The sequence below is a fragment of the Bacteroides sp. RTP21281st1_H5_RTP21281_210402 genome (genome assembly GCF_040918965.1).
In the GTDB taxonomy this organism is placed as follows: Bacteria; Bacteroidota; Bacteroidia; order Bacteroidales; family Bacteroidaceae; genus Bacteroides; species Bacteroides congonensis.
The window spans coordinates 1-115343 of the sequence record NZ_JBCOWR010000002.1; the positions used below are offsets into that span (position 1 = coordinate 1).

General features: G+C 41.1%; 80 protein-coding genes, 1 tRNA gene and 2 pseudogenes. 42 read left to right on the forward strand and 41 right to left on the reverse strand.

What is annotated here, in order from left to right; translation table 11 throughout:
• Positions 1-585, reverse strand: a 585-nt coding sequence (locus tag AB5443_RS03675; RefSeq protein ID WP_368119590.1) for an ISAs1 family transposase, incomplete at its 3' end; no start/stop codon positions are given.
• A gap of 744 nt (positions 586-1329) precedes the next feature.
• Here AB5443_RS03675 and AB5443_RS03680 point away from each other — a divergent pair.
• On the forward strand, positions 1330-2538 hold the full coding sequence (locus AB5443_RS03680) for a hexokinase (protein ID WP_277135287.1): 1209 nt from the start codon (positions 1330-1332) through the stop codon (positions 2536-2538).
• Positions 2539-2595: 57 nt separating this feature from the next.
• On the opposite strand, the gene AB5443_RS03685 is transcribed toward AB5443_RS03680, so the two are convergent.
• A complete protein-coding gene (locus AB5443_RS03685; RefSeq protein WP_368114308.1) occupies positions 2596-4587 on the reverse strand; it encodes a glycoside hydrolase family 97 protein in 1992 nt (663 codons plus the stop codon).
• Between the two features lie 189 nt (positions 4588-4776).
• Between AB5443_RS03685 and AB5443_RS03690 the strand changes: the two genes are divergently transcribed.
• Positions 4777-6291 (forward strand): SLC13 family permease, encoded by a 1515-nt coding sequence (locus AB5443_RS03690; protein ID WP_368114309.1) that lies wholly within the window; start codon positions 4777-4779, stop codon positions 6289-6291.
• A 78-nt stretch (positions 6292-6369) separates the two neighbouring features.
• Here the strand turns inward: AB5443_RS03690 and AB5443_RS03695 are convergent, their stop codons facing one another.
• The gene (locus AB5443_RS03695) at positions 6370-10386 is read right to left on the reverse strand and encodes a two-component regulator propeller domain-containing protein (RefSeq protein ID WP_195664068.1); all 4017 of its coding nucleotides are present in this window, start codon (positions 10384-10386) and stop codon (positions 6370-6372) included.
• 233 nt (positions 10387-10619) lie between these two features.
• On the opposite strand from AB5443_RS03695, the gene AB5443_RS03700 reads away from it, so the two are divergent.
• The 8 genes from AB5443_RS03700 to AB5443_RS03735 all read left to right on the forward strand — a co-directional run bounded on the left by AB5443_RS03700 (position 10620) and on the right by AB5443_RS03735 (position 24277).
• Positions 10620-11222, forward strand: a complete 603-nt coding sequence (locus AB5443_RS03700; RefSeq protein ID WP_022136600.1) for an RNA polymerase sigma-70 factor — start codon at positions 10620-10622, stop codon at positions 11220-11222.
• Between the two features lie 34 nt (positions 11223-11256).
• Entirely contained in the window at positions 11257-12276 is a 1020-nt protein-coding gene (locus AB5443_RS03705; RefSeq protein WP_368114310.1) for a FecR family protein, read from the forward strand.
• Between the two features lie 232 nt (positions 12277-12508).
• Positions 12509-16021 carry a TonB-dependent receptor gene (locus tag AB5443_RS03710; RefSeq protein ID WP_368114311.1) on the forward strand — a complete coding sequence of 1171 codons (3513 nt, stop codon included), beginning with the start codon at positions 12509-12511 and terminating at the stop codon, positions 16019-16021.
• A 17-nt stretch (positions 16022-16038) separates the two neighbouring features.
• Entirely contained in the window at positions 16039-17835 is a 1797-nt protein-coding gene (locus AB5443_RS03715; RefSeq protein ID WP_277135293.1) for a RagB/SusD family nutrient uptake outer membrane protein, read from the forward strand.
• Positions 17836-17852: 17 nt separating this feature from the next.
• Positions 17853-18770 (forward strand): endonuclease/exonuclease/phosphatase family protein, encoded by a 918-nt coding sequence (locus AB5443_RS03720; protein WP_073344717.1) that lies wholly within the window; start codon positions 17853-17855, stop codon positions 18768-18770.
• Between the two features lie 31 nt (positions 18771-18801).
• On the forward strand, positions 18802-20661 hold the full coding sequence (locus tag AB5443_RS03725) for a PQQ-binding-like beta-propeller repeat protein (protein WP_277135294.1): 1860 nt from the start codon (positions 18802-18804) through the stop codon (positions 20659-20661).
• A 122-nt stretch (positions 20662-20783) separates the two neighbouring features.
• Positions 20784-22841: a glycoside hydrolase family 65 protein gene (locus AB5443_RS03730; protein WP_277135295.1), complete on the forward strand. Its 2058-nt coding sequence runs from the start codon at positions 20784-20786 to the stop codon at positions 22839-22841.
• 11 nt (positions 22842-22852) lie between these two features.
• Positions 22853-24277 (forward strand): sialate O-acetylesterase, encoded by a 1425-nt coding sequence (locus tag AB5443_RS03735; RefSeq protein ID WP_073344711.1) that lies wholly within the window; start codon positions 22853-22855, stop codon positions 24275-24277.
• A gap of 193 nt (positions 24278-24470) precedes the next feature.
• Here AB5443_RS03735 and AB5443_RS03740 read toward each other — a convergent pair whose 3' ends face one another.
• From AB5443_RS03740 to AB5443_RS03760, 5 genes are read right to left on the reverse strand one after another with little or no spacing between them, the layout of a single operon-like run.
• Complete coding sequence (locus AB5443_RS03740; protein WP_277135297.1) at positions 24471-25547, reverse strand: cellulase family glycosylhydrolase; 1077 nt, start codon at positions 25545-25547, stop codon at positions 24471-24473.
• Positions 25548-25584: 37 nt separating this feature from the next.
• Positions 25585-27105, reverse strand: a complete 1521-nt coding sequence (locus AB5443_RS03745; RefSeq protein ID WP_277135298.1) for an IPT/TIG domain-containing protein — start codon at positions 27103-27105, stop codon at positions 25585-25587.
• A 12-nt stretch (positions 27106-27117) separates the two neighbouring features.
• Complete coding sequence (locus tag AB5443_RS03750; protein ID WP_022138072.1) at positions 27118-28404, reverse strand: family 43 glycosylhydrolase; 1287 nt, start codon at positions 28402-28404, stop codon at positions 27118-27120.
• Positions 28405-28417: 13 nt separating this feature from the next.
• The gene (locus tag AB5443_RS03755) at positions 28418-30196 is read right to left on the reverse strand and encodes a RagB/SusD family nutrient uptake outer membrane protein (protein WP_277135299.1); all 1779 of its coding nucleotides are present in this window, start codon (positions 30194-30196) and stop codon (positions 28418-28420) included.
• Between the two features lie 11 nt (positions 30197-30207).
• Positions 30208-33747, reverse strand: a complete 3540-nt coding sequence (locus tag AB5443_RS03760; RefSeq protein ID WP_277135300.1) for a TonB-dependent receptor — start codon at positions 33745-33747, stop codon at positions 30208-30210.
• Between the two features lie 351 nt (positions 33748-34098).
• Between AB5443_RS03760 and AB5443_RS03765 the strand changes: the two genes are divergently transcribed.
• Both AB5443_RS03765 and AB5443_RS03770 read left to right on the forward strand, forming a co-directional pair.
• Entirely contained in the window at positions 34099-34686 is a 588-nt protein-coding gene (locus AB5443_RS03765) for an RNA polymerase sigma-70 factor (RefSeq protein WP_277135301.1), read from the forward strand.
• A 54-nt stretch (positions 34687-34740) separates the two neighbouring features.
• Positions 34741-35784, forward strand: coding sequence for a FecR family protein (locus tag AB5443_RS03770; RefSeq protein WP_277135302.1), 1044 nt, complete (start codon positions 34741-34743; stop codon positions 35782-35784).
• 159 nt (positions 35785-35943) lie between these two features.
• Here AB5443_RS03770 and AB5443_RS03775 read toward each other — a convergent pair whose 3' ends face one another.
• On the reverse strand, positions 35944-38139 hold the full coding sequence (locus AB5443_RS03775; protein ID WP_277135303.1) for a GH92 family glycosyl hydrolase: 2196 nt from the start codon (positions 38137-38139) through the stop codon (positions 35944-35946).
• 240 nt (positions 38140-38379) lie between these two features.
• On the opposite strand from AB5443_RS03775, the gene sppA reads away from it, so the two are divergent.
• The 8 genes and pseudogenes from sppA to AB5443_RS03815 all read left to right on the forward strand — a co-directional run bounded on the left by sppA (position 38380) and on the right by AB5443_RS03815 (position 45405).
• On the forward strand, positions 38380-40158 hold the full coding sequence (sppA, locus tag AB5443_RS03780) for a signal peptide peptidase SppA (protein ID WP_277135304.1): 1779 nt from the start codon (positions 38380-38382) through the stop codon (positions 40156-40158).
• A 10-nt stretch (positions 40159-40168) separates the two neighbouring features.
• Positions 40169-41299 (forward strand): tetraacyldisaccharide 4'-kinase, encoded by a 1131-nt coding sequence (gene lpxK, locus AB5443_RS03785; RefSeq protein ID WP_277135305.1) that lies wholly within the window; start codon positions 40169-40171, stop codon positions 41297-41299.
• Positions 41262-42071: a purine-nucleoside phosphorylase gene (locus AB5443_RS03790; protein ID WP_044655499.1), complete on the forward strand. Its 810-nt coding sequence runs from the start codon at positions 41262-41264 to the stop codon at positions 42069-42071. Before lpxK ends, AB5443_RS03790 begins: the two co-directional genes overlap by 38 nt.
• Positions 42072-42087: 16 nt before the next feature.
• Positions 42088-43122: a thiamine-phosphate kinase gene (thiL, locus tag AB5443_RS03795; RefSeq protein ID WP_073344687.1), complete on the forward strand. Its 1035-nt coding sequence runs from the start codon at positions 42088-42090 to the stop codon at positions 43120-43122.
• A gap of 160 nt (positions 43123-43282) precedes the next feature.
• Positions 43283-43355 (forward strand) — tRNA-Phe (locus tag AB5443_RS03800).
• 244 nt (positions 43356-43599) lie between these two features.
• Positions 43600-44835 (forward strand): annotated as a pseudogene (locus tag AB5443_RS03805) (site-specific integrase).
• Positions 44836-44837: 2 nt separating this feature from the next.
• Entirely contained in the window at positions 44838-45212 is a 375-nt protein-coding gene (locus tag AB5443_RS03810) for a hypothetical protein (protein ID WP_277134913.1), read from the forward strand.
• Positions 45181-45405, forward strand: coding sequence for a hypothetical protein (locus tag AB5443_RS03815; protein ID WP_171030417.1), 225 nt, complete (start codon positions 45181-45183; stop codon positions 45403-45405). Before AB5443_RS03810 ends, AB5443_RS03815 begins: the two co-directional genes overlap by 32 nt.
• 163 nt (positions 45406-45568) lie before the next feature.
• On the opposite strand, the gene AB5443_RS03820 is transcribed toward AB5443_RS03815, so the two are convergent.
• The 10 genes from AB5443_RS03820 to AB5443_RS03865 all read right to left on the reverse strand — a co-directional run bounded on the left by AB5443_RS03820 (position 45569) and on the right by AB5443_RS03865 (position 59237).
• Complete coding sequence (locus AB5443_RS03820; RefSeq protein ID WP_277134914.1) at positions 45569-45874, reverse strand: helix-turn-helix domain-containing protein; 306 nt, start codon at positions 45872-45874, stop codon at positions 45569-45571.
• 36 nt (positions 45875-45910) lie between these two features.
• A complete protein-coding gene (locus AB5443_RS03825; protein ID WP_118322917.1) occupies positions 45911-46222 on the reverse strand; it encodes a helix-turn-helix domain-containing protein in 312 nt (103 codons plus the stop codon).
• A gap of 512 nt (positions 46223-46734) precedes the next feature.
• Positions 46735-48264 carry an ATP-binding protein gene (locus AB5443_RS03830; protein WP_283140027.1) on the reverse strand — a complete coding sequence of 510 codons (1530 nt, stop codon included), beginning with the start codon at positions 48262-48264 and terminating at the stop codon, positions 46735-46737.
• 14 nt (positions 48265-48278) lie between these two features.
• The gene (locus tag AB5443_RS03835; RefSeq protein WP_277134916.1) at positions 48279-49310 is read right to left on the reverse strand and encodes a nucleoid-associated protein; all 1032 of its coding nucleotides are present in this window, start codon (positions 49308-49310) and stop codon (positions 48279-48281) included.
• Complete coding sequence (locus AB5443_RS03840) at positions 49307-51178, reverse strand: DUF3732 domain-containing protein (RefSeq protein ID WP_277134917.1); 1872 nt, start codon at positions 51176-51178, stop codon at positions 49307-49309. The genes AB5443_RS03835 and AB5443_RS03840 overlap by 4 nt, the downstream gene beginning before the upstream one ends.
• A gap of 421 nt (positions 51179-51599) precedes the next feature.
• Complete coding sequence (locus AB5443_RS03845; RefSeq protein ID WP_277134919.1) at positions 51600-52862, reverse strand: dsDNA nuclease domain-containing protein; 1263 nt, start codon at positions 52860-52862, stop codon at positions 51600-51602.
• 13 nt (positions 52863-52875) lie between these two features.
• A complete protein-coding gene (locus AB5443_RS03850; protein WP_368114312.1) occupies positions 52876-56265 on the reverse strand; it encodes a type I restriction endonuclease subunit R in 3390 nt (1129 codons plus the stop codon).
• 11 nt (positions 56266-56276) lie between these two features.
• A complete protein-coding gene (locus AB5443_RS03855) occupies positions 56277-57410 on the reverse strand; it encodes a restriction endonuclease subunit S (RefSeq protein ID WP_277134922.1) in 1134 nt (377 codons plus the stop codon).
• Positions 57397-59022: an N-6 DNA methylase gene (locus AB5443_RS03860; RefSeq protein WP_277134923.1), complete on the reverse strand. Its 1626-nt coding sequence runs from the start codon at positions 59020-59022 to the stop codon at positions 57397-57399. The genes AB5443_RS03855 and AB5443_RS03860 overlap by 14 nt, the downstream gene beginning before the upstream one ends.
• A 2-nt stretch (positions 59023-59024) precedes the next feature.
• Positions 59025-59237: a helix-turn-helix transcriptional regulator gene (locus tag AB5443_RS03865; protein ID WP_277134924.1), complete on the reverse strand. Its 213-nt coding sequence runs from the start codon at positions 59235-59237 to the stop codon at positions 59025-59027.
• A gap of 160 nt (positions 59238-59397) precedes the next feature.
• Here AB5443_RS03865 and AB5443_RS03870 point away from each other — a divergent pair, with 160 nt between their 5' ends.
• From AB5443_RS03870 to AB5443_RS03885, 4 genes are all read left to right on the forward strand, one after another.
• Entirely contained in the window at positions 59398-60396 is a 999-nt protein-coding gene (locus AB5443_RS03870) for a virulence RhuM family protein (protein ID WP_277134925.1), read from the forward strand.
• 279 nt (positions 60397-60675) lie between these two features.
• A complete protein-coding gene (locus AB5443_RS03875) occupies positions 60676-61626 on the forward strand; it encodes a ComEC/Rec2 family competence protein (RefSeq protein WP_277134926.1) in 951 nt (316 codons plus the stop codon).
• Positions 61601-63982: an RNA-directed DNA polymerase gene (locus tag AB5443_RS03880; RefSeq protein WP_277134927.1), complete on the forward strand. Its 2382-nt coding sequence runs from the start codon at positions 61601-61603 to the stop codon at positions 63980-63982. The genes AB5443_RS03875 and AB5443_RS03880 overlap by 26 nt, the downstream gene beginning before the upstream one ends.
• The gene (locus AB5443_RS03885; protein WP_277134928.1) at positions 63979-65418 is read left to right on the forward strand and encodes a DNA polymerase; all 1440 of its coding nucleotides are present in this window, start codon (positions 63979-63981) and stop codon (positions 65416-65418) included. The genes AB5443_RS03880 and AB5443_RS03885 overlap by 4 nt, the downstream gene beginning before the upstream one ends.
• A gap of 277 nt (positions 65419-65695) precedes the next feature.
• Here the strand turns inward: AB5443_RS03885 and AB5443_RS03890 are convergent, their stop codons facing one another.
• The 4 genes from AB5443_RS03890 to AB5443_RS03905 form a co-directional block, all read right to left on the reverse strand.
• Positions 65696-65902: a hypothetical protein gene (locus AB5443_RS03890; RefSeq protein ID WP_277134929.1), complete on the reverse strand. Its 207-nt coding sequence runs from the start codon at positions 65900-65902 to the stop codon at positions 65696-65698.
• A 43-nt stretch (positions 65903-65945) separates the two neighbouring features.
• Positions 65946-66428: a cold-shock protein gene (locus AB5443_RS03895; protein WP_022138518.1), complete on the reverse strand. Its 483-nt coding sequence runs from the start codon at positions 66426-66428 to the stop codon at positions 65946-65948.
• A gap of 54 nt (positions 66429-66482) precedes the next feature.
• Entirely contained in the window at positions 66483-67607 is a 1125-nt protein-coding gene (locus tag AB5443_RS03900; protein WP_277134930.1) for a DEAD/DEAH box helicase, read from the reverse strand.
• Positions 67608-67983: 376 nt separating this feature from the next.
• Complete coding sequence (locus AB5443_RS03905) at positions 67984-68286, reverse strand: RNA-binding protein (protein WP_277134931.1); 303 nt, start codon at positions 68284-68286, stop codon at positions 67984-67986.
• A gap of 315 nt (positions 68287-68601) precedes the next feature.
• On the opposite strand from AB5443_RS03905, the gene ung reads away from it, so the two are divergent.
• Both ung and AB5443_RS03915 read left to right on the forward strand, forming a co-directional pair.
• Positions 68602-69264 (forward strand): uracil-DNA glycosylase, encoded by a 663-nt coding sequence (gene ung / locus AB5443_RS03910; RefSeq protein ID WP_277134932.1) that lies wholly within the window; start codon positions 68602-68604, stop codon positions 69262-69264.
• Between the two features lie 47 nt (positions 69265-69311).
• Entirely contained in the window at positions 69312-70085 is a 774-nt protein-coding gene (locus AB5443_RS03915; RefSeq protein ID WP_277134933.1) for a LuxR C-terminal-related transcriptional regulator, read from the forward strand.
• A 37-nt stretch (positions 70086-70122) separates the two neighbouring features.
• Here the strand turns inward: AB5443_RS03915 and AB5443_RS03920 are convergent, their stop codons facing one another.
• Positions 70123-70707: a phosphoglycerate mutase family protein gene (locus AB5443_RS03920; RefSeq protein WP_118032414.1), complete on the reverse strand. Its 585-nt coding sequence runs from the start codon at positions 70705-70707 to the stop codon at positions 70123-70125.
• 138 nt (positions 70708-70845) lie between these two features.
• Between AB5443_RS03920 and AB5443_RS03925 the strand changes: the two genes are divergently transcribed.
• From AB5443_RS03925 to AB5443_RS03955, 7 genes are all read left to right on the forward strand, one after another.
• Positions 70846-72924: a UvrD-helicase domain-containing protein gene (locus AB5443_RS03925; protein WP_368114314.1), complete on the forward strand. Its 2079-nt coding sequence runs from the start codon at positions 70846-70848 to the stop codon at positions 72922-72924.
• A 79-nt stretch (positions 72925-73003) separates the two neighbouring features.
• Positions 73004-73570, forward strand: coding sequence for a sigma-70 family RNA polymerase sigma factor (locus AB5443_RS03930; protein WP_083589179.1), 567 nt, complete (start codon positions 73004-73006; stop codon positions 73568-73570).
• 65 nt (positions 73571-73635) lie between these two features.
• Positions 73636-74790, forward strand: a complete 1155-nt coding sequence (locus AB5443_RS03935; protein WP_277134935.1) for a FecR family protein — start codon at positions 73636-73638, stop codon at positions 74788-74790.
• 7 nt (positions 74791-74797) lie between these two features.
• Positions 74798-78334: a TonB-dependent receptor gene (locus AB5443_RS03940; protein ID WP_195664195.1), complete on the forward strand. Its 3537-nt coding sequence runs from the start codon at positions 74798-74800 to the stop codon at positions 78332-78334.
• Between the two features lie 13 nt (positions 78335-78347).
• On the forward strand, positions 78348-79814 hold the full coding sequence (locus AB5443_RS03945; RefSeq protein ID WP_277134936.1) for a RagB/SusD family nutrient uptake outer membrane protein: 1467 nt from the start codon (positions 78348-78350) through the stop codon (positions 79812-79814).
• A gap of 7 nt (positions 79815-79821) precedes the next feature.
• Entirely contained in the window at positions 79822-80727 is a 906-nt protein-coding gene (locus AB5443_RS03950) for a hypothetical protein (protein ID WP_277134938.1), read from the forward strand.
• Between the two features lie 17 nt (positions 80728-80744).
• Positions 80745-83285, forward strand: a complete 2541-nt coding sequence (locus AB5443_RS03955) for a zinc-dependent metalloprotease (protein ID WP_195664192.1) — start codon at positions 80745-80747, stop codon at positions 83283-83285.
• A gap of 149 nt (positions 83286-83434) precedes the next feature.
• Here AB5443_RS03955 and AB5443_RS03960 read toward each other — a convergent pair whose 3' ends face one another.
• The 3 genes from AB5443_RS03960 to AB5443_RS03970 all read right to left on the reverse strand — a co-directional run bounded on the left by AB5443_RS03960 (position 83435) and on the right by AB5443_RS03970 (position 85337).
• On the reverse strand, positions 83435-84352 hold the full coding sequence (locus tag AB5443_RS03960) for an N-acetylmuramoyl-L-alanine amidase (RefSeq protein ID WP_277134939.1): 918 nt from the start codon (positions 84350-84352) through the stop codon (positions 83435-83437).
• Between the two features lie 30 nt (positions 84353-84382).
• A complete protein-coding gene (locus AB5443_RS03965; protein ID WP_004296148.1) occupies positions 84383-84733 on the reverse strand; it encodes a hypothetical protein in 351 nt (116 codons plus the stop codon).
• An 85-nt stretch (positions 84734-84818) separates the two neighbouring features.
• Positions 84819-85337 (reverse strand): HU family DNA-binding protein, encoded by a 519-nt coding sequence (locus AB5443_RS03970; RefSeq protein WP_004296149.1) that lies wholly within the window; start codon positions 85335-85337, stop codon positions 84819-84821.
• Between the two features lie 522 nt (positions 85338-85859).
• On the opposite strand from AB5443_RS03970, the gene AB5443_RS03975 reads away from it, so the two are divergent.
• A complete protein-coding gene (locus AB5443_RS03975; protein WP_277134941.1) occupies positions 85860-86432 on the forward strand; it encodes a hypothetical protein in 573 nt (190 codons plus the stop codon).
• Positions 86429-87298, forward strand: a complete 870-nt coding sequence (locus AB5443_RS03980; protein ID WP_277134942.1) for a nucleotidyl transferase AbiEii/AbiGii toxin family protein — start codon at positions 86429-86431, stop codon at positions 87296-87298. Before AB5443_RS03975 ends, AB5443_RS03980 begins: the two co-directional genes overlap by 4 nt.
• Before the next feature lie 299 nt (positions 87299-87597).
• On the opposite strand, the gene AB5443_RS03985 is transcribed toward AB5443_RS03980, so the two are convergent.
• From AB5443_RS03985 to AB5443_RS04035, 11 genes are all read right to left on the reverse strand, one after another.
• Positions 87598-88257 carry an MIP family channel protein gene (locus AB5443_RS03985; RefSeq protein ID WP_118418975.1) on the reverse strand — a complete coding sequence of 220 codons (660 nt, stop codon included), beginning with the start codon at positions 88255-88257 and terminating at the stop codon, positions 87598-87600.
• Positions 88258-88397: 140 nt separating this feature from the next.
• The gene (locus AB5443_RS03990; protein ID WP_277134943.1) at positions 88398-88802 is read right to left on the reverse strand and encodes a hypothetical protein; all 405 of its coding nucleotides are present in this window, start codon (positions 88800-88802) and stop codon (positions 88398-88400) included.
• Between the two features lie 159 nt (positions 88803-88961).
• Positions 88962-90131, reverse strand: a complete 1170-nt coding sequence (locus tag AB5443_RS03995; protein ID WP_277134944.1) for an OmpA family protein — start codon at positions 90129-90131, stop codon at positions 88962-88964.
• A gap of 41 nt (positions 90132-90172) precedes the next feature.
• Positions 90173-90457: an HU family DNA-binding protein gene (locus tag AB5443_RS04000; RefSeq protein WP_277134954.1), complete on the reverse strand. Its 285-nt coding sequence runs from the start codon at positions 90455-90457 to the stop codon at positions 90173-90175.
• A gap of 13 nt (positions 90458-90470) precedes the next feature.
• Complete coding sequence (locus AB5443_RS04005; RefSeq protein ID WP_277134945.1) at positions 90471-93305, reverse strand: hypothetical protein; 2835 nt, start codon at positions 93303-93305, stop codon at positions 90471-90473.
• 30 nt (positions 93306-93335) lie between these two features.
• Entirely contained in the window at positions 93336-95822 is a 2487-nt protein-coding gene (locus AB5443_RS04010; protein ID WP_301424864.1) for a hypothetical protein, read from the reverse strand.
• 79 nt (positions 95823-95901) lie between these two features.
• Positions 95902-97947, reverse strand: coding sequence for a fimbrial protein (locus AB5443_RS04015; protein ID WP_277134947.1), 2046 nt, complete (start codon positions 97945-97947; stop codon positions 95902-95904).
• Positions 97948-97964: 17 nt separating this feature from the next.
• On the reverse strand, positions 97965-98939 hold the full coding sequence (locus AB5443_RS04020) for a FimB/Mfa2 family fimbrial subunit (RefSeq protein ID WP_368114315.1): 975 nt from the start codon (positions 98937-98939) through the stop codon (positions 97965-97967).
• A 290-nt stretch (positions 98940-99229) separates the two neighbouring features.
• On the reverse strand, positions 99230-100801 hold the full coding sequence (locus tag AB5443_RS04025) for an Mfa1 family fimbria major subunit (RefSeq protein WP_277134949.1): 1572 nt from the start codon (positions 100799-100801) through the stop codon (positions 99230-99232).
• A 59-nt stretch (positions 100802-100860) separates the two neighbouring features.
• On the reverse strand, positions 100861-102165 hold the full coding sequence (locus AB5443_RS04030) for a DUF3868 domain-containing protein (RefSeq protein ID WP_277134950.1): 1305 nt from the start codon (positions 102163-102165) through the stop codon (positions 100861-100863).
• Between the two features lie 4 nt (positions 102166-102169).
• Positions 102170-102739, reverse strand: a complete 570-nt coding sequence (locus tag AB5443_RS04035; protein ID WP_277134951.1) for a DUF3575 domain-containing protein — start codon at positions 102737-102739, stop codon at positions 102170-102172.
• A 268-nt stretch (positions 102740-103007) separates the two neighbouring features.
• On the opposite strand from AB5443_RS04035, the gene AB5443_RS04040 reads away from it, so the two are divergent.
• Positions 103008-103922: an AraC family transcriptional regulator gene (locus AB5443_RS04040; RefSeq protein ID WP_277134952.1), complete on the forward strand. Its 915-nt coding sequence runs from the start codon at positions 103008-103010 to the stop codon at positions 103920-103922.
• A gap of 187 nt (positions 103923-104109) precedes the next feature.
• On the opposite strand, the gene AB5443_RS04045 is transcribed toward AB5443_RS04040, so the two are convergent.
• On the reverse strand, positions 104110-105330 hold the full coding sequence (locus AB5443_RS04045) for a site-specific integrase (protein ID WP_277134953.1): 1221 nt from the start codon (positions 105328-105330) through the stop codon (positions 104110-104112).
• Between the two features lie 563 nt (positions 105331-105893).
• Here AB5443_RS04045 and AB5443_RS04050 point away from each other — a divergent pair.
• From AB5443_RS04050 to AB5443_RS04075, 6 genes and pseudogenes are all read left to right on the forward strand, one after another.
• Complete coding sequence (locus tag AB5443_RS04050) at positions 105894-106379, forward strand: hypothetical protein (protein WP_277134066.1); 486 nt, start codon at positions 105894-105896, stop codon at positions 106377-106379.
• Positions 106380-106598: 219 nt separating this feature from the next.
• Positions 106599-106823, forward strand: a pseudogene (locus AB5443_RS04055) (helix-turn-helix transcriptional regulator).
• Between the two features lie 25 nt (positions 106824-106848).
• Positions 106849-107712, forward strand: a complete 864-nt coding sequence (locus AB5443_RS04060; protein ID WP_277134064.1) for a DUF4007 family protein — start codon at positions 106849-106851, stop codon at positions 107710-107712.
• Positions 107699-110926 carry a hypothetical protein gene (locus tag AB5443_RS04065; protein WP_277134062.1) on the forward strand — a complete coding sequence of 1076 codons (3228 nt, stop codon included), beginning with the start codon at positions 107699-107701 and terminating at the stop codon, positions 110924-110926. Before AB5443_RS04060 ends, AB5443_RS04065 begins: the two co-directional genes overlap by 14 nt.
• Positions 110923-112023, forward strand: coding sequence for a phosphoadenosine phosphosulfate reductase (locus AB5443_RS04070; RefSeq protein ID WP_087317859.1), 1101 nt, complete (start codon positions 110923-110925; stop codon positions 112021-112023). The genes AB5443_RS04065 and AB5443_RS04070 overlap by 4 nt, the downstream gene beginning before the upstream one ends.
• Before the next feature lie 13 nt (positions 112024-112036).
• Positions 112037-114322 (forward strand): DUF262 domain-containing HNH endonuclease family protein, encoded by a 2286-nt coding sequence (locus AB5443_RS04075; protein WP_277134059.1) that lies wholly within the window; start codon positions 112037-112039, stop codon positions 114320-114322.
• A gap of 136 nt (positions 114323-114458) precedes the next feature.
• Here AB5443_RS04075 and AB5443_RS04080 read toward each other — a convergent pair whose 3' ends face one another.
• Positions 114459-114893 carry a Panacea domain-containing protein gene (locus tag AB5443_RS04080; protein ID WP_346348308.1) on the reverse strand — a complete coding sequence of 145 codons (435 nt, stop codon included), beginning with the start codon at positions 114891-114893 and terminating at the stop codon, positions 114459-114461.
• A gap of 9 nt (positions 114894-114902) precedes the next feature.
• The gene (locus AB5443_RS04085) at positions 114903-115301 is read right to left on the reverse strand and encodes a hypothetical protein (RefSeq protein WP_277134057.1); all 399 of its coding nucleotides are present in this window, start codon (positions 115299-115301) and stop codon (positions 114903-114905) included.
• Between the last annotated feature and the right edge of the window lie 42 nt (positions 115302-115343).

A 115343-nucleotide genomic window follows, 5' to 3' on the forward strand; every position in this document is an offset into this window, starting at 1 on the left:
ATAATTTGCATCACGCTCAATAATGGTCCGGGTTATATCTTTCTGACATCCCATCGCGTCAATTGTAACAATACAACCACTTAGCTCCAAAGAGTTAATCAACAATGGAATAGCTGTAATCTCATTGCTTTTATCGTCTACTTTTACCTGACCTAAAGAAATTCCATTAGCCGCAGACCAGGCGGAAACCATCCATAATTTGAATCCTTCTTTTCCCGTAGTATGCTCTCCATCACATTGGCTTGGACCACGCATGAGCTTGCCATCTATAGCTACAACGCCTTTCACCTCCTGACAGACTTGTTTTACCCAATTACGAAAGATCAACTCAAAATACTCGGGCTTTATTATACTGAAGAATCTATTAAAAGTATCATGACTGGGGATGAACTCCAGGTCAGGTATGCGACTTTTGAAAAAAGCAATTTTCGCATTGCCAAATTCCTCAATCTCATTCCAGGATTGGGCGCCACAGATTACAGCAGCAATGGATATATAGATAATGGTTTCCATTTTATGTACTTTTTTGCGGTTCATCCTAGGATCTTCTATTTGTTTACAAAGGTCAATTATACCAATTTTCATGTTAGTTTATGTTTTAAAATATCTTATAAAGATAAGTAAAATAATCGACATAAACAAATGATAATATATTAATAACCAATAATATAGAAAAGAAATAGCAAATAAGAATATAGTAATAAATATAATGCGTCTGCCCTGTTTTCTATAAGCATTTCTATCGTTGCACTCCAGTACACAGGCTTGTGCACTCTAGTGCACATGCCTAGGCACTCGAGTGCACAAAGCTGTGTACTCGAGTGGAACAAGACAGATGGCTATAGAAAAACATAGCAATGATTAATCAAAAATATAGAGACAACAGGTGAACGGCATAAAAACAAGCTATAAAACACAGGAAGTTGATAGGGAGTTGACAAGGAATCGACAGAAAGTTAACAGGGAATCGACAGAAAGTTGGCAGGGAGCCGGCAAAATCAGAAAAGAAATACAAGGGTAATGGATGAGAAATGCGATAAAAAAGAGAAAAAAACTATGAAAATAAGGCTAAAGCCAATGAGAAATGGTTGAAATAGCTATGAGAAACACATGATTTTTAAGATGAAAAAGCATAAAAACAATGAGAAATGCCGTTTCTGATTTCATTTCTCATTCAATCATATCACTTATTTACAGACAGTTGTCACTTGAGCTATGAGAACATGAGAAATGAATTTAAAATTCGTTTTTAGTAGGCGCTATTGAGCAAAATCAATCTTCAGTTGTTATTCATGCATAAAGATAACATATACACTAAAAGTCAATATCATGGAGAAGAATATTTTTAAGTTAGATAATGAGCAACTCAAAGAGATAGCACGTTCATTCAAAGAAAAAGTAGAAGAAGGACTGAGCATTGAAAATGCTGAAATTCAATGTATTCCTACGTTTATCACTCCCAAAGCAAATGGTATTAGCGGCAAGTCGTTAGTGCTTGATTTAGGTGGGACAAACTATCGGGTGGCGCTCGTTGATTTCAGAAAATCTACACCCGCTATCCATCCAAACAATGGTTGGAAGAAAGATATGTCGATTATGAAATCACCCGGTTATACTCGTGAAGAGTTATTCAAAGAGTTGGCGGATATGATAATCGGAATAAAACGAGAGGAAGAAATGCCTATCGGTTATTGCTTTTCTTATCCGGCTGAATCCACGCCGGATGGAGATGCCAAACTGCTGCGTTGGACAAAGGGAGTTGACATTAAAGAGATGATTGGAGAATTCATAGGAAAGCCCCTACTCGACTATCTGAATAAAAGAAATAAAATCAAATTTACGGATATAAAAGTACTCAATGACACCGTAGCGAGTTTATTTGCGGGACTTACCGATAATGGTTACGATGCCTATATAGGTCTGATTGTAGGGACAGGCACTAATATGGCGACTTTTATTCCTGCCGACAGAATAAAAAAACTAAATCCGGCAGACAATATTCAAGGATTGGTTCCGGTCAACCTGGAATCCGGAAATTTCCATCCGCCATTCCTTACGGCAGTAGACAACACTGTTGATGTTATCTCCGGCACTCCGGGAAAACAACGTTTTGAAAAAGCAGTATCCGGTATGTATCTAGGGGATATCCTAAAGGCAACTTTCCCATTAGAAGAGTTTGAAGGGAAATTTGACGCACAGAAACTTACCGCCATCATGAATTACCCGGATATTTATAAGGATGTATATGTACAGGTGGCGCAATGGATTTATGGCAGGTCGGCACAGTTGGTGGCAGCTTCACTTACCGGACTTATCATGCTGTTGAAATCGTATAATAAAGATATACGGAAGATTTGCCTGGTTGCCGAAGGCAGTCTTTTTTGGAGTGAGCACAGAAAAGGTCGGGATTATAACGTTATCGTTGCAGAGAAACTGCGGGAACTTTTCAGGTTATCCGGCCTGGAAGACATCGAAGTCGATATAAAAAGTATGAATAATGCGAATCTGATAGGAACAGGCATTGCCGCACTATCTTGATAAAAAAACGATGCTGTATCAAAGTCGCTAAACTGATACAGCATCGAATTTATTTCATCATTTTATCTGAAGAGCAAAACCACCGCCGGGCGCCAGATGAATTTTTAATTTATTGTTTTTCTTTATCGAAAGGGATTCACGTTTATAATCACGTCCTACACGATGAGCATTTACACCATCCTTGAACAATGTAGCGTTGTGTGTTTTATCATCCCCCAAGAAAGAGCAGTCAACTTCTATATCACGTGCAGTCCAGTCGGTTATTCCACCTACATACCATATATTTCCTTGCCGGCGTGCAGTCACGATGTACTCTCCCATTTTACCGTCAAGAACAATGCTCTCACCCCATACGGTAGGAATCCCGGCGATGAAATCCGTCGATTCCGGTTCGCGCATATAGTTGCCCGGATTATCACACAACATATTGAAAGGTGATTCAAAGACTACGTACAAAGCTAATTGACGACAGCGCGTGCCCTGGCTCATCGGTTCTGAGTTGCAAGGATAATAATTACCTTTTGATGCATTGCGCATAGCTCCTTGAGTATAATCCATCGGGCCGGAAACCTGGCGGATGAAAGGAATCATCACATCATATTTCACCTGGTCGAGCGAAGCCGGACTCCATTTCATCTGTTCCAGACCGTTCACTCCCTCAAAATTCAACACATTGGGGTAAGTACGGTTCAGACCTGCCGGTTTGTGTGTTCCGTGCAGATCGAGAATCAACTTATATTTTGCGCACATCTCAGCAGCCCGATAATTGAAGGCAGTCATTTCCTGGTCGTCACGATCCATGAAATCGACTTTGAAACCTTTCACTCCCATGGCGGCATAATGACGGCAGACGTTCTCCATATCACGTTCGAAAGCATAGTAACCTGCCCAAAGAATGATACCTACATTCTTGGAAGCGGCATAGTCTACGAGTTCTTTCAAGTCAATCTCTTTCACAACCTGCATCAAATCTGCTTTCAGATTTACCGCCCAGCCTTCGTCAAGTATCACATATTCAATTCCTTTTGACGCTGCAAAATCAATATAGGCTTTATAAGTCGCGTTATTTACGCCTGTGACGAAATCAACGCCATCCAAGTTCCAGTCATTCCACCAGTCCCAAGCTACCTTACCGGGTTTAATCCACGAAATGTCCGACAGGCGTGAAGGAGCTGCCAGAAGATAACTGAGATTGCTTGCCGCAAGGTCTTTGTCCGCAGTGGTGACGATGGCCATGCGCCAAGGAAAGCTCCGGGGGGTATCGACTTTGGCAATATAAGCTTCGCGTTCTTTCACGAGCATCTGGAGTTTATTATGTCCACCCTGTTCTGCCCGTTTCGGGTAAGGGGCGAATATCCCTTTCAGGCTGTTCTCTCCTTCGGCAACAGACAGGTAAAGTCCCGGATAATTTTCCAAATCGGATTCTGTGATACACAGTTTCACACCTTCTCCGGCATCTACCACCAATGGCAGAAACATCAGGCGTTGTTTATTCAGCTTTGACAGTTTATCCGTGGTATATGTGTTCTCAAAAGAATTATAGAATTGGGAGTTAAAGTCACCGTCTTTTCCAGTCCTGACGTAAGGAACGGTAGCCGTCATGTCATTCGGGAAACGATAGTCCACCTCTTCATCAACCACTTTGAAAGGTTTCTTTGAGCGGTTGATGAAACGATAAACAATGCCGTCGTCGTAGGCACGGAATTCTACGTTCCAGTCTTTCTTGAACCGCAATGTCAGTTCATTATAATAATCTCTCAATTCATTGGCACGATAGAAAGGAGAAGGTATCATCCGGTCGACACTCTTCCGGGAAGTGCCGGATAATTTCGCCTTTTCACCCCAAACTTCGCCATTATCCAATGTCATTGAAATAGGAGAAGCGGCAAGTATTTGCCGTCCGTTGCAGGTGATGTCATAAGTCAGTTTATCACCCGTTGTAATAGTAGTTTGCAGTTTCCCGTCCGGAGAACTCAGCGTAAATGTTTTTTGGGCTTGTGCAATAAATGCACACAACACACACATTAGCAAGACTGTCAGTTTTTTCATGGTTTTAATCATAATTGTTATCAATCCGGTACAAAAATAGAAATAATAAATTAGCAACTTGCTATAAAACCTCTCCAAAAACGCTTTAAAAAGCCAGACCTACGAAAAAAAGTTCTTCACCCAATTATGACATATAGAATAAAAAGCTATTTTTGCACCGTTTTTTTAATTTTATCTTAAACTAATATCATGTACAAAATTTTTCACGGCTTTCATCTGGTGGAAGCTTATCAGGATTTAAAGAAAGCCAAACGGTTGGCAAAAAGTCAGACAGCAGCCCGATGCATAAAGTTAACCATAGCTATTGTAACTTCTCTTATTTTATGGCTTCTCCCTATTGAAACATTCGGAATAGACGGACTGACCGTTATCGAACAGAGACTGATTTCCATTTTTATTTTCGCCACTCTGATGTGGGTATTCGAAGCTATCCCCGCATGGACTACTTCCGTGCTGATTGTTGTCTTACTACTGCTTACCGTATCGGACAGCAGCCTGTGGCTTTTCACACAAGGGATTCCGACAGCAGACCTGGGCCAGACAGTCAAATACAAATCCATCATGCACTGTTTTGCCGACCCTATCATAATGTTGTTCATTGGTGGTTTTATACTTGCCATCGCAGCAACTAAAAGCGGACTGGACGTATTGTTGGCACGCGTCATGTTACGCCCGTTCGGAACACAGTCACGTTATGTATTATTAGGGTTCATTCTTGTTACGGCCGCATTTTCAATGTTCCTCAGTAACACAGCCACGGCGGCTATGATGCTCACCTTCCTCACCCCTGTCCTGAAAGCTCTGCCGGCAGACGGTAAAGGAAAAATCGGTCTTGCCATGGCTATTCCCGTAGCCGCCAACGTAGGCGGTATGGGAACGCCCATCGGTACACCTCCCAACGCCATTGCTCTAAAATACCTGAATGATCCGGAAGGTTTGAACCTGAACATCGGCTTCGGAGAATGGATGAGTTTCATGATGCCTTACACCATTATCGTATTGTTTATCGCGTGGTTTATCCTCTTACGTCTGTTCCCTTTCAAACAGAAAACCATCGAACTGAAAATCGAAGGCGAAGCAAAGAAAGACTGGCGTTCTATAGTAGTGTATATCACTTTTGCCATTACGGTCGTACTATGGATGTTCGACAAGGTGACGGGAGTAAATTCCAATGTAGTGGCAATGATTCCTGTAGCAGTGTTCTGTGTAACGGGAGTCATCACCAAACGCGATCTGGAAGAAATCAGTTGGAGTGTGCTATGGATGGTAGCAGGCGGCTTTGCTTTGGGTGTCGCCTTACAGGAAACAGGACTTGCCAAACATATGATTGAAGCTATTCCGTTCAACACATGGCCTCCTGTACTGATGATTGTCGGCTCCGGACTGATTTGCTATGCTATGGCAAACTTCATCTCACATACGGCTACCGCCGCATTGCTTGTTCCTATTCTTGCCATCGCGGGAACCAGTATGCGTGAAAACCTATCTTCACTCGGTGGGGTAGAAACGTTGTTGATTGGAGTGGCAATCGGTTCATCACTGGCAATGATATTACCTATCAGTACTCCTCCCAACGCGCTGGCACATGCCACGGGCATGATTCAGCAAAAGGATATGGAGAAAGTCGGTATCATCATGGGAATCATCGGACTGATACTGGGATATACCATGTTGATTATACTCGGCTCTAACAATTTATTATAAAGAATCTCCTTTCTACCAAATTAAGACATAAAAACAAGCCCTGTGAGAACCAGTCATTCTTACAGGGCTTGTTGTTTATCAGTCTTGTTCCGAAGGCTGCGGATGTGTCTTATCCGATTCCGCATACTTGCTCGGACTTACGCCATAATACTTTTTAAATACCTCACGGAAGTATTTTGCATCCGAGAATCCGACCATATCCGAAATCTCCGCTATTGTATATTCATCTTGCTTCAACAACTGTGCAGCATGTTGCAAACGTATCATCCGGATATAATCGGCCGGAGCATAACCGGTCAACGCCTTGAGTTTGTTGAAAAAGCTCGTACGACTCATATGATGCCGGCTACTGAGCATCTCCACATTAAAGTTCGGATCTCCCATATTTTTCTCTATACATTCCTTGACAGAAGCTATAAATTTCCAGTCCAGAGTATTAGTGCAATTGACCGGGAAATCCTGTTCTTCATCTTGAATGCTATTATACACCTGACGGAGCAAAGTACGATTCGTAAGTATGTTCTTAATCGTTGCCTTGAGTATCCCTACACTGAAAGGTTTGGTAATGTAGGCATCCGCTCCGATTTCCAGTCCTTCGAGCATATGCTTCTCGTCTCCCAGTGCAGTCAGCAAGACGACCGGGATATGAGACATCTCAATATCCCCCTTTATAGTTGTGCAGAGTTCATCTCCACCCATCTCAGGCATCATTATATCGGATATGACAAGATCCGGATCAAATTCCCGTATAATGACAAGGGCATCCTTTCCATTCGGGCAGGACTGGATATTATAACTTGTATGAAGCATATCCACCAGATAATTGCGCAAGTCATCATTATCCTCCACTATCAGGATGCGATGCAAGGAACTGTTGATGCGGGATGTATCCATGGCCGGCAATTCGGAAGTACTGCCCGGTATGATAGTCTCCGGACGTTGTTCCAACGGCTTGGGAGAGATAAATTTTGCTTTATGGAGATGAGTATTTCCTTTCGGGAAAGTAACCCGTACACATGTGCCTTGGTGTTCGGTACTCTGAATCTGGATCTTGCCTTTATGCAACTTGACCAGTTTGTATACCAGCATCAGTCCGATTCCGCTACCTGTCACTTTCAGATTGACGACATTACTACCCCGAAAACAATTCCTGAACAATTTTTTCTGTTCACATGAAGGAATACCGATTCCTGTATCTTTCACCTCAATACTCCATGTATTTCCTTCCTCGCAGGCAGAAATACATACGCTACCGTCCTCAGGTGTATATTTCAGTGCATTTGACAGGATATTCTTCAGGATAGACCCCATCTTGTCACTATCAAACCATACATTCAGATAGTCAAAATTGCTTTCGTAAACAAACCTGACATGTTTCATTTCGGCATATTTGCGGAAAGTGGAGCAAACATCATTCATATAGGTATTCAGTTCATATTCGGCAACATAGAGTGTGGAAGAATAGACATCTATCCGCTCGAAATTTATCAGATTGGTTGTCAGTTGAAGTAATGTGTTCACATTCTTGAGAGCCATATTCATATGCGGCAACGCCTGCTCAGCCACCATGCGATTTTCTACGACTTCCTCCAACGGGGCCTTTATCAATGTAAGCGGCGTCCGTATGTCATGGGCCGTATTAATGAAGAACCGCGTTTTCTCGTCCGACACTTTCTTCTGTTTGTGCAGCATGATGAGACGGAATATGGCAACCATAACCAGCACCAACAGAAGAGCATATCCCACCATCGCCCACACACTGGCCCACGCCGGGGATGTTATGACAATCTGAATGTTTCTTGTCTCATAGGTCTTATACTTCTCTTCATTGGATATGGCACGAATTTGCAACGTATAGTTGCCGGGGGGCAGGTTTCTGACAAGAATCCGGTTGTCCTGGCTCGGACGGCTCCACTCTTTATGATAACCGTCTATCTTCCATGAAAAGAGAATGTTGGAAGGATAATCATAATTGATGGAAGCTACATCAAGAGAAAACGTGTTTTGCCCGTAGGCCAGTTCAAGCCGGTCGGTTTCGTCAATATCCTTCTCCAGAGGTGAACCTTTATCCCCCGGATAAACGGGATGATAGGCTATCATAAAATCGCGCAGTAACAGACGTGAGTAATGCGGTTCCGGTATCTGTATATCTGTCGGAAACCTGACAGCACCGTCATTGCCACCGAAAACGAGCGTACTTTTGCTACAAGTCGTAGCGGAACCGGCATTGAAATTGACACTCATCAATCCTTGTTCCCGTGTCCAGTTGCGGAAAGAGTGTTCCGCAGGTGAATAAATGGTAATGCCGTTCTCTGTACCCATGAGAAAACTCTTGTCCTGACGCGGAAGAATGGTATAAATATTGTCGGAGAGTAACGCGCAGTTGTCACTCCGGTACTGATGAATAAATTTCTTCTTATGGACGTCATAAACAATAAGTCCGGCGCCACGGGTACCAATATACAAAAGACCGTCTTCTCTTTGATATAACGCGCATATATAGAGAGATTCAACGGGCAGGTCAATGTACCGGTAAGCTCCGGTCTGTTTGTCAAGCAGATAGAGTCCCATCCGTGTGCCAATCCACATCTGCCGGGAATCCATCTCCTGGATAGTAGTAATAGAACTTACCCCCGGATATAGACGTACACTTTTAGTCTCAAGATTGATACGTTTCAAATGATAATACCCACCTGACCATATATCGCCCTTCGAATCTTTTTTAATGTCAAATATATATTGATCGGGCCGTACTCCTGCCATAGCAGCCGGAGAAATATAACTTACCTTAAACTCTTTCCTCTTCTCTATCTTGTAAATGCCCGACGTAAAACCACCGGCCCATATCACTCCCGGAGAGACTTCACACAGTGATAAAAAGATGTGATTTTCATCATCCGGCACCGAATCAAAGGAACTGAAGAAAGAACGCCATTCTTTTGTAGCGGTCTGATAAAGACTGATGCCGTTGCTGGTTGCAAACCAAAGGTCACCGTCACTATCCTCCATTACGTCATGAACCTGATCATTCACCAATGAACGGTTGTTCCCAATGGAATGCTTTATCAAGTCGTAACTCCCATAACGGTTGTTACGGATAGTAATGCCGGTAGGATAATTGGCAAGCCAGATACGGTCTTCTTCATCCACATAGATATCATTGATATTGTTTCCGTTCATCCCGTTATAACTACTATAATCGGCGGTTATATAGGGTTCACTCATGTAAGTATTCACATCCAGCTTATATACACCTTTTCCGCCTGTAGCTACCAGAAGCTCGTGAGCGTTCAAAGCTACAATCTGATTGACTTCCACATTATTGGGTGACTGACAGGGGATGATTTCTCCTGTACCACCCATATCATATATAAGTATTCCCTCCTTATAAGTTCCCACAAAGAGTTGGTTTGAAACGGCATGGTAATAGAGTTCATGTACTGGTGTATCGACACTTTCCGCCGTTTCATCAGGAATCTGTTTTAATTCCCCTTCCTCTATCCCGATGCGAAACAGTCCACTACCCGTACCGATAAAGAAATGGTTATCATCCGCCTGTTCGATAGCAGCAATTTCCCCTTCAACCGGAACCGGCATATGTGATGTTGTTCCGGTACGGATATTATACCAGGTTACGCTATCTTTACAGCATAGCCAAATACGGTCATTCTTGTCCAAATAACCGTAATTCAGAAATGCCTGCGACTTATTTCTGATCAGCTCCGGATGTACATAAACCAGTTCGAAGTTATCATGCTGCGAATCATATCTGAAAATACGACCTTTCTGACCGATTACCCATAACACATTCTTGTTGTCCATATAGAGCCAGTTCAAGGCAATCCGTGAATCCAACGTCATGTTATCGTCCGAAAAGTTGTAATGCTTGATATGTTTGCCGTCATAACGGTCTATTCCCTCCTGGGTCAGAAACCACATATACCCTTGCCGGTCTTTTTGAATATGGTATATTTTCTGATTATTCAGACCGTCTTCCAGTCCTATGTACTTATAAATTTGTCCTTTGCTTACAGTACTACTCATGAGAAGAAATATAAACAACAAACATCTTCTCACTATTACAAAACTACTCATGTCTTTCACAAATATTCAATAATTCCCTGCAAAAATATGAAAAAATTATTTAAACAACAAGTGGTTAATGTATTTATATTTCAATCGTAAAACGATATTTATTCCCATGCATCCTGTTTTTAGTTTGTGAAATAATATATCAAAAGTGAAAATGGAGAGAGAGTATTTTTCCGCCAATTAATTTGCATCTTTCAATATATTATCCGAATATTGCAGGGATGAAAAAGCACACCATGAATCCAGTTGATGAAAAAATCATAATAAAAAAGCTGAAAGCAGGAGACAATGATGCATACAAGTACTTGTATGACTATCATTATGTTGCCCTCTGCAAACTTAGTTATTATATGCTGAAGGACAAGGCGCAAGCAGAAAGTATAGTCAGTGATGTTATTTTTCACTTATGGGAGATTAGGGAGAATCTGGAACTTGTGCCTCCCCTACGTAATTACTTAATTATAGCTGTACGCAACAAATGCCTGAATTATCTGGCTCTCAAACAACAAGAAGTGGAAATCCGCTTTTCTGCTATGGAACGGGCAGGAATCCAACTGCAAAATATCATTCCGGACAATCAACAACCTCTGGGTACATTATTAAAAAAGGAATTGGAAGATAAAATTCAAGAAGCAATTCAAAAACTTCCCCCTGTCTGCAAGCAGGTATTTACAATGAGCCGCTTCCGGGAGATGAGTTACGAAGAAATTTCTCAGGAACTCGGCATTTCCGTCAATACGGTTAAATATCACATAAAGAGCGCATTAGTAGTACTAAAAAGAGAACTTGGAACTTTTTTATGCATTTTTCTCGCTTTTTATCCTACCCTCTTATTCTAAAAAACTGTAGTATATATAAAGGCAATCATTATTTATGAATGAACAATCACTACATACGGATACAGCCAACGATTGGATTACCGGTTATCTGACAAACAGCCTGACACCGGAAGAAACGCAATCATTGCAGGAATGGCTGAATGCTTCGGAAGAAAACAGAAAATATTTTTCCGATATGCAGGAAGTATGGATAGCCGCTTCGGACGAAACGGAGGATAGTAGCTTCAACAAAGACAAAGCCTATCAACTATTCTTAAAACAAATCGGGGCTACTCCCCAACAAGGTATCAATCAACGTAAAGCTTTCCAACTTCGCCCGTGGATGTATGCTGCCGCGATGATTATCGTTGTCTTTATTTGCGGAACGATTGCTTTTCAGAGTGGAAAGAGTGTTATCCGCAATCAGTTGACCCAGATCTCTATTGAAGCCCCGTATGGTTCAAAAACCAAATTATATCTTCCGGACGGAACGCTGGTCTGGCTGAATGCGGGTTCGAAGATGAGTTATGCCCAGGACTTCGGCATCAACGAACGGACACTGAATCTTACCGGAGAAGCTTATTTCGAAGTAACCAAGAATAAACATATTCCTTTTAAAGTACATACTGACGAACTGGACGTAAAGGTATTAGGAACCAAATTCAATTTCAGAAATTATCAGGACGATCTGGAAGCGAAAGTTTGTCTGCTCGAAGGTAAAGTGGCTCTCAGCGCCCAACAAAAGGAAACGATACTTCACCCGGATCAGCAAGCCCTATTAGACAAGAAAACCGGCAAATTATTGATTTCAAGTACTAAAGCTGCTTACAGTGCCGAATGGACAAACGACCGTCTCTACTTTGATGAAGTGCTGCTTTCAGATATCATTAAAGAACTGGAAAGAAGCTATGATGTGAAAATAACTGTTGCAGACGACACGTTAAATACGATTCGTTTCTATGGAAACTTCCGTAAAAGAGAACAAAGCATTCAAGAGATTATGGATGTATTGTCATCTACAGACAAAATGACTTATACCATGAATGGAAAAAATATTGTGATCACACTTCCCTAATGAACTGATGTTAAACCTTTAAAACTTAAAGAAATATGAAAAGCCATTTAGAAAAAACATGATTTACCTCTCTTGATAGAAACATAAAAAGGTCAGGTTCCTTTTCCATCCCCTGACCTCTTGCCTTTCTATCTTAAAAAGCCACAGTGACTTTAATTGATGAAAGCTTAGGCAAATATAAATAAAATCCTAAACTTCTCATCCTATTTATCAATTATTTATCCATTGACTTATGAAAAATAAGAAGAAAGTCTTTTTCATGGTCCTGCTCTTGCTATGCTCTTATCTAAGCTCATTTGCGCAGCTTATCAACTTACAGTTGAAGAACGTAACAGTAAAGCAGGCTATTGAAACAATACAGAAGCAAAACGGATATTCATTTGCATTTGCGGCAAGCGATCTGAATACCAAAAAGATTGTGACAGTGCTAGCCAAAGATTTACCTATTGAAAAGGTGGTAGAACAGGTCTTGGCAGGACAAGATGTTAGCTACACTATCCAAGGAAAAGATATTATCATCAAGAAGAAAGACAGTCAGTCTGTACAACAATCCTCCAAGAAATACACTATTAGCGGAATAGTGAAGGACATGTCGGGCGAACCGGTCATCGGAGCCAATATAAAAGAGAAAAATGGCACGGCGGGTACAATCTCCGGTATGGACGGTAAGTTTCAGTTGACTGTCAGTGAAGGGAGTATAGTGCAAATATCCTACCTGGGGTTTCTGACACAAGAAGTGAGCGTGAAGAATAAAAACTATCTCACTGTTATGTTGAAAGATGATACACAGACGTTGGACGAAGTGGTAGTGGTCGGGTTCAGTACTCAAAAAAAGATAAACTTGACAGGTGCGGTAGAAAATGTATCATCAGACGTATTTGAAAATCGTCCGGTAGCCAATGTCACGCAGATGTTGCAAGGGGCTGTCCCTAATCTGAATATTTCGTTAGTTGATGGTAAGCCCAATCAATCGGCTTCGTATAATATCCGTGGTGTAACGTCTATCGGAGCAGGCGGTAGTGCGTTGGTATTGATAGACGGTGTAGAAGGCGATCCTGCCATGCTGAATCCGAACGATATAGAAAGCGTGTCCGTATTGAAAGATGCGGCTTCGGCAGCCATCTACGGTTCACGTGCTCCGTATGGGGTTGTCCTGATTACAACAAAAGATCCGTCAAAACAAAAAGATAAATTTACGGTCAATTATACAGGGAACTTCTCCTATGAGACTCCGTATTCTGTGCCGGACGTTGTTGATGATGGTTATGTCTGGGCTTATCTGTTTCGCGAGGCGGAATACAATTACCGCGGGATAGAGCCTACCAGCATCAATAAATCACAACCTTTCTCAAAAGAATGGTTGGAGACTTTCCGGCAGCGAAAGTTGGCAGGAAACACATTGCAGGCAGCTGTTGGAGCTGATGGAAAGTACACTTACTACGGGAATGAGGATTACTATGATGCGCTTTACAAAGATCATACGTTTGCACAGTCGCATAATGTATCCATTAGCGGTTCGAACGGTAAAATCAGTTACTACACTTCTGCGCGTTTATATGATTACGACGGTCTGTTCAATTATAACTCGGATACCTACCGCACTATGAATATGCGTACCAAAATCAGTGCACAGGTGTTCGACTGGCTGAAAATTTCTAATAACATAGACTATACTCATGATAAATATACGCAACCATTGGGTTATGTAGAACAGAATGAAGGTCTGGTTTGGAAAGCCATCAATATGGAAGGGCATCCGTCCGAACCAATCTTCAATCCGGATGGCACCTTGACACACTCCGGTGCACGTTCTGTCGGTGGACTGGTAACGGGTAACAACTGGATAAAACGTACAACGAAGACGCTGAAAAATACGACTACCCTAAATATAACCATGCTGGACAACAAATTACGTTTCACCGGAGACTTCTCTTTCCGTACGAAAGATTTTATAGAAGACAAGAAAACGACCGCCGTTCCATATAGCGATTATGAAGGGGTGATTAAATATCTCGGAGTACCGGAAACGGATGATAAGATGTTGGAGAAAGTGCAACAGACCACCTATATATCTACCAATGTATATGCCGAATATGAAAATACATTTGCCGGAAAACATTATCTGAAAGCTTTGGCGGGATATAACTACGAACAGCAGGACTACAAGGCAATCTCTTCAGAGCGGAATGGCTTGTTGATGCCTGATGTGGAAAATATCAACTTTGCTATGGGAGATAATATGTCCATTAAGAGTGACGGTAACCGTTGGCGGTATGCCGGGGCATTCTTCCGGTTGAATTACTCCTATGATAACCGTTATCTATTTGAGGTGAACGGGCGTTATGACGGTTCTTCGAAGTTCCCCAACAATTCGCAATGGGGATTTTTCCCTTCAGCTTCGGCAGCATGGCGTTTCTCGGAAGAGAAGTTCTGGAAGGTAAATCCGGCTATTATCTCCAATGGAAAGTTACGTGTCTCTTATGGTGCGCTGGGTAATAGTAATGTGAAGCCATATTCTTATCTGGAGAAGTTCACATTGAAAACTTATTCTACTACCGGCTCATCGAGCGAAGGCCGTTATCTCGACGGTAAGGCACAATTACGCTACACGCTCAATCCCGCTCAAATTCCCGACAATATCGGTTGGGAAACCTCACGAACCATTGACGGCGGTATCGATTTAGGATTCTGGAACAACAAGATTACGTTGTCTGCAGATTATTACGTACGTAAAACTGTTAATATGTATACGGTGGGACCGACGCTTCCCGATACATTCGGTGCATCATCGCCCAAAGGGAACTATGCCGACATGAGCACCTATGGTTACGAAATGTCTCTAGGATATAACGACTCGTTCCGTTTGGCAGGCAAACCGTTCAGCTTCGGCCTCAAAGCAACCCTTGCTGATTATCATTCGGTGATAGACAAATATAATAATCCGAAACGTGACTTGGATGATTATTATGTAGGTCAGCGTATCGGTGAAATTTGGGGATTTGTTTGCAACGGACTGTTCCAGTCGCAGGACGAAATCGATGCGGCTTTTGACGGGAAGGGTTACAAAAACAACCTGATGCAGACGTCTGTCAATTACATCACTTATCCCGGTGATATGCGTTTCGAGGACTTGAACAATACAGGTACTATTGATAACGGAGCCAACACGGTAGACTCACCGGGCGACCGGAAAATCATAGGAAACTCCGAACCGCGCTACATCTATACCTTCTCATTTAGTGCCGACTGGAATAACTTCTTTCTGTCAGCCATGTTCGACGGTGTGGGAAAACAAGACTGGTATCCTAGTGGTGAGAGTTCTTTCTGGGGACAGTATAACCGTCCTTACAACCAAGTCCCGGTGTGGCACTTGAACAACTACTGGACCAAAGACCGCCCCGATGCCTATCTGCCGCGTTATTCAGGTTATTACAATCCCTTATATAAAGGTACGGCCAATACACGCTACTTGCAGGATGTATCTTACTTCCGGCTCAAGAACTTGCAGTTTGGTTACAATCTGCCAAAGAAATGGATAGCAAAAGCCGGTTTCTCTAAAGTATCCGTCTATTTCTCGGGCGAGAACTTATGGTCGTGGTCTCCACTCTATCGTCACACGAAAGATTACGATGTGACAGTGATAACGAAAGGTTCGGATAATGACCTGACTTCCGGTAACAAAGGAGACGGTTTCAACTATCCGACGATGCGGAATCTAAGTTTAGGAATCTCTATTACTTACTAAATAGAAACAAAGAAGATATGAAAAGATTAAGTACTATACGTAATATCCTGCTTCTGTGTGCAACGGTGCTGTTAGGTAGTTGCGATTTGACGGAGACGATGCAGGTAGAGGCTGACAAATCTATGGTTTTCGGCAGCGAGTCCGGATTGCGCCTTTATGCCTATTCCTTCTATCGGGCATTGCCTACACTTTCTACAGGCTATCAGCAGGATGAGATGTGCGATATTGCCGCTGTCCGGCAGACGAATGTGTTTATTCAGCAAAATGCGTACAATTCGGAAACAGCTACCAGCTGGTCATGGGGAACCTTGCGGAACATTAACTATTTTATTGATGGCTGTCACTCAAAGGAGTGTACGGTGGATGCAGCTACTCGCGATAATTACTTGGGGATCGCCCGTTGGTTCCGCGCCTGGTTTTATTATGACAAGTTGACTCAATATGGTGAAGTTCCCTGGTTTGACAGTGAAATCCAGTCTTACCAATACGATGTCATGTATAAAGAGCGTGACAGCCGGGACGTCATCATCAAGAATATGATCGAAGATCTCGATTTTGCTTACGAACATATTCAGGCAACTTCTTCTGTCAATAGTTCCACACTCACCAAATGGGCTGCAGCCGCACTCAAATCACGTGTGTGCCTGTTCGAAGCCGCCTATCGTCGTTATCACAAACTGACAGGCCTGGAAATCACTCCGGAAGAACTTTACCGCCATGCTGCCAGTGCAGCCAAACTGGTGATGGACAACAGCGGACTTTCGCTGAATACGGCAACAGGTACCAAAGGGGCCTACCGTGATTTGTTCTATCTGGAAGCTCCCATTACCTCCGAAGTAATTCTGGCGGTATGTGCCAATAGCGCATCAGGTATCTACGGGACTCAAAATTACTGGTACAACTCGCTGTCGTACGGTAAAGGCTGGAGTCTGGTTCGTTCATTTGTCAATACTTACCTGAAATTGGACGGTACCCCGTTCACTGCCGAAACAGGCTATGAAACCAAAAACTTTGTGGAAGAGATGAAGAGCCGTGACCTGCGTTTGGCACAGACCATCCGCGGACTGGATTTCAAACGTGACGGAAAAGCCGTAGTAGCCGATATGACAGTTTGCCTGACCGGTTATCATGTGATTAAGTATTCTCTTGATAACACGAAATACGATAACAATGAAAAGAACAACAACAGTATCCCCCTGTTGCGTTACGCTGAAGTGCTGCTCAACTATGCCGAAGCACAAGCCGAACTGGGTGGGCTTACTGATGCTGACTGGAACACTACCATCGGCGCTTTGCGCCGACGTGCCGGAATCACGGGCGGAACGGAAAAACTCCCTACAACTGTTGATTCGTATTTGCAGCAGGTCTTTTATCCGAATATCACTAATCCGGTTTTACTGGAAATCCGTCGGGAACGTGCCATTGAGTTGGTGGCTGAAGGAACGAGATTCAATGATTTGCGTCGTTGGAAATGTGGTGAACTGATAGAGGAACTACCGTGGACTGGCATGCACATCAGCGCATTGAATGTGGATATTGACCTGAATGGTGACGGAACTCCTGATTGCTACTTTACCGATAACGGTACGCAATCATCCAATAAAGACTGCAAAACGGTGAACGTAAAGAATGAAACAGGACTTTATGCCACAGCAAATGCCGCAGGCGGATACGATTTGAGATATAACCCCGGTACGGGAAACCGCATCTGGTACGATGACGACCGCCAATATCTTTATCCTGTTCCTGCACAAGTGATCCGCGACTATGAGAGTGCCGGATATAAACTATCACAGAACCCCAATTGGAATTAAAATATTAAAGATTTAGTATGATGAAATTTAACCAGATATTGCCTGTTATTGCTATCTATGTTGTAGCGTTAGGCGGATGCAGTAATACTACTCCTGATTATTCAGAATTTTATAAGGACCCTGAAACAGTAAAAGAGGAAGACCCGTCACTGAATGATAACCAAATTAAAGTCATGTCGTTCAATATCCGGTATTATAATACCAAAGATACGGGAGAAAAGTCATGGGAAGCCCGTACGGCAGCTTTTATACCGATGATCGGAGAACATAAACCGACAGTGATCGGTATGCAAGAAGCGCGGCCACCACAACTGAAGTGGCTGGAAGAGAACTGGAAAGATTATGGATATGTCGGTAAGGGACGCCGTGCCAACAACGCCAACAATGATGAGTTTGTTCCTATCTTTTATCGGAAAAAGGCTGTTGAACTAATCAAGTGGGATTGTTTCTGGCTTTCTGAAACTCCGGATGTACCGGGTTCTCAAGGTTGGGACAGTACCGTTCCCCGTATAGCGACATGGGCTATTTTCAAGCACATTGCTTCCGGTAAGAAATTCTTCTTCGTCAATACTCACATCGATGTAGGCTCTACCATTGCTCCGGGCAAGTCGATGGAAGTGATTGTGAATAAAATGTCCGAGCTCAATCCGGAAGGATTGCCGATGTTGCTGACTGCCGACTTTAACAAGCAGATTGACAGTGATATCTTTAACGGGGTTAAAACATTCATGACAAATGTCCGTTTATCGGCTCCCATCACCGACTCGAAATACTCTTATACAGGCTTCGGCACCGCCAATCCTTATATTGTAGATCATATCTTTTGTACAGGCTTTAAGGCTTTGAAGTTCGAGACAATAGATAAAGTTTATCAGAATATAACTTATATCTCTGATCATTATCCTATCATCGGTAAATTGGAATACGTGAAGTAATGAAACGATCATCTAAAATTACAGAAACGCAATGAAAAGAATCATATATTTATTGGTAGCTGCTATCGGTCTGTTGATTGGGTGTACACCTGATGAAGAGACGTGGGTACAGGCGGGATTCACTACAGATAAAGAATCCTATGAGATTGGTGACTTGATTACCCTGACAAACACGTCGACGGCGGAGAATGCCCAGATTGCAGTCTGCAAATGGGAATTTATGGGTAAAGTCTCTTACGAACTGACTGCTCCCGAACCATTCAGCGTGGAGGAAGGCGGAGACTACCTTTTTCGTCTGACTGTCACTTCAGACCACGGCGCAATGAAATCAATCTTTGAAAAGACAATTAAAATAATAGATGACGGTGTCCGCCCTACGGCAGACTTCAGCTGGTTGCCCGAACGAATTGTGGCGGGAGAAGAAGTTACTTTTACGGATCAATCGAAAGCGGCGGAAGGGTGTGAGATTGTCAAAAGAGAATGGACGTTCGGCGCTATCCTTTCTACAGAGGAGAATCCGAAAATTACTTTCGGTTCGCATGGAAAAATAAACGTATCGCTGACTGTGACAGATAATAAAAAAAGGAAAGATACGAAGACTGTCACAATGGATATTGCCAAAGGGGCCGGTAGTCTTGGCGTGTTATGGTCTCATTCTTATGATGAACAGGGAGTGGTGTACGGCACTTCTCCGGCAACAAGCGCAGATGGTCAGTATGTATATGTTTCTTCCAGCAATTATAACCTGGTTTGCTTCACGAAACTCGGTGAACGGACTTGGGGGTTCGACTGTGGGCAGAACAATGAACCGAATCGAGGTTCTGACTATCAACACCCGACTCCTACGGTGGATTCCGACGGAACGGTGTATGTGGCTGTCGGAGACAATACTACTAAGGCGGGAGCGGATGCATCCAAGTCTGCCAGTCTCTATGCAATAAAAGGCGGTGCAGACGGTGGTACGCAGATGTGGTTTACAGCGATTGGTGCAAAATCGAGTATGCGTCCTTTCGGTGCTCCGGTTGTCACGGACCAATATGTGATGATCCTTACGAATTCGGCACCAAGTACAGATGGAAAACATTTCCGTATTTATGATAAAGTATCCGGGGTACTTAAATATTCGGAAAAAACGTCTTCCGGAAGTTATGGTGGTTGTGTAGGATTGAAAGATGGCAGGATACTTGTCAACACGGGTCAGAGTAGTGGACGATCGTATGGTACACACATATTCTTCCCGGAAGGCAATAGTTGGAGCAAATCGACCAATGAGCAGAATTATGCTCCGAATGACCAGCCTAATGGCGGCCAGATCGCTACTGGTGCAGATGGAAAAGCATATATCCTTTGCTTTAATTTAGGAGCCCGCATATCTACCAATGAGACAAAAGCATTAGTCTATTGCTATGATACCAAGAAGACTACTAAGGGGCAAGTTTCGACTCCAGAATGGTATACTGCCGTGAAAGGGGAAAATAAACAAACCGGTTATGGCTTGGTGGTTGATGGAAATGGGGTTGTGTATGTAGCTACCGACAAATATATTACTGCCATATCTTCTACAGGTTCCGTTTTGTGGGCAACGGAAGTAGCGGGTACTGCTTATGGCGTTCCTGCTATAGATAATGAAGGGTATATCTACTATAATGATGCAGAAAAAGGTTCCTTGGTGAAACTCGAACCGGCTACAGGAAAAGCTATCGCTTCACTCCAGCTCGGAACCGAACTGAAATCGTCGCCCACCATATCTGCTGACGGCACAATCTATGTGACTGGTATGCTGGAAGGAAAACCGACTCTGTTTGCTGTTGAAGGAGCAGCGACAGGTTATGCTGCCAATGCCTGGTCGCAGATGGGCGGCAATCCGGGTAAGAGCGGATATATGTATTAGTTTTTTTATTCATACAAACTTTTAGTTAGCATGTTTCTTTTTTCATCGGAGCAGGTATTGCCTTGCTCCGATGAGAAAAGACTGACTGTGCATTTACAAAAGATGTATAAAATGTATACAAAATGAGAAAAAGGAACTTTTTAATATTACTGCTGTTGAGCGGGTTATTGCCTGTCACCGATGTGTCTGCGCAAGATGCCTGGAAAATAACTGCCGAACAGATTGAACCCTCGTCATATTACGGAATAACAGTAGCTAATGGTATGCTAGGATTAGTCTCTTCTCCCGATCCTTTGAAGATTTCCCGTGTCGTGTTAGGAGGACTTTATGACATCTATGGAAAGGGAAGAGTGAATAATTTCTTGCATGGCATCAATATGCTCGATACGGAATTGCAGATAAACGGCTCTACGGTGACAGTTTCCCGGATATCCGGTTATAAACAGACTTTGGATATGCGTCAGGGAGTGTTTTGTGGAGAATTTGATTATCAATCACTTGCCCGTGTTGAGTATCAATATACGTCATTACGTCATTTGCCTTATTCGTGTTTGCTGCGTGTGCGGATTATTCCGAAAGAAGACATAGAAGTAGCTGTGGCGAATATACTGACGGTGCATGAGTCGTTGCGTAATCCGCAGGAGTCTTTCAACCGGATTTTCAACGGAAAGACAGCGATTGATTTCTGCACGTCGATCGCAAAATCTCCGACCCGGGAACTTGAAATCGGGGCTTGTTCATCGTTTGTTTTCGACGGTTCTTTCCCCCGTCCGGAAGTCTGCCATCGGAGCGCACGCGGAGTCGGGGTACATACACAAGAGTTTACGGTTCGTTTGCAGGCTGGCCAGCCTTACACTTTTTCGATTATCGGAACGACACTTTCCTCTGCTACTCATGCCGACGTCAAGAATGAAGTGGAACGGTTGACTGCATTTGCAGCAGTAGAAGGTGTGGAACGATTATGGAGTAAGCATATCGCTGCATGGGATCAGCTTTGGGAAAGCGATATTGTGATTGAGGGCGATCTTCAGTCACAACAAGACATTCACAGTATGCTTTATCACACGTATGCTTTTGTGCGGGAAGGTTCGGGATTGTCCTGTTCTCCGATGGGGCTTTCGGGTTTCGGTTACAACGGCCATGTATTCTGGGATGCTGACACGTGGATTTTTCCGGCTTTATTATTGTTGCATCCTGAATTGGCGGAATCAATGATAGAATACCGTTATCAGCGTTTGGATGCAGCCAGGCATAACGCTTTCATGCATGGTTATAAAGGAGCCATGTACCCGTGGGAAAGCAGTGATAAAGGAAATGAGGATAATACGGTAACCAACATTTACGGCCCTTTTGAGAATCATATTACGGGAGATGTAGCTATGGCAGCCTGGCAATATTATGCGGTGACGCAGGATGTGGAATGGCTTCGTCAAAAGGGATTTCCCATTCTTAGTGCCGCTGCCGAATACTGGGTAAGCCGTTCGGAACCGAATGAAGCGGGAGAGTATGAAATTAGGAACGTCATTGGAGCGGATGAATGGAACCAAAACCGTCAAGGAGGAAAGAATGTGAATAATAATGCTTATACAAACGGTGTCGCGAAATCCACTTTGGAAGCTGCCTGTAAAGCAGCCAAACTGTTGAATGTAAAGTCAGACCCTATGTGGACGACTGTGGCGGAGAAACTTCGTTTCCGGAAACTTGCCAATGGAGTAACGGCAGAACATGATACGTATGACGGAGCTATAACCAAACAGGCGGATGTCTGCCTGTTAGCTTTCCCGTTAAAGCTTATTACGGATAAAGAGCAGATACGGAAGGACTTGGAATACTATCTACAGACTGTTCCGAGAAAAAAGACACCTGCCATGTCGAAGTCCATTTACTCTATTTTGTTTACCCGCTTGGGAGACCGTGAACGCGCATGGCATTACTTTAGAGATTCCTATCTTCCTAATCTGAATCCGCCATTCCGGGTAATAGCCGAGTTTGACGGTGGTACGAATCCTTATTTCCTGACAGGGGCAGGTGGTGTATTGCAGTCGGTACTGATGGGATTCGGTGGATTGGATATTACGGATAAAGGTATTGTAGCCGGAAAAGGAGCAATTCCTGATACATGGAAATCTCTGACCCTGAAAGGAATAGGGGCAGAGAAAAAGAGTTATATCATTAAATAAACTGACGGAATATGAGATTTCTTGTTTTTCTTTTGGCTATATGTAGCGTAGTAAGTGCACCTGCCAAGGTGGTACTTTCTTCGCTCTTCACAGACAACATGGTTTTGCAACAACAAACCGATGTACAAATATGGGGGATGGCGTCTCCTAAGAAAACGGTTTCTATCCGTCCTTCCTGGGATCAGAAGCTTTATACGATTCGGGCGGATGAAGCGGGAATGTGGCGTACGAGTTTGAAGACACCCGCTGCGGGAGGACCTTACTCGATCAGTTTAAGTGACGGTGAAGAGTTGCTGCTTCGTGATGTCCTGATTGGTGAGGTGTGGCTATGTGCCGGACAGTCGAATATGGAAATGCCTTTGATGGGAAAAGCCAACCAGCCTATTGCTGATGCAGTGGATATGATTGTCCGCGCCAAACCTTCACGACCGATACGGATTTGTACAATCGGGCAGGCGGGAGCGCGGAAACCACAAAAAGATTGCCAGGCACAATGGTTGAAGAATACTCCGGAAGTGGTATCTGAAGCGAGTGCAACTGCTTATTTTTTTGCAGACTATCTCCAAAAAGTACTTGATATGCCGGTTGGCATTATTGTCTCTTCATGGGGCGGAACCGCCATTCAGGCTTGGATGAGCCGTGAAGTATTAGCTCCGTTTAAGGCGTTCGACCTTCGTTTTCTTGACGACACCACGTCCATTGAACGACCGAAGTACAAACCTTGTATGCTTTACAATGCAATGATTGCTCCTGTCGAGCAATATACCATCAAGGGCTTTCTTTGGTATCAGGGCGAATCCAATCGTAAGGATCCGGATTTATATCGCAGGCTACAGCCGACTTTTGTCAAAATGTTGCGCGAAGCGTGGGGGCAAGGTGAATTGCCATTCTATTATGTCCAGATTGCTCCTTTTGCATATGAGGGGGCGGAACTGGTAGGAAGTGCTTTATTGCGTGAGGCACAATTGCTGAACTTGAAAGAGATTCCAAACAGTAATATGGTTGTAACAATGGATATCGGTAATCGTAATTGCATTCATCCGGCCCATAAACGTAAAGTCGGCGAAAGGTTGGCGTTGCTAGCTCTTTCGGGGAGCTATGGGTTGAAAGGTTTTGTTCCGGACACACCTGTCTATCAATCTATGGAGGTGGTCAAGGGTAAAGCGTACTTGACTTTTGATTGTGGCAGTGAAGGGCTTGCACCATTGGGAGCTACTATTTCCGGCGTGGAGGTGGCCGGGAGCGATCATGTGTTTTATCCTGCTACTGCACAGATTGAGAAATATACAGGACGTCTTGAAGTAAGTTGTGGGAAAGTTCCTGTTCCTGTGGCTGTCCGCTATTGTTTCCGGAATTATGAGCAAGGGACACTTTATAGCCGCTATGGCATTCCGGTGGCATCCTTTAGGACTGATACTTGGGAGGTGAAAGAATAATCTTCATACCCAAAATGGTTCGATTTCAGTACGGTTTTAAATGAAATATGAGTTGCTTAGGATAGATTCCGGAAACATGGTAGTTTCCATGTTAAGGATAGCTGTTTGTTTGTGCGAGAATACTCTCCCACAAACAAACAGGCATATCCCTGATATCATTATTTATATATTCCTTACAGCCATCATTAGGAAATTATCTAGTCAATGAACGAATACAACCCACTTCATCCTCCGAATAAGGTGTCCCATCACTACGGAAAATATCATGAAACCATAATGGCGGTTCAACAACATCAGGTAATGGAGTTTCCCATGCAAAGTTCGTATTTGTTTTTCCTGCCACCAGCCCCCAGTTTATTGCACCTATATTTTCCTCCTTCAACATAGGCATAATATCCTGAAAAGTACTATTCTGAGTTCGTGCCATGTATTCCGTACAAATCATCGGACGCCCGTATTGTTTCAATGAATCTATCAGTTGCTTGTGCATATCCAAAGATTCATACGTATGATAAGTAATCACGTCCGAGTTTTCCAACTGGTATTTATTGAGATTGGTCAAATTCATATCCCATACTCCGGCAGACAGAGGTTGTGACGGATTAACCGTCCGTCCCCACGTAAATATTTTCTGCAATAAAGACAAACTCTTTTCACCATACCTGTAATTGCCCGAACCACCGGGTTCGTTATATAAATCCCATAACACGATTCTCTTGTCATCCTTAAAGGTAACCAGAATATCTTTCACATAACTTTCCAATACCGGAAGTATAGCTGCCGTATCGCCTTTATAATACAGATCACCCGGATCACGAACCCAGCCCGAATTATGCACTCCCGGTTGTGGCTCCGGTTGTCTGCCTGCCTGGTAAACAGGATTCCAGCAATCGTCCAAAAAGACAAAGATGGTAGAAATATGATGTTTATCGGCAATAGCGAGATATTCATTGATACGTTTCTTAAATCCTTCCTTATCCGTTTCCCAAAGCAAGTGGTGTAAATATACACGCATACAATTCATTCCGATTCCTGCCGCCCAACCAAGTTCGCGTTCTATTGTCACCGGATCGAAAGTATCCGCCTGCCACATTTCCAGTTGGTTGATAGCCGTACTCGGAATGAAATCACAGCCGCGAAGCCATCCCCATTGTTTATACCATTCATTAGCTTGTTCTTTTGTCCAGACTTCACGGACAGGAGTTGTTGTCTGATTACAAGAACCCAACAATATAACGCCAATAAAAAATGCTACTAATATATTTCTCATAAGATTTTATATTTCAATATTCTACAATATAAAAGTACTACTCAAAAACCGCTTTTCTGATACTGGCATTCCATGTGTCTCCAATATACATAACCCCGTTAGCATCCATGCATAATCCCGAAGGAGCACATAATTTTGCATCTTTGCCAACGCCATTTACAGCACCGGAACCATTGCCGCCAATGACAGTCGAAACTCCTGTGTCATTCACCATACGAATAGCATGATTGTCTTGGTCAACAATATAAATATTACCTTCATCGTCCGAACACATCTGTTCCCCCCTCAAGAAACGGGCTTCGCCAAACGCACCGTCCCAATAACCAGTCTCGGTAGAAGTGTTCAGCCAAGTAACTTCGCCTGTCGTGACATCAATATATGCCAGTTCGGACGTCGACCTGATTTGCACATACAAATTATTCGTACCGGTAGCAACAGCAAGAGCCGTCGAAAACTCCTGGCTGCCATGCCGTTCGACCAATCCTATTGTTTTTGCAGTCCATGCCGAAGGGTCTATTTCTATAACAGTATTTGTCCATCCCTGCCGGGTATATAATTTACCCTTACTAGCAGTCAATCCAACACCCCAATAGCCGTCAATACCTGCTTCGACTGCTTTCACCTCGGTCGACCAGTTATTAGCCGGATCAACTACAATAAGTTGGATTGCCGTACCACCACATTCAGCTATTGTATAAAACTTCTTGGAAACATTATCATAAACAACACTTGTAAAGCCATATCCTCCCGCCACACGGTCATAACCGGCAAGGAAAGATACTTCACCTGTTTCCGACAAACGATAAAGTCCCAGTTCAGCCGGAATCCGGTCATCCGGAAAACGGCGTAAAAAGAGAATATTCTTTCCGGCGTCGTCAACAGCAATTGCCGAAGGCAATACATCCACTTTCAGATTTTCTATCCACCAACGTTTCTCGTACATAAAGTCATCGGTATAGGCTTCCTCCATTTTGTCCAGTTTCACACTTATCTTACAAGTCTCGCTATTCGTTATTTTAGGCACTTTCACCTGTAATTCCGTATCACTTGCTGAAAGGATTTCGGCAACAGCAGTTCCGAAAGAAACACGCAGATTGGCCGCTATATCTCCGAAGTTTTCACCTTTGAGCGTTACTATATCTCCCTTTCCACCATTCTGCGGCTCAAATTCCGTCAGTCTTATAGGCAAGATGATGCCTGACTGAATAACATCGACTTTTACATTCCGATAATCAGGAGCAGTGAGAGTTATAGTCGCTTTTCTTCCTTGCTTTACTGTATTTTCATCCACACTGATAGTCAGAACCGATTCGTCTTCCGTTACGTTCTTCAAACTAAACCGGCACCAGGCTGTCGCTTCCGCAGGAGATATGCCAGTGGTTACTTCCAGATTAGAAAACAGGGTTATCTCCTTAGTGCTTGCAGCAGCCGCAAACGACTGGTTCAGTTCATCCTTATCAAGTGCCAAGTAAGGAGAAGCCTGTTCCTTATCTTCGCATCCTGTGAATAATAGCATCTGAGCTATTACACACATTCCATATAGAATTATGTACTTCATACTATATCAGTTTTAATTACTTAATGCCGAGGAAAAATCAATAGACAATTGTCCGTCATTATCAACAATCCGATGTATCGTAAGCCGTTCACTGCCTCCCGGAGTATTAGGAGAATGGTACGAGATGCGTAAAACTCCATCAAAATCTTTAAAAATCATGGCATGCCCCCCATTATCATCCGGATTTAACGGTTGAGGATCCTGTATCCAAGGTCCGAGAATATTTCCCGATTGAGAGCGGGCTACGCCGATAGTATATTGCCCGTTCCCGTCCTTTCCCAACAAGAAACTGGACCATAGCATCAGAAGTTCACCATTGTTTGCCCTGTACAGGAATGGAGCGTCTGATACATAATACGAATTTCTAATAACCCAAGGCGCCGCACTTGCCGCAAACAAGGTCACCGGTTCGTCAGCCGCTTCTTTCAAATCTTTTGTCAATTTCTGCGCGACAATAGTTCCATCGGAGATTTGCGTCCATTCATGGCTGAATACAATCCACGGATCCTTGTTTTCATCAACAAAAAGTGCAGCATCCAATGCTTGCCATCCATTAGGAGTAATCGGCCTGTTGACTAATGGAATAAACGGCCCTTCCGGTTTATCAGATACCAATACGGATGCTCCCCGTACTTCATCCGCCCCGCTGAAAGTAGCAAACATATAATACTTGCCTTCATAATAATAAAGGTCGGGAGCCCAGAAATCAGTCTTTCCCCAAAAACTTGCCGGTGCTTCAAAGCTGATTCCGGCCTTCCGCCAATCACGCAAATTACGGCTAACAGCCACGGCAATCTGATTGGCTGCCGTCGGATATAGCGCGTCGTCTGCATGAACATGCAAATAATATTTTTCAGATATGGGATCCGCAAAAATAAACGGGTCACGCACACGGAATGAATTATACACTATCGGATAATCTTCCTCTACCGGTGGAACAGGCTCCGAAGGCTTGCCTTCCTGAGTAATAGAGATAGTGACAGGATAATCCTTTCCTGCCAGCTGCACGGCAAGTGACACGGAACGTTCTTCCTCACTTTCATTTTCCTTGACTGTTATCAGAAAACTTCCCGCTCCCTCACTTCTGCGAGGAGAAACTTTAGCCCATGTACCTATCCCTTTATGCACAATCTGCCATGGAGCATTAGCCTCTACTGTATATTCCTGCTCTCCGCCTTCTGCTTCCACATGCCATTCTTGTAATCCATCTTCTATCTTAAAGAAAAAAGACCCCTCCGCATCTTGCTTACATGATGCAACAAACATCAGTGTAGCTAATAAATTTATTATAATAAGCATATGTGTTTTCATATTAATTATTCCATCCATCATTTTGTACTAAATTTGAGTTCTTTTCCATTTCCGAAGCAGGTATCGCCCATTTCCAAAGATAATCACCACCCCACAAATAAGAATAGGTAGTATTTCCCCAGACTTCCATCAACCCGTTGCCTTCATAAAACTTTTTCTCTTTCCATGTTCCCCATCGGAGTTCATCGAAGAACATATATTCTTCAAAAGCCAATTCCCAATATCGCTCCTTACGGACACGTTGGCGCATATCGTCCAAGCCTTTTACTGTGGTATAATCGTTGGTATTCAACGCCTGTGCTCCTACTCTGCCGCGGACATCATTGACATAGGGTATGGCTTCTTCCCATTTTCCCTGTTCTGTCAGTGCTTCAGCCAGATTCAGAAGCACATCTGCATAACGGATCAATGGAATATCAATCGGCGAACGCTCCATTATCGTATGTTCCGTACCTTCATACACAAACTTCCGGATCAAGTAATAAAACTTATCATTAGTGTCCGTCCGGATATCATAAGGTTCGGCATCGTCAGAGCCCCGATATGGCCAGCGCAATGTATATGAGACTGCCGAGCCTGTCACACCACCCAGATATGTGGAATAAGGGGTTATCACATTCATAGCCAGGCGCGGATCCCTGCCTGCATAAGCAGCCTTAATACGCGCTTCATTTCCATTGGGAAGATATTGCTCCATATCAGCACCATAACTTCCCATTATTTTAATCTCCCCGTCAGTCAGGTTATCCCGCAAGAAAAATACGGAACGTTCTCTCGGAGTCATCGTAGAATAACCGGGAAGATAATCATCCCAGTCAAACGGTTTGCCGTCCGCACACTCATAACTGTCTATAAAGGCAGGATTCGGCAGATAATTGTTCCACCCTGAACCACTCGTTGTCCGGTTACCAAAAGCCCAATTAAAAACAGACCCGTAACCGGAAGGGTTTTCTATACAAGGAATGGTAAATATCATTTCATCACAACGTTCGTTAGCTTCCTTAAAAAGAGCTTTGTAATCTCCGAATAATAAATACCCCATCTTAGTGATTGCCCTGAAATCATCTTCCGCCTTATCATATTGTTTCAGCCACAAATAAGTTTTCCCCCGCAATGAATAGGCGGCAGCTTTTGTGATCCGTCCGTAGTCCGAGCTACCGGCAGCATACTTGGCAGGCAGGTTCGGTTCTTCGACACAAGCTGTCAGATCAGCCAACACTGCATTCCAGATTTCCTGTTCTGTAGAACGCCCTTTTATACATTCCTCGGCTGTCACCGGTTCCAAATAAAGCGGGACTCCTTTCCATAAAATATTCATCCGATAATAATTATACGCCCGAAGAAACTTACACTCTGCAATATATTGCGCTTTCTTCCCGTCACTCATATCGGGTGTCTTTCCTATATTAGCTATTACATCATTAGCTCTGTGAATCAATTCATAATAACGCTTCCAGGCTGAGAGAAATTCTGTTGATGAAGGAGTGGCTACTCCGAAAAGCGTCGGTGTATGCCAAATCCAGTTACGGTCCATATCCATTATGCTGGAGCGATAATCATAAAAATGCAACTCACCGTCATAGCCACTATTGGTCGCGTAATCGGCCCGCAAAGCGTTATATACTCCATTCACAACTTGAACTGCCAGCTCTGCGTTATCCCAAACTCCGGCTGTAGATATGACATTAGCCGGTTTCGTATCCAAAAAGTCTGCAGAACAAGCATAGACAAACAACATTAATATGCCGCCAAGTGTAATAATCGAGATAGTCTTTTTCATTGTCGCACAGATTAAAAATTAATATTAATACCTAACGCAAACTGGCGCATTGTAACATATCCCATACCAGTCTGCATTTCCGGATCCATACCTGAGAATTTGGTTATAGTCAACAAGTTTTCACCTGAAAAATAGACACGTACTTTATTGGCATAAAACTTCCGTGTCCATGTTTGCGGAAGCGTATAACCAATAGTCAGGTTACGCAGTTTCAGGAAATTACCTTTTTCGAGATGCAATGTACTCGCTTCTGTTGCCTGATTGGTTTGATTAAGCGTCAGGCGTGAGTTCTTCGAATGTAAATTGGTACGAGGGTCGTCGGGATTCTCCGGATCATAAAAATAATGGTCTTTTTGAAGTTCTTTCGATAATCCATAGCCCAAAATCGTGGATGTGGAATTTTGTCCTACCGAATACCAATAAATGGAAAAGCCTGCCGCTCCCTGCCAATTCATGGAAACATCAAATCCTTTCCATGACACCGCGCCCTGCAATCCATAATAATATTTCGGAACTGACGATACTTTCTGAAATTTCTTATCATAGTCATTTCCATAAAGTCCGTCCCCGTTTATATCAGCATAAATATAATCGCCATACCATAAATTAGCCTTTCCTATTTTTTGGTTAGGATAGAATACGTAACCTTGATCTTGCATCGCTTTCAACCACTGCATATCCTGTTCCGTACGAATCATTCCGTCTTTAGGTCCTCCGGCAGGATTAACCAACCCGTTATTGAAGAAATAAGTGGCATCCCCCTTATAAGGCTCTTTCAGATAATATTCATTGATAATATGTCCTTCGATTATCCTGTTATCCCCGCCGTCAGACACATCTCCCAGATTCGACTTATAGACATAATTGCCGTTCCCGTCATATTCCCAGCTATTCTTTAAAGTTCCTTTAAATTTGCTGACATAATTCTTATTATAAGAGAAATTCCCAGAGAGAGAATAGGACCATTCATTGACACGGTCGTTCCAGTTCAATGTCAATTCAACGCCCTTATTGGTAACCTCGGCATAATTTTGACGGGCGGGTGTCTTGTTTCCCATCGTTGCATAAACACCCGGACGGTAAAGGATGCCATCGGTAACCTTATTGTAAATATCAAATTCTCCAACCAGCCTATTACTCAATATAGCGAAATCCAATCCGAGATTAGCCTGTGTCACACTCTCCCAACGCAATTTTTGATTAGCAATTACGGTCTGCGCCAATCCCGAGGTCAGTTTATCTCCAAAAATATAATTACTTCCGGAATAAGTAGCCTGCCATTCATAGTCTCCAATACTATTATTTCCTAACTTTCCCCACGACAAACGTACTTTCAGATTGTCAAAAGGCGAACCTTGCATGAATGATTCTTCCGAGACACGCCATCCACCGGAGAAAGACGGGAAAAATCCCCAACGGCTTTCCGGCGCAAAACGAGAGGAACCGTCGTAACGGGCATTTACTTCAAACAGGTATCTGCTTTTATAAGCATAGGTCAGACGACCGAAAAAAGAGCGGGAAGTATTTTCCCAGGTAGCTCCCGTTATATTGCTCAATTCCGTATATGTAGACAAGTCTGTCAAGCTTGCGTCGGCAGCTCCTTGTTTTGCCATATCCGTATTAAATCCCCAGTTACGTATGGCTTCATAGCCTGCAAGTGCTCCCAAATCATGTTTTCCAAAACTTCTAGTCCAATCCAATGTCTGTACGAAGCGCCATCTTTTGGATTCTTCCGAATAAACCGCTTTCGACATATTCTCTAAAGTTGTAGGTTGCTCCACCTGTTTGTCTCTTCTAAAACTATATCTCCCGACTTGCCTGGAAAGCCAGTCGGCATCATGGCGATAGCGCATATAGTCAAACTCAACATGATACACAAAATCTTTGAGGATTGTAGCATCTGCAAACATAGAAGTATTTAACTGTTCATATTTGAAAGAACCACCCGAAGAAGCTAACAAATGAAGAGGGTTGGAAGATGTCGGATCTTCTTCTACCGCTTCGGGAAGTCCTAATTTTCCATCATATTCAGGATAAATATCCGGTGGAAGCTTCTGCCCATGTATTCCACCTGTAAAAGCATCCACTTCATTCCGATCCTGGTCTGTATGATAACCGTGCGAACGGTTGCCTATCTGCAACCAGTCCTTCACTTTCACAGTTATATTGGAGCGTATGTAATATTTCCGAAGCCCCGTATCTTGTATTAGTCCCGGGTTATCCAGGAAAGAACCGGAAAAATTATAATTCACATTGTCGGAAGCACCAACAACCGAAATCGTATGTTCGCTCATTATTTTATTCTGAAACAGTTCTTTATACCAATCGGTATTCGGATAAGAGACATAGTTAGGATAACCGGACTCTGCAAGACCATTAGGATTTTTCGCCGCTTCTCTCCATTCTGTTATCGTGTTATGGCTGAAAATATCACTTTGCCCGATATTCCGGGCTGATTCGTTCATTAATTCGAAATAATCGGCACTATTGCTCACAAGTTGAATCAGATTTGACGGTTGGTTCAAGGAAAACTTTCCTGAATAATTCACTGATGTCTTGCCTTTTTTCCCTTCCTTTGTGGTAATCATTATAACACCATTCGCCCCACGATTACCATAGATAGCACATGAAGCGGCATCTTTCAAGATGGAAATTGAAGCAACGTCATTGGGATTTATATCATTGAATGATAATTCCATCCCGTCAACCAATACTAAAGGGTTGGAATTGTTCAATGTTCCAATACCACGGATACGTATGGTCGCCATATCACTGTTGGGTTTACCGGACGATTGCAATGTCTGCACTCCTGCACTCATCCCGGACAATGCCATTGAAAGATTAGTCAAAGGACGGGAATCCAGTTCTTTTTCAACATTGATGGTTGAAACGGCTCCCGTCAAGTTTATCTTCTTTTGGGTTCCATACCCCACCACAACAACTTCATCCAATTGTTTCGAATCTTCTTTCATCGTCACATTCAATGTTATCGGCCCTGTGATTTTCTGTATATATGCGATATAGCCTATTGAAGTAAATTTCAGTGTCGAACCTTCCGGAACTTGCAACAGGTAGCTGCCGTCAAGACCGGTAATAGTTCCTTGTGTAGCCCCTTCTATCATAACGGTTACTCCCGGAAGCGTCTCACCCGATTCGTCCACTACTTTTCCTGTCACCTTGACCGTTCGTTTGTTACCCTGTTGCCAAGACGAATTTCTGTTCAGTACAATTTGGCGTTTTTCAATGACGTAAGACACTCCCTCACCTTTAAACAGTTTATCCAATACCTGAGTCATCCTTTCATTTCTCACGGAGATATCCACTATACGGTTTACATCGACAATATCCTTATTGTACAGAAAACGATAGTTTGTCTGTTTTTCAATATTGGTCAAAACCTCCTCTACGGTCACATTTTTCAATCGCAATGTAATCTTGGCAGACTGTGCGCAAACAGGCATACTAATTGCTTGCAAGACAAGACAAAACAGCCATACTGCACAAAAATTCCCCATTTTTACATTCGCAGGTACATTAATTCTCTTTTTCATTTTCCTAATTGAAATAAGTTTCATACCTTTACATGTTTGGTTATTGGTTCTACAAATAAGTTGATTAACGAATAACTGAATCTTTGGAAAGGAAGGTGAGTCAGACCTTCCTTTTTTTATCAGTTGTCAGAAGCTAAATTTACTGATTATGTTTTTCCCATGACTTGTATTATTTAAAGGTTAATAAAAGTGTGTGTTTCTCTCGTTTCTACCAATAAGACGTTTCTAAAAATAAAAGCCACATCTCTTACCGCATTATTTTTTATCCGAACTATTTTTTCTTCAAACTATCGTTTATCCCAAATAATCTTTCTATTTTTACCCCAACAACAGAATTTCTACTGCAATACTATGTCAGATACCCAACAACATACCGCCAATGATCGTTTCCTGGTTATAGCATTGAAACAGGATGACCGACAGGCTTTTACCCGAATATTCCGTGCTTATTATAAAGACCTGGTGTTGTTTGGCGGTACATATATCCCGGAAAAATCAGTCTGTGAGGATATTGTACAAAATATATTTCTCAAATTATGGAATGACCGGAAGACACTGGAAATAGAACTCTCACTAAAAGCATATTTGCTGAAAGCGGTCCGGAATTATTGCCTGGACGAATTGCGGCATCGAAGAATTATAGACGAACATATTGCCTATGAGCTTAAATCCCCCTCTATTAATATAGATACGACAGAGAACTACATTCTATACTCCGATTTATGCCAACAATTAAAAAATGCATTGGAACAATTGCCGCCTCAGGAAAGGGAAGTTTTTGAGATGAGTCGGTTGGAAAACATTAAATATCAAGAAATTGCAGATCGTCTGAATATCTCTGTCAGAACAGTGGAAGTACGTATCAGTAAGGCCTTGAAACAGCTTCGTATTTTATTGAAAGATTTTTATCTACTATTTTTTTTCTTTCTTTTCCACTAATGGATGTGGGTTCTTCTTTCTGAAACGTCTATTATATACAAGGTAAAAATGCATATGATACATAAAGATTCGGACATAGAGATTATAATTTCCAAATACCTCTCGAAAGAGGCGACACAAGAAGATATCAAGGAATTGGAGATCTGGGTATCAGCTACTCCCGAAAACTACAAAAGCTTTCTTGTACAAAAAAACATATGGGAAGTTACCCATCCGGCTTTTAACCCGGAAGAGATAGACGTGGACAATGCACAAAGAAAAGTGATGGAACAGATTCGTCATAAAAGCCAACCGGTATCCGCTCGTCCCAAGTTGTCTTTCCTATATTACTGGCAGCAAATTGCAGCTATCTTGCTTCTCCCGTTGCTGATATTATCCGCTTATCTTTATTTTAAGCCTGATCCTCTAATCGCAGAAACTTACCAGGAATTATTTACTCCTTACGGCACTTGGTCGGTAGTGAATCTCCCCGATGGTTCGAAGGTATGGCTGAATGCCGGAAGTTCCCTGAAATATCCTGCCCAATTTAGAGGTAAAGAAAGGGTGGTTTCCATGCAAGGCGAAGCTTATTTTGAAGTAGAATCCGATAAAGAGCATCCTTTCATCGTAAAAACAAAAAGATTGGCAGTAGAAGCTACCGGCACTGCATTCAATGTTAATGCATATGCTCCTGATAATATAGCGGCAGTAACGTTGGTAAAAGGAAAAGTAGCGGTAACTCTCGATAGACAAAAGACAATTTCCCTTTCACCGGGAGAGAAAATTGATTACAATCTGGCAACTTCATTGTATAAGGTCAACAAAACCAATACATATAAATGGTGTTCATGGAAAGATGGAATACTCATTTTTAGGGATGATCCACTGGAATATGTATTCAAACGCCTGGGACAGACTTATAATGTGGAATTTATTCTGAAAGATCCTGAATTAGGCAAGTACTCCTATAAAGCAACTTTTGAAGGTGAGTCTATGAATGAAATATTACGTTTACTTGAAATGAGCGCCCCTATTCGTTGCAAAGAAATCAGTAATAGAACCAATAATGACGGGAAACTTGAGAAACAACGTATAGAAGTGAGTAGAATTATGCAATAATAAACTAGAAAACGTTCCTAAGTCATCCTAAAAGCGCCGTCACAGTATGTTCTGGCAAGGGACTATTCTCACTGCAATGAGAATAAATACTCATAGGTATGAGAAAAAGTTCTCACTGCAATGAGTATTTTTTCTCATCGCAGTGAGAATGCTTGAGAATTACTTCATCTTATACACCAACGTCCCACCCTTCACAATATCTTCATGTGATATTGAGTTCTTCGTGTAAGGTTCTCCATTCAGTGTTATGCTATCCACATACAGATGTTCTTTAGACAAGTTCTCTGCAATAACCGTGAAAGTCTTTCCATCAGCCAGATGCAATACCATCTTCGGCAATTGAGGAGCACCGAATACATATTCCCCACTCACCGGATCTACCGGATAGAATCCCATTGCGCTAAGCATATACCAGGCTGACATCTGACCACAGTCATCGTTGCCACAAAGTCCGTCGGGTTTATTCTTATATTGGGTATCGAAGATTTCACGAACCAACTCTTGCGTACGTTCCGGACGACCGGCCAATGCATATAAATAAGTGACATGGTGGCTCGGTTCGTTGCCGTGAGCATACTGCCCAATCAAACCTGTCACATCCGACAGGCTTTCACCTTCGAGCTTAACTGTGAACAAAGAATCCAACTTGTTCAAGAAAGGCTCTTCACCGCCAAACAGACTGATTAATCCCGGCACATCATGCTGTACATGCCAGGTATATTGCCATGCATTCCCCTCAGTATAGTCACCGCCAATACTTTCGGAATGTCCCAACGCACTTGGATTAAACGGAGCTTTCCAAGTTCCGTCAGCCTTACGCGGACGCATAAATTGAGTTTCCGAATCGAAGAGGTTCTTATAATAATCCGCACGTTTTGCGAAATAAGCGGCATCTTCCTCTTTTCCCATACGGCGTGCCATGTCGGCAGCGGCATAATCATCATACACTGATTCCAAAGTAGAAGATACCGACTCCGCTTTTATCAGGTCGGTAGGGAAATATCCGTATTTTGTATAAACTTCCCAATTGGACTTCAACAGATGAGAAACCGTTTGTGTTTTCTTTATCATATTGAAAGCACGTTCGGCATCAAAACCACGGAATCCTTTACGGTAAGCCTCAGCGATAACCGATACACCATGATTGCCAATCATACAGAAGTTTTCTTTTCCCCACAACGCCCAAATAGGCAGGAAGCCTTGTACTTCACCTTGCTCTATCAACGAATTTACAAAACCATCCACACGTTCGGGAATCACTAATGTATAGAACGGATGAGCGGCACGATAGGTATCCCATAAAGAGAATGTAGAGTAGAAAGTTCCTGTTCCGGCCTTCACAATGGAGTCGGCAGCATTGCGATACATACCGTCTACATCTGAAATCTGGTTCGGCTGAATCAGTGCATGATAGAAACAGGTATAGAAATTGGTCTTTTCATCGTCAGTACCTTCTATTTCAATACGGCTCAGATAGTTATTCCATTCATTATGGGCGGCAGTTTTCACTCCGTCAAAGTCCCATGCAGGAATTTCGGCTTCCAGGTTCTTTTTTGCTCCGTCTACACTGGTTGTAGAAAAGGCTACTTTCATCATCAGTTCCTCTCCCGGCTGCATGTCAAAAGTGGCAACGATACGTTTGCCTTTTTCTGTTTCGCCCATCGGAAGATAAAGAGAATCTATAACAGGGCGGTTGAACTTCATCACAAAGAAATAGTCCTGATCTACCCACACAGTGTTATTGACGTGTCCGGTCAGTGTCTGCGCGTCTTCCCAGTTTACTTCACAACTGTTCACTTGAGAATGGTATTGTTCTTCTCTCCATGCAGGCCCATGCTGCAAGTCGATCAAGACAGAAGCCGAATCGGCTTTAAGATAAGTGTAACGATGCAGAGCCGCGTGGATAGAAGCAGTCAGTTCCGCTTTCACCTGAGGATCGGAAAGTTCAACCGTATAATAACCCGGAGTGGCAGCTTCCTTATCTTTGGAGAAATGGCTACGATAAGCATCCCATGCACGGGCACGTGTACCAGTGACGGGCATTACCAGAATATCTCCCAAATCCATGCATCCCGTTCCGTTCAGATGGGTCTGGGTGAATCCCCAAATCAACGTATCCTGATAAACATATTCGGAACAGTATCTCCAACCGACCGCACCTGTCACAGGACTGGTCTGCACCATTCCGAAAGGATAACAAGCACCGGGAAACGTATGACCATTATCAGCGGCACCAATAAAGGTATTAACGTATTGAGTATAATCCTGCGTTTCCGTTTTTTCTGTCGGGGTGCAGGAAGAATAAAAGAATAAGCCTGCCAAAGCAGTGGTTACCAAAGGGATTTTTCTTTTCATGCAAATATAGTGTTAAGTTAATGTCGCATCACATACCATGCCACAAAATTAAAGATTTCTTCCCATTTAAGACGACTGCATATTGACAAATATACTTAAATCTTAAACGAAAGAAGATCTGATTTATATAGATTCATTGTGATAAAACAAAAAATCGTACGACTTATTGGATAAATATCAACTCAATTATTTATCTTTGTTAGCTTAATAATAAGCTGGCGCAAAAAAACAATAAGTACAATGAAAGATTTCTTGAAATTCACACTTGCCACGGTGACAGGTATCATTTTGTCAAGTATTGTATTATTTATTATCAGCATGGTGACGCTGTTCGGTATCATGTCTGCTTCGGATACAGAAACGATAGTAAAAAAGAATTCTGTAATGATGCTCGACTTGAACGGTACGTTAGTGGAACGTACGCAAGAAGACCCGTTGGGCATTTTATCCCAGTTATTCGGTGACGGGTCTAATACATATGGACTGGACGACATTCTTTCGTCTATCAAAAAGGCCAAAGAGAATGAAAACATCAAAGGGATTTATTTGCAGGCAAGTTCATTGGGCGCATCCTACGCTTCTTTACAGGAGATTCGTAACGCATTGCTTGACTTTAAGGAAAGCGGGAAATTCATCATTGCTTATGGTGACTCTTATACCCAAGGGCTTTATTATCTTTCCAGTGTAGCCGATAAGGTACTGCTTAATCCTAAAGGCATGATCGAATGGCGGGGTATCGCTTCCGCTCCTCTTTTCTATAAAGATCTTCTTCAGAAAATCGGTGTGGAGATGCAGGTATTCAAAGTAGGAACCTATAAATCTGCTGTTGAGCCGTTCATCGCCACTGAGATGAGCCCGGCTAACCGCGAACAAGTAACAGTTTTCATCAATTCCATTTGGGGACAAGTGACTGAAGGAGTAGCTGCCAGCCGTAGTCTTTCAGTCGATTCCCTCAATGCTTATGCAGACCGCATGTTAATGTTCTATCCGGCAGAAGAAAGCGTGAAATGCGGATTGGCTGATACATTGATTTATCGCAATGACGTACGCAACTATCTCAAGGAGATGGTGGAAATAGACAAGGATGACCGCCTTCCTGTATTGGGACTGGCAGATATGATTAATGTAAGAAAGAATGTTCCTAAAGATAAAAGTGGCAATATCGTTGCCGTTTATTATGCATCCGGTGAAATCACAGACTATCCCAGTTCTTCGGCTTCCGAAGAAGGCATCGTAGGTCCTAAAGTAAGCCGTGATTTGCGTAAGTTGAAAGAAGATGACGATGTGAAGGCCGTTGTACTCCGGGTTAATTCTCCGGGTGGAAGTGCTTTTGCTTCGGAACAAATCTGGCATGCAGTAAAAGAGTTGAAAGCGAAAAAGCCAGTTATTGTTTCCATGGGTGACTATGCGGCATCAGGAGGATATTATATCTCTTGTGTAGCCGATACGATTGTTGCCGAACCCACTACGCTGACCGGCTCTATCGGCATCTTCGGAATGATTCCGAATGTAAAAGGCCTGACAGAAAAAATAGGCCTGACTTATGATGTGGTAAAAACCAATAAATATTCAGATTTCGGAAATATTATGCGTCCTTTCAATGAGGGTGAGAAGTCATTGTTGCAAATGATGATTACTCAGGGATATGACACATTCGTAGGCAGATGTGCCGAAGGACGCCATATGACAAAGGAAGCAATCGAAAAGATTGCCGAAGGACGTGTGTGGACAGGTGAAACAGCCAAAGAGTTAGGCTTGGTAGATGAGCTCGGAGGTATTGACAAGGCGTTGGATATTGCCGTAGCAAAAGCGGGTATTGAGGGATACACCGTAGTATCTTATCCGGCCAAACAGGATTTTCTGTCTTCTCTACTCGATACGAAGCCGACTAATTATGTTGAATCCCAACTTCTGAAAAGTAAATTGGGCGAGTATTATCAACAATTCGGCTTACTGAAGAATTTAAAAGAACAATCCATGATTCAGGCACGCATTCCGTTCGAACTGAATATAAAATAAACCGTACTGCATGGACGAGCACTTTTTCAAAATACATAAATGGCTATATCCTGTCTCGTGGCTATACGGAGCAGTGGTAATCATAAGAAATAAGCTCTTTGACTGGGGATTGTTCCGGTCGAAGAGTTTCGATGTTCCTGTCATCTGTGTTGGTAATCTGTCTGTAGGCGGAACAGGGAAAACTCCTCATACCGAATATTTGATAAAGTTGCTTCATGACAAATATCAGGTGGCTGTACTAAGTCGCGGATACAAACGGCGTACACAAGGTTATGTGCTCGCTACTCCCCAAAGTACTGCCAGGACGATTGGTGACGAGCCTTATCAGATGTACACTAAGTTTCCGTCCGTCACGTTGGCTGTTGACGAAAACCGTTGCCATGGAATAGAGAAATTACTTGCCTTGAAAAAGCCTGCTGTAGATGTCGTCTTACTGGATGACGCTTTTCAGCATCGCTATGTCAAACCGGGATTAAGTATTCTATTGACTGATTATCACCGCCTTTTCTGTGATGATGCACTGCTTCCGGCAGGACGTTTACGAGAGCCTGTCAGTGGAAAGAACCGGGCACAAATCATAATCGTTACCAAATGTCCGCAGGACATCAAACCTATTGATTACAATATTATCACTAAACGGCTGAACCTTTACCCGTATCAGCAGTTGTTCTTCTCATCGTTCCGTTATGGAAACCTGCAACCTATATTCCGGCAGGAAGTTAGAGAAGCTGATGCGAATATGGCTACGGCAAGCAAAGAAATCTCTTTGTCTTCATTAACGGCTACGGAGGTATTATTAGTGACAGGTATTGCATCACCTGCTCCCATTATGGAAAGGTTGGACGGTTGCGCAAAACAGATAGAGACACTATCTTTTGGCGACCACCATGATTTTACTCACAGAGATATGCAGCAGATAAAGGAACGGTTCAAAAGATTAACAGGCGAAAAACGATTGGTCATCACAACCGAGAAGGATGCGACACGTTTGGTTAATCATCCGGGATTGGACGAAGAATTGAAACCGTTTATTTATGCTCTGCCCATTGAAATAGAAATATTACAAAATCAACAAGATAAATTTAACCAACATATTATTGACTATGTTAGAGAAAATACAAGAAACCGCAGCTTATCTTAAAGAGAAGATGCACACGAGTCCCGAAACAGCCATCATTCTTGGCACCGGACTTGGCAGTTTAGCGAACGAAATCACCGAGAAGTACGAAATAAAGTATTCGGATATCCCGAACTTCCCGGTGTCTACCGTCGAAGGTCACAGCGGCAAGCTGATTTTCGGTAAATTAGGCAATAAAGATATTATGGCTATGCAAGGCCGTTTCCACTACTACGAAGGTTATTCGATGAAAGAAGTAACTTTCCCTGTACGTGTGATGCGCGAATTGGGTATCAAGACATTATTTGTATCCAATGCCAGTGGCGGTACGAATGCAGACTTTGAAATCGGCGACCTGATGATTATCACCGATCATATCAACTACTTCCCCGAACATCCGCTTCGTGGAAAAAACATTCCGTATGGTCCCCGTTTCCCGGATATGAGCGAAGCGTACAGCAAAGAGCTTATCCGTAAAGCTGACGAAATTGCGAAAGAGAAAGGTATCAAGGTACAACATGGTATATATATTGGCACTCAAGGCCCTACCTTCGAAACTCCCGCTGAATATAAATTATTCCATATCTTAGGTGCTGATGCCGTAGGTATGTCTACCGTTCCTGAAGTGATTGTCGCTAACCATTGCGGAATCAAGGTTTTCGGTATTTCCGTTATTACCGACTTGGGAGTAGAAGGGAAAATCGTAGAAGTAACGCACGAAGAAGTCCAGAAAGCTGCTGACGCCGCGCAACCGAAAATGACGACTATCATGCGTGAACTAATCAACCGTGCCTAAACATTAAACCCGATTTATGAGAACTGAAATAGCTACTCTCGGTGAGTTCGGTCTAATCGACCGTCTTACCGAGGGAATCAAACTGGAAAATGAATCCAGTAAATATGGAGTGGGTGACGACGCCGCAGTCCTCTCCTACCCATCCGAGAAACAAATACTGGTAACCACTGATTTACTTATGGAAGGCGTACATTTTGACCTGACATATGTTCCTTTGAAGCACTTGGGCTATAAGTCTGCCGTAGTCAACTTCTCCGACATTTACGCCATGAACGGCACTCCCAGGCAAATAACAGTGTCTCTCGGAGTATCCAAACGTTTCAGCGTAGAAGATATGGACGAGCTTTATGCAGGTATCCGCCTGGCTTGCCAGCAATATAATGTCGATATTGTAGGTGGTGACACGACTTCTTCCCTTACCGGACTTACCATCAGTATTACTTGCATAGGTGACGCGGATAAGGATAAAGTAGTCTATCGCAACGGAGCTAAAGAAACAGACCTGATCTGTGTCAGCGGCGACCTGGGTGGAGCCTACATGGGACTTCAACTCCTGGAACGTGAAAAGAGCGTATTAAAAGGCGAAAAAGACGTGCAACCGGACTTCACCGGCAAAGAATACTTATTGGAACGTCAACTGAAACCTGAAGCCCGTAAGGACATTATCGAGAAACTTGCTGCTGCCAACATCATCCCGACTTCCATGATGGATGTTTCCGATGGTTTATCATCAGAACTTATGCACATCTGCAAGCAGAGCAATGCCGGCTGTCGTGTTTACGAGGAACATATCCCTATCGACTATCAGACTGCTGTTATGGCAGAAGAATTCAACATGAATCTTACGACTTGCGCTATGAATGGCGGCGAAGATTATGAGCTTCTCTTCACCGTACCTATTGCCGAGCATGAGAAAGTGTCGCAAATGGAAGGTATCCGCCTCATCGGCCACATCACTAAACCGGAGTTAGGCTGTGCTTTGGTCACCCGCGACGGACAAGAGTTTGAATTAAAAGCACAGGGATGGAATCCTTTAAAAGAAGATAAATAAAATATTCAGCATACAGCAAAATATTTTCATTCTATATAACACTGATAATAAGCCGACTAACTTTTTATCAGTGTTTTTTATTTCTGAAAGGCTTGCAGAATCCAAAAGTTTCACTACCTTTGCAACCGCAAGTGAGAAATTACTAAACCAATAATCACAAGGTGCCATAGCTCAGTTGGTAGAGCAAAGGACTGAAAATCCTTGTGTCCCCGGTTCGATTCCTGGTGGCACCACTTAGAAGAAAAGCAATTCACAGCAAACTCCTGATTTCCAAACGAAATCGGGATTTTTGTTTTCCGGCGGGACGCAAAAAACGGCAATATATTACCGTTTCTGGTGTTCCAAAAGGTGGAGCAAAATAGGTGGAGCAAACATCTCTACCGAATAAGATTCCTTCTCTCTGATTTGCAGCATTTTGCGTATCAAGAAAGCGTGTATGGTTTCCTACTTTTGTACCACGAATAAAACTGTAGGAACATGAAACGAGACTCATTCAAAATGCTTTTCTTTCTCAAGAAAGCCAAACTGCTGAAAAACGGAGAAGCCTCCGTGTGTATGCGCATCACGGTGAACGGTGCACGAGTGTAAACCAACATCCGCAAGAGTATCGACCCGGCTTTGTGGAATCAGGCGAAGGAGTGCGCCAAAGGCAAAAGCCGCAAGTCCTGCGACTTGAATGCCTATATTGAAGAGGCCCGAATCAAACTACATGGCATCTTCAACGAATTGGAAAGCGAAGGCATTCCCATCCATGCACGTCTGTTGCAGGAAAAGTTCTTCGGGCAGGACAAAGAGCCCGAGGTTATCCGCACCATCATCGGCACGATGCAGGAGCACAACGACCAATGCCGTGAACTTGTGGGCAAGGACTACGCTCTGATTACCGTCCGCCGCTATGAAAGTTGCAAGCGTTATCTGGCGGAACTTATCAAGCAGAAATACGGAAAAGAAGATTTACCCTTGACAGAGGTCAATGGCGAACTGGTACGTGCCTTTGAGTTTTACCTCAAGACAGAAAAAGAGTGCCAGCAGAATACCGTTATCCGCTACATGAAGTGTCTGAAGAAGATAACCAACCTCGCCCTTGCCAACGAATGGATAACCAAAGACCCGTTCATCGGCATCAAGTTCCACGAGAAGGAGGTCATCCGTGAGTTCCTGACAATGGATGAACTACTCACCATATACAACAAGAAGTTCTCATTGGAGCGCATCACCGTTGTTCGTGATGTTTTTATTTTCGCCGCTTTCACCGGGTTAGCTTTCATAGATGTGCAGCAACTGGCTCCCGAACACATCGTGGAAGACCAAAACGGGAATCTTTGGATTCGCAAGCCTCGCCAGAAAACAAAGAACATGTGCAACATCCCACTGCTTGACATCCCGATGGCCATTCTCCGTAAATACGCAACACATCCTACTTGCCAAAAGAAAAATGTGTTGCTACCTGTTCCCTGCAATCAGAAAATGAACAGTTATCTGAAAGAGATTGCTGATTTATGCATGATAAACAAGACCTTGACCACACATACGGCTCGGCATTCGTATGCAACCTCTGTCTGCCTCGCCAACGGTGTGAGCATTGAGAATGTGGCCAAGATGCTCGGTCACTCTAATATCAAGATGACCCAACATTATGCACGTGTATTGGATTCCTCCATCCTGCGCGATATGAATAATGTAAAGAACATGATGGCTAAAGTAATGGGATGAGTATGGAAAGAGGAATAATCACAATCAGTAAAAACGGAGTGGTGGGTGTTCCCTCTGCACCTATATGGATGACCCAATTCGAGATAGCCGACTTTTTCGGAGTATTTTCAAGTGTTGTTCGCAAGGCGATTCAGTCCATCTACAAGAACAAGGAACTGAACGAGGTTGAAACGCAGAAGTATATCAGGCAGACGGACGGCATCAGTTATGATGTTTACAACTTTGAAATGGTTGTCGCCGTTGCGTTCAGGATATGCAGCCGAGAAAGTATCCTGTTCAGAAAGTTTGTAGTAAATGAAATCTGCATCACCAAGAAAGAGGCTTCGATAACATTGTTTCTTCCCTGTGGCAGAAGAAGCAACCGATGGTATAATTGAGTTCATCCCGTCAGGCACTTGTTCCCGATGCTCGGATGCAAAGGTAGCGCATGGTTCAGATGGTAGCGACAAGGTCAAGCGGCAGAGCCGTTTCGGGCAGAATCTTCCTCCTGCGGAGCGTATTCAGCCCGAAAACCTTGCCTCTGCCAACCATACGCAGAAAGGGCATCCAGCAACGGAAACAAGCGACTGACGGGAAATCAAAAGACAAAGAAGGGGAACGACTTACAGACGAAGCAGAGTTTTGGTACTTCATCCGTAAGCCGTTCCTTTTTCTTTTTGTTGTAAGTCTATTGCTGCCGCAAATTATAGGGCAGACGGCAAACTGCGCTCCTTCAAGAAAATCAGATAGCTAATCAAGTTGCCCTCTGTCGGAAGGCGGAGCGGTAGCCGTCATTCAACATCCGTTCGATGTCCGATTCACGGTAAAGGATTTTGCCGCCCAACTGGATATAGGCTATCCTTCCTTCGTTGCGGTAGTCTTGAAGCGTTCTTCGGCTTACCTTCAACCGTGCTGACACTTCCTTGTCAGTAAAGAAACGCTCACCGCTCAATGTCTGACGATAGTTGGCGGTCAGACGCTCGTAGCTGTCCAGCAGTCGGTCAAGACTGCCCATGAAGTGGATTATCCACTCGTTGTCTTTGTTGATTAACTCATTCATGTTACTTGGATTTAGTGGGATTACTATAGATGGTGGTTAATTTGTCTTGCCCTTGAACTTCGCCTCCTTACGTCTGTCCTCCACAACGGAAACGATACGTTGCACATCTTCGGGACGGTAAAATATCTTGTGGTTTATCTGCGAGTAGGCAAGCGTACCGTTATCCCGCAGTGTTTGCAATGTGCGGGGACTGATGTTGAGCATCTGGCACACATCTTGATTGTCCATCCACTCACTCATTTTCTTTTCGCCGTGCCGCTGGCAGATGGCTTCCATACGGTGGACGAAGCGGTCGAACTTGGCGACCATCGCCTCAAATGTCTTTCTTTCGATAGATACGATTTCCATATACATCATTCTTTACTGTTATTGTTTCTTTTGCCGCAAAGGAATATATAATCCGTTATCCGACAATGGATTTTCCAAAAGTGGCAGCATATTGCGCTGACGTTGTAGTCATTGTCCTATATCGCATTTGAAAGGTTCGGCTACTTTGTGTATCAAAATGAACTATAAATCAATCGTATCAGTTAGCCATATTATCAGTCATACGACATATCAATTATACATATGGCTGATAAAGCATATTACTGGTCACGTATTATTATGGTCAGTTGTATTAACGTATGACCATACATACGTGTTATCATCTAAACTCAAAGGCGACTTTGTATGGTGTAGTTCTCTTATGAAAGCTTTTTTATCAATCCGTTTCTTACGGATTCTTGTGTTCACTTGAACACAGCAAGGTATGTTTTGGGCAGCTCAAAATACTTCGAGCAGCTCAAAACGCCTTGCCCTTGCAAGAGGCTGAGTTTTCCTCCGAAGTCGGAAAACTTTTCAAACCTGCGGTGCTGCTTTTACGATTTAGATGAATCGGTATTATTCTTTAACCACTCTTTAGCCGCTTCCGTGAGCCTATATTTTTGCTTTGGGTGCTTTGGCTGTTCTGGATACTGCAGTTCAATTGCACCGTCCTCCAACGCAGGGAGGAAATAATTTTCTCGGAATGATGTACGATGTTTGAATCCCATATTTGACATTATTTCATTCATCGTTAGATAGTCTTCACTCATTGAAAAAATTATTTCTTGAACTTGAGCGGTACTTGGACGGTACTTGAGCGGTACTTGAGCGGTACTTGAGCGGTACTTGTCCTGTTTACTTGTCCTGTTATCCTCTCTGTCAGTTTTAAGAGTGTTTGTCTTGAAGTAAGGTCGCTTGAAGGTGACGGTCACGAAACCGCCACCAGAAGCCCAAGTGGGTGCATCCACTCCTTGTGCCTTACAAGCATCCAGAATACGTTTCGCACCACTACCCCAGTTTTCCAGATAAGTCATACGATAAAGTGCCTCCGCCACCTTTAGGTTATGAGGAAATGACTCATGAGGTTTCTTGATATTTTCGGGAGTTATCTGCGGAGGGAACGTGCCGGGACTTGCTATCTCGATGCGGTCATCATAGATGGCAAGACTGATAGTTAGATTATATCTTTCCCAATACCGATGGCAAAGGGCATTGATTAGAGCTTCGCGCAACGCATGATAGGGCACTTCAAGTTGTTCTTCACGCTCTAAACTATGGTTGGTAATTACCCCACTGAGCGAAAGATGTTTGAAGCAAAATGCAACTCCGGCATCTAAGAGTTGGAAGAAATTGCCTTCGGCTCGTTGGTTATCACGGAACCTATTTTTGTCGATTCCTACAAACCGCGCCATCCTCAGTGTAAACTGTGGATACTCGTCTATTTTGTCAGAGAAAAGTAGTACAGCACCATTAGTCGGAACGCCATTCTTTAATAGCTTCCATTTTGCGAGAATATCTCCAGTAGGTTCATATAAAGCAGACTCTGGGATGCGACCACCATCAATACCTCGACGGATGCCATTACGAATCAGATTCTCGTTAAGATCTGCCAAAGTCACACTGTCAGCAGCAAGTCGTTCCCATGCGTACAGTTGAGGTTGATGTGCCCGAATACGCTCGTCATACATATCCTGCGGCATGACCTTCGTTGTACTCTCAACCTTATAATACGGGCAACCATGGAAGGTGTGCGGACGCTCACCCCATACCCATCCATCAAAGTGCATAGCTATGATCTGGTAGCCCGGGCGCTCTGGCACATCAACATACGCCACTCGTACATCTACCGCAGGTTCCAGCACTGCCAAAGCCTGAGCAATCTCCTGTTGAGTCTTGTCTGTCACCTCCTGTCCGATTATCTTCAACGAACTCGGAGCGACCCCAAAAATCAGCCAGCCACCTTCTGTGTTGAGAAAGGCGCACGCTGAGTGCATCCCGTCTTTCAGTTCACCGGTTGTTTTCTTCAGTTCCAGAGTCCGTGACTCATCTGCTGCAATTAATGTCCTTATATCGTCAATTGTCATATGCTCTTTTATACCTATCTGTAATATAGCTTAAGAAAATTCTGTTTCTTCTCATCATCATATCCCTGTTCAATAATGGCAGATGAATCTAATACTTTAAGTTCAAAATCAGAACCAATTCTTAGGATATTTGCTTTCGTTATGGCTTTTCTTTTCGTAGCATTTTGTGCAATTTTAAAAATCTCTGGCAGTTCCCCTTTCCTTTCCTCATATTCTTTTTTATAAGATGACAGCATGGATGTCACCTCATCATCGATTGCTAATGACGAAATCAATTCATTCGTATTTACTTCTCTACCATCATTCTGCAGTATTTGAGTAATTTTTCTGGATGCCTTAGCTAAATCCAAAGATTTCTCTGGAATCTTTTTACTAATCTGATGAACCACTGTAGAACAAAAGTCCGCTATACGTTCTGTATACTGGAAATCTGTAATTATGTCCTTTATATAAAGGAAGTTATTAGACCAATATCTTCCATCTTGACGGATGGTTGATGTTTCTACTATTGAGATTAAATATCCTTTATCTGATTGGATATTGAAAATTATGCACCCTTTGTCCAAATGCTTTGTACTCAATCCCAGCTGCGATTTAATAGAGTATTCTCCGTTTTCATAGGACACGGTTAAAAAACTATCTTTTGCTTCTGTTTTGAGTAACAAAATAGCATCAACTGTCTCATCGTTAATAATGCAACCGTCAATATAAATTACATAAAACTCACCATTACTAATGTGCGGATGTATACTTTGGTCATAAAGGTGCCTTGCAAGGTTATTTGATTGTTTGACAAAATCATCTTTGTTTTCAAATATCTTACGTACAAATCTATAGGACGGATTCATGTCCAGAGAGTCAATAGAATCAAATTGGCTAAATGTGTCAAACTTAAACGTATTTTTCACCAATGTTGATATGAATTCAGAAGCAAACGACATATCGTCTGCTTTAGAAGCAAATGCGATCCCTTCTTCTTTGGATTTATTTCCAACTTTTTGTACAGTGGCAATTACTGGTGTACCTAACTTAAAATTTACCATCATTCATAGATATATTTAGGAATTAGACCTCCATTTTCTGATTTTGAAAACTTTGCCGCAGTATGGAAATACTCTAAATCTTTCCAATAAGATTCGTCAGCATGTTCTATTAGTATAATCTGAAAATGATTGCTTTCGCCGCATACAATATCTTTCATAAAATCATTGAGTAGTCCGAAAGCTTTGATTAGCTGTTTCTTGTCATCGTTATCAAGCGTGTTTTTATCAGCGTAATACGGTATGCTTGGTTGATCAATAAATAGAAATGAGCCAACCTGTTCGGACTGATGTGCCAGAATAGAGCGATGGAGACCTAGAAAAAAACATAAGTGTAGGAACATATAGTTTGATTTGCTGCCGACATTTCTAATAGGATACTCCTCCCCATTTTTCAACAGCGAAACTCTACGCTCCTCATCGTCATAACGCATAGAAGAATCTGGATAAGAATCTACAATGCCATTGGTTGAACGAAAATATTTGTTTATATATTCGTTCAATACCTCTTTCACATCATGAGGCAATAAATACATCTGTTTTAATTGAATTTTCAATGATTCAATTTCTGACAGCATATCTTGCTCAACATTTGGTAGATAAGCATCTGCTTGTGGTTTCTTCAAATCTTTCAGTCGATATTTAAGACTTAGAGCCATGTTAAGCCATTTAGGATTAACAATAGTTTTACGGAGAAACGTTAATCGTTTTAGTTCATTTTCGCAAGTTTTCAGTTCTTTTTTTAATTCTTCATACCTTGCATTGAAATCAATAGGCAATTTAGGCGTTTCTATCCTTGACTTCTTTATTTGTATAAGTTGATTTTCTAACAAATCAAGAAGTTCTGTCGTTTCAGAGCACAGAATGACCTCATCTATGTGCTCTCTAATGTAGGAAATAGGACGTAGGCTGTCTTGAATCTTTATTCCTGCATCTTTCTGTTTGCCCATCTCCGAAAGTAGAGAGTTGTAGATACTTAATTTAGAATTAAGTTCATCCCTTTGTTTTTTAAGTCTCTCTAATTTATTTGTATCTTCATCGTTTTTGATGAGTTTGTCGTATTCATTTATAGTTCGTTGAATATAATGTTGTAGTTCATTTGCATTTGCATTTTCACAAATAAACAAATTGTCGGCAGGGACTAGGTTAAGACGCAATGCGTCTTCATAAATAGAAATGAGACTGTCCTTATATTTTATTTCATCAGCTTGTGCTTTTTGATGCTTCTGCTGATATTGGTTCAATTCCCTTTCTGCCTTTTGAATTGCAGATTCTACTTCTTTCCCATTATGACACCTAATGCCATTGACATACTCCAAGGCATAATCAAGGTGTGCATCAAAACTTCGGCTCATAAAAAAAGCCGTGTCAAAATATGTATTAGCTGATGATATAATATCCTCTGTCAGATAATTAAATGGTAAAAAATGTCTGAAAGTCATAGGAAATGTTCTATGACCAATCTTCACATCATGTTTCGGGACATTGAACATACTCGTAAGCATTGTTCTCATCTCTCCAACTGTATGAGTAGGGGTATATGGCGTTGGGTATTCTTGCTGTTTTTTCCAATATACATCTTGCGAACCTTTCCCAAGATACGGAGCTTTTCTTATAAGGATGTAACTTATTCCATCAAGATATAAATGCATACCATAGAACTCCACATTTTCATTAACTATATTTTCTACAATTACAGGATTGTCTGATAGGAAAAGATAATCAATAATTCCGAGTATCGATGATTTGCCAGTGGAAGAATCCCCTGTAATAACATTTATTTTATTGGGCTTGAATGGATAGGTTACCGTCTTTAGGACGTCTTCACTAAAACCCTTGAACCATAATTTTATGCTTTCAATATATAGATTCATAGGAGTACGTTTAAATCGTTATAAATTTCTTCGGTTGATAAGTCCTTGCACATATCTAATAAATGATCTGCATTATTGATTATACGACCCAATCTTCTGGAACTCAATTTTCCAGAAGGAAAGGATAGATCGATTAATCGCAGTACACCTTCTGATACAGCAATAATCTTGCTTTGTGTTAGTATTATCATAGCATTTATGAAATATGGGCCAAACGAATCTAATTTACGAGATATTAGTCCTTGATTTTTAATGCGACTGGAAAGCTGCTTGAAATCCATGCAGCCATGCAACCCTGTACTTAGTTGACGGTCTATCAGGATTGTACTAACAAGATACAATAGAGCTATATCCATATCTCTTTCTCTGAGAATTCGGACTATGCATGCCATAATTATTCCTTCATTATTGTAGACTCTGTTCATGACTTCTTAAATTTATCTTCCCAATCACGATGCCAACCAATTAAAGGTAATTCGGGGATTATATTTGTTGGAGAATTTGAGTAGTAATATATACACCCTTCGCTTAAGAATTGCTCTAACGGAGTTTCAACTAAAGAAAATCGTTCTTTTCTCATTTCATCAACCGTATCACATCCGGCTTCACACAATTCTATCTCGGTACAATTTGGAGATAGTCTTCTATGTTTAGAGTTGTGACAACGTCTCCATGCTGAAGATACATTTTGGGTTAATTGTTTCACATCATCTGGAACGATTACATTATCATCCCAATGTTCATGAAGATTATTATTAAAGCATAACCAACACAATGTGCGTTCAGCAATTTCATCTACATTCTCCTCTCTTGTATCACCTATGACAAATAATTGTTTCATAAATAACAAGTCACGGGGATTGCCATTAAATTCATTAAGGTCGTAGTCCGTTCTGAAATGAATTTTCTGACGTCCAATATCAATTACACTCTGGTATTGCTCTTTAAAAATCGTCCCAGCATAAGATACAGGTTCACCATTCTCAATATTTTTCACTGAGTCGTCCCTTAATTTTGTCATAAGTTGATCATAAACCCATTCTATGCGGTTGTTTCTTAAAGCAAAGCGGGTGGCCATTAAATTCTTTATTTCTTTTTTCAATAAATCCGAGGTTTCAGAAACAGAGATTCGTGCACAAAATTGTGACAGGTACAACTTACCTAACAATTCCGTAATAATCTCTGAAATATCAACGCTTTTCTTCTTGGTGGTATCGGTCTTATCTTTATTGCCTCTTTCGGATTCTTGAATGGAAATAAGAGCTGATTTTAATTCGTCGATAGACTGATTTGCTCCAAATTTTTCAAGAGCTTTCACAAAAGCATTCTCAGAAATTGCTTTATTTGTCACCAACACAAACTTGTGGCTATTTAACATATCCGGTTGCTCGTCAATAAGCTTCATCCAAATAGATATAGTTTTCCATAAGTCTGTATCACGATTACTTAGGTTTATTGTTTCACCATTAGCATTTTTTTGGACGCTATGTTTTATTTGATACAGCGTTATGCTCTCTCCCGTCTGTTTATCAACATCATCAAGACGTTCAAAACTTACGGTAGTCGAGTCATCAATTATGCCTAATAGTTGCAGAACAAAGTAATTCCATTGATATTCAAAAGCAGCAAAAACATGTGCTGCAGAACGCTTACTTTGTTCTTTTGATGGTGCTATCATATTCATAAGGATATTTCTATTACGGTTCTGCAACCATAGATGAATAATAGTCAGAATTAACACGATATAAACGTGGAGCAGATTGATGCTCCTTATAGTTTTCTACTTGGTCTAGGACTTCGTTGAAAACTTCGTCGCTGTATGTGGGTGGATAGCCGTTCTTGGCGAGCAGGAAGAATAACTTGCCGTTGAGATCGGCTTTCACATTATCATTGTTCAGCCAATCGGTGAACGATGACTGTGTGTCAATAAGTTCCTTAATCTTCTTGGCGAGTATCTTGCATTTGTCGTTGACAATGAGAGTGCCAACTTTCTTATCCTCTCCATACTCAAAGTTGTGTTTGTCGCGCATCGCCATGAGAATGTCGTAGAAGGCTTTCCCCTGGAATGTAAGGCCGAGCTGTCGGAAACTTTCTTTGTCCTCGCCAAGGCGACCGAGAATTTCAATAGCCTGTTCGGTCGCACTCTTGACTATTTCGTTGACGGTCTCGCTCTGAGTGGCGGTAGCCTCTCCGGCGGTAAGAGCGTCGCGGCGTTTATGGTATTCTTCAAGTGTCTTTTTGAGCATTTCCTCGAATTTCTCAGCGGCAATTTTGTTGGTATCTTTATACTGTGAGATTGCGCGACGAAGCATTTTGATGAGTACTTCGAGGCGAGTGGCGGGTGCTGGTATATTGTTGATATGCTCAATGAACTCCGGGCTAAAGATATTCTCCTCTACATCCGTATCGAGAATGTTTACTACTGAGTTACATTTAAGAGCTTCAGCCACCATGCTTTCCACAGCGCGGTTCATGCTCTCGGTGTCGTGCTTCTCGCTGGAGGTCTTGCGGATATAAGATGCGACAGCCATAAAACATTGGCAGAGCGTATTCTGCTCATTTGTCAGCACATTTGAGGGTTGGCAAATGTCGTAGGCGGTGCGCAGTCGCTTGACGTGAGCGAGGAAGAATGTCTTGGCATCAACAAGGCGCGGTTTCTTACCCTCGTCGGCTACATTCAGTTTCTCCGTACTACTGAGAATGAAGTCGGCAGCATTAGACAGACACTCGAGGCGGTCGATAGGCTTTGCCTCCGGGTCAATGAACGGAGTGATGTCAAAACCGTGGAACAGGATTTTGAGTATTTCAAGTTCGATGAGCATAGCTTCCAGAGCTTGCTTCACATCGTCTTCACTCGGACCAAATGATGTACCGCCGTACTTGTGCATCGCTTCCATCATGTTGGAACGGATACCGATATAGTCTATAATGAAACCGAATTCTTTGCCTGGGTATTTGCGGTTGACACGGCTGATTGTCTGCACGAGCGTATGCTTCTGCAACGGCTTGTCGTTGTAGAGATAAGTCAGGCAATCAACATCAAAACCGGTAGTCCACATATCCACAACGATAGCGACGCGCAGATTGGAATGTTCCTGCTTGAAAGCGTCATCAAGTTTTTTGATGCGCTTTTTGTCTCCGAGATAATCGTACATATCTTTTGGGTCGTTCTTACCGCGAGTGGCTACCATGGCGATTGTCGGTATGGGCTTTAGCTTTTCAAGTTCCTCTGTAGTAAGAACAGAATCATCAGGTGACTTACGCTCCTCGAACCATTCGGGACGTATCTTGCGGAATTTCTGCAAGAGGTTGTAGCCAATGTATCGTTTCGAGCAGACAATCATAGCTTTTTGTATTACGTCGGGCTTGTTGGCGCATGCAGCTTCGTAGTGAGCTATGATGTCGGCGGCGAGGCGTTCCAGACGTTCTTCATCGGCAAGTATCACTTCCATTGCGCTCATAGCCTTTTTGGATGCAGCAATGTCGGCATCTGTCGCGCCCTCGTCGGCGCACTTCTTATAGTATTCGTCTATCTCTTTGACCTTGGTGCTATCGAGCGTAACCTGCACTATACGCGGAATGTATTTGAGCGGCTTGGTGATTTCATCATCTACCGCCTGTTGCATGGTATAGCGGTCTACAATATCACCAAACACCTGTATGATCTCATCAATAGGTGTGCCAGTAAAGCCTACAAAGGTCGCATGAGGGAATGCTGTGCGCAAATATTCTGCGTATGGCTTGGTGACAAATGCGCCAATCTTTGATTCGTCTTTCTCCGTAGTAGCGATGGCCTGTGTATCGGTTTCGGGTTCATCGACATCTGTGCGTGTACGGACTTTCAGGGTCGTGCCCGTTCCGAGCTGTGTGCGGTGGGCTTCGTCGGAGAAACAGATGATGTTTCGTCTGGTGTTTAGTTCGCCGATTTCTTCGCAGAATTTCTGAATAGTGCAAATGAAGAAACCGCCGGAGTCGCGTGCTGCGAGTTCCTGTTTTAGGATTGTGCGGTTCGGAATAACCTGTGCCGCTCCGAGGCTCAGATATTCGGTGGAGCGCAGAAATAGTTTGCCCGCCTGAGTCTGAAGGTCATCGCGGTCAACAATCATTACGATTGTAGGCGAGCCAAGTTCTGCGCAACGGAGCGAGAGCTGACAGGCGAGGAACATCATTGTGTAGGTTTTGCCGCATCCTGTGGCACCGAAATAAGTGCCGCCCTTGCGGTCGCCGCGGGCGTATACCTCCCGCACATGCTCACGGAGCATTCGGGTGGCGAAGAACTGCGGGTAGCGGCATACTATTTCCTGCTCCTTGTCGAAGTCCTTGTCAGGGAAATAACAGTAATCGCGGAATATTTCGATAAAGCGGCTCGGTTCATATACTCCTGCCACAATGGTGCGCACTTGGTCAAGTCCCTTAGTTGCCACCGGGTCTTCGTTGTTGACCTTTTTCCATGCGTAGTAATGTTCGTATGGGGTATAAGTCGTACCGATCTTGGTATTGTTTACCGTGGCATCACTGATGCACGATAGCGGGCAATAGCGCAGCAGATGCGGTATGTCGCGTAGGTAGCGTATATGGATTTGGTCGTAGGCATCAGCAATAGTTGCATTTTCATCGGCAGGATTCTTTAACTCGAAAATGCAAAGCGGCATACCATTAACAAACAGAATTACGTCGGGGATGCGGATGTTATCACCGAGACCATAGCCAACCTCAAACTGGTTGACAACGCGATAGGTGTTGTCGCTTCCGTCGTAGTCGATAAAGTCAATGTCGAATGTTTTGCCATCGTCGTGCCGTACATAGCGGAAGCCATCGCGGATAAGATAATAAGTGTTGCGCAGCGTTTCAAAATGAGTCTGACCCGAAACATGGCGCAGCTTATTAGAAATTTCCTCAATATCCTGTGCGGTCAAATCAGGATAACGCCGATTAAGATAGCTTGTAAGATCATCGAGCAACAGCACATCCCTGTTATGCCGATGTATCTTACCGCCATAAGTATATTCCCAACCTTGTTCCACAAGCAAATCTAACAAGGCCAATTCGTATTCGTCTTCGTAGAATTTTCCGTTACTCTGTTTCATGGCACTTCATTTTAGGCGTTGGCTCCTTTTAGCACAAGGGCTGGACAGATAGTTTTTAATTTCTCACGAGCTATTGCAGCGACACCCTTGGCTTCCTCCATACAGTGATAGAGGTTAACGATTGATTGTTGTGCTTCAATGGGCGGAAGGGGAATTTTAGCCCTACAGAGTTCCGACCAATCAAATGTTTCTCTTGCGCTACCCCATGAGTTGAAACGCGAATAGCGGTCAAACTCGCTGCGGCTTAATAGTAAGAACAGATATTCAGGCAATAGCTGTGAGTAATTTTTGCAATCAAAGTTTATATACGATGATGAAACTATAAACGTCTGAGCCATATTATTGATTGCCAAAGAAATTTTACCTCCATTACGAGACGTAACAGAAACATAACAGAAATTTCTTGGCTTTAATAATTTATAAGGCGAAAGAGATACGCCTTTCATGTCAGCTTTGGTATATATCAATTTTTTCTCTATGCTAATACCTCTAACATCATCAAGAGTATACTTCCCAAAAGTATTTCTTTCGTCAACTTGTTTAATATACTCCCCGAGGGAAACACGTGAATATTTCTTACCAGACTCTATGACGAGGGCTTCGCACATTTTGGAGAGGGAGGCCACGAGGACTTCATTCTGCTCAGCGAGAACCTTCAGCCCGTTGTAGGTTTCCACCAACTCACGTTGTACCTCAATCGACGGCAGAGGGATGTCGACACGGCAAAATTCCTCCCAGTCGAATGTCTCGCGAGCACTTCCCCACGAGTTAAACCGCGAGTAGCGGTCAAATTCGGGGCGAGAGAGTAGAAGGAATAAATAGCCCGGGAGAAGAATGGTCTCGTCCTTACAACAAAAGGTGATATAGGATGAAGATACTATGAACGTATTTGATGTTTCATTCATAGCCAAAGAGATTTTACCGCCATTACGAGAAGTAACAGTGACATAACAAAAGCTATTTGGCTTAAGCAGTTTATATGGCTTCAATGAAACATCTTTCATATCAGCCTTTGTAAATATCAGTTTCTTTTCAATGCTAATACCTCGAACATCCGATAGCTGATATTTTTCAAAGAAATTGCGTTCGTCTTGCTGAACAATGTAGTCACCGAGACGTACCCATTTCGTTTCACTTGCACTCATATCCAAGTTGTTTTAGGGCGTTACGAAGAGTAGTGTTGTTATCGGACTGACGGCGCAGTAGGTCGGAAATTGTTGTCGTGGCTTCGGAGAGGACTTTATGATAGTCGGCTTCAAGGTCTCGGTCGACAAACTTAATGTAACGGCTCGGAACGAGCGAAAAGTCATTCTCTTTCTCGGCTAGTTCTTTGTAGCTGACCGAACGGTACAACTCAGGTTCGGCGTAGGTTGCGCCGTCCGTGCCCTCACTTTGCCATTTGAAGTAAATCTCGGATGCTCGCTTGATTTGTTCGGCATCAAACATGACCTTCTTTTTCTGTTCCCCTTTCACTGGGTTCTGCGTCCACTGGCGCAAATCCATGAAAAGGATTTGACCTGTGCGGTCGCGTAGCTTGCGGCCATGCCACATTCTGGCTTTCTTATTTTGGTTGAGAATCCAAAGTGTTACGGATATGTCTGTATTATAGAAAAGTTCACGAGGCAAAACGATGATGGCTTCAACTTTATCACCGAAGCCTTGTTCGTCGAGTTTAAGAAGCTTCTTACGGATTGTATATGCGTCAGAGTCTCCGAGGGCACCATTGGCGAGCAGGAAACCGGCTACGCCTTTCTTGGGGGTAAGTTTTGAAAGAATATGAAGAATCCAAGCATAGTTGGCATTGCTTTCAGGAGGCGTGGCATAATTGGCCCAACGGGCATCATTGCTAAGCTTATCTTCGTACCATTTTTTCTTGTTGAAAGGTGGGTTGGCCATGATATAATCAAAGGTCAACCCCTTATGAAGGTCATCGGTGAATGTCGAGCCGTTCTTCTCGCCGAGATGATGTGAAATACCTCGAACTGCCAAATTCATTTTGGCGAGACGGTATGTGGCAGGGTCGCTCTCTTGGCCATAGACATTTACGTGGGTAATGTCGCCCTGTTTGGACTCAACATATTTTGCACATTGCACAAACATACCGCCGGAGCCGCAACAAGGGTCATAGAGAGTGCCGTCAAACGGCTCAATAAAAGCCGCTATAAATTCTACTACATCATGGGGCGTATAATATTCGCCCTCTTCCTTGTCCGCATTTATCGCAAAAGACTTTAGAAAGTACTCATACACTCGACCGAACAAGTCTTTTTCCTCTCCGAAAGCACGATGCGAAACCTTATTTACCTCATCTACGACTTTCTTGATGACATTGGCTTCAAGATTGATAGAGGTAAACAAACCGAGTTTCACACAACCTTTGAAGGCTTCGCCGCTGTCGTTAATAGCTTGCAGGGCATCATCGAGAGCACCATTGAGTTTTGGAGCGGGTATATTGATAAGCATAGACCAACGGGCAGCTTCCGGCACAAAGGCGATGCCCTTGTAACGCGAAGGACTAGCGAGAAATGTTTCAATCATAACTTCATCAGTAATACCGTTGTCGATGCACTCCTGACGCATCTTTGCCTGTGCATCTTCAAACTTTTCACCAATAAAGCGGAGGAAAACAAGAGTAAGCAGCAAATCGCGCTTATCCATCAAAGAGGCATTGCCGCGCAGATAGTCGCGGCAGTTAAATAATATAGATTCAAGATTGAGAGAGTTCCCCTCTTTTTTCTTTGTCGTTTTCTTTGCCATATTCAATCGTTATTACCGCCATTGATGAGTTGGCGAGGGTCCACATTCAAAAGTCCTGCAATCTTCCCAAGCATATCAAGGGAGGGTTGCATCTTGTTGGAACACCATCGGGAAACAGTTGCTTCATTTTTCCCTACTTGTTCGGCTAACCATTTACCTGTTTTGCCATTCTCAACTAACACGACCTTTAGCCTGTTTATCTTTTGCGATTCCATACGTTTTAATTTGCTTGCGAATTACAATACTTTGATTTGTAACGCAAATATAGTGATAATACTCGGAAATACCGCATTGTGCCTCAAAAAAGTAGCCTGAACGCCCACAAAATCAAGTATATTAGCTATATTTGCAATCACAGAGAGAAGAAATAGGCCAATGAACGAAGAATACAAAATAATACTCTATCAGGACGATGATGAGATAACTCGTGTGTCTGTGCGTTTTACCGATGAAGATTTGTGGTTGACACAAAATCAGTTGGCGGAGATATATTGTACGACAAAGCAGAATATCAGTCAGCACATAGACAACATCCTAAATGATGGAGAATTAGACCCAAATCGAACTGTAAAGGATTTCTTGACAGTTCGGCAAGAAGGTAAACGCCAAGTGCAGCGCAGTGTTTTGCACTATAATCTTGATATGGTTATCGCCTTGGGCTATCGTGTGCAGTCGCAGGTGGCTACCCGTTTCCGTCGCTGGGCTACTCAGCGGCTTCATGAGTATATCCAAAAGGGATTTGCGATGGATGATGAGCGGTTGAAGCAAGGAGGTAATCGGTATTTCCGTAAGTTGCTGCAGCGTATCAGAGATATTTGTAGTAGCGAGCGTAACTTCTGTCAACAGGTGACGGACATCTATGCCACAGCCACAGATTATGCCCCACGGGACGAGATGACAAAGATGTTCTTTACAACCGTACAGAACAAGCTGCACTACGCCGTCCATGAGAACACGGCAGCGGAGGTTATCTACAATCGTGTGGATAATGAGAAGCCGTTTGTAGGTATGACGAACTTCAAAGGCAACTATGTAACCAAAGACGATGTGAAGATTGCCAAGAACTATCTCTCAGAGATTGAACTGCAACGTCTTAACCTGCTTGTTTCCGGTTTCTTGGACTTTGCCGAGTTCCAAGCATTGGAAATGAATCCTATGACGATGAAAGATTGGATAGAGGCATTGGACAATCAGATTATCGCTCATAAACGGAAGGTCTTGATTGGCAAGGGCAACATTTCGCACAAGCAAGCGATTGAGAAGGCAGAAAAGGAGTTTGAAATCTACCGCAAACGAGAAATGGATCTACTTGAAAGCGATTTTGATAGAGAAATCAAAAGATTGAAAGATAATAACGACTATGGCTCAAAATAATATTATTATCTTTGAACCAGAAGTCATTCTTTGGCAGAGACGGTTCACGGAATACAATCGTTAAAAAGTGGAAGTATAGAAAGACATGACTCTAAACTAATGTTAGGCAGGAATACAATAACCGTCGATTGCGGAAATTAAGTTTCAATAGAATTGCAATGAACATTAAGAGCATATATAATTAAGTATTGCATCTTTTGTTCAAACTGTATTCCACACTTGCTCTGCCTGTTTTAGATGGTATATGAAAATGAAACAGAAATTACAAAGTTAAAAACAATGATGATATCATTTTTACGAGCAAAACATGGTGACTGTATCAACATCCGTCATAATGATAAGAATGTAATTATAGATTCAGGCACGCCAGATTCCGATGCATATTCTTGTTTGATTGATGAAGTAAGAGCACAAGGTCAGCGAGTTGATCTTCTTGTTATAACCCATTATGATTATGACCACATCGGAGGAGTGTTTGCTATGGATTCAGATAATTGGGAAATAGTTGACAACGTGTGGTTCAATTCCGCACAAATGGTAATGCCGACTGTTAATAAAGAAAATTATCTATCTATTCGTCAAGCCAATTCAGTACAGAGCGCTTTGGAAGATTTTCATGTAAAATGGGACAGAGAATTAACACGAGGCAAAGTATTTGAACTAGGGAATAACTGGTTGCTGAAAATCCTATATGGTGGTTGTGACAAAATATTGGATGGGGTGGGAGAATTTCTGTCGTCTCCCAAATGCGACTGGAATGCTACGTTTGAAGAGCTAGAACACTATCTGAATGACAATGTATTAGATACTACAGAAGTCAACGCTTCTTCAATTGTATTGTTACTTACTGATAGCGAGCACAACTATCTATTTCCTGGCGATAGTACGCCCCAAGTCTTATTAGATGCATTATCCGACTATTCTGAGACCAATCCCCTGCGTCTTGATTTGCTAAAGCTCCCTCATCATGGCAGTTACAAGAACATCACACACGAGATTTTGAAAAAAATTATATGCTCGGATTACGTAGTACTCACGAACGGTAAGGTTCATTTTCATCCGAATAAAAAAATGATGCTTAAGGTATTGAACTGGGGACGTCGTACAGATGATAAAATCCGTTTTCATCTTAATTATCACCAAGAGCTAAGTGAAAAGCTAAAAATATCCGAAGCAGAACAGAAAAAGTATAAATTTGAGCTGGATGGACAAACTGAATTTAAAATATAATGCCTGCAAAATAGATGCGAGGGTAGCGGGCCAAGATAGTCATGGGTCAGGATTTTTATACGTCACATTTCCCGGTGGTAAATATAATTATGTTGTCACAGCTAAACACATCCTGTCAGAAGACTCTATTGTAAATCCACAACTATCAGATATCACTGATTTGTCAATTATGGTCGCAGCAGAGGAAGGCTTTGTTACTTTAGAGGTGTATTCTGAAAGTTTGGATGAAAATATATTTTTCCATCCTCGTTGGGATGTTGCCATAATTCGTGTACGAAAATCCTATCTGCCACGAGTTGTCAAGGTCTGGATGAAAAACTATAGCGAGATAAATAAGGAGTGTCTTCTTAAATGTCACGCTTGTCCTAATTTTGGGCGAGATCATTCTATACCTTTTGAGCTAAATTATCATCCTGACGATAAGCATTTGGTACATTGCAATAGCGAGATTAAAAATATCCATCATTATCATGGAATTTCAGGCGGTGGCGTATATCTTGCAGATGCTCCCTATATGGTGAGTCTTATTTCAAAGTATCCCTTTGTTGATTTTGAAATGAACCAGCTTATGCTCGCCCAAGTAGATTGGGACGAGATAAATGAAATGCTTTATGAAAGGCAGTGGCAGAAATTAGGAAGAGGAGCTTCTACTAAAACTCGAATAGCACAGGACAAAACCATCATTGACCTACGAGAGATGAGTGTTAATGGAACGAGATTGAATCTTGATACTGCACTAAAGAATTTGCGCCGCGATATGATTGACGATTGGTTTTTCGACCCATTGCAATATGTGGATTTATGCAATCAAGATTTTGTCCTCGACTATTTTTCGAGCCAAGATGTTCGTGAACATTACAAATTCCAGGAAATGGAAGTGTTATATATTCCTAAGGAATCTTTGGTGCAGCGTAAGGCCATGGTCGGTAATTTTGTTGATCGTTTGCTTTACATTGCTATTGTAGAAAAATTGGCACCGTTGATGGAGGAATATATCTCCTCTCGTGTTTATGCAGCTCGTCTTAATCGTTCTGAGGATAATTCACTTATAGCAAACGGTGTAAATCAGTGGATAAAGATGAATTATCTAATTGACGAATGGCTCGAAAAAGGAGAGGGATGCCTATTCAAGTGCGATGTGGTGAATTATTTTGATAACATATCGCATGCGACGCTTATAGGCTTCTTACGTGAAATTGCAACTGATGCGGATGCTCTCAACGCAATAAAATTGCTTGAGCAAATGTTTTCAGAAATTTCGGACTCCCAAACGAACTGTGGACTTCCACAAAACAGTGACGCATCCTCATTATTGGCGACCTTCTATCTCAGTCATGTTGATATCCAGATTCAGGCACAAGCTATAGAATACTGTCGCTTTATGGATGACATTTATTTTATGGCACCAGATTATTTTAGTGCCCGCAATGTGTTGCAATCGCTCGAAGGTGAGTTGCGTCGTCTTAATCTTTGCCTAAACTCCTCTAAGGTGGTTTGTATAACCCTCGAAAACAAAAAGGAGGTCGACGAATTTCGTGAAGGACTGAGTCTATATAATCACACTAATCAAAAGATAAAACAACTCATCAGGAGCGAAGATCTCGGACGACGCGAAAACGGCATCGCTTTATTAGTAAACACTCTTCACGAAATCATGGATTCGTTAAAAAGAAATTCTAAAGAGCATACAAAAGATATACAACGTAAAAAGAAATTCCTTCTCTACATACTTTGTAACTATCCAATTACGCTTGTGTCATATTGGGATTATTTCTACAGGAATATGCTTTTCTTCCTTGACACCTTAAAGGTTGCACCTGTTGATACACCTTTAATTTGTAGGTTGATTTCTTGTGTAAAGCATGATCGGGATTTAGACGATGCCAAACGCATGATTGCAAACATGCTTATGCGTAAGGAGTGCGACATCTATCCTTGGCAGGCATATCATTTTTGGCTGCTCATGGCTCATCTGAAATACAATGATGAACAGTTGGTGAGATATGCTGCTGTAGAATTAGAGCGAAACGACGCCACGCACCGCATAGAAAATGCAGCGATAATAATTTATTTGTGCTCGGTGCGTCCTGCCTACGTGCGAGTTATCATGAATATGCTTGGCAAGCAAAGATTCCATGGTTATATGCAGATAAGGGCGGCATTGATAGCATGTCGTTCCCTTAATCCGGAATCTGTGTCAGGTATGCTACCCGTGAACCTCAAGCCCCTTGCTTCGATGTCAGTGTTCCTGCATCGGAATAAAGAAAAAGAACTCACTCTGATGGGACAAGTTTCATCCTATCTTTTCAAATCCCCCAATAAGAACCTATACACCGATATGTACTCTGGCTTATGAGAAAAGAAAAAGAATATGTGGTAATCTATCTTGATTGTTGTCTTTATGGCTGTGACGTAGCAGACGATCAACGCATAGTAATCAATTTGACAAGAAATGGGCTCTTCTATCACGACAGAATCATTACGTGTCAGATAACGGAAGTTATCCATTTGCTTTGTAATAATTATGGTGGTATCAGTAGATTTGATTTGCTTGATTTTGAATGTCTAGACCTGCAAATTCGCCAATCCGTGGAGTATTGTGAAGAACAGAATGAGTGCTGGTCTCCACATGAAATGGTTTTGTATTATACTGGTCGGGAACTGCCGTTGCGACCCGAGGAACAACATGAAGAAGCACTTAGACTTATGATAGACTGTTATCAGGAAATGAAAAGGCGAGGAGAAGAAGAATGGCCACGTATTGAGAAAATAGAAATACCCGTAAATCGTGTGCTGTATGATTTAGTCGCTCGTGGCATAGAGTTTCGGAATAATCAACTTGAGGAGTTTTGTCAGGTGCAGCATAAAAAGCTCTATCGTGCCCTAAATCGAATTCAGCTTGATTTCGGTCAGGTGCAGCCGAATTTGGAGGCTTTGTATAATCAATTGAATCTTCCAATTCATTATCTGAAATATGGGAGATTAAAGGCTTTATGTAAGAAATACCCTAAGCTTCACCCATTTCGTGATGCGGAAAAAGCGGAGCGCAATCTTAGGATACTTACATATTTGAGTGCTATAAGGAAGAATCTGAATATAGTCACGCCTGTAGTAAAACCCGTGGGTAGTCGCACATCGCGTATTATTTTGCGTAATCCGTCATTACAAAATATGAGCAAAGAATTTCGTGGACTATTTAACTGCTCCCATCAGACCTTTGTCAATCATAGATATCTGTATGTGGACTACAGTCAGTTTGAAGCAGGTATACTTGCGGGTCTTACGAATAGGAAAGAATTGATATCCCTTTATGAAAAAAACAGGATTTATTCAGAAATTGAGAGAATCGCTAATTGCGATAGATCAGAGGCTAAGATTCTCTTTTACTGTTTTATCTATGGAGGGGTATGCGCTAAGAAACTTAAAGGATTCTTTAATCGTTATTGCTCTGAAGACGATTTAGAATCACTGGTAAACGCTCCTAAAGTTTCCTCCCTTTTGGGAAACAGCAGAATTCTTAATATGGATACTGATTGCCATAAAATACTTAATCACAGGATTCAAAGCATAGGGTCACTTATATTCAAGCAGGCTTTAATCGATGTCTATAATCGCTATCGTTGGAAAGTAGATCTCGTTCTTCCGCTTCATGATGGAGCTCTGTATAAAATCATAGATGATGAAATTACTGATGAGGATATTTGTCGTATCTATCGTGAGGCATTTCGGAAATATTTTCCCGGCTTATCTCCCTTGGTAAAACCTCAACAATTCTTTCCAGAAGGGGAATAATTACATCATCGCTTAATTCTTTTGGTTTTTCAATCAGAATCACTACCTTTGCTGCGTGAAACCACCACGCAGCGATGCGCAGAACGCTGAAGTCCAGCTGTGGAGTAATAGGAGGAGAATACTGTCAAGGCGATTCTGAAAAGTGATGATATAGAGCCACTTGGAGAAAGATTACGATTCCTGGTGGCACCACTTCAAGATTCAGTAAAAAAATCCCTTGAACTTTTAAAAGTTCAAGGGATTTTTTTACTGAATCTTTTTGCATCTACAAAGCACACTAAACTTTAGAACTATGTAGTTTTTTATAAATCTCTACACGAGCATCTATTTCTGCTTGAGTCAAATGTGCAGGAAGTTCAATAGTAGTCCGGGGAGTAATTACTACAAGCACTACATCCCCCACACCCTTTTTATACTCCTTAATTACATTTTCAGTAAACTGGCTGGATGAAACAACATCACGCATAATATTACCTTTTTTCATATCTCTTTTTTTAGTTTTATACACAAGCAGAATACAAATCTCCTTATTCAGGTTTAGCCAAAGCCAAATTTTCCGATTTAGATTTGTTTTCCAAACATATATTGACTGCATTCATCCCTTTTACTCCGCGCTCAAGGTCAAATGTAACGATATTATTTTCCGCAATATTACCAACAACATTGTTCACATGAAAAAAATACTTTTCAACTCCGGAAAGGTCTTTAATAAAGCCAAATCCTCTTGCCTCATTAAAGAATTCAACACGACCTCTCAAGATGACCGGTTCTTCTTCCTCTTTCTTCGGAGTCGCTATGATTATTTCATCCGGATTAATCTCTTCCTTTTTAACATCATCAGCGGGCGGAGTTGAGGTAATCATTCCATTCTCGTCCACATAAGCAATCATATCATCAAAACTACTAGCGCCTGATAATTTCCTGCTTTCTTTCTTCTTTAGTTTTTCTTCTCGCTTAGCAAGTCTTTTCTTCTCATTTTCACGTTTACCAACTGTCATGGATTTTGCCATAGAATTTATATTTAGTTTAATATTATAGTTTAAAGAGATTGTAATTTGCTGATTTTAAATAGTAAAATCAGCCTTATTTAGTTTCTTACCAGTCAATTTCTGAATATCATTGACGAGTTTTCGTTCTTCCTGCGAGCAGAACGTAAGCGCTGTTCCTTCATTTCCCGCCCTTCCGGTACGCCCGATACGGTGTACATAAGTTTCGGGAACGTCAGGAAGATCATAGTTGATAACTAACGGCAACTCATTAATATCGATTCCCCTAGAAGCAATATCGGTAGCTACCATCACCCTTGTTTTTCCCGATTTGAAATTCCCCAATGCAGACTGTCTTGCTGCCTGACTCTTGTTTCCATGGATAGCCTGACTTCCAATCCCCGCTTTACCCAATATCCTGACAATCTTATCAGCATTGTGCTTCGTACGCGAAAAGATTAACACGGACTGATTATCCGCTTTTTGCAGAATCGAAATCAACAGTTGACTCTTCTCTTTTTTCTCCACAAAATATATCACTTGTTTGATTGAATCCACGGTAGATGATTTCGGTGTTATATAAATCTTCACCGGATTCTTCAACAGAGACTTCGTTAAAGCAATAATGCTATCCGGCATCGTTGCTGAGAAAAACAAAGTTTGCTTTTCTTTCGGAAGTTTTGGCAATATCCGCTTAATATCATGGATAAATCCCATATCGAGCATACGGTCTGCTTCATCAAGCACAAAATATTGTATCTTATCCAGATGGATATATCCCTGATTCATCAAATCAAGCAAACGTCCCGGAGTCGCCACCAGAATATCAGTTCCTTTGTGCAACATATCAACCTGCGGACGCTGATTCACCCCGCCGAAGATAACGCCGTGACGGACACAGGTATATTTTGAATAATCGTCAATACATTCACTGATTTGCAAAGCAAGTTCACGGGTAGGCGTTAATATCAACGCTTTGATACCCTGACGTTTGCCAGTCTCTTTATTTTCCTGTAAATGCTGGATGATAGGAATTGCAAACGAAGCAGTTTTCCCTGTTCCCGTTTGCGCACAACCCAATATATCTCTTTTCACTAATGCGGCAGGAATTGCTTTTTCCTGAATAGGAGTCGGCACAGTATATCCTTTTTCTTCAATTGCCTTTAAAATCGGTTCGGTTATTTTTAAATCTTTAAATGTCATAAATGTAATTTGCTATACCTTGTTATTACGCCGGCACATCTGAAAACATTTCATGCAAATGTTCACAATAATACCGACACAATTATCAATATAGACTTTGTGATATAATTATTAAACTTATACTCTCGATTCCCGGGAGTATCTAATTGCAATAAAGCCTAATAATTCTTCTTTAGACATGAAAAGATCAGGATCTGGGGTATCCTAGTTGCACTACACAGAGGAGTGAGAATTAGCAGAACTTAATTGTTAGATGATTTTCATTTCCGGCTGCCAGATTAAGACAACCTCCGCAGACAAATCATAAAGGCGGATATATAAAGACTTTATAGAAAAGCAGAAGAAATATTTCCTCCGCTTTCCCTAAGTCCGGATATTAATATCTTCTGGAATTGCCGTAACCACCTCCACGGTTTCCACCGTATGCCGGTTTCTCTGCGCGAGGACGTGCAACGCTTACTGAAATAACCTTCTGGTCATATTCAACGCCGTTCAATTCGTCTATTGCCTTTTGTCCTTCTTCTTCGTTCGCCATTTCTACAAAAGCGAATCCTCTGGATTTACCAGTTTCTCTATCCATAATAACTTTAACTGAAGAAACTTCTCCAAACTCTGCAAATAAATTTGTTAAGTCCGCATCGTTTGTACGATAACTTAAACCTGCGATGTAAATGTTCATTTAAACTTTTATTAAAATAAATACTAAATTGGAGTGAGGAGGATAATTACAGAAAAGGCCTACTTACTAATATTATTATTAAAAGAAGAACTATACGATAATGATTCGTAACTCAAACTCTGGGAACAAAGGTAACGTAATAAATCAGAAAAATACGTTTATATTCATTCTTTTTCGGAAGAAAGACGATAATTATCATTTATTAGCACACAATTCATCCTAAATCGGCGAGATACACAATTTCGCCTCTCATTCTTGATATTCTCTTGTAATATATCTACTTTTGCCATTGCATAATTTATCAAGTCCCCCCTTATGAATGTCAGAATAGAACCAAGTTGGAAACAACAATTACAAGAAGAATTTGACAAACCATACTTCGAAAAGTTGGTTACATTCATCAAAGATGAATATAAACGGGCACACGTCCTCCCTCCTGGACATCAGATTTTTCATATATTCAATTCCTGTCCCTTCGAAAAAGTAAAAGTAGTTATCCTTGGACAGGACCCTTATCCCAATCCCGGACAATATTATGGAGTCTGTTTTTCTGTACCTGATGGAGTAGCTATCCCCGGTTCACTAAGCAACATCTTCAAAGAAATACACCAAGATTTGGGAAAGCCAATTCCAACTTCCGGTAATTTGGATCGTTGGGTAGCTCAAGGTGTATTCCCGCTAAACTCTGTTCTTACTGTACGTGCACACGAAACCGGTTCTCACCGAAATATGGGCTGGGAAATCTTCACAGACGCAGTTATCAGGAAACTAAGTGAAAAACGGGAGAATTTGATATTTATGCTTTGGGGAAGTTATGCGAAAGAGAAATTATCTTTGATAGATAGCAACAAACATCTGGTACTAACCACTGTTCATCCCTCTCCCCGCTCTGCCGAATATGGTTTCTTCGGTTGCAAGCACTTCAGCAAAGCCAATGCTTTCTTGCATAGTAAGGGAATAGAAGAAATTGACTGGTAAATAAATGATTTCTCAAAACAAACTATCAGTACCCAGAAACATTCGCCATGAATAAATCAAACGATATCACCCGAGAAGAAATGTGGGCCAAGCAATGCTTGTCTGCTACCGATATTGATTACGCCGTGTGGGAACGGGATAAATCCATACTTCACCAACTTTCAAAAATCTGTCACAACTGCACATTTGTTGTCGATGTTTACAAATGCAATTACACGTATGCATCCTCGAATTTCGTTGATTTACTGGGGTATGACAGTCACAAGATAGAAACTTTGGAAAAGCAGGGAGATTATTTAGAATCACGTATTCATCCGGACGACCGTGCGCAACTGGCAGCATTACAGGTCACGTTAAGCCAGTTCATTTACAGTCTGCCTCTCGAACAGCGAAACGACTATTCCAACATTTACAGTTTCCGTATACTCAATGCCAGGCAGCAATATATACGTGTCACTAGCCGACATCAAGTTTTGGAACAAGACCGTAACGGCAAAGCATGGCTCGTAATAGGCAATATGGATATTTCACCCGACCAAAAACATTCCGAAACAGTAGACTGCACTGTCCTAAATCTAAAGAACGGGGAATTCTTCTCTCCTTCCTCTTTACTTATGCCTTCTTCGCTCAACCTCACTAATCGGGAAATAGAGATATTACGGCTTATTCAAAAAGGGTTGTTAAGTAAAGAGATTGCAGACAAACTATGTATCAGTATTCACACTGTCAATATTCACCGGCAGAACCTGTTACGCAAATTAGGTGTGCAAAATTCCATCGAAGCCATTCGCTTGGGACAGGAAACCGGACTACTAAGTTAATTAACCCATACACCTTTTCCTGAAGCTACCAGTCTGTCTAAGGCATCCATTCCACCACACCCACCACCGGGTGCAATCTTCTCCATTCCTCAAATTCCGGATAACTACGTACACCATCCTGAATCACAGCTTGATAATACTCCACTCCCATAATCTTTTCCGTATCAGGCGTTTCGTATTTCAATTTCAGGATAGCCAGTCTCATTTCATCTGTCAATACCGCAGAAATACGTTCGGCCACCCTTTCAAAGTAGCCATCATACCGAGAGCCTTCTTGGATATGAATCATATCCATTTGCCAAAGTTCTCCCTCCATATCCTGATACCATGCATGCCACTCTATACACGCTTCTTCCGTATGTAATAAATTCGTATATTCAATCTTCTTTACGGACGTATTTTCCGCCAATTCAGCCATCGCCCGAAAGCTGGCAGACAAATCCAAAGGAGAAGTATAAATATGAAAATCAATATCCCGATGTTTCATCAATAATCCTGTACGCAACGAACCTACCAGATTCACTTTGGCACCAATCCCCTCCCATATCCGAACAATACGGGTATCCTCTATAATCTCCCAAGCTTTCTGCTGGTTACGTTTTGCCAATTCAAGAATATTCATCTTTTTCCTTATTAAGTAAGTATGCAAAAATAGGAAAAAGGATACATATATAGCTATAAATAACTATTTAATCCCTTAATGGGTTGAGCTAACTTTGTCCGCAAATTCAATTCTTCACCATACAACTAAAAAGAGATTATGATATTCAATCAAACAGAGAAACAGGAAAAAGAGTATTTACAGCAAGTCATAACCACTATCCATGATACGATTAACACTACCAGTACTTCCGTCAAAGAGCATATAGACACCCTGCAGGAGTACAAGGATTATCTATGGTCGAACAAGGATATCGATCCGCACGAAATCCGTTCCATGCGCGAAAGCATATTAAATCATTTTGCATTAGGTGAAAATGTCATTGACAAACGCAGGCGACTAAGTAAAATACTGGATATCCCCTATTTCGGACGAATCGACTTTCAGGAAAAGAAAGACAAAAGCCAAGTTAGTCCGATCTATATAGGAATACATACTTTCTATGACCTCAATCAAAAAAAGAATCTGATTTACGATTGGCGAGCTCCTATTTCAAGCATGTTCTACGATCATGAATTAGGCGAGGCGTTCTACTCCTCCCCGGCAGGCAAAATTAACGGGACGATCTCACTCAAACGCCAATATCGTATTCGCAAAGGAAAAATGGAGTACATGATTGAAAGTTCCGCAACTGTTCATGACGATATTCTGCAAAAAGAACTATGTTCCAATGCCGACAATAAAATGAAAAATATCGTCACGACAATTCAGAGGGAACAGAATCAGATCATCCGTAATGAAAACGCTTCTGTACTTATTATACAAGGTGTTGCCGGTTCAGGAAAAACCTCTATCGCTCTCCATCGTATTGCCTACCTGCTTTATGCACAGAAAGGACAGATTTCTTCCAAAGACATATTAATCATCTCCCCCAATAAAGTATTTGCCGATTACATTTCTAATGTACTTCCGGAACTTGGCGAAGAAACCGTTCCCGAAACCAGCATGGAGCAAATTCTGACGGATGTAATTGACAACAAATATAAACACCAGAATTTCTTCGAACAGGTGACGGAACTATTAGAAAACCCGACACCCGACTTTATCGAACGGATTCAATACAAAGCCTCCTTCGAGTTTATATCACTACTTGACAAATTCATCCTTTACATGGAAAACAGCTATTTCAAAGCAACAGACGTAAAACTCACCAAATACATCACCATTCCTGCCGAATTTATTAACGAACAGTTCAAACGATTCCACCGCTATCCCATACGTCAACGATTTGAGACTATGACAGATTACATTCTGGAAATGATGCAACTACAATATAATCTCACAGTTAGCACTCCGGAGAAAAACCAACTAAAAAAAGAGATAAAAAAGATGTTCGCGGGAAATAACGATCTCCAAATCTATAAAGACTTTTTTGAGTGGATCGGAAAACCGGAGATGTTCAAGACACGCAAAAACCGCATACTGGAATATGCAGATTTAGCCCCTTTGGCTTATCTGCATATCGCATTAAATGGGAACAACGCCCAATCTTACGTCAAACACCTTCTGATAGACGAAATGCAAGACTATTCTCCCATACAATACAAAGTGATTCAAAAACTTTATCCGTGTCGAAAAACAATTCTTGGAGACACTTCCCAATCCGTCAATCCTTATGGTTCTTCCACTGCCGATATGATTCAGAAAGCATTTGCAACAGGAGAAATAATGAAACTTTGCAAAAGCTATCGTTCTACTTTTGAGATCACCAGTTTTGCACAAAAAATTCAACCGAACAATGAATTAGAACCGATTATGAGACATGGGGAACACCCCAAGATTCTTCCATTCCAAAATACAGAAGAAGAGATCCAAGGTATTGCGGATTTAGTAAACTCCTTCAGGAACTCCCATTATACCTCATTAGGGATCATCTGCAAAACAGAATCCCAAGCAAAAGAACTTGTTCAAAAACTCCAGATATATGCAAACGACATCTCACTTTTGTCCAATCAAAGTTCTGCTTATGTGAAAGGGATTATCATCACTTCCGCCCATATGGCGAAAGGACTGGAATTTGACGAAGTAATCATTCCGCAAACAGATGATAAGAACTATCATTCCAATATTGATAAAAGTATGCTTTATGTGGCAGCCACAAGGGCTATGCACAAGCTAACTTTGACTTATTCTGTTTCTTCACCCGGTTGTCGATTTCTGATATGCCTAAGAAATTAACAAAAAAAAGAATTCTTTTTGTATTTTAAGACAGATATCATATATTTGAGCCAAAAAATCAAAAACCGATATCTAAATAATGGAAATTAAGTCATCTGTAAAACAAAAAGATCAATGGATTAATCTATCCGATATAAATGTGTTTCAACAGCAGTATAAACAGAATTTTCGTTCATTAAAATATTTCGGTATGCAATATCTTCCCAACGAAGAAGTAGTCTCGGATCTGATTCAAGACATCTGGCTCAAAATATGGGAAAGAAGAGAGAATCACATAAGTGAAGCTGCCTTCAAACACTATCTATTTCAATCACTTTATCGCTCTATACTTAACTATATAAAGCATGACAAAATAGTTAAAGAATACTCAGAAACCACCCTCAATAATGGGGAAGTAATAGAACAGGAAATAACATATAAGATTATTGAATCAGAAATTTATCAAGCAGTAAATCAGGTTTTCGAAGAACTTCCGGCTTCATGCCGTCGTGTATATGCCGCTAGTTTAAATGGAAAATCACAAAAAGAGATTGCTGAAGAATTCTATATTTCTATTAATACTGTTAAAAAACACATCAACAATGCTAACCACTACATGAAAAAACGTTTGAAAGACTTTTTATTATTTTTCCTATCTTTCCGATAGAAAAATACATTTTCTTATTACACCAAACTCATATTCGATTGTCTAGTATAAAAAGATAACCGAATATGAATACCAACATAGATTTAAATGAAGCCAAAAGACTGCTTTTAAAAAAGCTCTCCAATAATTTAAGTGAGACAGAAGAACAGTTACTGAACCAATGGATAAATACGTCTCCACTAAATAAAGCTTTAGCCCAAAAAATTCATTCCAGACACTTCCTGTCACATGCTATTCTAGATGAAAACGAGTTGTCTTATCGCAATTCATGGCAAAAATTACGTCATAATATAAAATACACACAGCACTTTTTAACCCGAGGCCCACAACACAAATGGCTGGCAGCAGCTATATCAATCGGCTTAATATTTGCAGGAAGCTATTTGTTCCGGAATTTCCAGACAAAAGAAATCACCATTACCGCCGGCACTTCTAAAGCGGTTCTCTATACTCCCTCTTCCAAAGAAGAATACACATTACCCCAAACAGAAAATCAAGTTTTAAACTATAGTCAATTTATAAATAAGATAAACCGACAAAGATCAATCGCCTTATCTCCAGATCTATACCACACCATTACAGTACCTCGTGGTGGAGAATATCTACTTTTATTAGAGGATAGCACCTTAATACATTTAGGTCCGGAATCATCTCTTACTATCCCCGCTAATTTCTCACGAACAAACAGAACTGTCAATTTATCAGGAGAAGCTTATGCGACAGTTTATAAAGATTCCCTGCATCCTTTTACTATCCAGACGGGAAAAGTAGATATACATGTATTAGGTACCAAGTTGAACATAGAAGCCTATGATGACGAGAAACATGTCAAAGTAACATTAGAAGAAGGTAAGGCAGAACTTCATTCAGCCAAAGAAATCCAAATGCTACCTGTAGGCTATACAGCATCAATCGGAGAAGACAAGCATATCGTTCTGTCCAAAGCCAACATTTACGAATGTACCGCCTGGCATTATAACCGTCTTAGTTTTGACAATCAAACATTAGAGAACATTATGAAAAAACTGGAACGCTGGTACAATATTGAGGTTGCCTACAGTAGTGACAACATCCGCAACTTTCACATCACGATGGACATCAATAAATATGAAAGCTTTAATAAACTGGCTCAAGCTATAGAAAAAATGAATGAGTTAAAAATACAAATCAAGAAAAACAAAGTAGTATTAATATCCGAAAGGAATCTAAATCAAGAATGAGAGACTTATGAAGAAAAAAAGAAGAACAACAGATGTCAAGTGGTTATGCCTGCTTGCATTATTGTGGCTCTGCTATTTGCCATTAATAGCACAAACCCACAAATCAGTCACTATCCAATTAAAAAATGCTTCTATTCGAGAAGTATTTGCGGAGATCAAAAGACAGACAGATGTCGGTTTTATGTACAGTAACAGCGCTATTAGCGCTCTACCTCGCAAAGACTATAATTTTGTAAATGCTCCGATCAGCAAAATTTTATCCCACAGTCTAGCCGGAAGTAATCTAACTTTTGAAATAGAAAGTGACCAACACATCATCATCAAACGTAAAAAAGTAGAAAAAGATATTACAGGAAAAGTTGTTGACTCCAACGGAGATCCCTTAGCGGGAGTTTCTGTCTATGAGAGAGGGACAAAAAACGGAACAACAACCGATACGGAAGGAAATTTCCAATTAGCTTCCAATGGAAAAAACAACCTGAAACTTATCGTTTCATTTATAGGAATGAGGCAACAGGAAGTTACATGGAAAGGCAATAGCCTGAATATTTTGTTAGAAGATGATTCTCAAAACATTGGTGAAGTAGTCATAACAGGATACCAAGAAATAGACCGACGTAAACTAGCCAGTTCTATCCTTTCCATTAAAGGTTCCGAACTAATCGGTGGTGAACACATGTCTGTCGACAAAATGCTACAAGGGCGTTTACCCGGCGTTGCCGTTATGAATATGTCTTCCACACCAGGTGCAGCTCCCAAAATACGAATCCGAGGTTCTTCATCTATTACAGGCAACAGAGAACCCGTATGGGTAGTAGACGGCATTATTCTGGAAGAACCTGTCAATATTTCAACTGAAGAATTAAACAGTCCTGACAAAATCAATCTGATAGGTAATGCTATCGGTTCATTAAATCCGGAAGACATCGAACGTGTAGATATTCTAAAAGACGCAAGTGCCACAGCTATTTACGGAGTAAAAGCCGCCAATGGAGTTATCGTTGTGACCACCAAACGAGGTAAAAACCAGAAACCTTCTATCTCGTATACAGCTACATTGGGAATAACAGCCCCTCCTACATACGATAAAATGTTCAGGATGAATTCTGCCGACAGAATTGATATGTCCATTGAAATGCAAGAACGAGGTCTCTCGTTCGGAAGCTATAAACCTTCAGATATAGGATACGAAGGTGCTTTGCAACATTTATGGAATAAGGATATCAACTATAATGAATTTTTAAGCCAAGTTAAAACCCTAAAACAGCTAAACACCAACTGGTACGATTTATTATTTCGCACAGCGTTTACTCATCAGCATTCGGTTTCAATCACCGGAGGAAACGAACGCAGTGACTATTATATGTCTGTAGGATATGCCGACAATCAAAGCGTAACCATTCACGAAGGTTTAGAACGTTATAATGTATTGGCAAGAATAAACACTAAAATCAATCGTAATCTCCAATTAGGATTAAAAGTAAGCGGTGCGCTCTCTAAAGCGAAACACCCGCATTCATCTATTGACCCGTATGAATATGCTTATAACACTTCCCGGGCCATTCCGATGCAGACACCTTCCGGCGACCTCCACTTCTATGCACATGAAGCCGGTTATAACGGAACCTTAATGTATAATATCAAAAACGAACTGAATCATAGTGGAAACAGTATTGACAATTCGTCAATAGACGTAACGGCAAATCTAGACTGGAAAGTAGCTTCATGGATGCGATTTTCTTCTATATTGGGATTAAACAGAAGCAACGTATCACAAGAGACATGGGCAGATGAACAATCCTACTATATATCTTCCATGAGACAATCTCCATACGGCGTAGCACTCCCGAATCCCACAGAGAACAGTAACTTTGCAGAACGATACTGTTTACTACCGTATGGCGGTGAACTTATGACTACCAACACCCGCCACACCTCATACACATGGAGAAATAATTTATCATTAATCCATAGTTTCGGAAAACATGAGGTATCCGGAAGTCTCGGACAAGAAGTCCGTTCCTCCAAATACGACGGCTTACAATCCACCCAATACGGATATTTGCCCGAAAGAGGGAAACGATTTGTAGATATTGATCCTACTTTATGGAAAAGATACGGCACATTACTAAAAAATCATCCGGATGTTGTCACCGACACAAAAAGCAATGTTCTTTCCTTCTATGCTACAGCAGCTTATGTCTATGACAGTCGTTATATCTTTAATTTTAATATACGGACAGACGGTTCAAACAAATTCGGCCAAGACAAAAGCGTACGTTTCCTGCCGATATGGTCAGTATCAGGCCGTTGGAACATCATCAACGAAAAATTCATGAGAAACGCCGATTTCCTGAATGACCTGGCCATACGTGCATCTTATGGTATACAAGGTAACGTTCATCCCGACCAAACTCCTAATTTGATAGCCAGTCTGGGTACACTGGAAACGTTATCTCAGGAATATGTATCCACACTCCATAAACTGCCCAATAATAAACTGACTTGGGAAAAGACCCGCTCCTATAACATCGCACTCGACTGGGCATTTTGGAATAACAGGATTTATGGTTCACTGGACGTATACTATAAGAAAGGAGTCGATCAAGTTATTACAAAAAATGTAGCACCTTCAACCGGTGCAACTAATGTTTCCATAAACGACGGAGATGTAGAAAATAAAGGTTGGGATCTGGCAGTATCCATTGTTCCCGTCCAAACCAAAGACTGGACATGGAGCCTGTCTTTCAATACCGGAAAGAATTACAATAAAGTCCTGAATGCCGGAAACTCAGCTATTACATGGGAAGATTATGTTGCCGGGACACTAGTCAGCAACGGTCATGCTATCAATAGTTTCTATTCCTATAAGTTTGACAAGCTTGATGCTAATGGTTATCCCACATTTAAGGATATAAATGAAAAAGACGAAGACGGTAATGCTACTGTTCATTCACAGCAAGAAATGTACGATCGTGCGTTCACTCTTTCAGGCAAACGCGAACCCGATTTAAATGGTGGATTCTCGACCTACCTTAAATATAAGAATATAACATTCAATGCATTATTCTCTTTTAGTTTCGGTAGCAAAATCCGTTTGAACGATCTCTATTCTGCTTCAGGACAGAATCTTCCCTATCCGGATCAGAATATGTCCAGTGAATTTGTAAATCGCTGGAGAAATCCGGGCGATGAGAATATTACCAACATTCCCGTTTTATCAGACCAGAGTCTGAGTATCAGAGACAAAGATATAACCTATCGGATAGCAGACAACGGTTGGGATATGTATAACAAAAGCGATCTAAGAGTTGTTTCCGGTAACTTCCTGAGATGTCGTTCGATGTCTATACGCTATGACCTGAAACCCGAATGGTTAAAACCAATCTATCTGAAAGGGGCAAGCATCAGCTTTGATGCAGGTAATGTATTCGTATTAAAAGACAAAGCATTGAAAGGACGTGATCCCGAACAGATAGGATTGGGGTCACGTAGTATTCCTCCCCAGCGTTCTTATTCTCTTCGGTTTAATATAATTCTCTAAATAAAGTAATATAATGAAGAAAGTAATATACATTTCATTTTTTCTTATGTGTGCAGCTTTGTCTTCATGCAGTAATTTTTTGGAAGAAAGCTCACAAGATCTGATGATTCCTAAATCTGTAAAGGATTATAAAGAGTTATTTTTTGGTGAAGTTATGAAAAACGGCGAAATACTTCACCCCTATCTGGAATATATGACAGACGATGTAGCAGATCAATGTTATTACGGCAGTTCCCCCATGTTAATATCCAACGATTGGCGAGAATCCGTATGGTCTTACTACACCTGGCAACAAAATCCTGAAGTCGGAATATCCAACGAATTCACCGCAGATGCAGCCTGGACTTCTTATTTTCACAAGATATTGATGACCAATATCATTCTGGACGGAATTTACGATATGACCGGAACTGAAGAAGAACGCATTGATTTAGCCGGAGAAGCTTACTTCATGCGTGCATTTTCATATTTCATGCTGGCCAACCTTTACGGTCGCCCTTATGACCCTGCCACTGCCGACAAAGATTTATGTGTACCTATTAATGATGAAATCAGTCTGTCGGATAAAATGATGAAACGGGCCACGAATGCGGCAGTGTACTCGAAAATAGAAAGCGATATAATCCGCGCCATTCAATGTTTCAAGAGTACGGATAGCAAGAAAGGCATTTTCCGACCTAATCTAGCCGGTGCTTATTTGTTAGCCTCCCGCATTTCCCTCTTCCGTAAAGACTATCCCCAAACCATATTGTATAGTGATTCTGTGATCAAAAATGCTCCCCAAGGGCTCAACAAACTTCCGGAAGAAAAGAGCAATAATAGTGTTTTCCTATCCTACTCCAATAAAGAAATCTTGTTCTCCTATGGGACTACAACCCTTGAATCATACATGCAAAAAGATTTCACTTATAAAGGAAATCTAGTAGTAGCCACCGACTTGATAGCACAATATGATGAGGCAGATCTACGTCTCTCACATTACTTCCATCACACCAAAGGAAGTCAAAGGAGACCAGTTAAAAAGGATATTGAATTCTATATTCCGGCCAAATGGAGCAGAACCTCTTCCACCGTATATTCAAATGCTTTCCGATTGGCAGAAGCTTATTTGAATCGGGCAGAAGCTTACGCGGAACTAGGAAATACGGAAAAAGCATTGGCAGATATCAACACCCTTCGTGACCATCGGATGAAAACAGGAACTCCCCATCTAACGGTTGACAATGACGGAATCGTAGCCACTGTCCGTAAAGAGCGACGCCGTGAACTAGCATTCGAAGGATTCCGCTGGTTTGACTTACGCAGATACGGATGCCCGCCTTTAGAACATACATATTCATCCACGGAAACAGAAGGAGCAGGTGACAAGTTCAAGCTAGAGGACAAAGAGTTATACATACTACCTATTCCTAAAAGCGAAAGAGACAGAAATACAATGATTGAAATTTTTAATCGTCCGACCAATGATCCTATTAAATAAAATTATTATGAAAAAAATTATATTATTAATGAGCTTGATAGCAGGAATCAGTTCCTGCTATCACGAAGATGCATTAAATGTACCCGATCAAGCTGATAAATATGGAGTTTTGGAAGATGCTTCCACAGACCCTACCCGTCACTTCATATATCAATTCTACCAACAATATGAAACCGTAATAATAACCAATCCGACAGAAGCTGATTATAAATTCAATTTCACTTCGGACAATGGTATAAAAATCACCTCTCCCGAACAAAGCGAGGAAGTCATAAACGCAGGAATCGACTTTCTAAAAAAATCATTATTGAATTTGTATCCGGATAATTTCTTGAAAAAGAACTTACCTTTCTCAATTATCTTGGCAGAACAGGTTCAAATGGATGCATGGGGAGAAACTACTATATTAAACAGTTATGCAAGCGGCAACTTTATTGCTGTAAGCAATATAACTTCCGCTTTAAAGACAATGTCGCAAAAAGACTTTATTAAAATCAGAGCAGACATTAATGCCAGCTTCTGGGCTAAATACATGTCAGAAGTAAGAGGTGTATTTACTATTCCTGATACATTTTATGAAGAAAGCGAAGCTATTGAACCAGATATCTATAGCGGTTATTTCTATCTAGGCTATCAGTCACCTGCTGAAACAGATTTTTATCATTATGGGCTGATCAGTTATAATACCGATTCTTCTTATGTTGATGAAGAAGATCCCGATTTTCCCTTCTATTCACTCTATGCACCAACCAAAGAAATGGACTTATTGCAATGGATGAACTTCGTTTTTGAGAAAACCCAGGAAGAACTTCAGGAAATATTCAACGATTACCCCATTATGAAGAAGAAATACGACATCATCAAAGAAGCCATGTTGGCCAATGGCTTTGATTTATCACAGTTAGAACTATAATTTTAAAACAATATTATATGAATAAAATTTTTAATGTATTATTTACGGGTATGTTAGCCTTAGGGATTATGACGGCTAATGCAGAGTCCCAAATCTTTAAAAAGAAGAAAAAGAAAAACAACATTTCGACCGAGCAAACCGACTCTGTCAAAAAAGACAGTGCAGCAAATTACAAGAAGTTATTGAAAGGAGCCAAAACTACTGAGGGAATGTTCAAAATACATCAAGTAAAAGACAAATACTATTTTGAAATTCCTAAAAAGCTGATGACACGAGATTTTATGATTTCATCCAGAGTCTCGAGTACAAGCAATAACAAAGACGTAGCTGCCGGACAAATGCCCCGCAATCCGGTAGTAGTAACGTTCTCTGCAGATAATAAGAAAGTATACATGCATAGAAAAATGTTACGCAATTTATGTGATACAACTTCCAACATGTATAAAGCCTTTCAACGTAACTATTCCGATCCTATATGGGAAGCATATAAAATTGAGAGCATTTCGCCGGACTCATCAGCCTATGTCATTGACATGACGCCTCTTTTCATCACGGATGTTCCTGAATTCAGTCCGTTCCGTTCCGGAAATATAATGGATGTACTAATGAAAAGAAAACCTTTGTCCGGTAGCTTGTCCTCTGCCAAATCCGCTATATTAGGGATAAAATGTTTTCCTCTGAACATTAATATCAAATCATTAATGAGTTATACCGTCAATGGCGGTCCGTTCACAGTGACAATGACACGCAATATCATTCTTCTGCCGGAAAAGACAATGCGTCCAAGATATAGTGATTCACGTATCGGATATTTCGACGAGAACAAATATCTATTTACCGAAAAGCAGGACGGTTTACAAGAATTGTCATATATCAATCGTTGGGACTTACAGCCGAAACCGGAAGATGTAGAACGCCATAAACAAGGTCAGTTGGTTGAACCGCAAAAACCAATCATTTATTACGTAGACACAGCTATTCCCGATAAATGGAGAGAATATATAAAAAAAGGAATAGAAGACTGGCAGATAGCTTTTGAAGAAATAGGATTCAAGAACGCCATTATAGCGAAAGATTACCCTAAAGATGATCCCAACTTCGACCCGGACGATATCCGTTACAGTTGTTACCGTATGATTACCACACCCGAAGAAAACTCAATGGGTCCCTCATGCGTAGACCCTCGTTCCGGAGAAATCATACAAGGAGACGTACTCTTCTATTCGAATGTTGTAAAGTTGCTGCATAACTGGCGTTTTGTACAAACAGCAGCGGTTGATCCCAACGTTCGAAAAGCTGTATTTGATGACGAAACAATGGGAAGCTCCCTACGTTATGTGGCAGCACATGAAATCGGACACACTTTGGGACTAATGCACAACTTTGGAGCCTCACATTCATATCCTGTAGATTCGTTACGTTCCGCCACTTTCACCCAAAAATACGGCACTACTCCTTCCATTATGGATTATACCCGTTTCAATTATGTTGCCCAACCCGGAGATAAAGGGGTTTCTTTAATGCCTCCTCACTTGGGAGTATATGACAAATATGCAATAAAATGGGGATATAAACCTATATATGAAGCAACTTCTCCAGAAGAAGAAAAGGAAGTTCTGTATACATGGATCAAGGAGAAAGAGAATGATCCGATGTATAAATACGGTCCACAGCCTTTCATCAATGAATTAGACCCTTCATGTAAGGCCGAAGATCTTGGTGACGACGCAGTAAAGGCGGGCAAATATGGCCTTAAGAATCTGAAAGTCATCATGAAAAACTTACCGGAATGGACAAAAGATGATGACTTCCAATATACCCGAATGTCAGAAGCCTATAAAGAAGTAATTATGCAAATGCAACGTTATTTGCTACATGCTATGGTATCAATAGGAGGTATCTATTTGGATGAGCCAAGACGTGACAATACTAAAGAAATAATAAAATTTGTTCCGAAGAAAGAACAGAAGGAAGCCTTAAACTTCGTCTTAGAAACAATGATGGAGCTTCCGGAATGGATATTTGACAAGAAGATCATTGATTGTATAGGTCCCACCTATTCTCCCAGTACCTTGCAATCAATTATTGTCAGCCGTCTATTTTTCAACTCAATCTCCTCCAGTCTTGCCTTATTTGAAGAATTACATCCACAACAAGCTTACCGTTATAGCGATTTTATGGATGATTTCTATAACTTTGTTTGGAAAAAGACCAAGAATGGAGCTAAATTAAATATGTATGACTGTAACCTGCAAGTTGCCTATGTAGAAAAGCTGTTGGATGCCGGAGGATTATCTAATAAAAAGGCCTCCATGTTCTCATTCAAGAATCTAAATGAAGTGGAAGAACAACTGTTAACGGACAATATAGAATGGCAAAAGGCCGGTTTTGAATTGAATACTTTGGGAACGATTGAGATGTTAAAAAATCCGGTAATTCACCAGAAACTTATAGACACTTACAATCTAATAAAAAGTAAAACAGGAAGCGGAGATGCATTTACCCGAGCTCATTATCGCAGTCTGGAATTTAAAATCAAGCGAGCTTTAGAAAAATAAAAAACACTTTTTCTAGTTATAAGATAGCCTCAATTAGTGCCCCTTGTTTATTGTACAATTCATTAAATTAATGAAAATAAACAAGGGGCTATTTTGATTCATATAACAATCACTTTCTTCAAAAACTATACCAGATAGAACGGACAAACTTATTTTTTCGATCTGTAAATCCAATATATAACAATTAAAGCCAATAAAATCCCCCCATACCAATACCAACCTCCGGTTGTCCTATTAGTAGTTTTCTCAACTCCCGTTTTAGAAATCTCCTTCTTAGCACTCATATCCGACAAGCTCACAGACTGTAAATCTACTTCTTGAAGCAGTTGTTTCTCATTAACATTTTTCCTATCCACCACAGTCTTCACCACCATCCCAGCCTTCAATCTAAGCGTATCCACAGGAAATACAAACAACACCTGCTCGATATGCTCCTCCACCACCTCCAAATCCTTTTCTGAAGCAACCTTATTTTTAACAAGACTTTTCCCGGAACTACTATTTAAACTTGAATCAACCCTAACTTCACTCTCCCTGTTTATCACCTCTTTCTTACTCCTACATCCCGACAGCAATACAGGCACAACCAAAGCCACCAACAACACAAACAGTAACTCCCTCCCACTCCTCAAAAACTCCTTCACATCAAAACAGGGACAAGCCTTCACATATTCATAAGGTTCAATCACTCCGTCACCATTCAAATCCGGTGAAGTATCCCGATGTCCCAACACTTGGAGAATATTATATTCCCGCTGCAAATCGATAATAATCTGATAAAGTACCCGTTTTTGAGCATTCGTCCGGGTATCTGCCGGACGCCCGTTCTCATCCAATCCGCCGATATAACATATCCCGATACTCTGCTCATTCCAACCTTTACAATGAGCACCGGCCAAAGCGACATCCCGCCCCTTTTCCAATTTCCCATCCAAACGGATCACATAGTGATACCCGATACCGTTGAACCCACGTTCCCGGTGCCAACGGTCAATATCTGTGGCAGTAAAATCCTGTCCGGCTTTCGTAGCCGAACAATGTACTATGATAGAATCTATATTTCTCATGATAATTCATTATTAGTTCAAACGCACCAGTTAATAATCCGAAGGTGGCATACGCTTCACACACCCTCTAATCTCACACTTCTTCACTTCCGACTCCTTCTGTATCAACTCCACTTCATGACATTTATGTATCCAGTCAATCTTCTCTTCCTGCTCCTTGCGAAGTTCAATATAAAGCCCGTCTATCTTCTCGTCACGTTGAGTCAGCCGTTCTTCCAGCCAGTCCACCTTTTTACGGCGATTTTCTTCTTCCATACTGTTCACGGATGCTTCCTCTTTCCGTGCATCCGTCTTGCGGCAAGTGATATACCTCACTAACCATTTCACAGCTTCCAAACCACCCATAGCGGTAATAAAAGCAAGGATTGTAGTTATTTGCATATTTATATTTTTACGTAGTTATAAAGAAAGAATGAGGCCGAAGCCCCATTCCATACAAACCAGACAGTTCTCAACGGCTCATGAATCAAGCAGCCGGATCCGGTGCTTCACCATTACCACCCGAACCACCATCCGGATCCGGAGTTTCACCCCCATCATCCGAACCGTCACCAACACTACCCAAATCATTAATATGATCCAAATCCTTGAACTTCAATCCGTCCGAACGGGTAGTCGTCCCGGTAAACAGACGAATATCCGAGTTAGCACGAAAACAGATACGAAGCCCTGAAATATTAGCGATCGTAAAATCTTCCGCCTTCTCCGTCCCTTTGCTTTGGGCAGAAAGGTAAAAATATCCCAGACCGGCGATATTTACCGAACGACCACCCAGCAATGTCTTTCTCAATAACGTACGGAAATCCTTCAATACACTAATCGTTTCACCCTCGCTGACACCGGAAGCAGACGCAATCTCCTTTGCAAACTCATCCAACGTTGCACTCGTATCATACTGATAAGAAATCACCGGATACACTTTCTTTCCTGCTTCTTTATTTGTAGGGTCACACAGGCGAGACACCCTTCTAAATCTAATAGCCATACTACTTTCTTTTTTTAATAAATACTGTTTTAATTATCACTTCGCTAACGTTAACGATGCAAAGATGCAGCATCTTCCACGGAGATGAAACGACACCAAATAGCCTCATCAGAAAAGTACCAAAAAGCATTTCAGACATATACAACCGACATAGAGGAACCAAATAAACGACAAGATAACGACAAAAAGCAAGGAAAAAGCGACAAAACCGATAGCCTGGGGAGAATAATAAACAAACAAATATATTCAAACTAATAAATACCATACTAAAAAGCATGGAAAGTTTTAGGCGCTCAAGGCTGTCAATAGCCAGATACCGCATATTGAAAGAGAGCAAACTGCAATTATGCCAGTATATCGAAAGCAATGAAAACCAAGAATTACTGAAATTGTTGCGAGATGATTCGGGCAAGATTGTCTGATATATGTTAATATTTCATGGCAAATAAGCATTTCCCAGTACAAACGCACTACAATCACAAATAAATGTAGTAGATTTGTCCTAAAATAAAGAATACAGGCATGAAAAGCAAGAGATATAATAACAGTTTTACCTCCTCTAGTATGGTAAAGGAAGAAGGTCGGACAGCCTATTACAAGCTGCTGGACAGTGTGCGTGACGGAGACGCGGTACGCATCAAACGGGGCGTATATGCCACAGCCGAGCAGTTGGCGGACACGATGATAGATGTGGAAGCCATCGTTCCAGGCGGAGTGCTATGCCTTTTCTCCGCATGGAATGTGCATGGGCTCACCACCTCATTGCCTCAGGCATACCATGTGGCGGTAAAAAGAGGTCGCAAAATCACGCTTCCAACATTTCCCAAGATAGAGCTCCATCATATCACAGACACGATGTTTGACATAGGTGTCGAGAAACTGGTTGTAAGCGGTTACCACATACATATATATAATAAAGAGCGATGCGTGTGCGATGCGGTGAAGTACCGCAACAAGATAGGCATGGATGTTTGTTCCGAAGTGGTGAATAACTACATTTCCCAGCCAGACAGAAATCTATCCCTGCTGATGGATTATGCCGACAAACTAAGAGTAAGACGAATCCTTGAACAGTATATTGCAATAAAACTATGAGTGAAATCAAAAATCCTGGAAAGTCCATCCGGGCAAAGCTGCTCAATGTAGCCAAGCAGAAGGATGTGTTCTACCAGACCATTCTGACCAGATATTTTCAGGAACGCCTATTGTACCGTATCTCACAGACTCATTACCGTGAGAACTTCTACCTGAAAGGTGGAGCACTGATGTATGCATACGAACGCTTTGCTGCACGTCCGACATTGGATATTGATTTTCTTGGCACGCATATCAGCAATGATGGCGAACGCATCGCCGAGGCGTTCCGTGAAATATGCGCCGTAGAGTGTGAGGAAGACGGAGTAAGGTTTGCTGCCCACAAGATTGCAGCACAGAACATCACCGAGTTCAAAGACTACCACGGTATCCGTCTAAGTATTCCGGCGACAATGGACACCATTGCCCAAGTGATGACAATGGACATTGGTTTTGGAGATGTGGTAACACCACATCCTGTATCATTAGATTACCCATTGTTATTAGAGGAACTGCCAGAAGCAAACATTCTTGCCTATTCCACTGAAACCGTGATTGCGGAGAAGATGCACGCCATCATAGACTTAGCTGACCAAAGCAGCCGGATGAAAGACTATTATGACATCTACCACCTGCTCACATCATTCAAATATGACAATACCATATTGCAGGAGGCTATCAACCGCACTTTCGAGAATCGTCATACTCTTTATAATGCAGATATGATGTTCTTCAGGAAAGACTTTCCCAACCATCCGCAGATGCAGTTACGATGGTCAGCATTTCTAAAAAAGGCAACTATCAAAAATAGCCTTTCATTCTCCGAGGTGGCACATTGGCTGCAAGAGGCTTTAATGCCATATTGGGAAGCATATGGACGTATGTAATACTTCCGACCATTAATACATTATACAAAAAGAGTGCACCTTCTTCCCCACCGGGAAAAAGATGCACCACACAAACAAAACAAACAATAGAGCGACCTTCACAGGCAGCGTAGAACCCATGATTCCATTTTTCCTATGCTACTATTATAAAAAGAAAAATGGCAGGGGCACGGATTCTCTTGGGGAAATGAGACGCTTCACAGCGACATTAAGGATATAGGCCATTAAACTCATTTATTATACTATATGGGAAAAACCTACATCTTTTTCTATTCTCACAAAACCATGAAATGAAACAATTAATTTCCTTTTATTGTTTTCCAGACAGGCACAGCTACCACCGCACCGACAATCGGAGCCACAATAAACAACCAAAGCTGGCTGATAGCCTCCATTCCGGCAAACAATGCGGGACCAATGCTACGGGCTGGATTAACTGACGTCCCCGTAACGGGAATACATACAATATGCACCAGTACCAGAGTCAATCCGATAGCCAGCCCGGCAAAATGAAGACTGCTATTATCCCGGTCGGTAGTGCCCAATACAGTCAGCACGAAGATGAACGTAAACACCGCCTCGGCAACAAATGCAGCCAGCAGATACGGTTCTTCAAAACCGTTGGCTCCCGTACCTTCTATCCCCATTGTGCCGGTAATCACCCACAACAATGCAGAGCCAAGTATTCCGCCCGTCACTTGCGCTACGATATACACACCGGCTTCCATTACCGACAGTCCGCCATTCAGCCAAACGCCGATGGTGATGGCCGGATTGATATGACAGCCCGAAACAGGACCGATTGTGTACGCCATTGCCACCACCGACAAACCGAACGCGAAAGCAATCGTCAACACAGCGGCTACCGATGTCGCACCGCCATTCAATACAGCAGCGCCGCATCCCATTAAGACAAGCACCATAGTGCCCACCATTTCAGCTATAAATTTCGTTTTCATAATCTACTTTTTTCTATTCAATTACAAGATATTCAACTAAAAAAATTTCAACTAAAAGATATTCAATTACAAGATTTCCAACTATAAGATTTTCAATTCTCTCCAATCATTCACTCTCTCTCCAATCATTCAATCTCCTTCTAATCATCCTCCCATTCCGAAGGCGGCAACGACTTCTTCCCATACCATTTCATCCAAGCACGAGATTTCCGCTTTCTCAAATAAAGCGCATCGCTACAATGCTCCAACGCTTCCCAGTCAAATGAAGAATGGTGTCCGAACCACCTCTCCAGCCAGTAAAGCAGATGATAACTCATGAACGCAAGCAACATCCACCACCACGAAAGCCAGACGGATAGCACCAATGCAGGCAATAATGCCAAGAAGAAACATTCCGTATACTGCCGCGCATGAATCTGAAGTTCCATCTCCTCCCACCCTTCCAAATATTTGAACCGGGTGAAACTACAACCGAAAATCATAAAATAATGCCTTTTCTTCCTGTTCAGAAAAGTTTTCGCCAACAGACTATTATATATTATCATATCCTCCTCTTCATTCAAAAAAGCAACATTGCAAAAGACCATCCAACTACCGGCCAACAAGCCCACCTTGTAACGACAAAGCACTTTCAGTCCCGACGTAGAAGAAAACGAGACAGCCCCGCAATGTTGCCTGAAATACCTTGAAATGAAATAAAACTATTATTCGACGATTACGACGCGGTTCAATTCAGGTTCACTGAAACGGTTGTTCGTATCGCCCTCCGCTTTCATCACGAGACGTTCAGGGGAAATTTTATACTTTTCGACTAATAAATTGTACACATATTCCATACGTTGTTCACTCAAACGTTGGTTCAGTTCCTTGCTGCCCGTAGCGCTGTCCGCCGAACCAATCAGCGTGAAAGTCTTGCTCTTATCCGCCTTGATAGCGTTGTTCACATAAAACTCAAGATTGGTAAGTTCCTTCTTATCCAGGGTAGCTTTGCCGATATTGAAGAACAGGGCTACCGGCGAAGCAGTCACTTTCGATTCATTCACCACTTCCGGTTTCCGATTTCTGGCAACTTCCAGTTCAGCGGCAAGGCGCTGTGCTTCGGTGCTCAAATCATGATTCTTGGCACGAAGCGCGTTGATACGTTCATTATAAGATGAATAATCTGCCGGAGCCACTTTCTCGACGCGGTCGAAACGGGTCTTGCCCAACTTCACGCTTAGCCCCAGTGTCACAGAACTCATTCCTTCACCTTTGCTGCCGCCTACCGTTCCGTCAAAACACTCTTTCACTAGCATCTGCCGTCCTTCCAAAGTCAAGTCCAGACGCTTGCCCAGACGGAACGTATTCAAAATACCGATGTTGGCGGCAATTTCATTATCATGCGTGCTGTTTCCCCACGAACGTGCCCAACCGAAACCGACAAACGGAATCACATTCCACACACGTTTCTCATTGAATCCGAGGAAACCGTTCGACCAGTTCCACATAAAGTCCGCATGGAGATTGGAAACATTAAACTCTTCCTTATAATAACCGCGATGCGCCCCTTTGGCATACATCCCGCTTGCATCCGTCAGCCCCTTGGCTTTCAGACCCGAATATTGCAGACGGACTCCGTAAGAAGGAGTAATCCACTTGCCCAACGACACATCCAGTGCAGGAGCGATACGGTTGCCCACCGAGGTCTTGTTATCAAATTCACCTTCATAGATATTGATACCACCGCCTACACCGATATACCAGTTACTCCAGAAACTATTCGTTTCATACGGGCCACGGAGAATACTTCCGTCCGTGTCACGATTTTCCTTTTGCTGTGCCATGGCACAGACTGATGATAATACCAATGCAACTGTAATAATTTTCTTTTTCATGTTTCAATTTTTATGTTCAACATTTAGTTTAACCTGTTTCTTTACTCTAATTTCATTTTACTTCCGGGACGGAATTTCACCTGTCGTTTGGCCGGAACCAGCATTGAGCCGCCTGTGGCTGGATTATGCCCCTTGCGTGCTTTCCGTTCCTGAATGACAAAACTGCCGAAACCGACTAAAGTGACACTCTCTCCTTTATGCATTGTTTCCGCAATGGTTTCCATGATTGCATCCACTGCATTTGTAGCTTCGTTAAAACTCAACTGACCTTTAAGGGCTACTTCTTTGATTAGTTCTGATTTGTTCATAGGTTTGTATTTAAAAATGAATTATATATGTTTATTCGTCACGGATACAGCGGACAGGTGCTGCCGTAGAACGATCTAACCAGTAATTATTACCCCCACCGAAGCCACAGCCAACATCACCATTTTTTAAATCAAATCCAAATGACATTATTACATTCATACCACTGCTATCATTATATCTCATTGTCCCACAAAGATGAGCACTATAAAAAGGACCATTTACTACCCCTTTATCATAAGTTCTTCCATGGCGAAGCGAAGTAGAAATAAAATAGACTTTCCGTGTACTATTTTCACTGCCACAATAGAAATATACCCCATACTTAGTAAATAAAGGAGTATAAAAATCTCCCTTCTCCATATGTCCCAAAAATTCGGTTCCGCTTTTGCCAATAGGGGAATCTATTATTGGATATTTTAAAAATGCACCATATACATCCGGCGGAGATACTTTGTAACCAACAGGACATGGATCATAAAGGGTCTTCATTGTCTCTACATTAACCATTTTATATTGCGAATAAGGGTTATTTCCCCATAAATATTGATTTCCAGTCATATCATTATTACCGGATTCAGAAGTATAATACAACCAATCATGAACACTATAGGCATCATCACTTATGATAAATACGGCAGGATGATTTATCGCATACTCAATTGTTCCTATACTTTCATTTTTTTCCTCCTCTTTGTGCTTTAGTTTACTTCCACGTACATTATGCATAAAATTTTCGGTACTTTCAAAGGAAGCTGAAATACAAAAAGGATCTTTACGCCCCCATTGGTAACCCAAACCACGTGTTGTTAACTCATCAGGAGTATTAGTTGTTGCTCCTAAATCTCGATCCATTATTCTATAATTCTTCCCGCTATAAGTTTCTCCATTGGTTGGTAAGCCTAATTCTATTATAGTGGGGTGCTCTGTACACCAAACATGCCAACTCCATAGTACTGTAGCATCCTCCGCATTTGGATCTTGTTTATCATAAACTGCAATAACCCCATTTCCCGTACCACTACTCAAGAATTCAACTCGATTAGTAGTAGAATTAAATGCAACTTGTGATATAAGATTTTGCTTGTCCTGCCAAATTAGTTTTGCAGAATAAGGAACTATCTCAACATTTTTAGAAACTGATATATCTTCACCTGAAGCATTTTTAAAATGATATTGTTCTATATCTTCACCTAATTCTTCCCGCCATGCAGCTCTGCCTCTCGTTTCCGCCACTATACCATCAACCCCGTTTCCTATCACCGTAGCGTCAAACGAATAAACGCCATAAGTCACCGGAGTAATAAAGCAGTTTGCCGGACCGTCTTCATCCACAGCAATCGCTTCTGTGTGAGATATGATACTGAAAGGAATATACTTCACTATGTTACCTACGGATATTTCCAAAAATCCTTCCTTTAGTGAAGAGTTTTCGGGTACAGTGCAATAAATCCAATACACATCGCTATCTTGCGGAAGGTTCACTTCATTCACCGAAAATCCTCCTGTTCCCTTCACCTGTACCAAATTATTATTATCTATGCTATAAAACAGGCATAAGTCAGATGAGGGTACCAAAGTTTTCTTATCCGAATTTAAAACGCGAACATTACGAGTGGTAACACCACTAAAATCGACATTACCCGTATCATCAGCCTGCAATTCAAATTTTACCATTGTTACCGGATCTGTGATGCCATTCTCTATCAACTTAAGGTCCTCCCTGTCCGTTTTTACCAAGTACTGGCCGTTAGAAGCATATCCCCGCGACCAATTATCCGAAACTGTTACCGTATACTCGATATTACTCCCCGGATTTTGAATGGCTTCCAGTTCCCTATCATATCCTTTATTCTTTAACTTGGCAATAGTAAAACGATAAGAATGATTACGTATTATATCCAGATACTCGCCGGTTTCCTTATCCAGGAAATCCAGACGATAATACTCTTTATTCGAACCGTCCGGATTCTGGACTACAAGAAGCAACATTGCACGATTTTTGGAGAATGTTTTCTTATCAACCTTATTTCCTAAAGCGTAAACGGAGTGTTCATATTCCAAAGGATAGTAACTTGTCACCAATCCTTTCGTTACATCCAAAGGAGTTGTAGCGGAAAGCAAATCATGCTTTTCTGAACTGCCGCTTTCGTTGATACTACCCTGATAGATTCCCCCCTTATACTCGCTATCTAACGTAAAATCCGAATAATTCAGATTTCTCCATTCCCAATAGACCTGTTTACCGGAAAACAAATCCGTCTCGGCATCCACCGTAACTTTTGCAAAACAACGGGTTAATAGACAAACATTAGAGGTAGCCTTTTCATTCCATTCTATCCAACCGTACATCGGAATAGTCCGCCCTTCACTTTGCAGAGCGGAAAAGCCCTTCATCATTCCTTGACTAGTATAATTCCTCAACTGCTCTTCACTAGCCATTTTATTTATAAGAAAATCACCTGCTCCTGATGCAGAAGAACGATTAGTCAGGTTACAAACTACATAAATTCGTTCTTTGTCAGCGGGAATGTATTCTTTCAATGTCACAGTCGGCGATGCAGTGCCATTACCGAACAAAAAAGACAAATCAGCTTTACCCTCCTGATAATATACAGGGGATGAGGCGTGAGAATCATTATATACAAACACCTGTATGCCACTAATCTTACATTCCGATTCATTCGCCACGCTACGTACCTGTACCAATTCCGCATCCGGGATAGACAAGCTGATGACATTTTTTTGAGAGGAATCAATCATTTCCATTTCAGTGTCATCGTTACAACCACCTAACAACAACATATTAAAAGCGAAGAAAACCAACAGACATATCCCGAACAAGTATTGTTGTATTGTTATTTTCATTTCATTCATACTTTTTAGATTTCTAATGAATTATTCCTTTACACAGCGTATCGAAGCAGGCACTGAAGTAACCACCGGATTATATATATTATATTCAAAGTCCATAGCAGTATATGGATGAAAGTTAAACATGAGCCCACTATGTTCTTTGTCAGCAGGATGAGGTGAAGAACACCAGTAAACTCCCCATTTTCCTAACTTTATACCATCACCATTAGGTCTATAAGTCTCCGGCAAATAAATTAGCTTCGTTTCATCAATCCCTGCATTATCATAATAAAAGGTTGATCCATTCGCAAAATAACTTTTTATGAAATACATATCCCCAAGTGACGCTCCGGCCGGGGGGAATATGGCGATCTCACCTTTACTCAAGATTTTAAAAACGTCATGCGGCGCAACTTTATAACCATATGGACAAGGGTCATACAACGATTTTAATGTTTCTTTAGGGAAAGCATCCTGTTCCCCGTCCGGATTTCCCCACAGATATTTCAGTTCTGTTGTTTTCGTACACCAAGATTCACCCCCCAATCCTCTCCTTGGACTATACAAGGAACTCGGAGTACTTATAGCTTGACCGGCAGTCACTCGTTCATCGGAATATTTATATACGCCCTGACCACTTCTTACGTCATATAAAATGGTACGTATGCCATCATAAGTCAATGAACCCGAAAACGGGTCTTTACGTCCCCATTGATAATGCAGCCCTTGAACAGTGCCTAAATACGCTTTAGTAGCAGTAGCACCAAGATTACGGTCCATCACTTTATAGTTATTGCCCGTGTATATCGAAGTGACGAATTCCAGTATCTTTGGGGTAGCCGTACACCAAAGGTGCCAACTCCACAACACTTTCGCATCCTCCGCATTAGGATTAGTCTTATCATAAACAGCTATCACTGCATTTCCCCGGCTTCGTCCCATTTTCACCTGAACCCTGCCATTGACTAAAGCAACTTGTTCCACCAGTTCATCCGTGTCCTGCCAAAGCAATTTGGCCGATAAAGGATGAATATTGGCACCACCGGCTTTTGTCAAGATATTGCCACTTGCGTCTTCAAACTTCCCTTCGTCAATAATACCGTCCACTCCGTTTCCCATTATGGTAGCAGTGAAAGAATAAGAACCTGCACCTCTATCTGCTATATAACTATTGGCAGTCCCTTCCGTGTCTAACGGAGTAAAAGTATCCAATGAACTGACAGGAATATATTCCACATGCACATTGTCGGAAGAAATTTCTATAAAACCACCTTCATAATTGGCGGGAACACTACCGGTGGTACAATAGAAATTCATTACTTGTGCAGCAGTGAGGTCATAAATGCCACTGTTATCCGCCAGTTTATCCGTTTCCGTTATTCCATTGCAATATAACTGTAAATCTGTTGTTGATATTAAATCTGTCTTATTAGGCTTTAAAGCTCTGATTTGTAAGCGTCCCGGAGCATGACAGTCCACTTTCAGCAGTTTCACCGGGTCGACAATATCTTTAATCAAAGTTATTTTTGTCCTGTCTATATCAAAGTCAACGCCTCCTACAATATCACCCGTAACCCCTACATCTTCCCAATCAAGCATATCTGTGAATACTTTCACTTCATCAAGACTTAGCACTTGTACGTCCACCGAATAAATATGATTACGTTTCATCCGATAAGAATCTTCCGCTTTTACAGGTATCGTGCGTTCTATCACCCGACTAGCTATTCCGTCCGTCACAGGAATAGTCAGTTTCAATGATGTCACGTTAATAGCCGGGTCATACTCCTCTTCCTGTTCCAGATAATTTTCATAAACGAATAATGGATAAAAAGTAATAGCTTCACCGTTAATCTCCACTTGTTCATGAGCAAGTATATCATATAAGCTCACTTCCGGATAATCCGGATAATTTAATGAAGATGCCGGCAGATTTTCAACAACAGCCTCATTGGCATGAGAAGAGAACGGAGCATACTTACGAATCCTATCTGCAGCATGAACCACCTGTATTTTTACATCTCCTATCATCAATCCCTGCGGAACAGTAAATGAGGTTGTCCGAACAGTAGTCCGCAGTTTAGCAACTCCCCGTAACAAATGCACGGAAGCTTTGAAATTTCTATTTATGCCGTCCTCAATCACTCCCGTACCTGACATGTAGAAAGGGGAAACCGGCTGTCCGGAGATTATTGCGGGAGTGTCTTCATTGGCACGTACCCGCAAGGTGTAACCCGCCTCCAATGTCCCTATATCAAACAGTGTAGAAACCGTATAGACACTATCAACATCCGTAGGGGTCAATGTCAATGCTCCGTCTGCTGTGGAACGGGATGCTATCACAGTCCCGCTATTCATAACATCCATGAAAAGCCGCTCAACCTTGTTCTCACCGGTCGTTCCATTCTCTATGCTTCGGACAACCGGTTGTTTTCCCCCGGGTATTACCAAACGGAGTTCCATCCGTTCCTTGCCGTCGGGTATCATGTTGTCCACATTGCCAATATCACAATTTCTAATATCTTCCACACATGAAGATAATAAAAGCAGTATAAAAGCCAACTTATATCCTATTACCATTTTATTCGTCATAGATGTAACCTCCATTTTACTCCTTCACACAACGTACAGCACCTGCAGTCGCTTCATCCCAAATAACACTTTCACCCTTACCGTGAATACGTTCTGTCCAATACAGACACATGTTCCGACACTTCATATCTCGACCAAGGTTTCCTGCACGAAGCATAACAACCTGCCCCAAGGATCCTGACAGCTCCCCAGTCCTCCCGTATCTATATCCTGCTGCAGGATAATAAATATCACTCCTACCAGCAAATCCGCCACCATATCTTTCTTCATAGAAAACCTGCTCCAGACCAGAATCTTCCCATGGAGTAGATATGCCATCTTTGCCGGCAGGAACTCTCCAACCATCCGGACAAGGGTCAAAAATCGTTTTCTTTCCAGATTTCGTATTCCATAAATAAGGATACTTGGTAGAGTACGAAAACCAGAGGAGTTGTGAGGGTGCTGTATAATATGCCATCGGATTATTCACTGAACCCGGTATATTATTAATATCCGACGTAGATACACTAATTTTAGCAATAGGCTTAATTTCGCCAGTGACGCTATACAATTCTTCTTCAGGCTCCGTATAAAGCCAACCCTTAGCTGGTGGAAACGGATCTTTCCGCCCCCATTGATATAGAAATCCCTTAGACTCAATTCCTCCCTGCTTCTCATCATAGTTATTATATGTTGCCCCCAAATTACGATCCATCCAAGTATAACCATTAAACTCTTGTTGTCCCTCTTCTAAATTCGGATCATAGTCTGTGCACCAGATATGCCAGCTCCAGTAAATCTTTCCATTCACTTTCATCGCTATCACTGCATTGCCAGACTGATTTTCCGTTTCCACACTGATATAAGCTTTATCACGTTTTTCCGCATTCATAACCTTCACTCCGGAAGCCGGCACTACCCCTATTCTATCTACCCAAAGTACTTCGGCCGTAACCTCACCATCGGGAATAGGTGTACGTTCAAATTCATCCATTTGTGCCCATGCCTTGTACACCCCGTCAGTGGGAATGTGCACCCTTCCGCCGGGCGATACCACATAACAGTTTGTTATACGTATATCGTTCACTTCTTCTACTTGGGGTTCTAACGCTATCCACGGACACACTGTCAAGTTTATATCCAAATAGACTGTTTTTTGCATGAACCGGCACAGTAATTGATAAACATGATTACGCTCCAGTTTTTCCAAAGGCGCTTTGCCGGAATTATCCGAATCCACACCCAACTCTATCATATCGTAATCATCAAAACCGATATTCAATTTATTGTTTTTACACTCCATTTCCGGAATATAAAACGAGTAAGCCAGCACGCCCTTGTCTTCAGGAGAAGTTTCTTCAGGGATCTCACTGACTTTCTTTCTCGATAACAGATTGAGAACGGAAGACGCATAACTTCCTGTTCTTTTTGGGGATACGAATCCTGTCTTGGAAACTCCAGTCACAACCAATGTGGTAGGCATCAAGACCTCCTCCCAGTTCTTTGCCTCCTTCCGCATATAAACATCCACACGTGCCACAGCACGGTCTACACGCATGTTGACTGTCTGCGTCGTTCCCTCCGCCGCGTCCACTCCTGCCAGTTCTCCATACATGGGAAGACAGTAGTCTTTAGTGTATTCCACCACATTGGTTCTTGTGGATAAGTAGTCCGCCATTTGATACTGTACGTCCACCAAGTCATTGGGATGATCCACAGACTCCAATATAGCACGGGTATCAAGGTCAACAGGTTCGTTTACAATGGCATACAATGTTTTCCCGGTGGCAGCTTTCACCGTAAAAACCGGAGTAGTATAAGTCCCGTCAATAGCGGAAAGCCCTTGCCAGTAATACATCTTATCCAGTGACGTGCCGTCAAAAACATAGATGCGTAGCCGGCTGATGCGGGTTTCATTCGCGTTCAACACTTCCGGGTCACTCGTGGCACGTGTGCTGATATTCATGCTCATCCGTACTTCTCCGGGATTTAGCGGATCGACTGTCTGTCCGCTTTCCGTACAGGAAAACAAGAACAACAGCAACCACGCCCACCATATACAGCCTTTATATCTCATATTCATCAATCTTTGTTTATTTATCAGAGATCTTCGCCTTTCAGCCAGATAGTCCAGCCGTTAATCATAATCTTAGTAGAAAGGAAATTCAATAATTCCGGGTTATAGAAAAAGACAATCGCATACTCACTCTGACGGTCGAGGTATTCCTGTGCCGGAATATTGTGCCCTTCCATTTTAGTAAGCAGCAGGTAAGGTATCAGGTCAACCTTCATCAGTTCCTTACTATCCGACTTGCGTGTAAGCGTCAGGTATACCTTCTTATGTTCGAGCAGGCGCATGGTATTCATTTCTGCCACAATGCCCACATCTTCCACTTTTTCCAGATGATACGGCTGGTAACTAATCATGTCGTCATCCAGCAAGTCATTATTCCAGTCGTAATATCCGTTGTCCGCCCGGATTTCGAACAGGCAATCATTCATATCCAGTTCTTCTCCCGGACCGGACTTTTGCAGAATAAAGCGGAATTTATTGGTATTCTTTATCAGGCAGACCGTTTCCGTCTGTTCCTGTTTGCCGGTAAAGTTTACGGTCTGTACCTCACCATACCAGAGAGGCTCCAAAACTTTATTATGTATCAAGGATTCTTCCCGTTTCATTTTTACCGTCAAATCTTCCAGTGTCGATTTTCCGGCAACCAGTTCCGGCATTTCAAAGGCATCGCTCATTCCCGCCCACGTAGCTATCCGGTATTCCCCAATTGGCAGTTGTAACTGCATACGGTAACTGCCACTGCCCAGAGTTTTCCCTTGTTCACTCTTCTTCATGATAAACGTGCCATCCTTGTCGAATACAAACACATCGACACGATTCACTTGAGCCGCAAAAGCATCGGTGAACTCCATGTTATAGTCATACCGGAAACTAACATATAACTGACATTCCGACAGTGTCTCATCTATGGATGTGCAAGAAAAGAGTACAAGCAGTAATAACAAGCAACTTCCATAACTTATCTGCCGGACGGCACCTTTTGTATTCATTATCTTTCTCATAATCTATGGGTCTATTTATTTTTTCTAATTTCATATATGGTGTGGAAAAGCGCCTTTGTGCTTTTCTCGGAATAATCTGCTTTAGTGGACAAGTCTTAAAACTTGTCTGTATGGCAAGACCTGTTTTTATCAAGTTTTTCATATCAAGGTCTTGATTCACGGAAATAAGCCTCCGCCGGCTGAATAAAAAATGAAAAGAAAGAAAAAAGAAGGCGTCACAAGACAAACTGCGCCGTATCATAACGCCTTCTTATAATTTTAATTGTTATTTTAGCCCGATATATCAGTCATTACAAATCCACTCCCTGACTCCAAGTAGTCCATGGGTTAACTGTAATATTTACAGAGAGATATGCTTCTTTATCATCATCGTCTTCACCCGGATTTGTAGGTTTAGTAGGATCTGTCTTGTCAGGAATCCAGGGAGTACCCGGTTGCTTCACACTGTTGATAGTCAATGTGTACCAGTTGTTGCGCACGACACCGTATTTACCATGTGCCATCCATGCAGTGATTTCGTCATCATGACGAATCAGGATGTTATAGTAGCATACGCCTTTCTGGAAGTATTCCACACCTACGGTTTCACCGGCTTTTGCATCAGGTTTGGAGTATTCGCCACCACTCTTAAGGCCGTCCAGTTCAGCAATAGTAATAGAGGCAAAATCAGCACCGACAGTCTTTTCTTGTGCAGTGGCGGCTTTGGCAATACGTGCATAGAACTGGTCACAAAGATCGATTATCTGTTGTTGTGCCGCATCCGGTGTACCAGCAGCCGCAGCATTATATACTGCCTGCAAATCAGCCAATGTCTTGTAAGTGACACCCAAAAGGCGGAACCAGCTTTCGCCCACAGTAAATGAATTAGGAGTGTAAACCGCACTTGCTACGGCAGCCGTAGTCTGTGCCTGGGTTTGCGCGTCATGATCCATTGTGTTCTCAAGACAGTATTTGCTGTCTGTCATGGGAGAGAAGTCAGCAGGCAAAACACCTTTATCAGATACTTTCAGGTAGTTGAACTGCGACACATTGAATCCTGCCTTTTCATAGTTCGGGTCAATTCTATAATCTGCATCAGCAGAACCTCCGGCAGGCATTACTATTTCAGAATATGGGAACATGCTCTTGTTGGTTACATTCAATGCCCAGTTACCGAATGTACAGGTCACTCCGGCAGGAACTATGACGCCGGCCGGATTTGTTCCTAAAGAAACTTTAGCAACTATACGGTCTACAAAAATCTTTGAACGGTCAGTTTCGGCTGCGGCTATCGCGGCAGCAACGTCAGAAATACCCGCGTCGCCAACCTTTTTTACTTTAGCTTCCGCCAATGCTCCGTTAGTAGGGTTTGTATTGTCGCCGGCATTAATCATCATAAAGTTGTCCTTTGATGCTCCAATCACTTCATCAAGTGTCTGCTCCACAGCACCATTGATGACAGACCAGGGAGCTGAAGCTACACAGGCAGCCTTGAACTTGCCACTCGGATTGACTACTGCCAGTACTTTGGCGGTAGCGGAAGGTACTTTGAATGCCTTTCCGGCATATCCTGACTTATCAGCACCACCTACATTCAAGATATAGTCGGTTGTACCCAATGTCTTTGTTTCCAAGCAAACATTCGACGCATCAAACAATGCGAGAAGCACTTCGTTTACTTTCTGTTCTTCCGCACTGCCATGGTCTTTTCCCGGAGCACGTGTTCCCGTACTTTTAGGCATTGTCACAGATACGGACATATAAGCCTCCCTGCCGTCTACCGGCAACTGGTCTTGTCCGCCGGTTGCCATCTCTTCATCATTACTACATGCTGCCATCGCCAGTCCGACAAACAGCGTTAAAAAAGATTTGTCCAATTTCATTGTTTTAAAATTTAATGAATACTAAAATGTTAATTACTAAGTATAAGTTTCAGATTATATTATTCAGTTTTTATACCTTCCAAACGTTTCAGGTACATCCGCATCGCATCATAATCTCCCATTTCCCATGCTACGATAGCGGCGTTGTTGTTAGCCATCCTGTCACTCGGAAAGCGGTCGGCAATCATCCGGATAATCCTGTTGTATTCGTCCGAACCTTCACCGTAGCTGACTGCGACCTGATACATTTCGTTATGGTTCATTTTGTCGGGGCGCGTCTTGATTATTTCCCGCCCTTGCTCCACGGAGAACGGAACCACCGTATAGCTGACTGTATATTCCACTAAGCGCAGCTTCGGATATACCTCCCGCAGCAAGGCATTATAGATTTTTCCGCCGTCGATAGCCTTTATCTTCGCGTCGCGCGCATCCGGTTCGGGAATCTGCCCGATAATATCGAGTACTTTCTGCATATAGGAAGGACGGTATTCGCGCAACCATGCAGCTAGTCCCTCCCAGTTTTCCGGCACCGAACGGCATTCTATCATACTGTCGTCCAGCTTATAGGCATGTTTCAGGTTTTGTACCAACGCTTTCGCACGTTGTTCGGAAAGGCGAGCATTGGTGTCATAATTGCCTTCCGGCGATGAGTAGCCCACTATCTTAATCCGGGCAATACGATAGTTATCATCTTCACGGATAGAATCAATGGACGAATGGATTTTAGCCAGTTCGGCAGGATTATTCATATAATCGGCAAGCAATGCCGACTGGTTCACTTTAAAATTAAGATATGCGCTGCGGGTGAAAGAACGACGTTTCTCCTCTGCCTGTGCCACCATTATTTCCAAATTCGGGCGTTCCACTACCTCTTTGAATAAAGGAAGCTCCGCAACGGGAGCATTACCCAGTGCTTCTCCGCAACCTGCGCATCCCTGTAATTCACGGAATATCTCGACACGTGCTCCGGACATCCACTCCTGTGCCGGAACTGTTTCGTTATATTCTAATAACATATCCCGTTTCCTGTTAAAACGAATCATTTCCTGTCCCTCTCCCGCAGCCGGTTCTTTGCCATACAGACTTTCTTTCCGCTTGTTCATGCGATAACGGTTTCTGCCTGCAATGCAGACTGAAGGCAGGGCGAGCGTATCGTTTTCCGACCGGCTGATTATCAAAGGAGTGATTATCATCTGTCGGCGTGAAGGAAGCCGCAGTGTGCTGCAATCCATATTAAATGAGACTTCCACTTTGTCATCGCTTATTTTCCGGGCAATGGCTTGTCCGATATTTATCTCCTGGGCATGGGCGGAAACTGCGCCTAGCAGTCCCAAGGTCACGTATATACAGATTCTTTTCATCATTAGCCTATTTTATAATGTATATGATACTCACTGCAGCTTTTGTCGGGCCGAAGTAGTTTTTCTTCTCATTTTTCTGAATGGTTCCACATGTGGCACAAGGATATTTGGAATGATCCAACCGCGCATATCCGACTCCAAGTACAGCCTCCATGCTCCAGCGGTTACCGAGCAGCCACTGATAACCGTAGGATATTCCGCCGCCCCACAAATGCCCCTGATAGCGGTGACGTTCCATATTATCACTTAGAAATGACATTCCGCCCACATTGTATTTGGCGTAGTGTCCGTGCAGACCCAGAAAATAACCGTTGAATTTCTCACAAAGCCAGTAGCGAAGTTCCGGCTGTACGCCCCAGTGGCGCAGGCGCGTTTCATCATCAAACTTCCAGGGATTATAATTTCCGGATAAATCGAGAGACCATTTCTTGCCCAAACCTATTTCCAGCCCCAAGTTCATTGTAGTAGTAGCGTCATAAAGCAAATTAGTCTTTACTGCAACCTTTTGGGCGTAAGAGTTGCCCGTATTACAAAGTAGTATTCCCAAGACTCCGATTAAACATAGATATTTCTTCATGTCGTCTTATTATTTATAATTGCTTTTGTTTCATCTCTATTCCGTAATAGAGATGAAACAAAAGAATACAAACAATAAAAACCTAATTAACAATGACTTATATCACATAAAGCACCCATATAACGTTTCAGTATCATGATAAAATGAATCATAGCAAACAAAACAGAAAATAATATTCTGATATATAATTCATTAAAAATACAGATACTGAAACAATTGTGAAACAAACAGATAGGTAACAGACCAAACAATCAAAACAGTTATTGCCATGGAAACAAAACTTATGAAAAGCGAATTGCTGTACATCGAAGAACACCTGTCATGCCAAAACTACATGACAACGATTGAAACCGGATTCAAGTATCTTGAGTTCAATAAGAACACAGAATTTGAGGAAGACACTACAAGTAAGAATTATCTTCTATTCTTCCTGAAAGGTGATTTCACCATAACTTGCAACCAGTTCCACAACAGACTGTTTCATGCCGGAGAGATGATACTCATCCCACGTTCTTCCCGGCTGAAGGGAATTGGAGAAAACGGTTCAAGCCTGCTCTCCATGTTTTTCGATATACCCGAAGGAAACTGTGACAAGCTCATATTGCAATCTTTATCAGACGTTTGCGACAACATTGAATATGACTTTTCACCGATTAGAATACACTACCCGCTGGCACCATTCCTCGAAGTGTTAACCCACTGTATCAAGAACGGGATGAGTTGTGCTCACCTGCACACCCTGATGCAACGGGAATTCTTCTTTCTCCTGCGCGGATTTTATGAAAAGCGGGAGATTGCAACCCTGCTTCATCCTATCATCGGAAAAGAAATGGACTTCAAGGATTTTGTCATGCGCAACCATACCAAAGTGGATAATATAGAACAGCTCATCTCACTATCGAACCTGGGAAGAAGCCGCTTCTTTTCCAAATTCAACGAGGTGTTCGGAATGACTGCCAAACAATGGATGCTGAAACAAAAGAACCAAAGGATACTCGAAAAAATGACCGAACCGGGAGTATGTATAAAAGACGCCGTTGAAGAATTGGGATTTGATTCGCAGAGTAACTTCAACCGTCACTGCAAACTATATTTCGGATGTACCGCCAAACAGTTAATGGAACGCTGCCAGACTGAAAACAGCCCTATTTATGAGGATAACCACGCGACGTGTACAAAATGAATAAAAAAATGTACTTTATGACAATTTATATTATAAAAAAATAAGCTTACTTTGCAGCGTGAAATAGTTCAAAACAACAAAGAGATTTTAATATAATCTCTATTACGGAATAGATTACAATACCGCAAAGATAAATAAAAATATTATATCTTCTAATTTTCAACGGATTATATTACAAATTTTCATTTCACTTGGATAAATTTGTAACCATGCTGTTCACCTGATTAAGCATGGATACATCGAAATCTTTCAAATAGACGCGTGTCATTTCTTCCGAAGTGTGCCCTAGTCCGGCACTAATCACAGAAATTGGTGCTCCATAGTCACGGGCAAGGGTAGCCCAGGTATGGCGTGCCGTGTATGTCGTTAACGGTACTTTAATATCAGCTACAACAGCGATTTTCTTCAAATGGCGATTGATACGCCCTAACGCCAGACGGTATTTTTGGTATCCCGAAGCATATTCACCGCTGATGATCGGAAAAAGATACTCATTTTCCGTCTTGTATTTATCCATCAAGCCCTGCATCTGCGGAGTCACCGCTATGCGAATCAACTGTTTCGACTTATGACGGGAATAAGTCAGCACACCATTGCAAATATCGCTCTTCCTCAAAAGGACAATATCAACAAAAGCCATTCCCTGCGCATAAAAGCTGAACAGATACAGATCGCGGGCAAACTCCAGTTCAGGTTCATTCTCCAAATTCAAGTCCGCCAGATTCTGCATATCCGTCCGTGACAAAGCACGTTTCATCGTTTTCGCCGGGCGGGTCTGTACCTTCGCAAACGGATATTCGCCACGAGGATGATAACCGTCCGTTACCGCCTGGTTATACAAAGAGCGCAAATTGCGCAGATAATAGCTTACCGTATTTCCAGAAGAGCCGTTACTATACAGGAAATCCTCGTATCTCCTAACGAACGCCAAATCAACCTCTGACATCCGCACATCAGGGCGACCTATAAATTTTGCCAACGACGAACGGGTGCTCTTGTAGGCCGCAGCCATCCCCACTTTCTTCAGTTCCTGCTTACGCTCAATCTGCGCATTGATATATCGCAATAAATAAAACTGTGGTTTTCCTGTACCAAAAGCATTTTGAGCCAGAATATCCTCCACTGTAAATTCTTCCCTTGTCCGCTCAAGCTGCCTGATCCGTGTATCAATCCGATTCCGCATCTTCCGTAACTCGCGGTTCATTTTCACGACCTCTGTAGCCGTAAAAGTAGAACTTACTCCATTCATAATCTTCCCTTCCAGCTCGTCAAACACCTCCTCTTTCACCCGGTAGCCTGTATACAGTAACTTTTTTCTCCGATTGTGGATCACCTGAAATACTAAAGGATAACTGCCATTATTCAATATCCTGCTCTTATTCAGCATAAGTTTCACTGATGTTATCATATCTTGCTTTTTTTGTTTGAGACGTAAAAGTACGAAGTTCACCTTACTTATCAGAACTATTTTTCCGCCTGTTACGCAAGAAACAAGAAATGGAATAAAAAGTTTTTCCACTTTAAGAATAGTTATCTGATAAATATAGTTAAAATACACGTTCTAGCAATTAGTATATTTTTATTACATATTTCCAATATACATACGCATAAATTAGATATGTATACCATTTATGATATTTCATTACATAATATAAAGATTACCGCTATTCTTCCTTTTGAAAAATCAGAATATTAGGCATAGCTTTGCACTATGGATTTTAGGGAGCTGTCCGTTCCTTTAAAAGTAAGAGGTCATTCCTCGGTGTGCAACGGGTCGTTCCTTTTAAAGGAACGGCCCGTTGGTTTTAAAGGAAAAACCGGCATTTGTAACCATTTGAATTTCAACTTCTTACCGAATTAGAATTCCGTCCCCGTAACCCATGGGATTTTTTCCAACAAACACGGCGGAATCTGCCGCACGAAGCGGCAATCAGTATACAACAAATTTCAACAATTCAAAATTCAAATCCCATGGTTACAGTCACGTTTGCCATCAAGCCATATCTGGCGAGGTATATGTATGTCCGGTACGGACAAAGTTTAGAACTTCTATCGCATAACAATCCACCGTCAAGGCTCCCCATCCCAATCCACCTCTCCCACCTCACTCCCATTTATCACTTCTTACATCAATTATCCGTTCCTCATCCACAAGGCGTCTCCTGGAAAGAGACTGGAAATATCACTTTTGTTCTTCCCAGCCCAAGACAGGGCAAGAATCCGGAAGTTTATAATTATTTCGGTCAGGACAGTATCTTTATTATTGAAAAGGAAATTGAGGTGGAAATGAAAGCGGAGCTTTATTCGTTTCTGTTGGAAAATAAGTTCAAAAATGGGGTGATGTATATAAAGTCGATGCATGAGTTTGTGGTAAAGTATGATATGGCGGAGTCGGTGGAAGAGGAAAGTTTGATGAGAGGGTTTCAGAGGTGGAGAAAGAAAATGAAAGTAGAATAAAAATAATATTATTTATCAGTATATCAAAATATAATTAACAATCAATTTTTAATCCAGACTAAACATTACTACTATAGAATGTGTTTTACTAAAAAGTAATATCAAAACTAATTACCACAAATGCTAATCAAGAACCTCATACCCAAATAAATTGAGGCACTTTATGCTTTAAGGTGAAAACAAATCATTATATTTGCATGCAGATAAATATTTTGAATAATGTCAGATGTAAATCGCATAAAAATAGTGATTGTTGAAAAAATATACCAATAAATGGCTTTCGGAACAATTGGGAATGAATCCTTCTACTATCCAAAGTGGTGTACTAACACTGCGCAGCCCGACATAGAAACATTAATCAAAATATCAAAACTATTAAATGTTGAGTTGCAAAAATTACTAAACAAAAAACATATAGATTCTGTGAAAGTTTTAACGAAATAATTAATATGATAAATAATAGAATTATATGGCTTTAAAATATACATTCTCAGGACATGAATCATTTCCTTGCAAGTCTTTATGGCTAAAAAAGGGCTATGATTTTGTAATACAAGAAAAAGATTTCAATTCGCCTAATGCTGTTGTAGATTTAGGGGTTGGTAAAAATATGGTATCTTCTATAAAGTACTGGCTTAAAGTGTTTGGGATATATGATAATAATGGAATGACACAATTGGGAGAATATCTTTTTAATGATGAGCATGGCCGTGATCGTTTTTTAGAAGATTTAGCATCATTATGGCTGCTCCATTTTACCCTTATATTTTCGGGGGAAGCATCATTATATCAAATGTTTTTTATAGATTTCCAAAGAGAACGTAAACAATTTGAGAGAAACCAAGTTGTGGATAGTATTCAAAGAAGATTGAGAGAAGAAGGCAAGGAGAACTTCTTTAACTCAAACACAGTTAAAAAGGATGTTGGTGTTCTTTTACAAAACTATTGTTTACCACGTAAGAATTCATATACTAATGAAGATTTCTCATCTTTGTTGATAGATCTTGATTTAATTAGGCATAAAGAGAATAAAGAAGATAAAAAAGAATATTTTTTTAATATTGAGGGTAAAAGACAAGTAGCACCTGAAATATTCTTTTATGGCTTACTACAGATGAAAGGAGAGGACAATACAATTCCGTATGATGTTCTCCAAACATTGGGATTGATATTTTGTATGACAGATTTAGAAACTATTGAAATGTTGAAACTCATATCTGAAAGATATTCCAATTATGTAACTTATAGTGATGTAGCAGGCATTCGACAAATGCAGTTCACAAACGAAATTGAACCATTTACGGTATTAAATGATTATTATGAAAACATTTAAATTATCAGCCAACATAGAGAACAGTTCTTTTGAAAAGGAACAATATATAGTAACACCTAATACTCAAAGAGCCGTTCAAAGCATAATAAATGATTTCCAATCTGGCATTCATGCTTTTACAATTATAGGTTCTTACGGAACAGGGAAATCAAGCTTTTTGCTTGCTTTTGAAGCGGACCTAGATAAGAACAATAAACAAAAGAGATTGTTTAATCCACATAATCTTTCTTTCACAAAAGATTATGAGATTCTAAACATAGTAGGTGATTATACTGAATTATCAACATTACTTCGAAGAAAATTAAGAATAGAAGGACATGACAATAGTATTCTTGATGAGTTGAAAGAATACCATAACAAGCTTAAAGCACAAAATAAGTTTCTTTTGATTGCCATAGACGAATTCGGTAAAGTTTTGGAACATGCAGCCAAAAATAATCCAGAACAAGAATTATACTTTATGCAAAAATTTGCAGAATTCGTCAATGTTCAGTCTAACCAAATACTTTTATTGACCACCCTCCATCAGAATTTTAGTTCGTATGCAAAAGAATTAACAGAAACACAGAAAAATGAGTGGACAAAAGTAAAAGGACGTTTTAAAGAAATTACTTTTGTTGAACCAATAGAGCAAATCTTATATCTTGCATCGAAACAAATTCAAGAAAGAAAAGAAATAACAATTGGAAGTAACACTGATAAATTGTATAATTTAGCAAAGGAAACAGGGTTTATATCAAATTCTATTTCTAACGTAACAGCTCGACAATTATATCCATTAGATATGTTTTCGGCTTACTCCATAACATCTGCAATAACAAGATATGGACAGAATGAACGGTCATTATTCACATTCCTTTTTTCTAAAGGAGTTAATTCATTTTTAGACTTTATACCTCATAATAATTCTACATTTAATTTGCAAAATGTATACGACTATATTGTGTATAATTTTTATTCATATCTAAAAGATGCAAATGCCGATTCAATGTCTTGGAGCTCTATGCAAGTATCCATAGAGCGTGTTGAGGGATTAGATTGGGAATCTAAAAATCAAATGCAGGATGCTATAGCTATAATTAAAGCTATAGGACTTTTAAACCTATATAGTATCGCCAGTTTTAAATTGACACAAAAACAAATGGCAGAATACGCTTATTGGGCGATGAATATACCTAATGCAGAACTTATAATTAACAAACTAATTCAGTTTAAAATTATCAGGTATGCTAGTTATAAGCAAAGACTTATGCTATTTCAAGGCACAGATATGGACCTAGAAGCAGAAATAGATAAAGCTGGAGTTGTCGTTTCAAGGCCTATTGTGTTTATTGATGACCTAAATTTGTTCTTCAACAAACGAATTTCACCAGTAAAAGCCCATTATTATCATCGAGGAACACCTCGTTTTTTTGATTATGAGATTCTTGAGGAGCCATTAGATATTGTACCAACCGGAGACACAGACGGTTATATAGAACTAATTTTTTCTTCAAAGAAAAATGCTCTGGAACAGATTATGAAATTTAGTGCGGAGAATAAACATGCATTAATATTTGCATTTTTCAATAATACGGACGAAATATTAGACCACCTACATAATATCAGAAAGTATCAATATATTCTTGATAAAGTGCTCATTGATAAAGGAGATCAAGTAGCTGTAAATGAAATTACAAAGTTGAAAGAGTATGAAGAGATATTATTGAATAAAGCCATAAGTGACAATTTATTTGCCTATAAAAATCGTGTAACATGGATTTTCAAAGGGGAAAAACAGAAAGTCAATTCTCACAGGGATTTTAATGTTTTGCTTTCTACTGTTTGTGATAAAGTATATAGCGAAACACCCATAATGAACAATGAGCTTTTTAATAAACAAAAGTTAAGTGGAACAATCTCTGCAGCTCGTAAGAATTTCCTACGAGCACTTATCGAACATAGTACAGAAATTAATTTGGGATTTGATGCAGACAAATATCCCCCAGAGAAAACCATCTATTTCTCACTGTTAAAAAATACAGGGCTTCATGTAAATGGAGAATTTTCGGATGTTCCCAGTGATCCCAATTTTATGTCACTTTGGACTGCTAGTGAGAATTTCTTGCAAACCTCTGTGCATAAGGCTAGAAAAATATCAGAACTTATCAAAATATTATCTTCTCAACCTTATAAGTTAAAGCAAGGATTTATCGATTTCTGGGTCCCCACGTATCTTTTCATAAAAAGACAGGATTACGCTCTATATAGTATTTCTATGGGAGCATATATGCCTAATGTAAATATAGAGTTTTTTGAATTGCTTCAAAAACATCCTTCCGATTTTGAGATAAAAGCTTTTGCTGTAGATGGAGTAAAATTAAGTTTTTTCAACCAGTATCGACGTTTTGTCAATCTTGGTGACGAATTTAATATTAAGAGCGATAAGTTTATTGAAACAATAAAACCATTTTTATTCTTCTATAAGCAGTTGAACGATTATTCAAAATATACTCGCAAATTCGCCCACCAGTCAACTATAAGGTTCAGAGACATTCTAGCAACAGCTAAAGATCCAGAAAAAGCATTCTTTGAAGATTTGCCAGAAGCATTGGGATACGATAGTTCTTCTTTGAAACAAAAAAATTTCATTGAAGAATACGGAAATATTATTCAAAAAGCAATTCGAGAATTACGTTCTTGTTATACTCAGTTATTAGATAGAATAGAAGAAAGATTGGTAGATAGTTTGGGATTACAGTCTTATGAGTATAATGAATATGTATCGGAGATACAGAAAAAGCTACGTGGTGTTAAAGTCTATTTACTGACAGAAAAGCAAAAGGAATTTTATCATCATGTTATGACTGAATATGAAAATAGAACACTTTGGTATCAATCTATTTGTTACACTGTCTTAGAGCATCGATTGGATTCTTTACGAGATGAACAAGAAGATAAATTGGTTGATGATTTAATTTATCTGTTCCGTGAATGTGAAAAATATGCTGATATTTCTCGTAAGACTGATGATATAAACAAAGATGAAGCATACTCATTTGATATGGTTACAAACAGAGGGATAAATTTACGAACGCAAACTTATATTTTACCAGAAAAAGATAAATTGCGTGCTGTGAAACTTGAAGAAAAAATAAATCAGATTTTATCTGGTGATAATAATATTGATGTATGTACACTTCTTGCTGTACTAAATAAAAAAATAAACAAATGAAAATTAGACATATATTAGGCATATCGGGCGGGAAGGACAGTGCTGCTCTTGCAATTTACTTAAAACAAAAGTATCCCAACCTGAATATTGAATACTACAATTCAGATACAGGATGTGAATTGGCAGAGACTGATGCCCTTATAGATAAATTGGAAGCTTATTTGGGAAAGATAAAAAAACTAAAAGCTGCAGAGGGAAGTCCGGAACCTACACCATTTCATCATTTCTTAAAAGCGATGGGTGGCTTTTTACCTTCTCCACAATCGCGTTGGTGCACAAAGAAAATGAAACTCGAAAAACTTGAAGAATTTGTAGGAAATGATTTAGCCATTTCTTATGTAGGTATTCGCGGTGACGAAAACAGAGATGGTTTTATCTCTAATAATCCTAATATTCAAGCAATATTTCCCTTTAGAAAAAATATTTGGAGTATTGATGTCGTTAACAAGTTTCTACATAAGGAGAATTTAGACCAAATAGTGTCTATCTATGAAAGACTTTGTCCTGATGGATTTCTAAAAAAAGAAATCATAGAAACTGTCAAAAGACCAATAACCAAACAGTTCTATTATTCAAAGAAAATGAATACTCTACTTGATTATGATACAAAATTATTTAATCATGCAGTATTTGAATTTTTGAAAACAACGGAATATCCTGTAGGTAAATTGGAAGATTTTCCTCTTCTTGATAATACAGATATTCTAGTAAAAGAGGACATTTTTAAACTCTTACGAGATAGTGGAGTGGGTGTTCCAGCCTATTACGAAGAAATTCCATTTGAGGTAGATGGTGAGAAAGGTACTTATTGCCGTAGCCGTTCTGGGTGTTACTTCTGTTTCTTTCAACAAAAAATAGAATGGATTTGGCTTTATGAACAACATCCTGACTTATACAAACAAGCAATGGAATTTGAAAAAGATGGATATACCTGGAATCAGAATGAAAGTCTTGCAGACTTAATAAAACCAGAACGTATCCGCCAAATAAAACTTGATATAATCAGACGTCAACAGGAAAATAAGGGGAATAATAAAGGAACAACCCTTGTTGATATTCTTGGCGACGATATTATGTGTACGAATTGTTTTATCTAAAAACTATACGAATATGGCAGTGTTAAATATAGAAAAATCATTTCTGACAGAAAATAGAAGTGTTTTGGATTTCCTAAATCAATCAGGACAAGGATTGTATATTCCATTATATCAACGAGATTATAGTTGGGATAGTGATAACATAGAACAACTGTTGGAAGATTTAACTAGAGGAATACAAAGAATAGCTTCAAGAGAAGTAACTGATGATAATAAAGAAATTCGCTTCCTTGGTACTATTATAACAGTAGTTGAACCTAATAGAAACCATATCTATCCAGTTGAAATACAAGCTGTCCCATCAAGAATAGAAAAATTGATTGATGGTCAACAACGAGTTTCTACAATTGCATTGATGGCAACATTATTGACAAAACGATTAACGGAAATAAAGAATAAAGTAAAATCAAATAATTCTATATATGAACAGGTTAATGAGATTTGCAGTATTTGGATTGATCAAAAGTTGTTACCTGTATTTAGTTTTGATTTAGGTCGTGGTACACCAAGGTTAAAGCCTAAAATCATTCGTGGTGCAAAAGATTATTGGACGAGAGCCAATGATGTTGATGACGCTTATAAATCAGAACTTTCGAATTATCTAGGTCATTTTATCAAAGCATATTCAGATAAAACATCTTTTCCTTGTTTATCAAAAGAGAAGTATGGAAACACATTATTGTATCAAAATGGTAGAAGGATTGAATCATGGTTGAAAAAAGTTGTGTCTGTTGCTCATGAAGATAATAATGATGAATTTGCAACGGCTGAAAATATTCTTGAAAATTTTTCACAAGATTTACTTTGGGAATTTGAACGTCCTGATCTGGTACAAATCATTAAAAGCAAAGATTTTACAGATAAAAAAACAAATTCATATATACTTTGCGAATTGGTACAAACTCTTTCTGTATGTCATTATTTGCTGGATAGATGTTGTTTTACTATAATTCAACCCACTGATGACGATTGGGCCTTTGATATGTTTCAATCCTTAAATGCTACAGGTACGCCTCTTACTGCTATTGAAACATTTAAGCCAACTGTTGTAAACACTGTGGATGGTGAAACTGAACGTCAGTTTAAAGATTCCGAGAGTGATAAATCTTTTAAAAAAGTAGAGAATTTTCTATCTGATGCAACAACGGCCCAACAAAAGAATAAACGCACAAATGATTATTTAACATCGTTTTTCGTAGCTTATGATGGTAGAACAATGTCTACACACTTCAGTTATCAACGAAAGGTATTAAACAATGCTTATTCTTCTTTGAGCACACTTGAAGAAAAAGAACTTTTCGTTCAGAAGATGGGGAACTATGCTGTATTTTATCAAAATTGGTTGAAATATGACGGCAAAGATCATACATTATTCCCTGCTATTGATTCTTCTGTGGATGCTGATTTAGCTTCAATGCTTATTCTATTCTTGAAAGCATCAAATCATAAAATGGCGATTACAATGCTTGCAAGTATGTATAGTAATGTATTGAAAGAAGTTCCAAATTCAGTTGAATCCTTTATTAATCTTGTAAAAACGGTTGCTGCATATTATTTATTATGGCGATCTGCATTCTCTAATTCTGGCTTAGACTCCACATATCGAGATTTTTTTAAACAAAACAAGAATGTTTCTGTTGAGAAAGTTAAGGAGTATGTAAAAGAGATAATGGTGAAAAAAGATATTGCAACAATAGATGCATGGAAAAACAAAGCTAAAAACTATCTGAAGTATGATACTACAGGTAAAGATGTTATCCGTTTGGCTCTTTTGATTGCTGCACATGATACTATTCCAGATGAAATAAATAGAGGACTGATGACCATTGGACGTGAAGGGAGCTCCAAATACTTATGTGTAGAGAAATGGATTTCAAGTGATTTAAAAACTATTGAGCATATTGCACCGCAGACGAATAAAAATAGAATGTGGAATGAGGATTTGTACACTCCTCAAATAGAATCTTATCAAGCTATTGGTAATCTAACACTACTTCCACAAGATTTAAATTCATCAGCTGGGAATAAAGGTTGGAAGGAAAAACTTTTATATTATCAAAGCGTAGCAGAAACAAACCCATTAAAAATCAGCAATATAGAAAATAAAGCAGCAGAATTAGAAATTGAACTCAATACAGCAACAATAAATCTATTGAAAAGCTGCAATTTCAATAAACATCTTGCCTCAATATCTTCATTAACACCAGATGATACTTGGAATAAAGATTTAGTAGATAGAAGATCTGATGTAATTCTTAATATAATTTGGAGCAGAGCTTCACAATGGATATTTGATTAGGAAGGATAGTATTCTAATTGAGACTTTCTATAATATTGTGTAAATGTAAAACTTCAGGACTTAAATTATAAGTTACCAGTAAGTACCCGTATAAAATTGTAATTCTATATTATACGGGTACTAAAGGGTGCTTACATTACAACTGACTCAAATCAAACGCATAACTATAATCAATCAAGCTATGCTGTTTTTCATTTTGGCGCCACGCTTCCTCAGCATGACTCATTTCTGAAATTTCATTAGCCTTACTCTTCTCAAAATGAGCTAATACACATTGTAAAACCTCTAATTTTTCAATTGTAAATAAAGACTGTTCAAATTGCTCAACAGTTGTAATTATACTTCCAGAATAACCATTTCCCCAATTTATGATTTCCTTTTTTAATCCGTCCAAGTTCTCATATATAGTACTATAACGTACAGGAACAGGTCCATAACTTATAGCTTGGTATTGTAACCCGCTAATACCTTTACCATATTTCTTATAGGAAAGAAAATCAGAATAAAATAATAATTTATTTAGTTTTGTTTCAAAAACTCCTTGTAATGCAGATGCAAAAAAGACAATAATCTGCTTAACCTACTCGAGAATGACAAAAGCATACCCATTCATACTTGAACGTAAAGACAAATGGTTGTGAAATATAAATTCATTTATTTTATTCTCAAAACAGGAATTATTTAATAACAGTTCCTTTACCCTTTTTTCAATTTTAAGTATCTCATCATTGGGAAACTGATTTTGAGCAAGTTTCAGAATTTCCAAAAAGAAATGAGAATCTTTCAAATCTGAAATCATTTTTCCATTAGACACACTAGGCATCTCTCCTTCTTCGTATTTTCTATATTGGTTATCTCCGAAACCTAAAAGTTTAGACATACGAAGTGCAGATATACCATATAATTCCCGAACCCTTTTTATTTCATCTGGAAATGGTATTGCATATTTCTGACGATACAAATTATAAACTTGATTCATATTCAGTTGATCAAGTTCAGTTGTAGTAAACTCTTCATTTGT

Coding starts and splice junctions, on each gene's coding strand:
- AB5443_RS03680 (WP_277135287.1), top strand. CDS start 1,330: ATGGAGAAGAATATTTTTAAGTTAGATAATGAGCAACTCAAAGAGATA.
- AB5443_RS03685 (WP_368114308.1), bottom strand. CDS start 4,587: ATGAAAAAACTGACAGTCTTGCTAATGTGTGTGTTGTGTGCATTTATT.
- AB5443_RS03690 (WP_368114309.1), top strand. CDS start 4,777: ATGTACAAAATTTTTCACGGCTTTCATCTGGTGGAAGCTTATCAGGAT.
- AB5443_RS03695 (WP_195664068.1), bottom strand. CDS start 10,386: ATGAGTAGTTTTGTAATAGTGAGAAGATGTTTGTTGTTTATATTTCTT.
- AB5443_RS03700 (WP_022136600.1), top strand. CDS start 10,620: ATGAATCCAGTTGATGAAAAAATCATAATAAAAAAGCTGAAAGCAGGA.
- AB5443_RS03705 (WP_368114310.1), top strand. CDS start 11,257: ATGAATGAACAATCACTACATACGGATACAGCCAACGATTGGATTACC.
- AB5443_RS03710 (WP_368114311.1), top strand. CDS start 12,509: ATGAAAAATAAGAAGAAAGTCTTTTTCATGGTCCTGCTCTTGCTATGC.
- AB5443_RS03715 (WP_277135293.1), top strand. CDS start 16,039: ATGAAAAGATTAAGTACTATACGTAATATCCTGCTTCTGTGTGCAACG.
- AB5443_RS03720 (WP_073344717.1), top strand. CDS start 17,853: ATGATGAAATTTAACCAGATATTGCCTGTTATTGCTATCTATGTTGTA.
- AB5443_RS03725 (WP_277135294.1), top strand. CDS start 18,802: ATGAAAAGAATCATATATTTATTGGTAGCTGCTATCGGTCTGTTGATT.
- AB5443_RS03730 (WP_277135295.1), top strand. CDS start 20,784: ATGAGAAAAAGGAACTTTTTAATATTACTGCTGTTGAGCGGGTTATTG.
- AB5443_RS03735 (WP_073344711.1), top strand. CDS start 22,853: ATGAGATTTCTTGTTTTTCTTTTGGCTATATGTAGCGTAGTAAGTGCA.
- AB5443_RS03740 (WP_277135297.1), bottom strand. CDS start 25,547: ATGAGAAATATATTAGTAGCATTTTTTATTGGCGTTATATTGTTGGGT.
- AB5443_RS03745 (WP_277135298.1), bottom strand. CDS start 27,105: ATGAAGTACATAATTCTATATGGAATGTGTGTAATAGCTCAGATGCTA.
- AB5443_RS03750 (WP_022138072.1), bottom strand. CDS start 28,404: ATGCTTATTATAATAAATTTATTAGCTACACTGATGTTTGTTGCATCA.
- AB5443_RS03755 (WP_277135299.1), bottom strand. CDS start 30,196: ATGAAAAAGACTATCTCGATTATTACACTTGGCGGCATATTAATGTTG.
- AB5443_RS03760 (WP_277135300.1), bottom strand. CDS start 33,747: ATGAAAAAGAGAATTAATGTACCTGCGAATGTAAAAATGGGGAATTTT.
- AB5443_RS03765 (WP_277135301.1), top strand. CDS start 34,099: ATGTCAGATACCCAACAACATACCGCCAATGATCGTTTCCTGGTTATA.
- AB5443_RS03770 (WP_277135302.1), top strand. CDS start 34,741: ATGATACATAAAGATTCGGACATAGAGATTATAATTTCCAAATACCTC.
- AB5443_RS03775 (WP_277135303.1), bottom strand. CDS start 38,139: ATGAAAAGAAAAATCCCTTTGGTAACCACTGCTTTGGCAGGCTTATTC.
- sppA (WP_277135304.1), top strand. CDS start 38,380: ATGAAAGATTTCTTGAAATTCACACTTGCCACGGTGACAGGTATCATT.
- lpxK (WP_277135305.1), top strand. CDS start 40,169: ATGGACGAGCACTTTTTCAAAATACATAAATGGCTATATCCTGTCTCG.
- AB5443_RS03790 (WP_044655499.1), top strand. CDS start 41,262: ATGTTAGAGAAAATACAAGAAACCGCAGCTTATCTTAAAGAGAAGATG.
- thiL (WP_073344687.1), top strand. CDS start 42,088: ATGAGAACTGAAATAGCTACTCTCGGTGAGTTCGGTCTAATCGACCGT.
- AB5443_RS03810 (WP_277134913.1), top strand. CDS start 44,838: ATGGAAAGAGGAATAATCACAATCAGTAAAAACGGAGTGGTGGGTGTT.
- AB5443_RS03820 (WP_277134914.1), bottom strand. CDS start 45,874: ATGAATGAGTTAATCAACAAAGACAACGAGTGGATAATCCACTTCATG.
- AB5443_RS03825 (WP_118322917.1), bottom strand. CDS start 46,222: ATGGAAATCGTATCTATCGAAAGAAAGACATTTGAGGCGATGGTCGCC.
- AB5443_RS03830 (WP_283140027.1), bottom strand. CDS start 48,264: ATGACAATTGACGATATAAGGACATTAATTGCAGCAGATGAGTCACGG.
- AB5443_RS03835 (WP_277134916.1), bottom strand. CDS start 49,310: ATGATGGTAAATTTTAAGTTAGGTACACCAGTAATTGCCACTGTACAA.
- AB5443_RS03840 (WP_277134917.1), bottom strand. CDS start 51,178: ATGAATCTATATATTGAAAGCATAAAATTATGGTTCAAGGGTTTTAGT.
- AB5443_RS03845 (WP_277134919.1), bottom strand. CDS start 52,862: ATGAATATGATAGCACCATCAAAAGAACAAAGTAAGCGTTCTGCAGCA.
- AB5443_RS03850 (WP_368114312.1), bottom strand. CDS start 56,265: ATGAAACAGAGTAACGGAAAATTCTACGAAGACGAATACGAATTGGCC.
- AB5443_RS03855 (WP_277134922.1), bottom strand. CDS start 57,410: ATGAGTGCAAGTGAAACGAAATGGGTACGTCTCGGTGACTACATTGTT.
- AB5443_RS03860 (WP_277134923.1), bottom strand. CDS start 59,022: ATGGCAAAGAAAACGACAAAGAAAAAAGAGGGGAACTCTCTCAATCTT.
- AB5443_RS03865 (WP_277134924.1), bottom strand. CDS start 59,237: ATGGAATCGCAAAAGATAAACAGGCTAAAGGTCGTGTTAGTTGAGAAT.
- AB5443_RS03870 (WP_277134925.1), top strand. CDS start 59,398: ATGAACGAAGAATACAAAATAATACTCTATCAGGACGATGATGAGATA.
- AB5443_RS03875 (WP_277134926.1), top strand. CDS start 60,676: ATGATGATATCATTTTTACGAGCAAAACATGGTGACTGTATCAACATC.
- AB5443_RS03880 (WP_277134927.1), top strand. CDS start 61,601: ATGGACAAACTGAATTTAAAATATAATGCCTGCAAAATAGATGCGAGG.
- AB5443_RS03885 (WP_277134928.1), top strand. CDS start 63,979: ATGAGAAAAGAAAAAGAATATGTGGTAATCTATCTTGATTGTTGTCTT.
- AB5443_RS03890 (WP_277134929.1), bottom strand. CDS start 65,902: ATGAAAAAAGGTAATATTATGCGTGATGTTGTTTCATCCAGCCAGTTT.
- AB5443_RS03895 (WP_022138518.1), bottom strand. CDS start 66,428: ATGGCAAAATCCATGACAGTTGGTAAACGTGAAAATGAGAAGAAAAGA.
- AB5443_RS03900 (WP_277134930.1), bottom strand. CDS start 67,607: ATGACATTTAAAGATTTAAAAATAACCGAACCGATTTTAAAGGCAATT.
- AB5443_RS03905 (WP_277134931.1), bottom strand. CDS start 68,286: ATGAACATTTACATCGCAGGTTTAAGTTATCGTACAAACGATGCGGAC.
- ung (WP_277134932.1), top strand. CDS start 68,602: ATGAATGTCAGAATAGAACCAAGTTGGAAACAACAATTACAAGAAGAA.
- AB5443_RS03915 (WP_277134933.1), top strand. CDS start 69,312: ATGAATAAATCAAACGATATCACCCGAGAAGAAATGTGGGCCAAGCAA.
- AB5443_RS03920 (WP_118032414.1), bottom strand. CDS start 70,707: ATGAATATTCTTGAATTGGCAAAACGTAACCAGCAGAAAGCTTGGGAG.
- AB5443_RS03925 (WP_368114314.1), top strand. CDS start 70,846: ATGATATTCAATCAAACAGAGAAACAGGAAAAAGAGTATTTACAGCAA.
- AB5443_RS03930 (WP_083589179.1), top strand. CDS start 73,004: ATGGAAATTAAGTCATCTGTAAAACAAAAAGATCAATGGATTAATCTA.
- AB5443_RS03935 (WP_277134935.1), top strand. CDS start 73,636: ATGAATACCAACATAGATTTAAATGAAGCCAAAAGACTGCTTTTAAAA.
- AB5443_RS03940 (WP_195664195.1), top strand. CDS start 74,798: ATGAAGAAAAAAAGAAGAACAACAGATGTCAAGTGGTTATGCCTGCTT.
- AB5443_RS03945 (WP_277134936.1), top strand. CDS start 78,348: ATGAAGAAAGTAATATACATTTCATTTTTTCTTATGTGTGCAGCTTTG.
- AB5443_RS03950 (WP_277134938.1), top strand. CDS start 79,822: ATGAAAAAAATTATATTATTAATGAGCTTGATAGCAGGAATCAGTTCC.
- AB5443_RS03955 (WP_195664192.1), top strand. CDS start 80,745: ATGAATAAAATTTTTAATGTATTATTTACGGGTATGTTAGCCTTAGGG.
- AB5443_RS03960 (WP_277134939.1), bottom strand. CDS start 84,352: ATGAGAAATATAGATTCTATCATAGTACATTGTTCGGCTACGAAAGCC.
- AB5443_RS03965 (WP_004296148.1), bottom strand. CDS start 84,733: ATGCAAATAACTACAATCCTTGCTTTTATTACCGCTATGGGTGGTTTG.
- AB5443_RS03970 (WP_004296149.1), bottom strand. CDS start 85,337: ATGGCTATTAGATTTAGAAGGGTGTCTCGCCTGTGTGACCCTACAAAT.
- AB5443_RS03975 (WP_277134941.1), top strand. CDS start 85,860: ATGAAAAGCAAGAGATATAATAACAGTTTTACCTCCTCTAGTATGGTA.
- AB5443_RS03980 (WP_277134942.1), top strand. CDS start 86,429: ATGAGTGAAATCAAAAATCCTGGAAAGTCCATCCGGGCAAAGCTGCTC.
- AB5443_RS03985 (WP_118418975.1), bottom strand. CDS start 88,257: ATGAAAACGAAATTTATAGCTGAAATGGTGGGCACTATGGTGCTTGTC.
- AB5443_RS03990 (WP_277134943.1), bottom strand. CDS start 88,802: ATGATAATATATAATAGTCTGTTGGCGAAAACTTTTCTGAACAGGAAG.
- AB5443_RS03995 (WP_277134944.1), bottom strand. CDS start 90,131: ATGAAAAAGAAAATTATTACAGTTGCATTGGTATTATCATCAGTCTGT.
- AB5443_RS04005 (WP_277134945.1), bottom strand. CDS start 93,305: ATGAAAATAACAATACAACAATACTTGTTCGGGATATGTCTGTTGGTT.
- AB5443_RS04015 (WP_277134947.1), bottom strand. CDS start 97,947: ATGAATATGAGATATAAAGGCTGTATATGGTGGGCGTGGTTGCTGTTG.
- AB5443_RS04020 (WP_368114315.1), bottom strand. CDS start 98,939: ATGAGAAAGATAATGAATACAAAAGGTGCCGTCCGGCAGATAAGTTAT.
- AB5443_RS04025 (WP_277134949.1), bottom strand. CDS start 100,801: ATGAAATTGGACAAATCTTTTTTAACGCTGTTTGTCGGACTGGCGATG.
- AB5443_RS04030 (WP_277134950.1), bottom strand. CDS start 102,165: ATGATGAAAAGAATCTGTATATACGTGACCTTGGGACTGCTAGGCGCA.
- AB5443_RS04035 (WP_277134951.1), bottom strand. CDS start 102,739: ATGAAGAAATATCTATGTTTAATCGGAGTCTTGGGAATACTACTTTGT.
- AB5443_RS04040 (WP_277134952.1), top strand. CDS start 103,008: ATGGAAACAAAACTTATGAAAAGCGAATTGCTGTACATCGAAGAACAC.
- AB5443_RS04045 (WP_277134953.1), bottom strand. CDS start 105,330: ATGATAACATCAGTGAAACTTATGCTGAATAAGAGCAGGATATTGAAT.
- AB5443_RS04050 (WP_277134066.1), top strand. CDS start 105,894: ATGGTTACAGTCACGTTTGCCATCAAGCCATATCTGGCGAGGTATATG.
- AB5443_RS04060 (WP_277134064.1), top strand. CDS start 106,849: ATGGCTTTAAAATATACATTCTCAGGACATGAATCATTTCCTTGCAAG.
- AB5443_RS04065 (WP_277134062.1), top strand. CDS start 107,699: ATGAAAACATTTAAATTATCAGCCAACATAGAGAACAGTTCTTTTGAA.
- AB5443_RS04070 (WP_087317859.1), top strand. CDS start 110,923: ATGAAAATTAGACATATATTAGGCATATCGGGCGGGAAGGACAGTGCT.
- AB5443_RS04075 (WP_277134059.1), top strand. CDS start 112,037: ATGGCAGTGTTAAATATAGAAAAATCATTTCTGACAGAAAATAGAAGT.
- AB5443_RS04085 (WP_277134057.1), bottom strand. CDS start 115,301: ATGAATCAAGTTTATAATTTGTATCGTCAGAAATATGCAATACCATTT.